Source organism: Pseudomonas sp. Pmew2, from assembly GCF_058129885.1.
The window spans coordinates 5,472,363-5,575,000 of the sequence record NZ_CM176702.1 but is presented as its reverse complement, the minus strand read 5'-3'; the positions used below and the strand labels follow the sequence as shown (position 1 = coordinate 5,575,000).

Genomic DNA, 102,638 nt, shown 5'->3' with positions numbered 1-102,638 from the left:
CTAGCGGCTACAAGCTCGAAATTGGGTCTGTAGCTCAGTTGGTTAGAGCGCACCCCTGATAAGGGTGAGGTCGGCAGTTCGAATCTGCCCAGACCCACCAATTTTGTGTGGGAAACGCCTGTAGAAATACGGGGCCATAGCTCAGCTGGGAGAGCGCCTGCCTTGCACGCAGGAGGTCAGCGGTTCGATCCCGCTTGGCTCCACCACTTACTGCTTCTGTTTGAAAGCTTAGAAATGAGCATTCCATTGATCCTGACGATCAGTGCATGAATGTTGATTTCTAGTCTTTGATTAGATCGTTCTTTAAAAATTTGGGTATGTGATAGAAAGAAATAGACCGGGCACCTCTTTCACTGGTGTGTGTCCGGGCTAAGGTAAAGTTTGTGAATGCAAACTTTCGGCGAATGTCGTCTTCACAGTATAACCAGATTGCTTGGGGTTATATGGTCAAGTGAAGAAGCGCATACGGTGGATGCCTTGGCAGTCAGAGGCGATGAAAGACGTGGTAGCCTGCGAAAAGCTTCGGGGAGTCGGCAAACAGACTGTGATCCGGAGATGTCTGAATGGGGGAACCCAGCCATCATAAGATGGTTATCTTGTACTGAATACATAGGTGCAAGAAGCGAACCAGGGGAACTGAAACATCTAAGTACCCTGAGGAAAAGAAATCAACCGAGATTCCCTTAGTAGTGGCGAGCGAACGGGGACCAGCCCTTAAGTTGTATTGAGATTAGCGGAACGTTCTGGAAAGGACGGCCATAGTGGGTGATAGCCCTGTACGCGAAAATCCCTTTGCAATGAAATCGAGTAGGACGGGGCACGAGAAACCTTGTCTGAATATGGGGGGACCATCCTCCAAGGCTAAATACTACTGACTGACCGATAGTGAACCAGTACCGTGAGGGAAAGGCGAAAAGAACCGCGGAGAGCGGAGTGAAATAGATCCTGAAACCGTATGCGTACAAGCAGTGGGAGCCCACTTTGTTGGGTGACTGCGTACCTTTTGTATAATGGGTCAGCGACTTATTTTCAGTGGCGAGCTTAACCGAATAGGGGAGGCGTAGCGAAAGCGAGTCTTAATAGGGCGTCTAGTCGCTGGGAATAGACCCGAAACCGGGCGATCTATCCATGGGCAGGTTGAAGGTTGGGTAACACTAACTGGAGGACCGAACCGACTACCGTTGAAAAGTTAGCGGATGACCTGTGGATCGGAGTGAAAGGCTAATCAAGCTCGGAGATAGCTGGTTCTCCTCGAAAGCTATTTAGGTAGCGCCTCATGTATCACTGTAGGGGGTAGAGCACTGTTTCGGCTAGGGGGTCATCCCGACTTACCAAACCGATGCAAACTCCGAATACCTACAAGTGCCGAGCATGGGAGACACACGGCGGGTGCTAACGTCCGTCGTGAAAAGGGAAACAACCCAGACCGTCAGCTAAGGTCCCAAAGTCATGGTTAAGTGGGAAACGATGTGGGAAGGCTTAGACAGCTAGGAGGTTGGCTTAGAAGCAGCCACCCTTTAAAGAAAGCGTAATAGCTCACTAGTCGAGTCGGCCTGCGCGGAAGATGTAACGGGGCTCAAACCATGCACCGAAGCTACGGGTATCATCTTTTGATGATGCGGTAGAGGAGCGTTCTGTAAGCCTGTGAAGGTGAGTTGAGAAGCTTGCTGGAGGTATCAGAAGTGCGAATGCTGACATGAGTAACGACAATGGGTGTGAAAAACACCCACGCCGAAAGACCAAGGTTTCCTGCGCAACGTTAATCGACGCAGGGTTAGTCGGTCCCTAAGGCGAGGCTGAAAAGCGTAGTCGATGGAAAACAGGTTAATATTCCTGTACTTCTGGTTATTGCGATGGAGGGACGGAGAAGGCTAGGCCAGCCTGGCGTTGGTTGTCCAGGTTTAAGGTGGTAGGCTGAGATCTTAGGTAAATCCGGGATCTCAAGGCCGAGAGCTGATGACGAGTGTTCTTTAGAACACGAAGTGGTTGATGCCATGCTTCCAAGAAAAGCTTCTAAGCTTCAGGTAACCAGGAACCGTACCCCAAACCGACACAGGTGGTTGGGTAGAGAATACCAAGGCGCTTGAGAGAACTCGGGTGAAGGAACTAGGCAAAATGGCACCGTAACTTCGGGAGAAGGTGCGCCGGTGAGGGTGAAGCATTTACTGCGTAAGCCCACGCCGGTCGAAGATACCAGGCCGCTGCGACTGTTTATTAAAAACACAGCACTCTGCAAACACGAAAGTGGACGTATAGGGTGTGACGCCTGCCCGGTGCCGGAAGGTTAATTGATGGGGTTAGCGCAAGCGAAGCTCTTGATCGAAGCCCCGGTAAACGGCGGCCGTAACTATAACGGTCCTAAGGTAGCGAAATTCCTTGTCGGGTAAGTTCCGACCTGCACGAATGGCGTAACGATGGCGGCGCTGTCTCCACCCGAGACTCAGTGAAATTGAAATCGCTGTGAAGATGCAGTGTATCCGCGGCTAGACGGAAAGACCCCGTGAACCTTTACTATAGCTTTGCACTGGACTTTGAATTTGCTTGTGTAGGATAGGTGGGAGGCTTTGAAGCGTGGACGCCAGTCTGCGTGGAGCCAACCTTGAAATACCACCCTGGCAACTTTGAGGTTCTAACTCAGGTCCGTTATCCGGATCGAGGACAGTGTATGGTGGGTAGTTTGACTGGGGCGGTCTCCTCCTAAAGAGTAACGGAGGAGTACGAAGGTGCGCTCAGACCGGTCGGAAATCGGTCGTAGAGTATAAAGGCAAAAGCGCGCTTGACTGCGAGACAGACACGTCGAGCAGGTACGAAAGTAGGTCTTAGTGATCCGGTGGTTCTGTATGGAAGGGCCATCGCTCAACGGATAAAAGGTACTCCGGGGATAACAGGCTGATACCGCCCAAGAGTTCATATCGACGGCGGTGTTTGGCACCTCGATGTCGGCTCATCACATCCTGGGGCTGAAGCCGGTCCCAAGGGTATGGCTGTTCGCCATTTAAAGTGGTACGCGAGCTGGGTTTAGAACGTCGTGAGACAGTTCGGTCCCTATCTGCCGTGGACGTTTGAGATTTGAGAGGGGCTGCTCCTAGTACGAGAGGACCGGAGTGGACGAACCTCTGGTGTTCCGGTTGTCACGCCAGTGGCATTGCCGGGTAGCTATGTTCGGAAAAGATAACCGCTGAAAGCATCTAAGCGGGAAACTTGCCTCAAGATGAGATCTCACTGGAACCTTGAGTTCCCTAAAGGGCCGTCGAAGACTACGACGTTGATAGGTTGGGTGTGTAAGCGCTGTGAGGCGTTGAGCTAACCAATACTAATTGCCCGTGAGGCTTGACCATATAACACCCAAGCAATTTGAGTGGACTTCCTGACAGGAGCATCAGATTGCGGTGACTGTGAAGATGACATGAACCGAAGGTTTGCGTCACAACCGCACCGAGCTATCACATACCCGATTTGCTGAAGCGCGCCGCATGGCACGATTCGGTACCCGAATTTCTTGACGACCATAGAACATTGGAACCACCTGATCCCATCCCGAACTCAGCAGTGAAACGATGTATCGCCGATGGTAGTGTGGGGTTTCCCCATGTGAGAGTAGGTCATCGTCAAGATTAAATTCCAGAAACCCTCATCGCTTATGCGTTGAGGGTTTTTGTTTGTCTGGGGTTCCACAAACCTCTGCATTCTCCTGAACTCATAACCATACCTCTCCGGCAGTCATTCAGACCAACATGCTTATGGCAATCCAGCGCGCTTGCCCTTATGGTTCGGCATCAGGTTCTACGCACCGGTCAAGGAAACAAGCATGTCCGTTACAACCTCTCTGAGTGCAGGTTTCATGGTGGTTCAAGGCAACCGCCCGGATGAGCTGCGCAGTCTGGTTGTGTCGTGGATGCGACGTTATCCATTGGCCCCCCTGGAAAACGAGATTGCGCTGGTCCAGAGCAACGGCATTGCGCAGTGGTTGAAACTGGCGTTGGCCGAGGACGCTCAGGATGAAGATAGCGGTGGCTGTGGCATTGCCGCAGCCATAGACGTCCAATTGCCCGGTAGTTTCATGTGGACGCTGTACCGCATGGTTCTCGGAAGCGATGAAATACCGTCGACTTCCTTGCTCGACAAGACCCCGCTGACCTGGCGCTTGATGCGCTTGCTCCCTGAACTCATCAATCAGCCACACTTCGAGCCCCTGCAGCGTTTCCTGACCGACGACACTGATCTACGCAAGCGCTATCAATTGTCCGAGCGCCTGTCAGATCTGTTCGACCAATATCAGGTTTACCGCGCCGACTGGCTGGAAGACTGGGCCGCTGGCCGTCATCAATTGCGCGATGGGCGAGGTCAGGCCAGACCGCTGTCAGCCGCTAATTGCTGGCAAGCCGAGCTGTGGCGCGCGCTGCTGGATGATGTCGGTGCCAAAGGTATGTCGCAGAGTCGAGCGGGTGTACATCAGCGCTTCATCGAGCGCATCGGCAGCATGACCGAAGCGCCTCCGGGTTTGCCGGCACGTGTCATCGTTTTTGGCATTTCCTCGCTGCCCGCACAAGCGCTCGAGGCATTGGCGGGCCTGGCGAAGTTCAGCCAGGTTCTGCTCTGCGTTCACAACCCGTGTCGCCATCACTGGGCTGATATCGTCGCCGACAAAGACCTGTTGCGTCACCAGTACAAACGCCAGGCGCGCAAGACCGGAATGCCGATGGTCCTCGATCCGCAAGCGCTGCATCAGCATGCTCACCCGCTGCTCGCTGCCTGGGGCAAGCAGGGTCGCGATTACATCAATTTGCTGGACAGCCATGATGATCCGCGCAGCTACCGCTCTTCGTTCAAGGATGAGCGGATTGACCTGTTCAGTGAAGTCGAGCCCACCAATCTGCTGAATCAGTTGCAGGACGATATTCTCGAGCTACGCCCGCTGGATGAAACCCGTGAGCTCTGGCCGGCAGTCGATCCGCTGGAAGATCGCTCGGTCCGTTTCCATGTTGCGCACAGTGCGCAGCGCGAAGTGGAAGTGCTGCATGACCAGCTATTGGCACGGTTCAGCAAAGACCCGGGCCTGCGCCCGCGTGACGTGATTGTCATGGTCCCGGATATCGACAGCTACGCCCCACACATACGAGCGGTATTCGGGCAAATCGAACGCGAAGATCGTCGCTTCATTCCCTTTACGCTGGCCGACCAAGGGCAACGTGGCCGCGAACCCTTGCTGATTGCCGTTGAACACCTCCTCAAACTCCCGGACAGCCGCTTCCCGGTCAGCGAAATCCTTGACCTGCTCGATGTTCCTGCCTTGCGCGCGCGCTTCAGGATTCAGGAGCGCGATCTGCCAACGCTGCACCGCTGGATAGAAGGCGCCGGCATTCGCTGGGGCCTCAACGCACAGCAGCGTGCCGGTCTGGGGTTGCCGGATGCGCTGGAGCAGAACAGCTGGCATTTTGGTCTGCGGCGCATGCTGCTTGGTTACGCCGTGGGTGCAGGTGACGCTTACGACGGCATTGAGCCGTACGATGAGATTGGCGGGCTTGATGCCGCATTGATCGGCCCACTGGTAGCGCTGATTGACGCGCTTCAGGTGGCCCATACGGAATTATCGACACCCGCAACTCCGTACACGTGGGGAACGCGCCTGCAATCGCTGTTGCAGTTGTTCTTCCTCGCCGACAGCGAACACGATGACTACCTGCTCGCTCAGCTTGAAACACTGCGCGAAAACTGGCTGGAAACCTGTGAAGCGGTAAGGCTGACCGATGAGCTGCCGTTGACCGTTGTGCGTGAGGCCTGGCTGGCCGGGCTTGATCAGGGGCGCCTGTCCCAACGCTTTCTGGCGGGCTCGGTCAACTTCTGCACCCTGATGCCCATGCGCGCCATTCCATTCAAAGTGGTCTGCCTGCTGGGCATGAACGACGGCGATTACCCGCGCGCGCAACCGCCGCTGGATTTCGACCTGATGGGCAGCGACTACCGTCCCGGCGACCGTTCGCGGCGTGAAGACGATCGCTACCTGTTGCTGGAAGCGCTGCTCTCGGCCAGAGACCAGCTCTATATCAGCTGGGTTGGCCACAGCATTCGGGACAACAGCGAGCGTCCTGCATCGGTGCTGATTGGCCAATTGCGCGATCACCTGGCCAGTGGCTGGAAGCTGGCTGGCGAGACCGAACCGGACGGCAAGCAGGACGATGGTGAGCGTTTGCTGAACGCGCTGACTGTGGATCACCCGCTGCAGCCTTTCAGTGCCAGTTACTTCCATGCAGGCACGGGGTATTTCAGCTTCGCCCGCGAGTGGCGCCTGCTGCATGAAACCGACCTTCAGGTGCCCGTACCTCAAGCGCTTCCCCCCCATGAGCAGGAAGAACCCCTGTCCATTGCACAGTTACAGGACTTCCTGAGAAACCCGGTGAAGCATTTCTTCAGCCAGCGCCTGAAGATCTATTTCGAAGTCGCCGAAGCGCCGCTCGCCGATGAGGAACCGTTCGTGCTCGACGCGCTTGAGCGTTACGGCCTCAGTGAAAGCCTGCTCAGCGCAGCGATGGCTTCCCCTGACGATATGGATGTCGCCCTGAAAGCCCAGGCACTGAAACTGCAAGCCAGTGGCCTGCTGCCGCTCGCGGGGTTCGGCACCTTGATGCAGAGCGAGCTGATCGAGCCGTTGCCAGACGTCCTCAAGCGTTACCACGACCTGTTGACCCTCTGGCCCGAAACGTTGAGCAGCGCATTACCGATCAGTTTCAGCCATGGCAGTGTGAGTATCGATGGCTGGTTTGGCGGGCTGCACCGTAACGCTCGTGGTGAGCTGTTGCTGGTCACGGCGATTCCCAACAGCATCGGCTTGAAAAAGACTCGCAAATGGCACCGGCTGATTCGGCCGTGGTTCAATCACCTGGTTGCCTGCGCCTGCGAGCTGCCGTTGCACACGGCACTGGTCGCCAGTGACGAAACCCTCATGCTCGAACCGTTGGACAAGGACGCGGCCATTACCACGCTGAATCACTTGCTTATGGCTTGGCTACGCGGCATGCAAGAGCCTTTACCAGTCGCCGTCAAAACCGCATTTGCCTGGCTGGGCCAGCCCGCCGACAAAGCCGAAGCAGCAGCCCGCAAGGCCTACGAGGGTGACGGGCAGACCACTGATGGTGAGCGCCGCGAAAGCACCGCGCTGGCCCGACAGTTTCCGGACTTTGACGCGCTGGTCGACAGTGAAGAGTTTGCAGGCTGGTGCGAGACGCTCTACAAACCGGTTTACGATGCGCCCTGGCAGTCGTTGTCTGGCGGGGAGGGTGGCGCATGAACGAAAAGTCCCTTCCTCTGGCGCTGCTCTTTCCACTACGCGGCAGTCAACTGATCGAGGCCAGCGCCGGGACGGGCAAGACCTTCACCATCTCCGCCCTGTACTTGCGCCTGGTGCTTGGGCACGGCACCGAACGGTCAGGCTTTGGTCGTGAATTGCTGCCGCCGCAGATCCTCGTGGTGACCTTTACCGACGCCGCTACCAAGGAGCTGCGTGACAGAATTCGTACCCGATTGGCGGAAGCTGCGCGGTTCTTTCGTGACGAGATTGCCGCACCTGACGGTTTGATTGCCGAGCTGCGCGAGCAGTTCGAGGCCGAGCAGTGGCCGGCCTGTGCCAGCCGTCTGGACATCGCCGCACAATGGATGGACGAAGCCGCCGTCTCGACGATCCACAGCTGGTGCCAGCGCATGTTGCGCGAACACGCATTCGACAGCGGCAGCCTGTTCACCCAAACCCTGGAAACCGACCACAGCGATTTGCTCGGTGAAGTGCTGCGCGACTACTGGCGCCGCTTCTGCTACCCCATGAGCGGCGACGCGTTGACTTGGGTGCGGGAAAATCTGAGCGGTCCGGCGGCGTTGTTGCCGCGTGTGCGAGGTTTGTTTGGTCGTGATCGCAGCCCGCCCACTCAAGAGCCCGCCGAACTGATCGAGGCGTCATTGCAGGAGCGCCGAGCAGCGCTCGCTGCCCTGAAAGCACCTTGGGCCGCCTGGGCTGAAGAGCTGTATGCGCTCTGTCAGGACGCCGTAGCCCGCAAAGTGGTCGATGGCCGCAAGATGCAGGAGCGCTACTTCAAGCCCTGGTTTGAAAAGCTTGCCGCATGGGCCGCTGACGACACACAGGAAACGCTGGACCTGGGAACCGGTTTCACTCGCCTGACTCCGGAAGGTGTTGCCGAAGCCTGGAAAAGTGATCCGCCTTCACATCCTGCTTTCGAGGCCATGGCACAGCTGAAAGCTGCGCTGGACAGCCTGCCCAAGCCGGATGCCGCGGTGTTGCAGCATGCGGCGCAGTGGGTAAGTGCCCGCTTTGAGGAAGAGAGGCGGCGTCGCGCCGAGATGGGGTTTGACGACATGCTGCTCAGGCTCGACGCGGCCCTGCATGGCGCGGGCGGCGAGCGTCTGGCCACCCTGATTCGCGAGCAGTTTCCGGTGGCGTTGATCGACGAATTCCAGGACACCGACCCTGTCCAGTACCGGATCTTCGACAGCATCTATCGTCTTGAGGCCAACGATGAGCAGACCGGGCTGTTCCTGATTGGCGACCCGAAGCAGGCGATCTATGCGTTTCGCGGTGCCGATATCTATACGTACCTGCGCGCCCGGCAGGCCACCGATGGCCGTTGGCACACGCTGGACACCAACTACCGCTCCAGCCATGCAATGGTCGCGTCGGTCAACCATGTCTTCACGCGCGCAGAGCAACGTCCGCAAGGTCGCGGAGCGTTTCTGTTTCGTGATGATCAAGGCAATCAGGTGCCGTTCTCCGATGCGCTGGCCCAAGGGCGCAAAGAGACCCTGGAAGTCGACGGCGCGCCACTGACTGCACTCACGGTCTGGCATCTTGAAAGCGAACAGCCGGTGTCCGGGGTTATTTATCGCCAACAGTTGGCGGCCAGTTGCGCCAGCGAGATCGTGCGCCTGCTCAACGCCGGTCAACAGGGCCGTGCCGGTTTCGCCATGCTTGATAAACCGCTGCGCGGGCTGCGTCCGGCCGACATTGCGATTCTGGTCCGCGATGGAAAGGAAGCGCAGGCGGTGCGTCAGCAACTCAGCGCGCGTGGCGTGCGCAGTGTTTATCTGTCGGACAAGGACTCAGTGTTCGCCGCTCAGGAGGCCCACGACCTTCTGTCCTGGCTCAAAGCCTGTGCCGAGCCCGATTCAGAACGTACGCTGCGTGCCGCACTGGCATGTATCACGCTTGACCTGCCACTGGCCGAGTTGGAGCGTCTGAATCAGGACGAGCTGGCGTGGGAACGGCGCGTCATGCAGTTCCGTGGCTATCGTGCCGTGTGGCGCAGCCAGGGCGTCCTGCCAATGCTGCGCCGCCTGCTGCACGACTTCGCCCTGCCGCAGACATTGATGACGCGCACCGACGGTGAGCGAGTACTGACCAACCTGTTGCACTTGTCTGAACTGCTGCAGCAGGCCGCCGCCGAACTGGACGGCGAACAGGCCTTGGTTCGGCATCTGGGCGACCACCTGGCACTGTCCGGTCAGGCTGGCGAAGAACAGATCCTGCGTCTGGAAAGCGACGAGCAACTGGTCAAGGTGGTGACCATCCACAAGTCCAAGGGCCTGCAATATCCGCTGGTGTTCCTGCCATTCATTTGCTCCTCGAAACCCGTGGACGGCAGTCGCCTGCCACTGCAGTTTCATGACGCCGACGGCAACTCGCAGATCAGCCTGCAACCCACCGAAGCGCTGATTCAGCAAGCCGATGACGAACGTCTGGCCGAAGACCTGCGCTTGCTCTACGTGGCGCTGACCCGTTCCGAACACGCTTGCTGGCTGGGCGTTGCCGACCTCAAACGCGGCAATGCCAGCAACTCGATGCTGCACCGTTCGGCGTTGGGTTATTTGCTGGGTGGCGGTGTTGCGCTGGCCGAGTCGGTAGAGCTGAAAGTCTGGCTGCGTGATCTCGCGCAAGGCTGTGATGCGATTGCCTTGCAGCCTGTTCCCGAGCCCACTGACGAACGCTTCAGTGCGCCGCGCAACGAAGCCGCGCTGGTCCAACTGCTGGTACCCAAACGTCGCGCTGCCGAGAACTGGTGGATCGCCTCCTACAGCGCCCTGCGTATCGGCGACACCGTAACCACCGGTGCCGATGAATCGCCTGACAGCCCGCAGGCACAGAAGCTGTTCGACGACGAGCGCCTGGACCCTGAAGCGCCGCGTGACATTTTGACCAGCGGCGGCGATATCCACCGCTTTCCGCGTGGCCCCAATCCCGGCACCTTTCTGCATGGACTGCTCGAATGGGCTGGCAACGAAGGTTTTGCGCTAACGGCGCACACGCCTGAACTGCTGAGAGACGCCGTTGCACGTCGCTGCAGCCGTCGCGGCTGGGCGGGCTGGATCGACACGCTGAGCGATTGGCTACAGCAGATGCTGAACATACCGTTGCGTCTGTCGCCGGATGCCACGCCGGTCGCGCTGGGTGAGCTGAATCAGCCCAATCAGTACCGCATAGAGATGGAGTTCTGGTTCGCCAGCAACAACGTCAATGTGGCGCAGATGGATGCCCTGGTACGCCGCTTCACCCACAACAACGCGCCGCGTGCTGCGACCGAGACGGTCTCGCTCAACGGCATGTTCAAAGGCTTTATCGACCTGACGTTCGAACACGAAGGCCGGTATTACGTGGCTGACTACAAGTCCAACTGGCTGGGCACCGACGACACTGCGTACACCGAACTGGCGATGGAAACCGCCATTCTCGACAACCGCTACGACCTGCAATACGTCCTGTACCTGCTGGCGTTGCATCGTCAGCTCAAGGCACGGATGGCCGACTATGATTACGACCAGCACATGGGCGGCGCGCTTTACCTGTTTCTGCGCGGCAGTCGTTCGGCCTCTCAGGGAGCGTATTTTACACGTCCGCCACGTGAACTGATCGAGAGTCTGGACCTGCTGTTTCAGGGCAAACCGATAGCGCATGACCTGCCGGGAGCATTGGCATGAGCCGCTCGTTCGATGATCTGTTGCCTACCGCGCTGGACGACATCAGCCTCGCTGAGTTGAGCCCGCTGACGCGTGTCAGCGATCTGCTGATCCTGCTCGAACGTTGGGTCGAGCGCGGCTGGTTGCGTGCTCTGGACAAAGCGTTCGTCGCGTTCCTCAGTGACCTCGATCCGCACGCCGATCCGTTGGTGCTGGTGGCTGCGGCGCTTACCAGCCATCAGCTCGGCCACGGTCACGTCTGCCTTGACCTCTACGAGACCCTCAAAGAACCGGACTTCGCCCTGTCACTGCCACCCGAAGGCGATCAGCAGAGCGCGCCGATGCTGCTGCCCTCACAACTGCTGGCAGCACTGGATGGCGCCGCCTGGTGCCAGGCGCTGGCCGGCAGCATGCTGGTTGCCGAGGTGGGCGATTCAAGTGCCGAAGCGCGACAAAAACCGCTGGTGCTGGCCGAGCGGCGTCTGTACCTGCGTCGCTACTGGACTTACGAACGACGTATCGCTGCAGCCTTGCGTCAGCGCCTGGCACAGCGTGAAACGTCGCCGGAGGATCTGCCGCAGCAGCTCGACGCATTGTTCGGCCCGGCCAATTCTTCGTCACAAGCTGTCATCGACTGGCAGAAACTTGCCTGCGCACTGGCGACCCGCAAGGGCTTCAGCATCATCACCGGCGGCCCCGGCACCGGCAAAACCACCACGGTGGTGCGCCTGCTGGCCTTGTTGCAGGCCCCGGCGGTACAGAATGGCCAACCGCTGCGTATCCGTCTGGCGGCACCTACCGGCAAGGCGGCGGCCCGACTGACCGAGTCCATCAGCCAGCAGGTGCAGAGCCTGGACGTCAGCGACGACGTACGGCAGAAAATCCCCAGCGAAGTCACCACCGTCCACCGCCTGCTTGGCAGTCGCCCCGGTACCCGGCACTTCCGCCATCACGCAGGCAACTTACTGCCACTGGACGTGCTGGTGGTTGATGAAGCATCCATGATCGACCTGGAAATGATGGCCAATCTGCTCGACGCATTACCGCCGCATGCGCGCATGGTGCTGCTCGGCGACAAGGACCAGTTGGCCTCCGTTGAGGCGGGTGCCGTTCTGGGCGATTTGTGTCGCGACGCCGAAGAAGGTTTTTACAGCCCTGAAACTCAGGCCTGGCTTGAAGCTGTCAGCGGCGAAGACCTCAGCAAAGGTGCCTTGCGCCAAGGCGATGCGCAGCACCATCCATTGGCCCAGCAAGTGGTGATGCTGCGCCATTCGCGTCGTTTTGGCCAAGGCAGCGGTATCGGCCAGTTGGCCCGACTGGTCAACCAGCAGCAGGACCAACAGGCCCGCGCGCTGCTTGCGGCGGGCAGTCACGACGACCTGTTTGCCCTGGCGTTGAAGGGCGAACAGGATCTGAAGTTCGAACGCCTTGTGCTCGACGGGCTTGGCAGAGGCGAGCAAGGTCCGCAGGGTTACCGCCATTACCTCAACGTACTTGCCGCCGGGCGGCCCGCCGATGATTCGGCCCTCGACGACCATTGCTGGACTCGATGGGCGCGCTTGGTGCTCAGCGCCTTCGACGCCTTCCAACTGCTGTGCGCTGTACGCAAAGGCCCGTGGGGCGTGGAAGGCCTGAACCAGCGCATCACTCATGCGCTGTTCAACGCGAAGCTGATTGAAAGCGAACAGCAATGGTACGAAGGCCGCCCGGTGTTGATGACCCATAACGACTATGGCCTGGGCTTGATGAACGGCGACATTGGCATCACCTTACGCCTGCCCGAGCGCGACGGCGACGGCAAGCAAGTGCTACGTGTCGCGTTCCCGCGCAACGACGGCAGCGATGGCGTACGCTTCGTCCTGCCCAGCCGCCTCAACGAGGTCGAGACCGTGTACGCCATGACCGTACACAAATCCCAAGGCTCGGAATTCGCCCACACCGCCCTGATCCTGCCCGAAGCGCTCAACCCTGTACTGACCAAGGAGCTCATCTACACCGGCATCACCCGCGCCAAGCACTGGTTCAGCCTGATCGAACCGCGCCAGGGCATCTTCGAGGAGGCTCTGCGCCGCAAGGTCAAACGTCTGAGTGGTTTGATGTTGGGGCTTTGATCATGTCCGTGCTGTCTGGCGATTTGCAGGTACGAAGTCGAGCTTCATAATCCCTATGCTCTTCAACCGGGTTCAAGGGGCAATTGAAAAGGCCAGGGTGTAACTGCATGACGGCGGATAAAGCGTGTGCTGTGGTTCTGCGAGACCGGGGAGTGCTGGAGATTCTGGCATTTGAGCATCCGTTGGCGGGCCTGCAATTGGTGAAGGGCAGTGTGGAACCAGGCGAGTCAACTTGCGCGGCTGCTGTGCGGGAGTTAATGGAGGAGGCCGGGATTCAAGCGACAGCAAAGCGAAACCTGGGTGAGTGGCACTCCACCATAACGGGACATATCTGGGCATTTCATGAATGTGAGGTGGCTCAAGACCTTCCCGATAGCTGGGTGCATTTTGCAGAGGATGATGGAGGACACGATTTCAGATTCTTCTGGCATCCGCTGATGAGTGAGCCGTCTGACAGATGGCACCATATTTTCAAGGATGCCTTGAGCTTTCTCAGGGAGACCGTTACTTGAATCTGGGTATGGGTCAGCTCTTCTTTAGGTGCCGGGAGTGTCTTCTGTGTTTACTCATTGGCTGTGCCGAGTTTGACGTGGCGCGGGTAGCACGCCTCAGGGCTGGAAGGGGTCTGCTCGCCCAGGACACTGTTTCAGACGAGCAATGACCTCAGGCGGAGACTGTCAGAAATTTTGTGTTCGGGCATAACATGTAGCTAGAGGTGCATGTATGCCGACCAAAAAGAAGTCCGCCAATGCAACAGCGAGGGAGTTGCCCTCGATTCCCCAAGAGCTGATCGAGCAGTTTGTTAAAGGCCCGATGAGCGCCGAAGCCATTCAAGACGCGTCCATGGCGTTCAAGAAGGCTCTGATCGAGCGTGCGCTAGGCGCCGAGCTGGGTCACCACCTTGGTTACCCTCAGGGCGCGGAGCGCCCTGAGGAGTCGACCAATCAGCGTAATGGCAAAAGCAGCAAGACGGTTCTGACCGACGACGGGCCGCTTCGCCTGGATATCCCCAGAGACCGCGATGGTAGCTTCGCCCCGATCCTGATTCCCAAGCACGAACGACGTTTTACAGGCTTCGACGACAAGATAATTGCCATGTACGCCCGGGGCATGACGGTGCGTGAGATCCGCGCTTTTCTATCTGAGCAGTATGGAACTAACGTGTCCCATGACTTCATCAGCTCAGTCACCGATGCGGTCATGGAAGAGGTGGGCACTTGGCAGCAACGACCCTTGGAACCGATGTATCCGGTGATCTTCTTCGATGCGTTACGGGTCAAAATCCGGGACGAGGGGTTAGTGTGCAACAAGGCTATTTATCTGGCGCTGGGGGTATTACCTGATGGCACGCGCGACATTGTGGGTATATGGATCGAGAGCACCGAGGGTGCCAAGTTTTGGATGAAGGTGTTCAACGACCTCAAGACTCGTGGCGTTGAAGATGTTCTGATCGCCGTCACGGATGGCCTCAAAGGAATACCGGAGGCGTTGGGGGCGGTTTTTCCTGCCACGACGCTGCAAACCTGCATCGTGCATCTGATCCGCAACAGCTTGGACTATGCCGCTTGGGATAAACGTCGGGCACTGGCCAAAGCACTCAAGCCGATCTACCAGGCGATCAATGCAGATGTGGCTGAGCAAGAGCTTAACGCCTTTGAAGCGGGCCCCTGGGGCAAGCAGTATCCGACTGTGGTTGCTGCATGGCGTCGCGCCTGGGATCGGGTTATACCGTTTTTTGTTTTCCCGGCGGGCATCCGCAAAGTGGTTTACACGACCAATGCCATCGAGAGCATCAATGCCCAGTTACGCAAGATCATCAAGACTCGAGGGCACTTCCCGACCGATGAGGCCGCGACGAAACTGATATGGCTTGGGTTGCGCAACATCACCGCCAACTGGGGTCATGCGGCACACGACTGGAAAGTGGCAATGAATCAATTTGCGATCCTGTACGGAGACCGATTTACCAGACCGAGCTGGTAAAACAAGGGCCTGCCTGACGGCAGGCCCTAACCAGCCCGAACACAAAAAAACTGATACTCCCCTCAGGGAGTGTGTCTGAAACGATCTGCTCAGCACCTGCGCCATCCAAAAGGATGCTTTCGGAAAGCCCACCAACTCGCCCGACGTATCCATAGTGAATGTTCGACCAGATGTCATAGAAGTAATCGTAATCGCCCTGTTTGTGGTAGACGACGCCATCGTATTTCGCGGCGAGTATCGGTTTGTGGTCCCACGGGCGATTCTGACCAACACGTTCTGCCCAGATAGCAAAAGCCTTTGCTTGCATACCGGCCGCCATGCTGTAGAAATCCGGGCCGGGACCAAGGCGCAGGTAAAATGGAAGCGCCTCATACTCCTTCATCTTTGCCGCCGCATCGAAGCTATTGAGGTCTCTCATCTGACGAACTTCTGGACTATTGATGTTGGCGTTCATCTCTCCAGCAATATAAGTCGCCAGCTCTTCCATCCTGTCAGGGTGTTTGCTAACAACAGGTTCCGCTTTTGGCTAAGGCTTCGCCTCTGACTCCCTAGCGGCAGCCTTAGGTTCTAAGGGCACCTTAGTGCCGGAAAGGATCAGGTTCGCCCTCACATTTTTTCAAGCGTTCAATAATGGCGGGAGATGTTTTGTTAATGTCGACTCTACCCGACTCCGTTAGGTATATATCTAACGTAGCCCAGCGCTTGGGCGTTATGTCGATACATCTCATATGGCCCTTGATGGGGCCCCAAAAGAAAACCATAAAAAAATCTTCATCGGGGAATAGATGACCAACATCAGATGACGCTTCTCCCGGAAGCATCCTCTCTCTATGAATTTGGTGTTGCGTATCCCATACTAAACGAAGTTCATCCGTAGCTTCTTTGGAGTAATGAATAACTACGCTGGGGGTAGCAGCATACCAAGCCGTTAGCAGAACTATAAGCGCGAACAAAACTGCATGACGCAACTTAAGTTTTCTCACATTGATGATCAATGACACCTGCTCCCCATGCTTGTGGTGCAACCGAAAGAACCTCTTTCATTATCATTTTCGCTGTTATGCCACCATGAGGGTGCAGGTTAAAGAGTTTAATCCCGATCCCGACAGATATTCGGTCGGGATCGTCGTCCCAAGCGCGGAGTCCCTCTACGTTCTCGGCACGTTGAGGCCCCCGGTGTTTTCTGCTTACCTGTGGTTTTGTTATGTCACTGATCGCCCCGACAGAGTCTGAGACTATCTGCTCTAACCCCGCACCGTCGGCAAGCACGCTTTCTGAAAGGCCGCCTGCGCGGCCAACATAACCGTAGTGGATGTTAGACCAAATATCATAAAAATACTCGTACTCTCCTTGCTTGTGGTAATACCCACCGAACTTCTTATGGATTTTCGGCTTGTGGTCCCAATCCCTATACTGCCCTACACGCTCAGTCCAAATCACCAACGCAGCAGCGCCATTTGCTGCGCCAACAGTTTGGGGGCTCGTCGCGCCAACTTGAGCATACCAAGGCAGGTCCATTTGCTTGCGAGTCTCTTCGGCAACGTCATAACTGAGCAGTTTTTTCATTTTCAAAACAGAAGGGTGATGAATATTGCGATTCATCTCGTCCGCAATGTATGTCGCCAGCTCTTCCATCCTGTCAGGGTATTTGCAAACAACAGATTCCGCCCTTGGCTCAGGCTCCGCATCTGACTTCTCACCAGCGGCCTCAGGGCCTACCAAAGCGTTCGCCGCCAAGGCTTTCTCCGTGAGCTTCGGATCAGCCAGCAAGGTCGCCATCTTCTCATTGTCCACGGAACCGTCTGGCCGGAAGGCTCCCAGCGCCATGAAGTTGATAATGGCCGCGCCAGCAGCGCCGCCCATGACGAAGCCGCCACCAACATCACTTGAGCTCGTGATGATTGTCCCGCCGTGACTGGTGAGGCTTCCCAAGTGGGCCATGGGGCGGCCATTCACCAGAATGGAAGGAAAGCCTGTAGTGATGACCGCACCACACCCGCAGGTATCACCCACACGTGCCGCACCCCTGCCGTTGATGTTGACGTCACCGGACGCCGAAGCGATAGGTGTTGTACCGTGACCCGGTAATGGGCAGGCGTGCTTGTCGCCCAATCGGGCTGAAGAAATCATTGCATGCCGTCCCTGCGTTTTTGATCCGTAGACAACAACCAGCGTTTAGTTGACGCGTGGGAGGCTACCGGAAGTGCAAAAGGCGGTATGTAGGGGAAATCTTAGTTTTGCGAAGGACCTTGAGAACCTGATCTAAAAGTCGGGGTCACCTCAATGGGAGCGGACCAGCATCCGTGTGACAAACCGCCAATTCCGGTCTGCCCCGCTACTAAAGGCCACCTGATCCCTTGAAAATCTGTCACTGAAGGAAGCGGACAGCGCAATTTTCCCCCAACAAAAACCCCTTGTTCAACTCCGTCACTTCCCGAATGTAATCCCACAGCAACGTGATCCGCTTCAACTTGCGCAGGTCCTCGCGGCAATACATCCAGAATTGTCGAGTAATGTTCACTTCTTCCGCCAGCACCGGCAGCAGTCGCGGGTCCTGGGCGGCCAGAAAGCACGGCAGGATCGCCAGTGCGCGGCCTTGTAGCGCGGCGGTGTATTGGGCGATGACGCTGGTGCTGCGCAGTTGTGCCTGGGCGTTGGGCAGCAGGTTGCTCAGGTACAGCAGCTCGGAGCTGAACGCCAGATCGTCGACGTAGCTGATGAAGACGTGTCCGCTCAGGTCGGCTTTTTGCTCGATGGCCGTGTGGCTATCCAGATACGCCTGGGTCGCATACAGGCGCAGGCTGTAGTCGCAGAGTTTGCAACACACGTAGGGGCCGTGTTCCGGGCGCTCCAGGGCGATGACGATGTCAGCCTCGCGTTTCGAGAGGCTGATGAAGTGCGGCAGCGGCAGGATATCCAGCGAAATGCTCGGGTAGCTGTCGAGAAAGTGGCTCAGTTGCGGGGTGATGAAAAAGCTACCGAAGCCTTCGGTGCAGCCCATGCGGATATGCCCGGATAACGCGACGCTGGACCCGGAAACCTGTTCGCAGGCCATGTGCAGCGTGCTTTCGATGGACTCGGCGTAACCCAGCAGGCGCTGACCTTCGGCGGTCATGATGAAGCCGTTGTTGCGCGACTTTTCGAACAGCAATGTGCCGAGCGAGGTTTCCAGCGAGTTGATGCGTCGTGACACGGTGGTGTAGTCAACGGCCAGGCGCCGGGCTGCGCTGCTGACTTTACGGGTGCGTGCCACTTCGAGGAAAAACTTCAGGTCATCCCAGTTCAACAGCCCCAGGGAGGTGATGTTTTTTTGCATGTTGACCCTGCTTTTATCTGCATTCTTGTTAGAAGTTTGCACATCTATACTCCAAAGCACGCCCCCTGACCAACTCAAAAACAAGACTGCCGGGAGACCACGGCGATCCATCTGCACATGCGCTGGATGCGTGGTTTGCTGAAGGGAGAACCGCTGAAATGAACGTCTCGTTGAACGACACCACAACCACCATTGCTCGCGTAAAACTGCTGATCAACGGCGAGTGGATAGACTCGCAAAGCAGTGAATGGCAAGACATCGTCAACCCTGCGACTCAGGAAGTCCTCGCCCGGGTGCCATTTGCCACGGCCAGTGAAGTGGACGCTGCTGTCGCTGCGGCTCACGCGGCCTATCGCACCTGGCGCGAAACGCCTGTCGGTGTGCGTATGCGCATCATGCTCAAATTGCAGGCGCTGATCCGCGAACACTCCAAACGCATTGCGGCAGTATTGAGTGCCGAGCAAGGCAAGACCCTGGCCGATGCCGAGGGCGATATTTTTCGCGGCCTTGAGGTGGTCGAGCACGCGTGTTCGATCGGCACGCTGCAAATGGGCGAGTTTGCCGAAAACGTTGCCAATGGCGTGGATACCTACACCTTGCGCCAGCCCATCGGTGTCTGCGCGGGCATCACTCCGTTCAACTTCCCGGCGATGATTCCGCTGTGGATGTTTCCGATGGCGATTGCCTGTGGCAATACCTTTGTCCTCAAACCTTCTGAGCAGGACCCGCTGTCGACGCTGTTGCTGGTTGAACTGGCGATTGAGGCCGGAGTGCCGGCCGGCGTGCTGAATGTGGTGCATGGCGGCAAGGACGTGGTGGACGCGATCTGCACGCACAAGGACATCAAGGCTGTTTCCTTTGTCGGTTCGACCGCCGTTGGCACGCATGTTTACGATCTGGCCGGTCGGCACGGCAAGCGTGTGCAGGCGATGATGGGCGCGAAGAATCATGCGGTCGTGCTGCCGGATGCCAACCGTGAGCAAACGCTGAATGCACTGGTGGGCGCAGGTTTCGGTGCCGCGGGCCAGCGTTGCATGGCGACCTCCGTGGTGGTGCTGGTCGGTGCGTCGAAACAGTGGCTGCCGGACCTCAAGGCGCGGGCGCAGAAACTCAAGGTCAATGCCGGCCAGGAGGCAGGGACGGACATCGGGCCGGTGATTTCCAGAAAGGCAAAGCAGCGCATTCTGGACCTCATCGAGAGCGGTGTGCGTGAAGGCGCGACGCTTGAACTGGATGGTCGGGAGGTTTCGGTGCCGGGTTACGAGGGCGGCAACTTCGTAGGGCCGACGCTGTTCTCGGGTGTCACCACCGACATGCAGATCTACACCCAGGAGATTTTCGGTCCGGTTCTGGTTGTTCTGGAGGTCGATACCCTCGATGAGGCTATCGCGCTGGTCAACGCCAACCCGTTCGGCAACGGCACTGGCTTGTTCACCCAGAGCGGCGCGGCGGCGCGCAAGTTTCAAAGCGAGATCGATGTCGGGCAGGTCGGGATCAACATTCCGATTCCTGTACCGGTACCGTTTTTCAGCTTCACTGGCTCGCGGGGTTCCAAGCTGGGCGATCTGGGACCGTATGGCAAACAGGTGGTGCAGTTCTACACTCAGACCAAGACCGTTACCAGCCGCTGGTTCGATGACGACAGCGTGAACGACGGCGTGAACACCACGATCAATTTGCGTTGAGCACAGCCTGTCAGTCAGGCCGGGAGAACAATAATGAACATCGCATTTATCGGTCTGGGCAACATGGGCGCGCCCATGGCCCGCAACCTGATCAAGGCCGGACACACCTTGCAGGTGTTCGACCTCAACAAGAGCGTGCTGGCTGAATTCGCCGGGCTGGGCGCACAGGTCAGCGACTCACCCCGGCAGGCCGCCGAAGGCAGCGAGCTGGTCATCACCATGCTGCCTGCTGCGGCGCATGTGCGTAGTGTGTACCTGAACGACGACGGCGTGCTGAAAGGCATCTCACCCGGCGTTCCGGCGGTTGATTGCAGCACCATCGACCCGCAGACCATCCGTGACATCGCCGCTGTCGCCGCACAGCAAGGCGTGGTGTTGGGCGACGCGCCGGTGTCAGGCGGCACCGGTGGCGCGCAGGCCGGGACGTTGACGTTCATGGTCGGCGGATCTGCCGAGCATTTTGCCGTGCTCAAACCGGTGCTGGAGCAGATGGGCCGTAACATCGTGCATTGTGGCGACGTGGGCACCGGCCAGATTGCCAAGATCTGCAACAACATGCTGCTGGCGATTTCCATGATCGGCGTGTCCGAGTCCATGGCATTGGGCAATGCGCTGGGCATCGATACTCATGTGCTGGCCGGCATCATCAATACCTCGACTGGCCGTTGCTGGAGTTCCGAGGCGTACAACCCGTGGCTTGGCATTGTCGAAACCGCTCCAGCGTCACGCGGTTACAGCGGCGGCTTTGGCGCTGAGTTGATGCTCAAGGACCTGGGCTTGGCAACCGAGGCTGCGCGCGCTGCGCATCAACCGGTCATCCTCGGCGCAGTGGCGCAACAGCTGTACCAGGCCATGAGCCTGCGCGGTGATGGCGGCAAGGACTTCTCGGCGATCATTGAGGGGTATCGCCCGAAAGCCTAGGCGTCACCCGTATCGGGAATCAGTGGGGCGTAGCTTTGTATCCGGTTTTTACATTAGGAAAACGTGGCAGAACCGGCTACTTTGGACCTCGTCAGATCAGCGCAGGGATGCTCGGTACGCTTCGACGAGAAGCGCCGCATCCTCGCCTGGAGGCTGGCGCTCCACTCATCAAACGTCCCTGACTCAGAAAAAGAAGAGATCGACCATGAAGTTCGAACCCCTCGCCAGATCGCTGATAGCGACGGCATTGATCGTCGCTTATTCCCCCTCATTTGCTGCATCACAAGCCCCGGTTGCCGCCGAAAACGGCATGGTCGTGACGGCTCAGCACCTGGCTACCCATGTGGGTGTCGATGTGCTCAAGGCTGGCGGCAACGCTGTCGATGCGGCTGTAGCGGTCGGTTACGCGCTGGCGGTGGTCTACCCTGCGGCCGGTAACCTCGGTGGCGGCGGCTTCATGACCATTCAGCTGGCCGACGGGCGCAAGACTTTCCTCGACTTCCGCGAAAAGGCACCTCTGGCCGCGACGGCCAACATGTACCTGGACAAGGACGGCAAGGTCATTCCTGATCTGAGTGCCAAAGGTCATCTGGCCGTTGGCGTGCCGGGCACCGTGTCCGGCATGGAAATGGCTCTGAGCAAGTACGGCACCCGCAAACGCGAAGAAGTCATCGCCCCGGCGATCAAGCTGGCCGAGGAAGGTTTTGTGCTGGGCCAGGGCGACGTCGACATGCTGTCGAGCGCCACGGATGTGTTCAAGGCAGACATGGCTGATTCCGGGTCGATCTTCCTCGACAAGGGCGAGCCGATGCAGGTCGGTCAGAAGCTGGTGCAGAAAGACCTGGCCAAGACCCTTAAAGAAATCTCCGATAAGGGCAGCGATGGTTTCTACAAGGGCTGGGTCGCCAAGGCGCTGGTCGATTCAAGCCAGGCTGGCAAGGGCATCATCACCCAGGCCGACCTTGACCATTACAAGACCCGCGAGTTGGCTCCAGTCGAATGCGACTACCGTGGCTACCACGTCGTGTCAGCGCCACCTCCAAGTTCCGGTGGCGTGGTCATCTGCCAGATTCTGAACATCCTCGAGGGCTACCCGATGAAAGAGCTGGGCTTCCGCTCGGCGCAGGGTATGCATTATCAGATCGAAGCCATGCGTCATGCATACGTAGACCGCAACAGCTATCTGGGCGACCCCGATTTCGTCAAGAACCCGGTCGAGCACCTGCTGGACGTGAAGTACGCGGCCAAGCTGCGTGAGGCCATCGAGCCGCAAAAGGCTGGCGACTCGAACAAGATCAAACCGGGCGTCGCGCCGCACGAAGGCAGCAACACCACCCATTATTCGATCGTCGACAAATGGGGCAATGCGGTCTCGGTGACCTACACCCTGAACAACTGGTTCGGCGCGGGCGTCATGGCCAGCAAGACCGGTGTGATTCTCAACGACGAAATGGATGACTTCACCGTCAAGGTCGGCGTGCCCAACATGTATGGTCTGGTGCAGGGCGAAGCCAACGCCATCGCGCCGGGCAAGACGCCGCTGTCTTCGATGAGCCCGACCATCGTCACCAAGGATGGCAAGGCCGTAATGGTTGTCGGCACGCCGGGCGGCAGTCGCATCATTACCGCGACCTTGTTGACCATGCTCAACGTCATCGACTATGGCATGAACATTCAGGAAGCCGTGGACGCGCCGCGTTTCCACCAGCAATGGCAGCCTGAGGCGACCAACATCGATACCTTCGCGGTCAGCCCCGACACGCTGAAGATTCTTGAGAGCTGGGGCCACAAGTTTGCCGGTCCGCAGCCACTCAATCATGTGGCAGCGATTCTGGTAGGCGCGCCTTCGCTGGGCGGCAAACCGGTCGGTAACAACCGCTTCTACGGTGCCAACGACCCGCGTCGCAACACCGGGTTGTCACTGGGCTACTGAGTCACTCTGTGATCACGCCACGGTTCCGAGCTTCAGGACCGTGGCGTTTTCGTTTCTGGTGCTGGGTCAGTTGCTTACCCAACGCTGTCTGCTCCAGCCGCTCAATGCGTCAACGGCGAACACCAGGATCAGCATCGCCAGAATCACGGTGCTGGCCTGCGCTTCCTGAAACAGGCTGAGACTTATGTAAAGCATCTGGCCCAACCCACCCGCGCCAACAAAACCCAGCACGCTGGCCATGCGAATGTTGTTCTCCCAGCGATACAGCGTATACGCCAGCAGCTGTGGCCAGAGGTTGGGCAGGGTGCCGTAGCTGAACGCCTGCCAGGCGCTGCCGCCCTGCAGACGAATCGCTGCAGCGGGTTGCTGCGCGGTATTTTCCAGCGCCTCGGCAAACAGTCGGCCCAGAACGCCCGTGGTGTGCAGTGCCAGCGCCAGCGTGCCTGCATTGGGGCCGAGCCCGGCAGCCAGCACCATCAACACGGCCCACACCAGTTCCGGAATGGCACGCAGTGCATTGAGCAGCAGACGACTCACGCTGCGCAACGGCCAGCCCAGGCGACCGGCAGCGGGCAATGCCAGCAGCAAACCTGCGATGGCAGCCAGCAAGGTGCCAAGTGCCGACATGGCCAGCGTTTCCAGAGCGCCCTGGCCGATTGCCTGCAAATGCTCACTGCTGAGGTCCGGGCTCATGAAGCGCAATGCATAACGGCCCATCTGCGTCAGGTTGTCATGACTGCCCAGGGTGAAGAGGTCGAGGCCGAGGTACATAAACGATGCGATCACTGCCGTAATCATCGCCAGCACCAGCAGCAGATTGCCTGCGCGCTTCATGTGAACTGCCTGCGCAGCAGGCGGCTGAGCTGGTCGGCGAGCAGCACCAGCAGCAGGAACGTCAGCAGCATGCTCGCCACTTCGTCACCGGCGAACATGCGCATCGACAGGTCGATCTGCTGACCCAGTCCGCCTGCGCCGACGAAACCCATGACCACCGAAGCGCGCACGGCGCACTCCCAGCGGTACACAGTGTAGGACGTCAATTCGGCTGCCGCGTTGGGCAGGATGCCGTAAGCCAGCGCGGCGAGGCGTCCGCTGCCCGATTGAAGCAGGGCGTGGGCCGGGCGTTGGTCCACCGATTCGAAAATCTCGGCGTATACCTTACCGAGCATGCCTGCGTAAGTGATGGCGATTGCAAGTACGCCCGCGGTCGGACCCAGGCCGACCGCGCGCACGAACAACAGCGCCCAGACGATTTCCGGCACGCTGCGCAGGAAGATCAACACGCCGCGTACCTGCCAGCGCAGGCATTGGCCGAGCCAGCCGGGACGCCCGCCGTGTGAGGCGGCCGACAGGGACAGCGCCTTGCTGGCGAGCAGGCTTGCCGGTACAGCCAGCAGCAGAGCAAGGGCGATGCCAGCCGTGGCGATAGCCAGCGTTTGCAATGTCGCCTCCAGCAACAGCCCGAGGAATTCTGCAGAGTGCGCCACAGGCCAGAACCCAGCGAGAAAGCTGCCCATCGTCCGCGCATTATCGGCTTGCAGCAGTACCAGCGGATTCAGTTCGGCCAGACGAATGCCCGGCCAGAGCAGGGCGACCGCCAGCAGCGTCAGCAACAGGCGTGGCGTTGTCGCCGGGTCGCGCTGATCCTGAGTCAGCATCGCGGCGTCCAGGGTGTTTCAGACACATCCGGGGCAGGCTGAGGGCTCAGTTGTTCATTGGCATACAGGGTGTCGAGATGCTGCCGGTCGACCTCGTTTGCGGCGAGGTCGAAGTGAATTTGCCCGTCGCGCACCCCGATGATTCGCGGAAAGTGCGCCAGCGCCAGCTCCACCGCATGCAGGCTGGCGACCAGCGTCACGTGGTGCTCGATGGCGTGCTGGCATAACAGCGCAAGGGTGTGATCGGCCAGACGCGGGTCCATCGCCGAAACCGGCTCGTCGGCCAGCAGCAGTTCAGGTGCCTGATACAAGGCGCGGGCGATGCCAACGCGTTGCAGCTGCCCGCCAGACAACTGCTGGCAGCGCTCGAACAGTTTGTCCGCGAGGTCCAGACGTGCCAGCACTTCGCGGGTGCCAGAAACGTCCAGTGGGTGCAGCAGGTTCAGCAGACTTTTGCCCAGCCCCCATTGACCAAGTTTGCCCGCCGACACCGCAGTGATGACCCGCTGGCGCGCGGGTAACGGCGGTGCCTGATGGATCAGCGCAATGCGGCTACGCAGGCGCTGGCGGCGTTTGCTGGAAAGCTGCCAGGGATCAGCCCCCAGCACTTCCAGTTGTCCGGCACTGGGCGGCAACGCGCTGGCCAGCAGATTGAGCAGCGTTGTCTTGCCCGCACCCGACGGCCCGATGATCGCGACCCGCTCGCCACCAGCGATGTTCAGATCAAGACCGCGCAACGCCAGTGTGCCGTCGCTGTGGCGCAGCTCGATGCCGGACAGACGCAAGGTCATTTCAGCAGGTCGGCAGCGCGTGCGGCTTCTTCGATGCCTTTGTAGTTCTCGGGCTTGGTCTCGATGAAGCGGCTGGCAGCCTGAAGATCAAGGATTGCCTTCTGCTCCGGGTTGGCCGGGTCAAGGTCAAGGAAGGCCTGTTTGATCTTCGCCGCCAGCGCCGGGTCGAGGCTGCCGCGTACAGTCCAGTTGTAGTCGAAATACGTTGGCGTGGTTTCGAAGACGTGAACCTTGCTGGTGTCGACCTTAACGCTGGCGACCAGTTTGTCCCACACGCTGGCGTTGAGCACGCCCGCATCGACCTTGCCCGCCTGAACCCAGGCAGCGGTTGCGTCATGCGCTCCGGAATAGGCGACGCGGCTGAAGAACGTTTCCGGCTTGATGTTTTCCTTGAGCATGAAATAACGCGGCATCAGGCTGCCGGATGTCGACGACACCGAGCCGAAGGCAAACGTCTTGCCCTTGAGGTCCGCCAGGGTTTTCACGTTCGGGTCGGAGGTGATGAATTTGCTGGTGAATTTCGCATCCTGCTCGCGTTGTACCAGCGGCACCGCATTACCGGTCTTGAGGTTGACCTGAACGAAGGTGAAGCCGCCCAGCCAGGCCATGTCGAGCCGGTCAGTGGTCAGTGCTTCGACCACTGCCGGGTAATCGGCGACCGGAACGAACTCGACTTTCATGCCCAGGCGTTGTTCCAGATAGGCACCCAGCGGCTTGAACTTGCGTAGCAGTTCGGTGGGCGCTTCATCAGGAATGGCCGAGACGCGAAGGGTGTCGGCAGCGTGGCTGGTCAGGGCGGAGAAGGACAGGGCAAGGCCGGCGGCGAGCGCCAGGGTACGCTTGAGCATGGAGGTTCTCCGGTTCAATAGCGGAAGAAGGATAAGGCAAAGCCCGCGTGCATCAGCAGGCGGCGCTTCACAGAATTCGGTGGTGATGCGCGGGGATTATAAGAGGCATGGCGAGAAAGGCCAGTTCAGCAGGTTCTCGGCCCTGAGGCACAACCGATGGGCGATGCGGTTTGCGCTGATGCTGATAAGGGAACAGCCCCTAGACTCCGCAGCCTGTTTCCCGGTAACCGAGAGTGTCGCGATGAACGAGCCAATCCGCCTGACCCAGTACAGTCACGGAGCAGGGTGTGGCTGCAAGATTTCCCCCAGGGTGCTGGACGTGATCCTCGCGGGCAGCGGCGCGCAGAACCTCGACCCCAAGCTCTGGGTCGGCAATGCCTCGCGCGATGACGCGGCGGTCTATGCACTGGATGACGAGCGCGGCGTGGTCTCGACCACTGACTTCTTTATGCCCATCGTCGATGACCCGTTCGACTTCGGCCGTATCGCCGCGACCAATGCCATCAGCGATATCTACGCGATGGGCGGCGACCCGCTGATGGCCATCGCCATTCTCGGCTGGCCGGTCAACGTGCTGCCGCCCGAGGTTGCTCGTGAAGTCATTCGCGGTGGTCGTGCCGTCTGCGACGCTGCCGGTATTCCGCTGGCGGGCGGGCACTCCATCGACGCGCCTGAGCCGATCTTCGGTCTGGCTGTAACTGGCGTGGTGCAGAAAAAGCACATGAAACGCAACGACACCGCCCAGGCGGGGTGCACGCTGTACCTGACCAAGCCGTTGGGCATTGGCATTCTCACTACTGCCGAGAAAAAGTCGAAATTGCGCGATGAAGACATCGGTCTGGCGCGCGACTGGATGTGCACCTTGAACAAGCCGGGCAGTCGCTTCGGCAAGCTGGCCGGGGTGCTGGCAATGACCGATGTCACCGGCTTCGGTCTGCTCGGGCATCTGGTTGAAATGGCTGATGGTGCAGGCCTGACCGCTCGTCTGGATTACGCCGCGGTCCCGCGCCTGCCCGGCGTCGAGCATTACATTGCCGAGGGCTGTGTGCCGGGCGGCACGTTGCGCAATTTTGAAAGCTATGGCGACAGGATCGCTGCGCTGAGCGAGGCCCAGCGCGACCTGCTGTGCGACCCACAGACCAGCGGCGGTCTGCTGGTCGCGGTCAGCCCTGAAGGGGAGGCGGAGTTTCTGACGGTGGCTGCCGAACTGGGCCTGCTGCTCAACCCTATCGGCACCCTGCGTGAGCGACAGACCCACGCCGTCGAGGTGTTCTGATGGCCGACAACAGCAGCGACTACCGCACACTTTTTCTCAATGACGTGCCGATGATGGACGCGCGCGCTCCGGTCGAGTTCTCCAAGGGCGCGTTTCCGGGCGTGATCAACCTGCCGCTGATGAACGACATCGAGCGGCAGAAGGTCGGCACCTGCTACAAGCAACACGGCCAGGACGCCGCTATCCAGCTTGGGCATCAATTGGTCTGTGGTCAGGTCAAGGATGAACGCGTCAATGCGTGGGTCGAGTTCGCCAGGGCCAATCCGGATGGCTACCTGTATTGCTTTCGCGGCGGGCTGCGCTCGCAGACGGTACAGCGCTGGCTGAAGGATGCCGGGGTCGACTACCCACGGGTTCTTGGCGGCTACAAGGCGATGCGCACGTTCCTGCTGGATACCCTGCACGAGGCAGTGAGCGAGTGCGATATCGTCGTGCTCGGCGGAATGACCGGCACGGGCAAGACCGAAGTATTGACGCAACTGCGCAACAGTCTGGACCTCGAGCGCATCGCCAATCACCGCGGCTCCAGCTTCGGCAAGCGAGCCACCGGACAACCGGCGCAGATCGACTTCGAGAACCGTCTGGCCATCGATTTGCTCAAGAAGCGCGCAGCCGGTATCGAACAATTCGTCGTGGAAGATGAAAGCCGTCTGGTCGGCAGTTGCAACGTGCCGCTGGAGCTTCATCAAGCAATGCAAGGCTGCCCGATGGTCTGGCTGGAAGACAGCTTCGAGAACCGCGTCGAGCGCATTCTGGCGGATTATGTGGTCAACCTCTGCGCAGAGTTCATCAGCGTCAAAGGCGAATCGCAGGGCTTTGGCCTGTTCGCCGAGCGTCTGTTGCAAAGCCTGAACAACATTCACAAGCGCCTCGGCGGCGAGCGTCATCAACGCTTGTCCAGCCTTATGCAGGCAGCGCTGGAAGAGCAACAGCGCAGCGGTAAGGTCGATCTGCACCGAGGCTGGATCGAAGGGCTGCTCGGCGAATATTACGACCCTATGTACGCTTACCAGCGCGAACACAAGGCGGCGCGTATCGAATTCGCAGGTGATCAAGCGCAAGTGCTGGCCTACCTGCGCGAGCGCTCAGTAAAAGGTTAAGCCTCGACCTCTATCCATCTGGCAAGGGACGCCATGCACTCGATTCTCGATTTCTATCAAACGCTGGGCTGGGGCCTTTCGGCTCTGGTGATCGGCACCTTTCTGCTGGCCGGAACGGTCAAGGGTGTCATCGGCCTGGGCTTGCCTACGGTGGCAATGGGGTTGCTGGGGCTGGCCATGCTGCCGGCGCAGGCTGCCGCGTTACTGATCATCCCGTCGACGTTCACCAATGTCTGGCAACTGGCGACGGGTGGCAATCTGCGGCCTTTGCTGAAGCGGCTATGGCCGATGCTGAGCATGATTTTCATCGGCACTCTGGCCGGGGCTTTCTGGCTTGGCATGAGCGGCAGTCATTCGATGACGCGAGCATTGGGCGGTGCGCTGTTTCTTTATGCATTGAGCGGGCTGTTGCTGCCGACCTTCAGGGTCGCGGCCGCCAAAGAGCGCTGGCTGGGGCCGTTGTGCGGCCTTATTACCGGGGTTATCGCTTCGGCCACCGGCGTGTTCGTGATTCCCGTGGTGCCTTATTTGCAGGCTTTGGGGCTTGAACGCAATCAACTGGTGCAGGCGCTGGGGTTGTCCTTCACTGTTTCCACGCTGGCGTTGGCAGCGGGCTTGTCGTGGAACGGTGCGCTGGGCGGCGCGGAACTGGGCGCATCCACGTTTGCGCTGATGCCAGCCCTGTTGGGCATGCTGCTGGGGCAGTGGCTGCGTCAGCGAATCAGCGCGGCGCTGTTCAAGCGCGTGTTCTTCATCGGCATGGGGCTGTTGGGGCTGCAACTGCTGATAAAGGGTTGAGCCTGATGGGGTAAACCTGTCTTCATCCGCTCAGGCATTTCGCTCAATAGTCTTAACGCCATTCGTGACTGTGAAGCAAGAGTATTTTGCCCTTCGCTGTCTTACTCATGGGCGCACATCTCTTTACTCTCGGCTCATCCATTAATCACCTCCACCTCAGCCTCAGCCTCAAGACTGGCCGGGGTTGGGTAGCGAGAGATCAGCCATGAAAAAAGTATTGTTCCTCAACGGCGGCAAGCAGTTCGCGCACTCCGATGGTCGCTACAACGCGACCCTGCACGAGGCGGGCGTAGTGTTCATGGACCGCGCCGGTTTTGATGTGAAGGAAACCTTCATCGACGGCGGTTACAACGTGGCCGAGGAAGTGCAGAAGTTTCTCTGGGCCGATGTCATCGTCTGGCAAATGCCTGGCTGGTGGATGGGTGCGCCATGGACAGTGAAAAAATACATTGATGAAGTGTTCACCGAAGGGCACGGCAGCCTGTACGCCAATGACGGCCGCACCCGTTCGGATGCGTCGCAGACGTATGGCAGCGGTGGCTTGCTGCAGGGCAAGCAATACATGATTTCCGCGACCTGGAATGCGCCACAGAAAGCCTTCGATGACGCTTCTGATTTCTTCGAGGCCAAGGGCGTCGACGCGGTGTACTTCCCGTTTCACAAGGCCAACGAGTTTCTGGGTATGACCGGGCTGCCGACGTTTCTGGCAGTGGACGTGATGAAAATGCCGAATATCGAAGCGGATGTGCAGCGTTACGAGGCTCACCTGGGCAAAGTGTTTGGTGCGCAGTAAGCACAACCTTTGCACTGAACAGCGCTAATATCCTCTGAGTGTTGAGCAGGGGACAACAGTGAAAGCCAGATCTGATGAATTGCAGGTGTTTGTCTCGGTCATCGAAAGCGGTTCGATTTCCGCGGCGGCAGAGAAAATGGGCCAGACGCCCTCCGGTGTCAGCCGTACCCTGTCACGTCTGGAAGCCAAGCTTGAAACCACGCTGATCAACCGCACGACGCGGCGCATGGACCTGACCGAGGAGGGCAAGTTCTTTCTGGAACGGGCCCGCCATATTCTCGAGCAGATGGAAAGCCTGGAAGAAAGGCTCTCTTCCTCCCGGCAGACGCCCGCCGGCCGCTTGCGTATCAATGCCGCGTCACCGTTCATGCTGCATTGCATCGTGCCGCATGTGGCGGAGTTTCGTCAGCGTTACCCGGACATCGAACTGGAACTCAACAGTGATGACTGGTTCATCGACCTGCTTGAGCAGAGCACCGATATCGCCATTCGAATCGGCGCGCTGCCTGACTCGACCCTGCATGCCCGCTCTCTGGGCAGTTGCCCGCTGAATATCGTCGCCAGCCCGGCCTACCTGCAACGCCACGGCACCCCGAAAACCGCAGAAGACCTGGCGCAACACGTATTGGTGGGTTTCACACACGTGGAATCTCTCAATCAATGGCCCTTGCGCCACGCTGAGGGCGATCGCCTGTCCATCAAGCCTGCCATCTCGGCATCCAGCGGTGACACCTTGCGCTATCTGGTGCTGGAGGGCGTGGGAATCGCCTGTCTTTCCGACTTCATGACTAATGATGACCTGCGCGAGGGGCGGCTGGTCTGTCTGTTGAAGGGCGCCAACAGTGGCTATCGTCAGCCGATTCATGCCGTGTACTACCGCAATTCGCGACTGGCGTTGAGGATTCAGTGTTTTCTGGATTTCATGCAGGAGAAACTTGCTGGCTACACACACTGAAGGTGCTTGAGCGCGATGGGCGTTGTGCGCAGGTAATAAAAAGCCCGTCACGCTGCACGGGCTTTTCGGTTGCGATGGCTGTCAGTGTGTGCGGGCGACCGCAAACTCGCTCAGCTCGACCAGTGCATCCCGGTACTCGCTGGGCGGCAGGGTGTCCAGACAGGCAATCGCGCGGGCGGCATAGTCACGGGCCAGTTGTGCGGTGTAGTCCAGCGCTCCAGCGCTTTCCACAGCATTGCGGATGCTTTCCAGATCTTCCAGACCACCTTTCTGGATCGCCTGACGAACCAGCGCGGCCTGCTCCGGGCTGCCTTCACGCATGGTGTAGATCAGCGGCAGGGTAGGCTTGCCTTCGGCAAGGTCGTCGCCGACGTTCTTGCCCAGGGTTTCGGCATCGCCACGGTAGTCCAGCAAGTCATCGACCAGCTGGAAAGCTACGCCCAGATGGTCGCCGAAGGTGCGTAGCGCTTCGCTCTGTACCTCTGGTGCGTTGCACAGGGCTGCGGCACTGTGAGTCGAGGCTTCGAACAGCATGGCTGTCTTGCCGCGAATCACTTCCATGTAGGTTTCTTCAGTGGTGCTGGCGTCGCGAATCTTCGACAACTGCAGCACTTCGCCTTCGGCAATGATACGGGTCGCCTTGGACAGGATTCTCATGACTTCCATCGAGCCCAGTTCGACCATCATTTCGAACGAGCGCGAATACAGGAAGTCGCCGACCAGCACGCTGGGCGCATTGCCCCACAGCGCGTTGGCGGTGGATCGACCACGACGCATGCCGGACATGTCGACGACGTCGTCATGCAGCAGGGTTGCGGTGTGGAGGAATTCGATGGTGGCGGCCAGCAGGCGAAGGTCATCGCCTTCGCGGCCCAGCGCCTTGCCACACAGCAGTACCAGCAACGGACGCAGACGCTTGCCGCCTGCCGACGTAATGTAATCACCGATTTTCGAGACCAGCGGTACGCGCGACGTCAGTTGCTTTTTGATGATAAGGTCAACGGCACTAAAGTCGTCCGCCACCGCGCGATAGAAGGCTTGGGGTTGCATCAGCGACACGTGCTCCGGATAGGTTGCGCCGCATGCTAGGTCGCGGGGTAGAGCGTGTCAAGGTATGACGACCCGCCTCTTGCAACACACGAATGCCTTGCGTACAATCGCGCACCCTAACTTTCCTGGGCAGCACCTGCCTTACGCAATGCAAACGGGCCGTTCCAGCCCCATGCAGCCATGCCAGCCGATACTCTTCTTATAAAGAGCTGGGTGAGCAGGATTTTCGGAGAAATACCATGTACGCAGTAATTGTTACCGGTGGCAAGCAGTACAAAGTCGCCCCAGGTGAATACCTGAAAATTGAAAAACTGGAAATCGCTACTGGCGAATCCGTCACTTTCGACCGCGTTCTGCTGGTTGGCAATGGCGACGACGTCAACATCGGTGCTCCAGTTGTTGCTGGCGCTACCGTTGTGGCTGAAGTGGTTTCGCAAGGTCGTCACGATAAGGTTCGTATCATCAAGTTCCGTCGTCGTAAGCACCACATGAAGCGTATGGGCCACCGCCAGTGGTACACCGAGATCAAAATCACAGGTATTCAGGCTTAATTCAGCCTAATCCTCATTTGGAGAATTGACTCATGGCACACAAAAAAGCTGGTGGTAGTACCCGTAACGGGCGCGACTCAGAAGCCAAACGCCTTGGCGTGAAGATGTATGGCGGCCAGGCTATCATTCCTGGCAACATCATCGTGCGTCAGCGCGGTACCCAATTCCACGCTGGCTACGGCGTTGGCATGGGTAAGGATCACACCCTGTTCGCGAAAGTGGAAGGCGTGATCAAGTTTCAGGTCAAGGGCGCCTTCGGTCGCCGCTACGTGAGCATCGTTCCGAAGACTGAAGTCTCCGCAGCGTAATCACGCAGTTGCTTAAAAGCCCTGTCTTGCGACGGGGCTTTTTTGTTTGTAGAGGTAGAGAGGCAGGTGAGTCTCTTGCAAAACTGTTTGTGCGGGCTGTTGTGATGTTGACCCCTGGGGTCGCTGGTTTCTGATCGGTATCGCAACGCTCATTTTTGCAAGAGTCTTATGTAATTTATGTGGTTCTGCTCGTCCCTGTGGCGGGAGGCGTGCGTTATGAAATTTGTAGATGAAGTATCCATTCGAGTAAAAGCCGGTGACGGTGGCAACGGTTGCATGAGCTTCCGTCGCGAAAAATTCATTGAAAACGGTGGTCCGAATGGTGGTGATGGTGGTGATGGTGGTTCGATCTTCATGGTCGCCGACGTCAACCTGAATACGCTGGTCGACTACCGTTACACCCGTCACTTCGATGCCGAGCGCGGCTCCAATGGCGGCAGCGCAGACTGCACGGGTCGCAAGGGTGAGGAGCTGGTACTGCGTGTGCCGGTCGGGACCACCATCATCGACGCCACTACCCAGGAAATCATCGGTGACCTGACTAAAGATGGTCAGCGCCTGATGGTCGCCCAGGGCGGCTGGCACGGCCTGGGTAACACTCGGTTCAAATCCAGTACCAACCGTGCTCCGCGTCAGACCACGCCGGGCAAGCCGGGTGATCAGCGTGATCTCAAGCTTGAGCTGAAAGTGCTGGCCGATGTTGGTTTGCTGGGCTTGCCAAACGCTGGCAAGAGCACCTTCATTCGCTCGGTATCCGCTGCCAAGCCAAAAGTCGCCGACTATCCATTTACCACGCTGGTGCCAAACCTGGGCGTTGTCAGTGTCGATCGCTGGAAGAGCTTTGTGGTGGCCGACATTCCAGGTCTGATCGAAGGTGCATCCGATGGTGCCGGTCTGGGGATTCGCTTCCTCAAGCATCTGGCGCGTACCCGCCTGCTGTTGCACCTCGTCGATATGGCGCCGCTGGATGAAAGCAGTGCTCCGGATGCCGCCGAAGTGATCGTCAACGAGCTGGAAAAATTCAGCCCGTCGCTGGCCGAGCGTGATCGCTGGCTGGTGCTGAACAAGTGTGACCAGATCCTCGAAGAGGAGCAGGAAGCGCGCAAGCAGGAGATCGTTGATCGTCTGGAGTGGACCGGCCCTGTTTACGTGATCTCTGCGATTGCCAAAGAAGGCACCGAGCAGTTGACCCGCGACATCATGCGTTACCTCGAAGAGCGCAGCCAGCGTATCGCCGAGGAGCCTGGTTATGCTGAAGAGCTGGCCGAGCTGGATCAGCGCATCGAAGACGAAGCCCGTGCTCAGTTGCAGGCGCTGGATGATCAGCGTGCACTGCGTCGCAGCGGCGTGAAGAGCGTGCATGACATCGGTGACGATGACTGGGACGAAGAAGATGTGGACGATGAAGACGGTCCGGAAATCATTTACGTCCGTGACTGATCGCTTGAAGTAAACTTGAACGCCGCTACGATTGTCAGCGGCGTTTTTGTATCCCGAATTTGAAAATCTCTGGCTAAGGTTGGAAGAAGATGCGCAGCAAAGTGACGGGCGCCCAGCGCTGGGTTGTGAAGATTGGCAGTGCCTTGCTGACCGCGGATGGCAAGGGGCTGGATCGCAACGCCATGGGTGTTTGGGTGGAGCAGATGGTGGCGCTGCATGAGGCGGGTGTCGAGCTGGTGCTGGTGTCTTCCGGGGCAGTGGCTGCCGGTATGAGCCGTCTTGGCTGGACGGCTCGACCCAGCGCCATGCATGAGCTCCAGGCTGCTGCGGCCATCGGTCAGATGGGCTTGGTACAGGCGTGGGAATCAAGTTTTGCCGAGCATGGCCGGCATACCGCGCAAATTCTGCTGACCCATGACGACCTGTCGGACCGCAAGCGCTACCTCAATGCCCGCAGTACCCTGCGCACGCTGGTCGAGCTTGGGGTTGTGCCGGTCATCAACGAAAACGACACAGTGGTCACCGACGAAATCCGTTTTGGCGATAACGACACGCTGGCGGCGCTGGTTGCCAATCTGGTCGAGGCCGATCTGCTGGTCATCCTGACTGACCGCGACGGCATGTTCGACGCTGATCCGCGCAACAACCCGGATGCGCAACTCATTTACGAAGCGCGCGCCGATGATCCGGCGCTTGATGCTGTTGCTGGTGGTACAGGCGGCGCACTGGGGCGCGGCGGTATGCAGACCAAGTTGCGTGCTGCGCGACTGGCGGCGCGTTCCGGTGCGCATACCGTCATTGTCGGCGGGCGTATAGAGCGCGTGCTGGCGCGGCTCAAGGGTGGCGAACGTTTGGGGACATTGCTGTCTCCCGAGCGCGGCATGCTCGCGGCGCGCAAGCAGTGGCTGGCAGGGCACCTGCAAACTCGCGGCACGCTGGTGCTGGATGATGGCGCTGTTGCGGCGCTGGCCAAGGATCAGAAAAGCCTGCTACCGGTGGGTGTCAAGCTGGTGCAGGGCAGCTTCCGGCGTGGCGAGATGGTGGTATGCGTCGCCCCGGACGGTCGCGAGATCGCTCGTGGGCTGAGCAACTACAGTGCCATCGAAGCCCAGAAAATCATTGGTCACTCTTCCGAAGCCATCGTGCGTGAGCTGGGCTATATGGCCGAGCCTGAGCTGATTCATCGGGACAATCTGATCCTCGTCTGACTCGAGGCTGCAAAAAAGGACTATTTGATGCGCTTTATGAAAGGTTTGTTGGCGGCCGCGTTGCTGATGCCGGTGTTGGTCTCGGCTGAAGAGATCGGTCAGGTGTCGACGGTGTTCAAGATGGTCGGGCCAAACGACCGCATCGTGGTCGAGGCGTTTGACGATCCCAAGGTCGACGGTGTGACGTGCTATCTGTCGCGCGCCAAGACCGGTGGCGTGAGGGGTGGTCTGGGGTTGGCCGAAGACCGTGCCGAGGCGTCCATTGCCTGTCGTCAGGTCGGGCCTATCCGCTTCAAGGAAACCCTCAAGGATGGCGATGAGGTCTTCAAGGAGCGTACGTCGCTGGTCTTCAAGACCATGCAGGTGGTGCGCTTCTTCGACAAGAAGCGCAATGCGCTGGTGTACCTGGTCTATAGCGACCGTGTCATCGAAGGCAGCCCGCAGAATGCCGTGACCGCCATTCCTATCCTGCCATGGACAGCCGCGCCCGCGCCTTGATGTGGCTCAGGGGTGGACGCAGAGCGTCCAGAACGGCATGCCGACGCGGAGCGTCGCACGATAGTTGAATTACCGTTCCTCACGCTCCAGCGTGGGAATGTCTGTCGTGACGCTCTGCGTCACAAGTTCCGTTGCACCGGCTACTTTCCAGCAGGCAATAAAAAACCGACCCTGAGGTCGGTTTTTTAACAAGCGGGTCGCTTAGGCTGCAGCAGCAAGGCTCAGAGCCTTGATGTGACCGTTCAGACGACCTTTATGGCGAGCAGCCTTGTTCTTGTGGATGATGCCTTTATCGGCCATACGGTCGATAACAGGAACAGCCAGAACATAAGCGGCTTGCGCTTTTTCTGCGTCTTTTGCGTCGATGGCTTTAACTACATTCTTGATGTAGGTACGAACCATGGAACGCAGGCTGGCGTTGTGGCTGCGACGCTTCTCAGCCTGTTTTGCACGTTTTTTGGCGGAAGGTGTGTTGGCCACCGTCGAGCTCCTCGAAAGACTTTGTGAAATAGCAAACAAAATAGGCCGCGAATCATGCCGATGAGTTGAAGTCTTGTCAAGGGCAGTTAAGGTGTTCCGCTGAGTGGTTGCTACATTTGACCGGAGGATTTATTTCCGGCCTGTGACCTGTAAACTCGCGGCCTTTGCTTCGGGCGTTTTTGCGGCGCGAAGTATCGCATAAATGGCGGGCTTAATCGCCCATCCTTTGCCAAGGCGCACAACTCTTTCAATGAATCTACTCAAGTCACTCGCCGCCGTAAGCTCTATAACCATGGTTTCCCGGGTTCTGGGCTTTGTTCGCGACACCATCATCGCGCGCACTTTCGGAGCCGGAATGGCCACCGATGCGTTCTTCATCGCCTTCAAACTGCCCAACCTGCTGCGCCGGATTTTCGCAGAGGGCGCTTTTTCCCAGGCGTTCGTGCCTATCCTGGCGGAATACAAGAGCCAGCAAGGGGAGGAGGCGACCCGCACCTTTGTCGCTTACGTCACGGGGTTGCTGACCCTGGCGCTGGCGCTGGTGACGCTGCTCGGAGTGATCTTTGCACCCTGGGTGATCTGGGCCACCGCGCCCGGCTTTGTCGACACCCCGGAGAAGTTTGCGCTGACCTCGGACCTGCTGCGGGTGACCTTTCCTTATATATTGCTGATCTCCCTGTCATCGATGGCCGGGGCGATCCTCAATACCTGGAACCGTTTCTCGGTGCCTGCGTTCGTGCCGACGCTGCTCAATGTCAGCATGATCTTCTTCGCGCTTTTTCTGACCCCGTACTTCGATCCCCCTGTCATGGCGCTGGGCTGGGCGGTGCTGGTCGGCGGCCTGCTACAGCTGCTCTACCAACTGCCACACCTGAAAAAGATCGGCATGCTGGTACTGCCGCGCCTGAATCTGCGTGATACCGGCGTCTGGCGCGTAATGAAACAGATGCTGCCCGCCATCCTTGGCGTTTCTGTCAGTCAGATTTCTCTGATCATCAATACGATATTTGCCTCGTTCCTTGTCGCCGGTTCGGTGTCATGGATGTACTACGCCGACCGTCTGATGGAATTACCCTCCGGCGTACTGGGTGTTGCGCTGGGTACGATCCTGCTGCCGATCCTGTCGAAAACCTACGCGCAGCGCGATCGTCAGGAATATTCGCGGATTCTCGACTGGGGGCTGCGACTGTGTTTCGTGCTGGTCCTGCCTTGCACATTGGCGCTGGGGTTGCTCGCCGAGCCGTTGACCGTTTCGTTGTTCCAGTATGGTAGATTCGATGCGCTTGATTCAGCCATGACCCAGCGTGCTCTGGTTGCCTATTCAGTCGGGTTGCTGGGGATCATCCTGATCAAGGTGCTGGCTCCCGGCTTTTATGCCCAACAAAATATCCGCACCCCGGTGAAAATCGCGATCTTCACCCTCATAGTGACTCAGTTGCTCAACCTGGCCTTCATCGTGCCCTTGCAGCATGCCGGTCTGGCGCTGGCCATTAGTGTGGGGGCGTGTATCAACGCCGGGTTGCTGTTCTGGCAGCTGCGCAAACAGGACCTGTTTCAGCCGCAACCTGGCTGGACTGTGTTTCTGTTGAAGCTGTTAGTCGCTGTTGCGGTGATGTCGGCTGTGCTGCTCGGGCTCATGCACGTCATGCCGGCGTGGGACGAAGGTCATATGCTGGAGCGCTTTCTGCGTCTGGGTGCGCTGGTTGCGACGGGTGTCGTGACTTACTTCGCCATGCTTCTGTTGCTGGGCTTTCGCCTGAGGGATTTCGCCCGCAAGGCCATTATGTAGGCCCGGTTTGATCGTTGTTTTCTGGGGCCACGCCAAGAACCTTCATCCGGTCTTGGAGTGTTGCCTGTCGCCCACGGCCGTGTGTGGTTATAATCGGCCACTTTATGAGCAAGAAGTGCGTTATGCAGCTGGTTAGAGGCCTTCACAACCTGCGCCCCGAACATCGGGGCTGCGTCGCCACGATTGGCAATTTCGACGGCGTTCACCGCGGCCACCAGGCTATCCTGGCGCGTCTGCGCGAGCGTGCCGTCGAATTGGGTGTGCTCAGCTGTGTGGTGATTTTCGAGCCGCAGCCGCGTGAGTTCTTCGCTCCCGGGATCGCTCCGGCACGTCTGGCCCGACTGCGTGACAAACTCGAGCTGCTGAGTGCCGAAGGCGTTGACCGGGTACTTTGCCTGTCCTTCAATCAGCGACTGTGCAAGCTGAGTGCCGCGAGTTTCGTCGAAACCGTGCTGATCGACGGCCTCGGCGTTCAGCACCTCGAAGTGGGCGACGATTTTCGCTTCGGTTTTGACCGGGTCGGCGATTTTGACTTCCTGCAACAGGCCGGCACGACGTATGGATTTACTGTAGAAGCGGCGCAGACCGTTGAAATAGATGGCATCCGGGTCAGCAGTACTAAGGTACGCAAGGCCTTGGCTGCGTCGGATTTTGCCCTGGCCGAACGCATGCTTGGTCGTCCGTTCCAGATCACTGGACGGGTATTGCATGGTCAGAAGCTGGCGCGTCAATTGGGTACGCCCACCGCCAATGTGCAACTCAAGCGTCGTCGTGTGCCGTTGAGCGGGGTTTACCTGGTCAGCACGGAAATCGATGGCAAAACCTGGCCGGGGGTCGCCAACATCGGTGTGCGCCCGACGGTAGCGGGTGATGGCAGTGCCCACCTTGAAGTGCACCTTCTGGATTTTGCCGGCGACCTTTACGACCGGCGTTTGACGGTGGCTTTCCACCACAAGCTGCGTGATGAGCAGCTTTTCGCCTCACTGGAGGCGCTCAAGACGGCGATCAATGCGGACGTCGCCGCCGCCCGTGCCCATTGGCATGGCTAACCGCTAAACAAGAGCCTGAAATGACTGACTATAAAGCCACGCTAAATCTTCCGGACACCGCCTTCCCTATGAAGGCCGGCCTGCCCCAGCGCGAGCCGCAAACTCTGCAGCGCTGGGACAGCATTGGCCTGTACCAGAAGCTGCGCGAGATTGGCAAGGATCGTCCCAAGTTCGTCCTGCACGACGGTCCTCCGTACGCCAACGGCAATATTCACATCGGTCATGCGGTCAACAAGATTCTCAAGGACATGATCCTGCGTTCCAAGACCCTGGCGGGCTTCGATGCCCCGTACGTGCCGGGTTGGGACTGTCACGGTCTGCCGATCGAGCACAAGGTTGAAGTGACCCACGGCAAGAACCTCTCCGCAGACCGTACGCGTGAGCTGTGCCGCGCCTATGCGTCCGAGCAGATCGAAGGCCAGAAGTCAGAATTCATCCGCCTGGGTGTGCTGGGCGACTGGAGCAATCCATACCTGACCATGAACTTCGCCAACGAAGCCGGGGAAATCCGCGCGCTGGCCGAGATGGTCAAGGGCGGGTTCGTCTTCAAGGGCCTCAAGCCGGTCAACTGGTGTTTCGATTGCGGCTCGGCACTGGCTGAAGCCGAAGTCGAGTATCAGGACAAGAAGTCCTCGACCATCGACGTCGCGTTCCCGATCGCCGATGAGGCAAAACTTGCGGCGGCGTTCGGCTTGCCCGCGCTGGGCAAGCCTGCCTCCATCGTGATCTGGACCACCACACCGTGGACGATCCCTGCCAACCAGGCGCTGAACGTTCATCCCGAGTTCGAATACGCGCTGGTCGATGTCGGCGACAAACTGCTGGTACTGGCCGCCGAACTGGTCGAAAGCTGTCTGGCCCGTTACAAGCTGGAAGGCACGGTCATCGCGACCACCACCGGTCAGGCGCTGGAGCTGATCAACTTCCGCCACCCGTTCTACGACCGCCTGTCGCCAGTCTATCTGGCTGACTATGTCGAGCTGGGTGCCGGCACCGGTATCGTTCACTCCTCGCCTGCCTATGGCGTAGACGACTTCAATATCTGCAAGCAGTACGGCCTGAGCAACGACGACATCATCAGCCCGGTGCAGAGCAACGGCGTGTATGTCGAATCGCTGGAGTTCTTCGGTGGCCAGTTCATCTTCAAGGCCAACCAGAACATCATCGACAAGCTGGTCGAAGTCGGCAGCCTGATGGACACCGAAACCATCAGCCACAGCTACATGCACTGCTGGCGCCACAAATCGCCATTGATCTACCGCGCCACCGCGCAGTGGTTCGTAGGCATGGACAAACAGCCTGAGAGCGGCGAGACCCTGCGCAAGCGTGCGGTCAAGGCCATCGAAGACACTGAGTTCGTTCCGGCATGGGGCCAGGCGCGTCTGCATTCAATGATCGCCAACCGTCCTGACTGGTGCATCTCGCGTCAGCGCAACTGGGGCGTGCCGATTCCGTTCTTCCTGCACAAGGAAAGCGGCGACCTGCACCCACGCACCGTCGAGCTGATGGAAGAAGTGGCGCAGCGTGTCGAGAAAGAGGGCATCGAAGCCTGGTTCAAGCTGGACGCCAGCGAGCTGCTGGGTGACGAGGCTGCCAAGTACGACAAGATCTCCGACACCCTGGACGTCTGGTTCGACTCGGGCACCACGCACTGGCACGTATTGCGCGGTTCGCATCCGATGGGCCATGAAAGCGGTCCACGTGCCGATCTGTACCTGGAAGGTTCCGACCAGCACCGTGGCTGGTTCCACTCGTCGCTGCTGACCGGTTGCATGCTGGACGATCACGCACCGTATCGCGAGCTGCTGACCCACGGCTTTGTGGTCGACGAGAACGGCCGCAAGATGTCCAAGTCGCTAAACAACGTGGTAGCACCGCAGAAGGTCAACGACTCGCTGGGTGCGGACATCATGCGCCTGTGGGTATCGGCGACTGACTATTCGGGCGAAATGGCCGTTTCCGACCAGATCCTGCAGCGCAGCGCCGATGCTTACCGTCGTATCCGCAACACTGCGCGCTTCCTGCTCTCCAACCTGTCGGGCTTCAACCCGGCAACCGACATCCTGCCGGCTGAAGAAATGCTCGCGCTGGACCGTTGGGCCGTGGATCGCACGCTGCTGCTGCAACGCGAGCTGCAAGAGCATTACGGCGAATACCGCTTCTGGAACGTGTACTCGAAGATCCACAACTTCTGCGTGCAGGAGCTGGGTGGGTTCTATCTGGACATCATCAAGGATCGCCAGTACACCACGGCTGCCGACAGCACCGCGCGTCGTTCCTGCCAGACCGCACTGTTCCACATCTCCGAAGCGCTGGTGCGCTGGATCGCGCCGATCCTGGCGTTCACCGCCGACGAGCTGTGGCAGTTCCTGCCAGGCGAGCGCAACGAATCGGTGATGCTCAACACCTGGTATGAAGGCCTGACTGAAATGCCTGCCGACTTCGAAATGGACCGCGCCTACTGGGAACGGATCATGGCGGTGAAGACGTCGGTCAACAAGGAAATGGAAAACCTGCGCGCGGCCAAGGCCATTGGTGGCAACCTGCAGGCCGAAGTGACCCTGTACGCTGAAGATTCGCTGGTCGCCGATCTGTCGAAGCTGAGCAACGAACTACGCTTCGTGCTGATCACTTCGACTGCCAGCGTTGCTCCATTGGTGTCTGCTCCGGCTGATGCGGTGGTTACCGAGGTCGCGGGCCTGAAACTCAAAGTGCTCAAGTCCAGCCACGCCAAGTGTGCCCGTTGCTGGCACCATCGCGAGGATGTGGGGGTAAACCCTGAGCATCCGGAAATCTGCGGCCGTTGTGTAGACAACATCAGCGGTGCAGGCGAGGTCCGTCACTATGCCTAACGCCTCGTTTGGCCGTCTGGCCTGGCTGTGGTTGAGCGTGCTGGTTCTGGTCATTGACCAGGCCAGCAAGTATTACTTCGAGAACGCCTTGAGCCTGTACCAACAGATCATTGTGATTCCGGACTTCTTCAGCTGGACCCTGGCCTATAACACCGGTGCTGCCTTCAGTTTTCTGGCAGACGGTGCCGGCTGGCAGCGCTGGTTGTTTGCCCTGATCGCCATTGTGGTCAGTGCCGTGCTGGTCGTCTGGCTCAAGCGTCTGGGGCGCGACGATACATGGTTGGCTGTTGCACTGGCGTTGGTACTTGGCGGCGCACTGGGCAACCTATACGACCGTATTGTGCTGGGCCATGTGATCGACTTCATTCTGGTCCATTGGCAGAACCGCTGGTACTTCCCGGCGTTCAATGTCGCTGACAGCGCGATCACTGTCGGCGCAATCATGCTGGCGCTGGATATGTTCAAGAGCAAGAAAACCGGAGAAACCGTCAATGACTGAGCAGTCTTCGACTCAAGGCTCGTCTGGTGAGCTGCGCATCGGTCAGAATACGCAGGTCACCTTGCACTTCGCCCTGCGTCTGGAAAACGGCGATACCGTCGATAGCACCTTCGAAAAGGCTCCGGCCACGTTCAAGGTTGGTGACGGCAACCTGTTGCCCGGTTTCGAAATGGCGATTTTCGGCTTCAAGGCGGGCGATCGTAAGACCGTGGAAATTCCGCCGGAAAACGCCTTTGGTCAGCCCAACCCACAAAACGTGCAGATCATGCCACGCTCGCAGTTTGTGGGAATGGAACTGTCCGAAGGGTTGCTGGTGATCTTCAACGACGCCGCCAATACCGAATTGCCCGGCGTGGTGAAGGCTTTCGATGATGATCAGGTCACCATCGACTTCAATCACCCGCTGGCAGGCAAGACACTGAGCTTTGAAGTGGAAATCTTCGAAGTGAAGGCGATTCTGGCTTCCTGACCTTCGCCATCAAGCCCGGCCCAGGCCGGGCTGCCCGTACCAACCATGAGGCACAGCATGCAAATCAAACTCGCCAACCCCCGCGGCTTTTGTGCCGGAGTGGACCGCGCGATCGAAATCGTCAATCGCGCTCTGGAAGTGTTTGGTCCGCCGATTTATGTGCGCCATGAAGTCGTTCACAACAAATTTGTCGTCGAAGACCTGCGCTCTCGTGGTGCGATTTTCGTCGAAGAGCTGGACCAGGTGCCGGATGATGTCATTGTCATCTTCAGCGCCCACGGTGTTTCCCAGGCGGTGCGTACCGAAGCAGCTGGCCGTGGCCTGAAAGTATTCGATGCCACCTGTCCGCTGGTGACCAAGGTGCATATCGAGGTCGCCCGTTACAGCCGTGACGGCCGCGAGTGCATCCTGATCGGCCACGCCGGTCACCCGGAAGTCGAAGGCACCATGGGCCAGTACGACGCCAGCAATGGCGGCGCGATCTATCTGGTCGAAGACGAAGAGGACGTCGCCAGCCTGCAGGTGCGCAACCCCCATTCCCTGGCGTTCGTGACCCAGACCACCTTGTCGATGGAAGACACCAGCCGGGTGATCGACGCGTTGCGCAAGCGCTTCCCGGCCATTGGCGGGCCGCGCAAGGACGACATCTGCTACGCCACGCAAAACCGTCAGGACGCGGTAAAGCAACTGGCCGACGAGTGTGATGTGGTGTTGGTAGTGGGCAGTCCGAACAGCTCCAATTCCAACCGCCTGCGCGAACTGGCCGAGCGCATGGCGACTCCGGCGTACCTCATCGACGGTGCCGAGGACATGCAACAGGGCTGGTTCAACGGTGTAGAGCGTATCGGCATTACTGCGGGCGCTTCGGCCCCCGAAGTGCTGGTGCGCGGCGTGATCCAGCAATTGCAGGCCTGGGGCGCGACCGGTGCGGATGAGCTTGCCGGCCGCGAGGAGAACATCACCTTCTCCATGCCCAAGGAATTGCGCGTCAAGTCGCTGCTCTGAGGCTATTCAGCCACACAGCGCTGCATCGATTTTCGTGTCCTCGACCCTCACGCGGCCGGCCGGTGCGACTATCACTCGATAGTTGCTCACCGGCTGGTCTGCAGAGCAAATGTGCAGCGTCCTGGCGGTTCTGCGCCGTAACGTCCCCAACCCGTTGAAACTGATTTCCTCTACACGCTTGCGGTTATCGACCACTCGCGTTGTGCCGCCATTGGCGCGTTCGATCAGCACCGGATCGTTTTCGTCGGGACCTTTGCCATCTGCGTCGAGTATGATCCGCCAGCCGTTGCTCCAGTCGTTCTCGATGGCATGAAGCGTAACGATCTGGTTGCGTGTGATTGCGGCCGCTCTCGCCGAACGAATGCCGCTGGCCAGCTCCCGGGCGGTCGCAAGGCCTCGGCTGGAATCGATGAGTTCCTTGAAAGAGGGGGTTGCGACGTTGGCCAGGATGGCCACCAGTGCAACGACGATCAATAATTCGATCAGTGTGAACCCTGCATGCCTCATATGCTTTCCTCCCTGGAAACCGCGGTTTCAGAACCTTGCGGGCGTTCGTCGTCACAAAACAACCGTACGTCCCGCTATGGATTTTCCTGCGGCATTGCTGCCTTATAGTCGTAACGTCTAGGAGACACTCAATGCGTCATATAGCCAAGGGATTCAGCCTCATCGAATTGTTAGTCACTGTGTCCCTGGTGGGCATCCTGGCGGCTATCGCTATCCCGAATTTCACCAGCTCCATCCAGAGCAACAAGGCCGATACCGAACTCAGCGATTTGCAGCGGGCGCTCAACTATGCGCGACTCGAGGCGATAAACAGGGGAGTGGCGGTGCGTATAGCGCCGACCAGCGGGACGGCGTGGACCAACGAATTGCAGGTGTATCTGGTTTCCGATACTCAGACGACGCCCACTGCGCTGCGAAAAATAGCGGCCATGAGCAGCGGCGCCACGCTGGTGGCCGATAACAATGCCACAGCAATTGATTTCAACAACCTGGGCGCGCTCATTGCCCCGGCTGCGGCGGTGACCATGACTTACACCCGAGGCACCATTAGCAAAACCATAAAGGTCTGTCTGACCGGTCGTATCACCTTGGGTGGAGGCTGCTAATGGCTGGTGAAACCCGATATCGCCAGACCGGTATGACCTTGATCGAGGTACTGGTCTCGGTATTGATTCTGGCCATCGGCCTGCTGGGCGCCGCGGCCATTCAGCTCAACGCGCTCAAGTACACCGACAGCGCGACCATGAGCAGTCAGGCGAGCTTCATTGCTTACGACATGATGGACCGCATCCGCGCCAATGTTGATGGTAATGCCAGTGCCAATGGGTCGACCAATGTACTGGCGACTTATGCCTTGGCGAATCTGGATGCGGCGCCAGCGGCCAATCCGAACGATGCCAGAGCGCAGGATCTCTCTGATTTCAGAGGCAACATCATCAACTTTGCAGGCTCGAGCGGTACTGGCAGCATTGATATCACCGGAGCTCCTGAAGTGACCATTAACATCGGCTGGAGCGACACAAGGGCTGCGGGATCGAGCAATCAGGCAACCGGGAACACGACCGGCAGCCCGAGCAACCGGAGTTTTACGCTGACCTCGCGGATCGGGGTCAACCCATGAGAAAGCTTTCCAGAGGCTTCGGTCTGGTCGAAATCATGGTGGCGCTGGTCCTGGGGCTGGTGGTCAGCCTGGGTATCGTGCAGATATTCACGGCTGCCAGAGGCACCTACCAGAGCCAGAATGCCGCAGCGCGGATGCAGGAGGATGCGCGTTTCCTGCTGAGCAAACTGATTCAGGAAATCAGGATGACCGGCATGTATGGCTGCCTGAGCTTCAAAAACTACACGCCTGTATCTCCTGCTATCCAGTGGCCGATCGCACTGGATACTCCAATTCTCTGGGATAATCCGAGCAGGACGCTGACGCTGGTGACTGCCGACGTGGGGACCACAGGCAGTACGCCCACCTGGACCATCGTTTCAGACTGTCAGTCCAAGACGCAGCTTTACGCCAGTACTCGTGCGCCAGATACGGGGCAGACGGCCTTTCCGTTGCGGCAGTTGGTCTACACGCTCAGCGGAACAGACTTGACCATAAAATATGGCACGGATGGCACTCCGCAGCCGCTGTTGCAGAACGTCGCGGACTTCAGTGTTTCTTTCGGCATGACGGGTAACCCGATGTCCTATACCACGGCTGTTACCAAGGCCAACGCCGACGCTGTGCGCAGTGTGCGTATCAGCCTGACGCTGCAGGATGGGCAGAACGGCATCGTCAAGCCTCAGCAGTACAACGTTGTCGCTTACTTGCGTAATCGCTTTTGAACGGGCCGGGCATGAACAGGATCGTGCGATTCAAATCGATACAGGCTTTCCCTGCACGGCAGGGCGGTATGGTGTTGCTGGTCAGTCTGGTGTTTCTGCTGCTGCTCACTCTGCTGGGTATCTCTTCCATGCAGAACGCCACGCTGCAGGAAAAGATGGCGGGAAGCGTCACCCTGCGCAATCAATCCTTCCAGAAGGCCGAAGCGGCATTAAGGCTGGGTGAGTCTTCGATCAAGGTGGCCGGATACACGCTGGCCAAGTGTACAAACTGCGCCCCACCCGCTGAATCAACCACGCTGACCGCCGCGGGAGTGGGGGCGTCCGGGGTGAGCTGGCTGGCAGCAGCAGGTGGTGGCTTTTACGGTGTACAGAATCTGGGGACCACTGCGACACCTGTGAATCGGCCACCGATCTGTACCGGGACAGTAACGCTCTATCGCGTGACATCAGTCGCTATTCAAGGCACGTCGCGCACGGTGCTGGAGAGTATTTATGCCAATTGCTGAGAAACTCCGTCGCAGCCTGAAGTATCTCGGCGGTGCGCTTTTGGCTTTTTATGCCCTTACGCCCGTGTATGCGTTTACGCCAGCACAAGTACCGTTGCTCAGTGCGTCGGCCGTGCCGCCTAACCTGATGCTGCTGGTGGATAACTCCGGGAGTATGTACAACATCATCTGGGCCGCCGGCTTTGATCCGACGGTGACCAATCGTCCGTCGATTATCTATGCGCAGCCAGGGTCATGCGGTGTTTTTAACTGCAGAGGCGTCTCCATTCAGGGCGACGACACGCTCTCGCTGGACTCTGCCGGGCCTTACACGTGCAGAAGCGACTACACCTACGTTGCGCGTGACAACGTGGGTTACTGCCTGAAATTGCCCGATCCGGCCGGCAACGAGAGCACCACTCGCTACACTGCAGATTACCTCTCTTATCTGGTTGACTTGACGCGGGCCGCCAACACAACTACCAAAGACTTCACCGTCAATAACATCATTCCCAACGATTACCGTATCAATGTCGCGCGCAACGTTTCATTGAACCTTGTTGCCAACAACAAATCCCTGAGAATCGGTCTGGCCGGGTTCAACCCGCCGACCAACGCTGATCCCGGGCGTGGAGGGAAGATTTCCAGACCTGTTGCAGACCTGTCCCCTGTCGCCAGTAACGCTTACAACAACGGCGGTGTCAGCCAGGCTGATGCAAACGATAATGTCACTGCCCTCAATGCGGCCATCAATGCACTGCGAGGCGACTCCAATACGCCGTTGGCCGAAACGTATTATGAGATAACCCGCTACTTTCGGGGCATGACCCCGTATTACGGTTATAGCGGGGCACCGACGATCTACACCAGCCCTATACAGTACCGGTGCCAGAAAAACTTTGGCGTGGTGATCACTGACGGCTTGCCGACATACGATCGGACGTTCCCGACCAACGATCCGGAGGATGTACTCAATACCTCACGCTCACTGCCCAATTGGGACTTGAATGCGGCCAATGACGGGGCCAATCTTAATGGTGATGGTGAGGGCGATACGCTTTATCTGGACGACCTCGCCAAGTTCGCCTATGACATCGACATGCGAAGAGCGAGCAGTACACCTGCCACTGACCTGACCAAGAAAAGTTGGGACACAGACGGCTTCTCTCAACAGAACATGACTACCTACACCATTGGTTTCACAGCCGCCAACCAGATGCTGATAGACGCTGCTGACAATAACCATGGGCACGGCAAGTATTTCCAGACCAATGACAGCGCCGGTTTGAACAACGCCTTGAACCTCGCATTGAGCGATATCTATGCCAAGGCCGGTTCGGGCGGCGGTGGCGTGGCAAACTCGTCCACCCTTCAGGCGGGCAGCCGCTTCTACCAGACGCTTTATGACCCGACGGACTGGCATGGCACGATCAAGGCTTACAATCTGGACGCTACGACAGGAGCGCTGAGCGCCCCTGTCTGGTCCACCGATACCACGATCACCAGCAGCACCAAGGCGCCTGTGTTCGAGTCATGGAGCACAGCGGCGACACCGACGAAAATCACTCTGGATTTTCTGAATTTCACGCAGGCTCAGCGTGATGCTTTCACGGCAACATTGCCGACCGGAGTGACCGGCGCGGAAGTTATTGCCTGGGCCAAGGGCACGGCCAATGCCAAGCTTCGTACCCGTACCATGCTCCTGGGCGATATCGTCAATTCATCACTGGGCGCAGGGCTGCCGACAGAGAAAACGGCTTCTGACCTGCTCGGAGACACCACGTACACCACTTACCTGTCTGGCAAGTCCAGCAACATGAGTTCCAGTCTGCTGGCCAACGCCAACGATGGCTTCTTCAATGTGATCGACGCCAGCTCCGGTGCGCGTAAATACGCGTATATGCCGTCCACGTCTCTGAGTTCATTGGCGACCATTTCATCCTCTTCCTACGGTTCCGGCGTTCACCGTTTCACGGTGGATGGTCAGATTGCAGTCTTCGATACGCAGGCATCCGCAGGGAGTGTATGGCGCACGGTGGCGTATTCCGGGCTGGGCGCTGGCGGCAAGGCTTTTTTTGCGATCAAGCTTTTCGAAGGTTCGGCAGACAGCATCGGGGCATTGTGGGAAGTCAAGGCTCCCGACACTTCAGACACCAACAACAAGTTCAACAACCTTGGATACACCTACTCCAAGCCGGATGTAGCACGTATGGCCGACGGCACGGGGATCGTTGTTGTTGGCAACGGTTATGGCAGCTTTACCGGCAGGGCGTCTCTGTTTGTACTGAACGCCAACACCGGACAGTTCATTGCCGAAATCCCTACTCCAGTCATTGGCAGTGAAACGGATAACGGGCTGTCTTCGGTGAAACTTCGGGTCAATTCGCAGAACGTCGTTCAAGCGGCTTACGCTGGCGATCTCAAAGGCCGCCTATGGAAGTTCGACATGAGCGGGGCCGCAGCTTCCAGCTGGAAAGTCGCGTTCAATGGCTCACCGCTGTTCACTGCGCCTCAAGGGGCCAGTCAGTCGATTACCGTTCAGCCGTTGTTGCTGGACCATCCCCTCAACGGCAAGATTGTGTATTTCGGCACCGGTAAATTCAGCGAAACCACGGACAAGCAAACCAGCGCGTTGCAAGATTTCTATGCCATCTGGGATGGCGATAATGGATCAGGCAACATCGTTGAGGCCAATCTGCAGCCCCAGGCCATCAATGGGACGGTGGTCGGAAGTGGCAATACGTATTACACCACGACTTCCAATGATGTGGATTGGGGCACTAAGAAAGGCTGGTACCTGCCGTTGGCAACCACGGCTCCTTATGTCGGCGAACGGATTATCTATCCGGCACAAACCTCACGCGGTCGTATCATCTTCACCACGGCGGCAGTCAACTCTACCGATCCCTGCGAAAGTACCGGGACCGGGCGCCTGTTCGAGCTGAATGCCGCGACTGGCAGCATGCTTAATTACCAGGTACTGGATACCAACAATGACGGCGATATCAACTCTTCGGATTTGATCATTGGCGGTCTCGGTATCGGTACCGGTATCCCGGTAGTGGCTTCTATCGTTGCCGGTACCAATGGGGCCAACGATAACAAGTACGTGATTGACTCCAGCGGCGGCGAGCCCACCAAGCTTAATGAGAAGGGCGGCAGTGCCAACGTCTTCCAACGCATCATGTGGCGACAAATCCAATAGGGAAACTAGACATGCGAGCGACATCCAGGGGCTTTACGTTGATCGAACTCATGATCGTCGTGGCGATTGTCGGTATTCTGGCGGCCATCGCGTATCCCAGCTACACCGAGTACGTGAAGCGTACCCAGCGGTCGGCGATTGCCAGCCTGCTGTCCGAGCAGACCCAGGCGCTGGAGCGCTTCTATTCGCAAAAGGGAACTTATGCTGATTACAAGGGTGTGGTTGCCAGCAATGCGTACTACACGATTAATCCGGTCCTCAACGCCACCGACTTCACCCTGACGGCTACACCCATAGCCGGCACGCTGATGGCCGGTGACAAGTGCGGCAGTTTCGTGATCACCAACACCGGTGCGCGCAGCAACACTGGCGCTACCTCGGGCGTGACCACCAAAGACTGCTGGGGCCGCTAAAACCGTTTTTCTTGTCCCGAGACCAAGATGTCCAAGCAAAAAACAGTCATTGTCGGCGGTGGCGTCATAGGTCTGCTGACCGCCTTCAATCTCGCCTCCGAGCAGGTCAGCGTCGTTTTGCTTGATCGCTCGGGTGTCGGGCAAGAGTCTTCCTGGGCGGGCGGCGGGATTGTTTCGCCGCTTTACCCGTGGCGCTACAGCCCGGCAGTCACCGCGCTGGCGCACTGGTCGCAGGACTTCTACCCGCATCTCGCCGAGCGGTTGCTCGCACAGACCGGCATCGATCCCGAGGTTCACAAGACAGGCCTGTACTGGCTCGACCTTGACGACGAACAGGCCGCGCTTGAATGGGCGGTGCGCGAGAAACGCTCGTTGACCAGTGTCGATATCTCGGCGGTGAATGATGCCGTACCGGTTCTGGGGGAGGGCTATTCGCGGGCCATCCACATGGCCGATGTGGCCAACGTGCGCAATCCCCGGCTGGTCAAGTCGCTCAAGGCTGCCTTGCTGGCGATGCCCAATGTCGAGATTCGCGAGCAGTGCGAAGTCAGCGGTTTTGTGCGCGAGGGCAGCAGGGTTTCGGGCGTGAGCACGCCTTCAGGCGATGTAACCGGGGATCGGGTGATTCTGGCAGCGGGCGCGTGGAGCGGTGAACTGCTCAAGACCCTTGGTCTGGACCTGCCAGTCGAGCCGGTAAAAGGCCAGATGATTCTCTACAAGTGTGCGTCGGACTTTCTGTCGAGCATGGTGCTGGCCAAAGGGCGCTACGCGATCCCGCGCCGTGACGGCCACATACTCATCGGTAGCACCCTGGAGCATGAAGGTTTCGACAAGACCGCCACGCATGCCGCGCTGGAAAGCCTCAAAGCGTCGGCCATCGAATTGCTTCCGGAGCTGGCCAACGCTGAGCCTGTCGCCCAATGGGCAGGCCTGCGTCCCGGCTCGCCCGAGGGCATTCCGTTCATCGGGCCCTTGGCCGGGTTTGATGGCCTGTGGCTCAACTGCGGTCATTACCGCAACGGCCTGGTGCTGGCCCCGGCTTCCTGCCAGTTGATCACTGACCTGCTGCTGAACCGCGAGCCCATTATTGATCCTGCGCCTTATACACCTTTAGGGCGTCTGCATTTTCCGACTGACTGAATTCAGGCAGGCTGTGTCTCCAGTCGTCGCTCGCTGCCATCCTGCCTGATCCTGAACCAGATCGAGTACATGGCTGGCAGAAACACCAGGGTCAGCACCGTGCCCGCAAAGGTGCCGCCGATCAGCGTGTAGGCCAGCGTGCCCCAGAATACCGAATGGGTGAGCGGGATAAAGGCCAGAATGGCGGCCAGCGCCGTCAGTATCACGGGGCGCGCACGTTGTACGGTAGCCTCGACCACCGCTTGAAACGGGTCGAGCCCCGCCTGCTCGTTGTGGTGTATCTGGCCAATCAGAATCAGCGTATTGCGCATCAGAATGCCGGACAGTGCGATCAGCCCGACCAGTGCATTGATGCCGAATGGCTGCTGAAAGAGAATCAACGTAGGCACCACACCGATCAGCCCCAGCGGACTGGTCAGGAAGACCATGACCATGGCGGATATCGAACGCACCTGAAGAATCAGAATGATCAGCGTGACCGCCAGCATGATCGGAAACAATGGCAACATCGCTGTCATGGCCTTGCCGGACTCCTCGATTGAACCTGCCTGCTCGATCCGGTAACCGCTGGGCAGCTTGTCGATAATTGGCTGTAACTGTCGGGTTATGGCTGCCGACACATCCGGTGGTTGCAGGCCGTCGGCTATGTCGCCCCGCACAGTGATGGTCGGCGTGCGGTCGCGCCGTCGCATCACCGGTTCCTCCATACGCACATCAACGGTACCAATCTGCGACAGCGGAACACGTTGCCCGTCGACGCCGGTGAGGGTGAAGTCCATTATCCTTGCCGGATCAAGTCGGGTGTCGCCAGCGGAGCGTACAACCACCTGCACGGTGCGAATATCCTCGCGCACTGCCGTAACGGGCAGACCTGTCAGGAGAAACTGCAGTTGCTGAGCCACCTGACTGGAACTCAGCCCCATGGCCTGCATACGGTCCTGTTGCAAAGTGAAATGCAGCGCCGGAGTACGTGTGCCCCAGTCGGTATTGACGGTGCGCATCATCGGGCTGGCGTTCAGAACCTGTTGCACCTGCGCCGCAATGCTGCGCAGTGTTTCCGGGTCGCGTCCGGCAATACGGTAAGCGACGGGGTAGGGCGAATAGGGGCCGAAGACCAGTTGCGTGACCCTTACCCGCGCTTCTGCAGCCAGTCCCTCGGAAATAGCCTGGCGCAATCGGTGTTTCAGCGTTTCACGCTGTTCCTGGCTGTCGGTGCGCACTACGATCTTGGCGAATGACGGGTCAGGCAATTCCGGCCCCATCGCCATGTAGAAGCGTGGCGCACCCTGACCAATGTAGGCGGTGACGATCCCGGCTTCCGCCTGTTCAGCCAGCCAGCTTTCCACTTTTGCAGCGGCTGCACTGGTTTGAGAAATCGAGGTGCCATAAGGCATCTGCAGTTCGATCAATACTTCAGGACGATCGGACACTGGAAAGAACTGTTTCTTGACCAGTCCCATGCCCAGCACGGCCAGCACAAAGAGCCCGATGACCGAGCCTGCTACCAGCCATTTGCCTGCAATGACGCGCGCCAGAATCCGACGGAAGCGGTTGTAGCGCGGCGTGTTGTAAAGCGCCTGATGTCCACCTTCGATCTGCTTCACATCAGGCAACAATTTGACGCCCAGATACGGGGTGAAAAACACAGCGACCACCCACGAGGCAATCAGCGCGATACCGACGATCCAGAACATGTTGCTGGTGTATTCGCCTGCCGTGGAGCGCGCGAAGCCGTTGGGCATGAAGCCGACGGCGGTGACCAGCGTGCCGGATAACATCGGCGCGGCGGTGTGGCTCCAGGCATACGCAGAGGCAGCGACGCGGTCGTATCCTTCTTCCATCTTCACCACCATCATTTCGATGGCGATGATCGCATCATCTACCAGCAGCCCGAGTGCCAGGATCAGCGAGCCCAGCGTGATCCGGTCGAAATTCTTGCCGCTCATGGCCATGATCACGAAGACCACCGCCAGGGTCAGCGGGACGGCGGCAGCAACCACCACACCCACACGCCAGCCCATGCTGATAAAACAGACCAGCATGACCACCAGCAGTGCGACGAAGAACTTGATCATGAACTCATCGACCGCCGAACTGATATTGACGGCCTGATCCGTGACCTTGCTCAGGCTCATGCCCAGTGGCAGTTCGGCGTTGATCGCGCCCACTTCCTGGTCCAGTGCCTTTCCCAGGTCCAGCCCGTTCCAGCCATCGCGCATGACAATCCCCAGCAGCAGCGCAGGCTCGCCGCCGTTGCGAATCATGAACGTCGCCGGATCTTCGTAACCGCGTTTTACTGTGGCAATGTCCGCCAGCTTCAATGTCCGGCCCTGTGCCACAACAGGCGTATCGCGAATTTTCTGCAGCTCATCGAAAGCGCCGTCGAGCCTGATAAATACCTGCGGTCCTCGGGTTTCGACCGAACCCGCGGCGGTCAGCGCGTTCTGGTCGTTCAGCGCGGCAAATACCGTTTGAGGGCTGATACCCAGCGTTGCCAGTCGCTCGTGAGAGAACTCGACGTAGACTCGCTCGGGCTGCTCGCCCACTATATTGACCTTCTTCACTCCCGGCACATGCAGCAAGCGCTGGCGCAGCGATTCGGCGTCACGCGCCAGTACGCGTTGCGGCTCGCCTTTGGCCTTCAGCGCGAACAGCGCGAAGGTGACGTCCGAATACTCGTCGTTGACCATCGGCCCGATAACCCCGGACGGAAGGGTCATGGCCTCGTCACCGATTTTCTTGCGCGCCTGGTAAAACTCATCCGGCACTTGCGACGGCGGCGTGCTGTCGAGCAGAGTCAGGGTTGTGAATGCCATGCCCGGTCTGGTGTAGGTTTCAGCGCGGTCGTACCAGCGCAGCTCCTGAAGGCGTTTTTCGATCTTCTCCGCCACCTGATCCTGCATCTCCTGGGCGGTTGCTCCCGGCCAGACGGACACCACGGTCATTACCTTGACTGTAAATGCCGGGTCTTCGGCCCGGCCCAGTTTGAAAAAGGCAATGATCCCGGCCAGCGAAATCAGGCAAACAAGGAACAGGGTAATCGAGCGCTCGCGGACGGCCAGCGCTGACAGATTGAAACGATCATTACTCATGGGCGCGCGCTCTGTGCCAAGGCCGCTTGAGCGGTCACTCTTACTTGCTGGCCTTCGTGCAGAAGGTGCGCGCCAAGTGCGACTATTCGTGTGCCTGGCTTGAGCTGCGTACTGATGCGGGCTTGCTCGTCATCAAGCTGCTGAACCACTACTGGCGTCCAGTAAACCTGTGCTGGCTCCCCTTGAATGACCCAGATGCCCGGTCCCTTGCCTGCGTCATACAGCGCGCCGATTGGCACCCGCAACGTGCTTTGCCCGGCGCTATCTGCGCTGGGGATTTTCACGGTGATGGTGGTGCCCAGTGGGGCATTTGCCATCTCGCCCTCGAGTATCCAGCGAGCTTCAAAGGTGCGGGTCTGACGGTCCGCAACGTCCGACAGCTGTCGCAACCGTGTTGTGGCGTTGAGGTCCTGATTGCCGAACAGCGTGGCCTGGGCGGTAGAACCGATACGGGGGCGCAGGTTTTCCGGAAGTTGAATAACCGCTTCACGCGGTCCGGCGTGTGCCACCCGTACCACGGCTTGCCCTGCACTGACGACCTGTCCGGGCTCAACGAGGGTTTCCATGACAATGCCGTCGGCATCCGCCACAAGGTCTGCGTAGCGAGTTGCATTGAGAGCAACTTCTGCCTGCGCTTCGGCTGCACTGAGTCGAGCCTTGCCGAATCCGCCGTCGACTTGATCTGGTCGTAGCTTGACGCTGAAATGGCGCCACTGCTGCGCAGGCTTCGGTAACGTATCTCTTCGTCTGCGGCCTGCTTTGCCTGGGCTCTGGCCGCATTCACTGCTTCGCGTTGGGCGTTGGCAGCGAGCTTCAGGTCGGCTGGGTCGATACGCATCAACGGTTGACCGCGCTTGACGGCCTGTCCGGTATCGACAAACCGCTCCAGCACCTTGCCGGACACCCGAAAACCAAGATCGCTTTGCACCCGCGCCGCCACGGTTCCGGTGAAGGAACGGGGCTCCAGGCCGGCCTCCTGGAGGCTCGCAACGCGCACCAGTGGCGCGTCTGTGCGCGGGTCCGCTGGCGTTTTTTCGTTGCAGCCGGTCAGGACAGCCGGCAGAACACTGGCGAGAGCAAGCAAAACGAATCGGTGCCGGAGCATGGGAATCTCAATGTGCAGTGATCAGTGTCTGCACTTTGATTCCAGTGACCAATTTAGTCAATAGTCACAAGTGTTGTTTTGTTAAGGCGACAGACTGCGCAGCACCAGGCTGGATAACTGACTCGGCCCTTCGTCGGTGTGCTCGAAGCTGTATTGCAGCAGCAGCGGGTTGATGTAGGGGCGCATGACCAAATAGATCGCCATGACCGTTTCATCAAGAGGCGTCTTGCGCTCAAAGTCGCCGGTCTGTCGGCCTTCCTGCAGAATGTCCCGGAGAGTTGCCTTGAGGTGTTCCTCGTAAACCAATGTTGCCTGCCAGCGTTCGGTAGCTGCCGATGTGGCTATTTCGTACAGCTTACGGTCCTGCGAAAACAGGCGAATGCTGGCCTCAACGACTGATTTGAACATGCGTCGCAGCTTTTCCGGTGGCTGGTCCGTTTGGCTGATTGCGGCGCTGACTTCGGCCTCGATTTCACTCAGGCAGTGGGCGCAGATCATCTCGCCGATGGCCTGTTTGGACTCGAAGAACTTGTAAATGTACGCCTTGGAAAAGCCGATCGCCCTGGCGAGATCGGACACGGTGGTCTTGCCGTAACCGTACTGGCTGAAATGTTCGGTGGCCGCAATCACGATCTGATCACGAATCTCATGGTCCACCGGACCACGACCTGCTGCGGGATTGCTGATGTTTTTGCTCATGGGGCGGAGCTTACTGACATTGGAGTAAGTGGACAATAAGTGACATTGTTGGGGATTGGTCACGAACATTACGGTCTCAACGCACGCGACATCCAACCGGGGCCGGACGCAGAGCGTCCAGAAATGGCATGCCGACGCGGAGCGTCGCACGATAGTGGAGATTATCGTTGCCCAGACACTTATCGTTCCTCACGCTCTGGTATGACCCCCGAAGGTTGGACGCAACCTTTGGAGGCGTCATGGGTAAATATACAGTGCAGGCAAAACTCGCAGCCGTGAAAGAATATTGTGCCGGCAAGGCAGGGTTGAGGGATGTTGCGCATCGCCACGATGTGAACTGCCCCCCAAAAGTTGGACGGTTTTAGCTTGCCGCCTGAGCCCTGTATTTTACGGGGCTTTGGCCGTTGAGCTTCAGCTTGATGCGGTCATGGTTGTAGTAGTGGATGTACTCATCCAGACCTGCTTTCAACTCATCGATGCTTTCAAACTGTTTCAGGTAGAAAAACTCGGATTTCAGTGTACCGAAAAAGCTTTCCATTGCCGCATTGTCCAGGCAGTTGCCCTTACGGGACATGCTTTGTTTGACGCCTCGTACCGATAGCTTATGGCGATACTGCGCGTGTTGATACTGCCAGCCCTGGTCCGAGTGCATCACAAGCTTCGGCTCGTCCTGCAACTGCTGAAGCGCCTTGTCCAGCATGCTGGTGACCAGCTCAAAGCTCGGCCTTGTCGACACTTCATACGCCACGATTTCACCGTTGTACAAGTCCATCACGGGTGAGAGATACAGCTTTCGATTGCCTACCTTGAACTCAGTCACATCGGTCACCCACTTCTGGTTCGGGCGTTGCGCGCTGAAATTGCGCTCCAGCAAATTCGGCGCAATGGTTCCGATTACGCCCTTATAGGAGCGGTATTTTTTGGGGCGCACCACTGATCGCAGGCCCAGTTCTGCCATCAGTCGTTCTACAACCTTCTTGTTGACCAAAATACCTGCAGTGCGAATGACCGCCGTGATACGCCGAGCGCCATAAAGGCCTTTCTCCTCGTGGTAAATGCTTTCGACTAACTGTTTCAAAGCAGCATAGGGATCGGGTCTGGATTGCACCTGAACCTGATAGTAAAACGTGCTGCGTGCCAAGCCCGCCAGCCTCAGCAGAGCGCAAAGCGGGAACCGGCCCCTCAGTTGCTTGATGCTCAGGGCTTTTTCGGTTGCCGTCGTTTCTGCTCCTTCAGCTCTTCCAACTTTTTTAGGTAAGCGTTCTCCATGCGCAGATATTCAAGCTCGCTCATCAACTGGTCGCGCGTCTTCTGCGTATCGTCGGCGGTTACTGGTTTGGCGGGATAAGGCTTCTTTGGCATGGCGACAGGCTTTCTTCTGGCAGGAACATACGGGGCTGTACCGCTACTGTAATGCCGCTTTTCCCAAATGACTATTTGGCCGGGATCCCCGATACCAAAATGCGCAGCGGCCTGACGGAGCGATAGCTTGTGTTCACGCCTGTGCTCAAGCACTGAGCGCTTGAAAGCTTCGCTGTATCGAAGACCAGGCTTGCGATGGCCGGTGTGACCATGACTCTTGTAGTTAGCGACCCAGCGTCGAAGCAGGCTGAAATCGATCGAGAACTGGCGGGCTACCATACGAAAGCCCATGTTGTCTTCAAGATACGCTTTGACGACAGTGAGCTTGAACTGCTCTGAATACTTACCCATTTGAACACCCCCGTGAGGTCGGATTGGTGTCCAACTTCTTGGGGGCAGTTCACCAGCGTGGGAATGCCTTGCGTGACGCTCTGCGTCACAAATCTGCGCCGCGCCGCCTATTCAGGATAGGACGCAGAGCGTCCAGAAACGCAAGCCGACGCGGAGCGTCGCACGATAGTCGGTCAGGCTGTGCCGTACGGAGCGCTCAATCCAGGCCCAGTTTCTTCAGCCGGTAACGCAGCGATCTGAAGGACAAGCTGAGCCTTTCTGCCGCTGCGGTACGGTTCCAGCGGGTTTCTTCCAGGGCCTGCAGAATCAGCTTGCGCTCGATGCTTTCGAGGTAGTCTTCAAGGTTGTCGATGTCGGCCAGGCTAGGACCGCTGTGCTCCTGGGGGCTGGCGGACTCTGCAAGGCGCAGGTCGCTGGCATGGATTTCATCGTTTTCACAGAGCGTGTAGGCGCGCTCCAGCATGTTTTCCAGTTCGCGCACGTTACCGGGGAATCGGTAGCTCTTCAGCGTGTCCAGCGCCTGCGCATTCAGGCGCGCCACCGGTTGCGTGCCATTGCCAGCAAGTCGCTTTAGAACACTGGCTGCCAGTTGATCGATGTCCTCGCGCCGCTCGCGCAATGAGGGGACGCGCACTTCGATCACGTTCAACCGGTAATACAGATCCTGACGGAAACGGCCTGCCGCAACCTCTGCATTAAGGTTCTTGTGCGTGGCGCACAGAATGCGTACGTCCACAATCTGCTCTTGCTGGCTGCCTACACTGCGGATTGATTTTTCCTGGATGGCTCGCAACAGTTTTACCTGCATGGCCAGCGGCAGGTCGGCCACTTCGTCGAGAAACAGCGTTCCGGTATGTGCCGCCTGAAACAGACCAAGCTTGTCTTCGTGGGCACCGCTGAAACTGCCCTTGCGATGGCCAAAGAATTCACTCTCCATCAGCTCGGAAGGAATGGCCCCGCAATTCACCGGTATGAACGGTTTATCGATGCGCGGACCCTGCTCGTGGATCAGCCGCGCTACAAGCTCCTTGCCGCTGCCCGATTCGCCGCTGATGTAGATCGGCGCCTGGCTGCGGGCCAGCTTGCCGATCTGGTTGCGCAAGGTACGCATCGCCAGCGAGTCGCCCAGCAGGCGGCTGTCGATGCTGCGGGCTGGCTGGGCGCAAGGCAGGCTCAGCGCACTATTGACCAGTTCGCGCAGCCTGCCGAGGTCGACCGGCTTGGTCACAAAATCGAAAGCCCCGGCTTGAGCGCATTAATCGCGGTGTCCAGGTTGCCGTGGGCAGTGATCATCGCCACCGGCACATGAGGGTAGCCGTGCTGGATATGCTGCACCAGCTCAAGGCCATTGCCGTCGGGCAGACGCATGTCGGTCAGGCACATATCGAACGGCTCGCGGGCCAGCCAGTCGTGGGCCTCGGCAACATTGCGGGCGCATCGGGTGTCGAGTTTCATGCGCCCCAGAGTGATCTCCAGCAGTTCGCGGATATCCGGCTCGTCATCGACTATCAGGATTTTTTGCCGTTGGCTCATGCTCAGCTCGTTTTGAACGGGTGGGCGAAGGTTATGCGCAGGCAACTCCCGCCACCTTGCCGCGGGACGTATTCCAGGTGCGCCTGATTGCTTTCGCAAAGCTCGCGTGACAGATATAGACCAAGACCGGTGCCTTTGCTTTCCGTGGTGAAAAACGGCTCGAACAGCTTGGCCAAATGTTGCTCGCTGACCCCTGGCCCGTCGTCCTGTACTTCCAGAATGGGCAAATCGCTTTGTCGGTCGTGATGCAGCTTCAGCCAGACCTGCGCTGACGAATGATTTCTGCCGCTGTAGCGCAGGCCGTTCTGTAGCAGGTTGGTCATGATCTGGGTCAGTTGCCCGGAATCCATGCGGGTTGTCAGCGTGCCGGGGCTTATGTCGACATGAATCGACTGATTGGGCGCAGAGGAACTGCGAAATTCAGTGACAAAGTGTTCCAGCCAGGTTTTCAGATCGAGCAGTTCGGGCTGCGCTTCGCGTCTGCGCGACAATTGCAGAACATTTTCGATGACCCGATCAATACGCCCCGACTGGTCATGAATGATCTGCCCCAGGCGTCGGTCCGCTGCGCTGAGTTCTTCAGATTCGTTGAGTAACTGTGCGGCATGGCTGACTGCGCCCAGCGGGTTGCGTATCTCGTGGGCAATCCCGGCGGTCAGGCGTCCCAGCGCGGCGAGCTTGAGCTGCTGCGCCTGATGGGTAATCTGCGACAGGTCTTCAAGAAAGATCAGCGTCTGGCGCTGATCGCCACGATTGAGTGCGGCAAAGCTCGGTTGCAGCACCGGCCCGATGGGTGAAGTCGTGACGCTGCGCGGCACCATGATCGGGTTGACGAGCCACTGGCGCAGGCGTTCCACCAACTGCGGCGAGTAAGCGTCGATAACCTGGCCGACCAGTCGCTCGTGGCCCAGTAGGGTAAGGGCACCTTGATTGGCCAGCAGCACCTGACGGTTGGCATCCAGTACCAGAATGCCGGTACGCATGCGTTGCAGGATCAGCGCGTTGAGTTCTTCAAGGCTGTCGACATCCGCTGCACGCTGTTCGGCCAGCACTTCGCTGACCTGCATGCGCGCTGTCAGCGCCTGCACCAGCATTGCGGCGGCGAAGCACAGGGCACCCAGAGAGCCAGCCTGCACGTAGTCGTTGGAAACCGACGGTGTACCGAAGCTGATATAGAACGTCAGGTAGATGATGCCGATGGCAGAAACGGCGGCGATCAGCAAACCGATACGGCCCCGCAGCAATACATTGCTGATTGCTACGGAAGCAATCAACAGATTGCCGATGCCGCTGGAAGGGCCACCCGCCGCGTAGAACAGCGCAGAGAGCATGATTGCGTCAGTCATTGCCAGACTGAACAGCTGCGCCTGACGGCTGGGACGCTCCAGCAGCACGACGACCAGAATGTTGAACACCAGATACAGCCAGCAACCCGAGCGGAACAGGTTTGGATTGGCCAGTTGCAACAGTTCGGTTTCCAGACTGCTGGAAATCAGCAGGACCAGTACCACGCCGATGGTCAGTCGATAAAGGTGGTAAAGCCGCAGAATCCTTTGCGCCTGTGGGCTGGCAAGCGAGGGCGTGTCAGCGGTCACGTGCCGCAGGGCCTTCCAGGCGGTGTGCCTCGCTGCAATACCATTGCTGTGCCTGGCTCAGCGCGCGATCCTGAGGGAGATGAACGCCACAGTGTGCGCAGCGCACCATCGGGGTGGCCGCTATTTCAGGCGGCTCGGCACGGGACTTCGGCTTGGGGGGATTGATCAGGCGCTTGACGAACCAGATCACCGCCGCGATCAACGCGGCCCACATGAGTAAGCGAACCATGACTACCAGCTTAGTGATTGACGATGGCGCAGTGTAGCCAAGGTACAGTCAGGCGCACAGTGGCTGCGGCGCATAAATGTGCTGCATAAAAAAAGAGGCCCGAAGGCCTCTTTCTTAATGCCGTGAAGATCAGTCGAACAGACCCAGGGTCATGTAGCTGAACCACGAACGGCTCTTGGTGCCGTTCGCTTCGGCATCTTTTTCCGCCTGCTCGTCCAGCTCTGCCTGATTTTCCGGCAACAGCTCTTTCGGAATGGCGTCCTTGGCGTCCTGATACTGCTTCTTGATGTCCTGATCGGCACGTGTCTGGCCCGGTGGCAGCGGTGCGCTACCGTCGATCAGACCAAGGGTCGCTTTCGACAGCCACGAGCGGTTGTCGGCTTCGGCCTGACGCGGGGTGAACTTGCCGTCAGCCAATTGCGGGTGGTTCGGGTAGTTGGTTTTGAGCACTTCAAGGCTGGTGGCTGCCAGATCGTCGAGGTGCAGACGCTGATAGGACTCGACCATCACGGCCAGACCGTCACCTACCGATGGCGTCTCCTGGAAGTTTTCCACGACATAGCGGCCACGGTTGGCGGCGGCGACATAGGCCTGACGGGTCAGGTAGTAGTCGGCTACGTGAATTTCGTAGGAGGCCAGCAGGTTGCGCAGGTAGATCATGCGCTGCTTGGCATCCGGCGAATAGCGGCTGTTCGGGAAGCGGCTGGTCAGCTGAGCGAACTCGTTGAACGAGTCGCGGGCAGCGCCCGGGTCACGTTTGGTCTGGTCCAGCGGCAGGAAGCGCGCCAGCAGGCCGACGTCCTGATCGAAGGAGGTCAGGCCCTTCATGTAATACGCGTAATCGACGTTCGGGTGTTGCGGATGCAGACGGATGAAACGCTCGGCAGCGGATTTGGCTGCTTCGGGTTCACCGTTCTTGTAGTTCGAGTAGATCAACTCGAGCTGGGCCTGATCAGCGTAGCGACCGAACGGATAGCGTGATTCCAGCGCCTTGAGTTTCTCAGTGGCACTGTTATAGCTGTTATTTCCCAGGTCGGCCTGCGCCTGCTGGTACAGCTCGACTTCGCTGAGGTTTTCGTCGATGACTTCCTTCGACGAACAGGCCGCAGTCAATGCGAGGATGGCGATCAGCAGCAGGTGTTTCACTTGCATGGCGGCTTGCGTCCCTATAACGGCCTGCTGTCTTGGGCGGGGCCGTCCTGTTATGATGAGCGCCCCGCGATACCGGCGGGACAAAAGACGCCGTATTTAACCACAAGCGCGCTGCCGAAACCAAAGGCTAGCCGCCACCTAGTCTGGTCATGTCCGAAAATATAGAACTCCGCGCAGAGGTGCCGTCCGAATTGGGCGGTCAACGCCTCGATCAAGTCGCCGCACAATTATTCGCTGAGCACTCGCGCTCGCGCCTTTCCGCCTGGATCAAGGACGGCCGCCTGACTGTGGACGGAGGCGTATTGCGCCCCCGCGACATCGTGCATGGTGGCGCTGTTCTCGAGCTGATTGCCGAGCAGGAGGCCCAGGGTGAATGGGTTGCTCAGGACATCGAGCTCGACATCATCTATGAAGACGACCAGATCCTCGTCATCAACAAGCCGGCGGGTCTGGTGGTGCATCCGGCTGCCGGTCATGCCGACGGCACGCTGCTCAATGCCTTGCTGCACCATGTGCCGGACATCATCAATGTTCCGCGCGCCGGCATCGTGCATCGTCTGGACAAGGACACCACTGGTCTGATGGTTGTCGCCAAGACCATTCAGGCACAGACCCAACTGGTTACCCAGTTGCAGAGTCGCAGTGTCAGCCGTATCTACGAGTGCATCGTGATTGGCGTGGTGACCGCAGGCGGCAAGATCGACGCACCGATCGGCCGTCACGGCCAGCAGCGCCAGCGCATGGCGGTGATGGAGGGCGGCAAGCAGGCGGTCAGTCATTACCGCGTGCTGGAGCGCTTCCGTTCGCACACCCATGTACGGGTCAAGCTGGAAACCGGGCGTACCCACCAGATTCGCGTGCACATGGCGCATATCAACTATCCGTTGGTCGGCGACCCTGCCTACGGCGGTCGTTTCCGTATTCCGCCAGCGGCCAGCCTGACCATGGTCGATTCGCTCAAGACCTTCCCGCGGCAGGCGTTGCATGCCCGCTTCCTGGAGCTGGATCATCCGACCACCGGTAAACGCATGAGCTGGGAATCGCCATTGCCGGACGATTTCGTCTGGTTGCTGTCCCTGCTCAAGCAGGATCGCGAGGCGTTCATCGGGTGAATGACTGGCTGATACCTGACTGGCCTGCGCCAGCACAGATCAAGTCCTGCGTTACCACTCGCTCGGGTGGGGTCAGCCTGGCCCCGTTCGACAGCTTCAATCTGGGCGATCACGTCGATGACAGCCCGCAGGCCGTGGCGAGCAATCGCCAGCGCCTGACCGCCAGTCTCAAGGCTCAGCCCGCCTGGTTGAAGCAGGTGCATGGCGTAGACGTTGTACCTGCCGATCCATCCCGTGTCGTCGAGGCCGATGCCAGCTGGACGAGCACGCCAGGCGTGGCCTGCACCATCATGACCGCCGACTGCCTGCCCGCGCTGTTCTGTCGTCGTGACGGTACGCGTGTGGCTGCCGCGCATGCCGGCTGGCGCGGGCTGGCGGCCGGGGTGCTGGAAGCGACGGCCGACAGCCTGCAGAGTGCTCCCGAAGACATTATGGTCTGGCTGGGGCCGGCCATCGGCCAGCCGTCGTTCGAAGTCGGCCCCGAGGTGCGCGAGGCCTTTACCGCCAGCCACCCGCAGACAGCCGCTGCGTTTGTCCCAAGTTCGAATCCTGATCGTTTCATGGCCGACATCTATGCGCTCGCCCGGTTACGACTGGCAGCCCAAGGTATCTCTGCCGTGTACGGCGGCGGGCTGGATACCTTCACCGACCCGCGCTTCTTTTCCTACAGGCGTGCCACGCGCACTGGCCGCTTCGCTTCGCTGATATGGACCGAACACGCCTGATTGCCGGGCTGTTTTGCACATTCCAGCTAGACTTGCCTGAACACTCGTCTGATCTGTATCAACCCCGGCCCGCTTGAAACGCGCAGAATCGTCCGCATCTAACTGGCTATTCAGCAGGTTTTCTTTATAGGTGTGTTCATTGCTCCGGCCTGCATTAAAGGAAGGTGACTAATGCGTATCGACAGATTGACCAGTAAATTACAGTTAGCGTTATCCGATTCCCAGTCGCTGGCCGTTGGCCTCGACCATCCCGCCATCGAACCTGCGCACTTGATGCAGGCGCTGCTTGAGCAGCAGGGCGGTTCCATCAAGCCTCTGCTGTTGCAGGTAGGCTTCGACATCAACAGCCTGCGCAAGGAACTGAGTGCAGAGCTGGACCGCCTGCCAAAAATCCAGAACCCCACTGGCGACGTCAACATGTCGCAGGATCTTGCGCGCCTGCTTAACCAGGCCGACCGTCTGGCACAGCAGAAAGGCGATCAATTCATTTCCAGCGAGCTGGTGCTGCTCGCGGCAATGGACGAGAACAGCAAGCTCGGCAAATTGTTGCTGGGGCAGGGCGTCAGCAAGAAAGCCCTGGAAAACGCCATCAACAACCTGCGCGGCGAAGGTGCCGTGAATGACCCTAACGTCGAAGAGTCGCGTCAGGCGCTGGACAAGTACACCGTCGACCTGACCAAGCGCGCCGAAGAGGGCAAGCTCGACCCGGTGATCGGTCGTGATGACGAGATTCGTCGCACCATTCAGGTCCTGCAACGCCGTACCAAGAACAACCCGGTGCTGATCGGTGAGCCTGGCGTGGGTAAAACCGCTATCGCCGAAGGCCTGGCGCAACGCATCATCAACGGCGAAGTGCCGGATGGCCTGCGCGGCAAACGCTTGCTGTCGCTGGACATGGGCGCATTGATTGCCGGTGCCAAGTACCGTGGTGAGTTCGAAGAGCGCCTGAAATCGCTGCTCAACGAACTGTCCAAGCAGGAAGGCCAGATCATCCTGTTCATCGACGAACTGCACACCATGGTCGGCGCCGGCAAAGGCGAAGGCTCGATGGACGCTGGCAATATGCTCAAGCCTGCGTTGGCTCGCGGCGAGCTGCATTGTGTCGGTGCCACCACGCTCAACGAGTACCGCCAATATATAGAGAAGGACGCTGCACTTGAGCGTCGCTTCCAGAAAGTGCTGGTGGACGAGCCAAGTGAAGAAGACACCATCGCAATCCTGCGCGGCCTGAAAGAGCGCTATGAAGTGCACCATAAGGTCGCCATTACTGACGGTGCGATCATCGCCGCGGCCAAGCTGAGCCATCGCTATATCACCGATCGCCAGTTGCCCGACAAGGCCATCGACCTGATCGACGAAGCCGCCAGCCGCATTCGTATGGAGATCGATTCCAAGCCTGAAGTGCTTGATCGTCTTGAGCGTCGCCTGATCCAGCTGAAAGTGGAAGCTCAGGCGCTCAAGAAGGAAAAGGATGAAGCGGCTATCAAGCGTCTGGAAAAACTCCAGGAAGAAGTGGTGCGCCTTGAGAAGGAATATGCCGACCTCGAAGAAATCTGGACCTCGGAAAAAGCTGAAGTAACGGGTTCTGCACAGATCCAGCAGAAAATAGAGCAGTCCCGTCAGGAACTGGAAGCGGCGCGTCGTCGTGGCGACCTGAACCGCATGGCCGAGTTGCAGTACGGGATCATTCCGGACCTGGAACGCAGCCTGCAAATGGTCGATCAGCACGGCAAACCCGAGAACCAATTGCTGCGCAGCAAAGTGACCGAGGAAGAAATTGCCGAAGTCGTGTCAAAGTGGACCGGTATTCCCGTGTCGAAAATGCTGGAAGGCGAGCGCGAGAAGCTGTTGCGCATGGAAACCCTGCTGCACAACCGGGTAATCGGTCAGGAAGAAGCGGTGGTCGCGGTCTCCAATGCCGTACGTCGTTCGCGTGCAGGGCTTTCCGACCCGAATCGTCCAAGCGGTTCGTTCATGTTCCTCGGTCCGACCGGTGTGGGTAAGACCGAACTCTGCAAGGCGCTTGCCGAATTCCTGTTCGATACCGAAGAGGCGATGGTGCGTATCGATATGTCCGAGTTCATGGAGAAACATTCCGTGGCTCGTCTGATCGGCGCACCACCGGGCTATGTCGGTTACGAAGAGGGCGGCTACCTGACCGAAGCTGTGCGTCGCAAGCCGTACTCGCTGATCCTGCTCGATGAGGTCGAGAAGGCACATTCCGACGTGTTCAACATCCTGTTGCAGGTGCTTGAAGACGGGCGCCTGACTGACAGCCACGGGCGGACGGTGGACTTCCGCAATACCGTGATCGTCATGACCTCCAACCTGGGCTCGGCCCAGATCCAGGAACTGGTCGGTGATCGTGAGGCGCAACGTGCTGCGGTGATGGATGCGGTGGGTACGCACTTCCGTCCGGAATTTGTGAACCGGATTGACGAAGTGGTGATCTTCGAACCGCTGGCGCGTGACCAGATCGCCGGTATCACTGATATCCAGCTGGGCCGCCTACGCAAGCGTCTGGCCGAGCGCGAGCTGGCGCTGACCCTGAGCCCCGAGGCGCTGGACAAGCTGATTGCCGTCGGTTACGACCCGGTCTATGGAGCACGGCCGCTGAAGCGGGCGATCCAGCGCTGGATCGAGAACCCGCTGGCTCAGATGATCCTCTCGGGCAGCTTCATGCCCGGCAGCACCATCACTGGCAAGGTCGTCGACGACGAGATCGTGTTTGCCTGATAGCGCTCGCCAGCTCTATATAGAGGGCCCTCTCGCCGAGGGCCTTTTTTCTGAGGATGCTGCCAGCAGTAAAATCGGGCCTGAAAGGGGCTCTGGGAAAAAATCGCAAATCATTGTCTTAAAAAGCAATTTATAGGGTTGACAGGTGTTTTTAAAATTGTAGAATAGCGCGCCTCAGAGACGTGAACGCAACGATACAAACGAAGCGCAAAGGTCGATGAGATTGAAATCAACGAGTTAACAGCACGCTGGTTTCAAGGCAACAGGTTGTAAAGTTGAATCTGAAATCGATAGTTCCGCGATAGCTCAGTTGGTAGAGCAAGTGACTGTTAATCACTGGGTCCCTGGTTCGAGTCCAGGTCGTGGAGCCAGATTTCGCAAGGTTCAATGAAGTTTCAGTCGGGGTATAGCGCAGTCCGGTAGCGCGCCTGCTTTGGGAGCAGGATGTCAGGAGTTCGAATCCCCTTACCCCGACCATATTTGGGTCGTTAGCTCAGTTGGTAGAGCAGTTGGCTTTTAACCAATTGGTCGTAGGTTCGAATCCCACACGACCCACCATTTTTGGTTCCAAGGTTCACCTTGGAGCCGAATCTTAAAGATCTGATGCCACTCGTATCAGGTCGCAGGCAGCTGGTTGAGGTGCCTTGATTTACCGGGGTATAGCGCAGTCCGGTAGCGCGCCTGCTTTGGGAGCAGGATGTCAGGAGTTCGAATCCCCTTACCCCGACCAAATACTGTTGCTACAGAGCTCGATCTTTAGATTTTTAGGTAGTCGGTCATTGCAAAAAAGCGGACAAGCGTCTTGGTGCGTTTAACCAGGCAAGCAGCCGTCTGGAGCGAAAGATAGCGCCAGCATCTGGTGATGTCAAATTAGAGCGCCCCGTTCCAAGCGAAAGCTTGTGATCGGGGCATTTTTTTTGGAAAAAATTGCTGTGCTGTGCTGTGCTGGCGTAGGCCCGCCTGAGGCAGTCATTAGGCCTCATAACTAAATAATCTGCAGTGCGAAGCATCTGCTGATAATGGCAGATTGAGTATTTTTACAACTGTCTCTATGGCAGCTGGATCACCATGACCTGCCTATCCTTCCGGTCATTTCCAGCATTTCAGGGCGTAGATGCCGAGCATCCTGGCTTGGTACAGGTCTGTCCTCAATCACTGGTTCAGTACCAGTTCCTCCGCCGGCAATGTTGTGTTGTACCCACTTGGTAAGTTCGCCCAAGCTTCTCAACAGATCTTCCGGGCTGGAGCAGCCTAACGGTAGTTGCCTAACAGCAGGGTCGCCTTCATTCAAGGGGGACGGTATGTACTCGTGACTTCCTGACGTGATATCTGGTGCAGCCTGTATTGTCGTACCCGAGTGCGAATTCAAAGGGGCACTTTGTTTTTTGCGCTTTAACTGCACGGTCTGGGCGGGCGTTTTGCCCAAGACGTGCCCCGATGCTCTGTCGGCAACTGCTGTCCTTTCGTGTATCGACGATCCCGAAGTCAAGTCCCTCACTGGAGCAGCTACAGAGTAATGTTTTTCAGCTCGCTGCGCCGCATCTGCTTTTGCCAGGTAGCTGATCTTGGCCGGTCGCTTGCCTCGCTCATTCATCACCGCTCGCATCATCTCGTAGTCAGGCTCTATGTAATCCATCGTCGTTGCGATATTCGAGTGGTTCAGCAGTTTCTTGGTCAAATAGATATTGCGCTCTGGCAGCGTCATCAGCTCGCTGGCGATCGTGTGACGAAACCGGTGAGGAGTCATGCGTACCCCGGTCATCGCGGTGAGCTTTTTGTACATAGCCTCCACCTGATTAGAGTTCATCTCTTGACGACGGTAGTGACCAGAAAATCTGTTTACGTTGAACAGTTGCTCTTCGGGCTGAAAACCCACTGCTTTAGCAGCGTTCATGATGGTTTCCAACTGTGCCATGAGCCCATCCGGGATCGGAATCAGGAACTCACGGTGAGTTTTCTCTGTTTCACCTCTGACTCGGATCAGCCGGTCGCCCAGGTACACATCCGCATAACGCAGGCACAGCAGCGCGTTGAGCCTTAGCCCCGTGTAGTAGAAGGTTTCGAACACGGTGAGCCAGAACCAGGCCGGAGTAATTTCTGTCCGTTTTCCAGTGGCACGTTCTTCTGCTGCCAACACCTTGAGCCAGTTACGAGCGCGGACGCTAGCGTCGTTAGCAACTGTCTTTTTTGGGCGCTTGGGTGGCACCACACTCGTGTTTTTAAATGGGTTAGCAACCATGTCTACCAGACCGTGTTCGATTGCGTAGCCGTAGATGGTGCGCAAATGGCTGGAGTACGTATTCCAACTGCGCTTTGAGATTCTCTCCAGTTCGGATCTGCGCCAGTCGAGCATGTCCCGGTGCGTCGTCTCGCTTGCCAGACGGTCACCGAAGAATCTGACATAGGACTTTGTGGCAGCCCAGTAGATCTTGACCGTGTCCGGCCGTAAATCATGGGTGAGAATGTATTCCTGGGTCAGCTCAGGCAGTGTCATTGTGTTCATTCAGATGCTTCCTTATCTGCCAAGTCCGCCAAGCTGATGACCGGGTTGTCATAGGGCACTTCGCTGAAAACGTCGGTGGGCTCAGTGAGCAGGTAGCCCCGCAGTTGCTTGCTTTTGCGCGGTCCTTTGACCAGGCATGTCCAGATGTTCAGGCCTGCGGGCGTCTTCCGATGTTTTTTCAGCTTCTCAAAAGATCGCTGGACCAATTGCCAGGCTTCGAGATCGCGCTCTTTCGCCTCGTGCTCAATCGCCGGATGCTCAAGCGCGTAACGTTTGAAGATATCCGGACTGACCAGAAACGCCGTGCTGTCCACGGTATGTACACGCGCTTTGGCGTCATTGATGATGATCCGGTGAGAGATCACACCGCCCTTCAGCCAGGTGAGGAAGTTGGTGCCATGATTCGGGGCCGAGTCAGTCGAGTTCTTGGCAGTGTCTGTTGCTGGAGTTGTCTCAAAAACGGGGATGTCAGCCTCAGCCTGCTTGGGCTGACTGAGCCGTGCAGGTGGTTTGGTTGGAAGAGAAAAGGGGATCTGGTCGTCGTCAGTGCTCTCCGGGCTACTTTGCACTGGTGCAGTTGGAGCAGCAGGTACTGGATCGGGAAATAGATCGAGTAGCTCATCCAGCGCATCAAAATCTTTTACTGGTGCCGGTGCTTGTTTCTGCGAGGATTGCTGCGCCGTCTGATTGACCGCGGCAGTTATCTTCTTGTTGTTATCTACCGATAGTGGTTCGGCGGCTCCCACAAGCGCTTGCTCGACTTCTTCCACCGGTCCTGCGGCTTCCACCGTAAGGGTGCCGGTATACGCCTCTGGTCTTTCGGTAGCGTTCGGCCAGATCAATGCCGGCGCGATTTTCAGTACCGTGAGCGTGTTCTTCCAGCCTCGACCATTGTCGATGCTGGCCTTCCAAATGGCTTTTCCCTCTCCATTAGGCTGAATGATTGCCTGATCCTGGAGCAGATTGAACATGGGGGCATTGGACGTCGGAATGTGCTCAATGCCCTGTGACAGCAGATGAGCCCTGAGCTGGTCTACCGCAGGCTTGCTGACAAGCCACAAGCCGTCCTGCGTCAGCCAGCCGTCTGAAGGACCATCGGGCTGGTTCAGCTTGAATTTCTCAGAGATGAGCATCCTCAAGCCTTCGGCCAGCTGCCGCTGAATGGATTGTTTAGGCGCTGACATTGCCCGACCCGGATTGCCGCCGAGCTCTTGCGCCACCGATGCCTGATCCGCCTGTGAGACAATTTCTCCCAGGATGTCGGCATGCTCATATTGCCCTGCGAACGCGAACACCAGTTGGGTCCAGAGCTCGGGAAACCCGCTGAGCCAGTCCAGTGCCTTCGCCGGAATGACATTCGCGTAGATCAGCGACGAAGCAGCTCCATGCAACCGGTAGTCCCGACCTTTCACGTACTTGAATCGGTATGGCTGATCCAGTGGCCCATGCCATGGATGCCAAGTCGTGCCGTCTGCCAGTTCCACCTTGACGTCTACAGCAATCTTGCCCAGGTCATGGACGAGCGCACCATAAGCCGATGCGGCAGACCACGCTTCGGACTGGGCAGCCTGTGACTCGGGCGGAGCTCCGATTGGCAGCAGATACATTTGCCGAATCTTCAGTGCGTAGGCGACGATTTCAAGACCGTGATCCAGCATGCCACCATGATAGGCATGGTGATGATTCTCCGAGGCAGGGAGATGCTGCACCAAGGCTGCGTAGCTCTTGAATGCCTGCACGTATAGCGTATCGAACTGCGCGCGGGGCAGGGACGTTCTCTGCCATATGTTTTCAATGAGCTGACGCCGTCGGGGAGTAGACAGTAACGTGTCGGAAGACTCGGGTTTGATAAACCCTGCAGCAGCATTAGAGGGCGTGGTTGGCGATGTTTTTCTTCGCTGAAAGAAACTAAGCATTGAGGCACCCATGATGAAGTCATGGTGGGCCTTTTGCTCTAAAGGGCTCAGCGTGACAAGTCGAAACCCATATCCATCCTGGAAAGGTTATTACATGAGCCGCCACCTGAATGGTTGGGATCCAAACAGTGTCAGCGAACCGATGTTGCCATGCTTGCCGAAGAAAGTGTAGTCTCCAACTGCTTGTTTAGGTTAGTTTTTTTGTAAATCCAATTTTCATGGAGGACCGCCTTTCGAACCCTTTCGGCGTCCATTTCCGGCGGAATCGCCGGCCTTTTCAGGTAAGGCACTTACCCTTATTCCCCATTCCATTCAAACCCTTCGCTTTGCCCTTTTGCTTCAGCCCATTTTCCCCTTTGGTGCCGACAATCCGGGGCAGGCAAAGATTGAAATCCAGTGAAAGGCCCATGGCAGCGCTTCATGTCTCCAGGTGAAGCGCACGATGGCTGGGACAGCTTTTCAGTCGAAGCACTGTCGACTCGGGCCTCTCAACGGTCGGTATCTGTTGCGCAACTGCTCGTCGAGGGCTTGATTTTCAAGGGGGATTGAGCTGAAGATACCCACTAATGGGTTATCAATTGATATCAATACGACATGCTCTAATCGACCGGCGAGGTGACACATGACCCCAGATGCCAATACGGATTTAAGCGGTGCAGCGCGTTTTGGTCACGTGCTCGGTCGTGGTCTGCGTCGAATACTCAATGTTGAGCGCGCGTTCTGGTTGTTGCTCAGCCGAGCTGGCGTGCCTGGCCTGATCGTGACACCAGTTAAGTGGGCTGCCCGTGTGGCAGTGATCGGCACGTGTGCATTCTTCGCCGCTTGGGGGCTGTTGTACGTACTGTCCTTCACTGTCCTTTTGGCTATTGGGCTCGGTATCGTGAATAGTCCTTCTGTTGAAAATGGTCTATACACACCGCAACTGGATATCTTCGGTGACGCTTTGGAAGATGAACACATTGGTGGTGATTCAGGGTGGATGACTGGTAATCAAGGCTATGGCTATTACCAAAATGGTTTGAAACAGTCGTAAGGGTATTGGTTTGTGGGTGCCGAGATGCATTTGTCTCGGCACCTGCAGCGTATAGCCTATTTTTTCATGTTTCCTTTTACCTCTGACATGATTATATTTGCGCCGCCTCCTCCCGCTGATTTGGCATCTCTCGTACCGTCAGTCAATCCTTGCATTAAACCGCCAATCGTTGCGCCGCCCCATCCCAAGGCGAGCACCCAGAAACTTGGTAGCACAATGAACATCGCGCCAATTACGAAGTCTAGCAGCAAGTCTCCTTGAGCATTGCTGGCTCCAAACACGGGGTCAAAATTGGAGTGGGGAACATTGCTTCCTATCCCGTTACCGTAAAGTGCATCTAAAATCGTGCTGTCGACCCAGCGTGCCAGTTGGAACCAGAAGTCGACAAAGATCAATGCGAACGCAGCAAAAGTGATCGTCATAACGACCTTCAGATCAAACATTCCTACGACTAGCACAAACGGGATGCAGATGATCAGGGCCATCTTTAGGAAGGCCATTGCCATTGGTGCAGCCTGCCGGACGCTGTCCATGGCGGGGTACATCATGAGAGCCCCAGCAGCCTGACCGACGGTAGCAGTCAAGCGCGTCACATCGTTCGCCACTGAGCCACCCACTTGGCCACCGTAGTCGGCGTACACCTGTCCTTGGGTCAGTTGCTGCTTCCGCGGAGAAACGAGATCGCGTATGACTGAATCATTCACCTCGGTCTGAGTCATAAATTTTGCCCATTGAGCAAGTTTGCTCAACAGATCTGGGCTAACTTGTTCCAGCAGCCTGGCTCTCAGGCCGATGTTTGCGTCCGACCACCACTGCGTGCAGGTAGGGAAGCCACCGCCTCCGGTGGTTTGGGGCAGGCCTGCATCGCGAGTTGCGTCATAAGGCCATTTGGTTCGAGGCGTGTGTGACCTAAATCCAGAGAAACCATCATCATAATAGCCTGGCGTCTGCAGGAAGAACCGCGAGCCGATCCAGTTGACGTCGTTCAATTGCTCTTTGGTGAGCGTTGGTTGAGTCATGAATAGTCGCGACCGTGCCAGTGCGTAGCAGTCGTTGGTAAAGTCGGCGACTTCCTGTGCCAGTAGTGGGTCGTTGATACGTGCCCTGTTCACATCCATTCGAACTTGTTGCAGGTCTACACCACAAGGGATCGCCGCGATGGAGGCTGCGGTTGCGGCTTTTGACATCGCATGCACGAATAGCCACCACACAGGAACAACGGCGCTTTTTCCATTCAACGTACTGAATGAGGTATTCCAACCCGTATCGGCAGGGTTGGGGACCGAGTACTGACACTGTTCCGAGCGGCTCCGATCAAACTGCAACGTGTCGATGCTGACCGTCACCAAAGGCATACAGCAGACAATGATGACCAGAATCGCGGTGTAGAAGCGGTTCTCCACTCGAGCCAGCGAGAGTACGCCTTTGTTACCTTCGTCGGCACCCTCAGCACGTGCTTTGAGCCATTCGCTGATGATGATGGCGGCAAACGGCGCGGCCACCAAGCCGCTGTCCTCAATCATGTTCCAGACGCCGCTGTTGATGATCCAGCCCACCAGCGTGAGGTAATACTCCAGATAATCATTGGTGTGTAACATCATAGTGTACTGACTCCCTCGAGTAGGCCGGCACGCCGTAGCTCCATTAATGCAATCAACAGCAGGGCGATCAGCTCACATCGCATTAAGCCTGCGGGAATATCGGACGATGCCTGGTGAACCAGTTGCTTCCTGATCTTGAGCCATCCGAAGGCCAGCGTTGCGTAGACCAACAGCCGCCAGGCCAGCATGTACCCGTAGTGCGTCCTCTGCCATTCGCTGAATTGCTCCAGATCCCCAAACACCTTGTCGACGAACGTCAGAAACGTCACGACCAGTAGCGCCATCAGTAATGACATCAATAGAAAAGTCAGCGCAGCTTTACCCGCTTTTCTCCATCGTCCAGTTTTTGTTGTGGTTGACGTCATCGTCAGTCCTCCTTCTTGGGGCTTTGCAATTGGTCAAGACGATCAGGCGTCGGGTCGCCTTGGAAGATGCCTTTTGAACCGTCCCTCCTGATTTGAGCCCGTTGCAGAATGGCTGTCGGAGAGTTGCTGGCCAGATTGCGCCGCATGTCCAGCTCGGTCTTCAGGTTGTCAATTTCCTGTTGCAGGTTGTTGTTCTGCTGACTGACCGCCTGCTGGGCCACATCATTGGCGGCGATGTTCGGTTCCTTGCTCCCGGTAAACAGGGTGCGTTGAAGCAGCAACGCTTTACCCAGCACATCTGATAAAGCGAGCTCTGAAGCAAGGCGTTTGGCCAATATGTCTTGGTCGTGTTCGGAACGAAGGGCCTCGACCACGCCACGCGTCACAGGCAGAGAGCTACTGCTGGCTTGCGACAGGTTCTCCTGCGTGAGGGATTTGTTGCCTGAAATGAGCTCCTGCAGCGCCTTGAGTTTTGAGTCGTAGGACTCTTGAATGAGGGGCGTGAGTCCAACGCCAGCAGTGGAGGTGGTTTTGGTGCAACCCTCACACGTGCGCTGTTGCTGCTCTCCCAGAACACGGTTGGCGAATGTGGTTGCTTCCTGCGGCGAAGACCAAGTGGAGCACACCATGCCGTTGTTGCAGCTCGATGGGCTGATAGACGCTGTATCAGCGGCATTACGTCCGTTCAGCAGGTTGTATCCTGCCCGAGTGACATCGCCTACGACCTTGATCGGTTGCTGGCCCGATCCGCCGGCCTTGCTTCCACCCACCCAGGTGATACCGTCATTCCCACCTTGCTTTTCGACCTGAGCAACGGCTGAGACCGCGTCTGTGTTTCCGGTTTTCACTGCCTGACTCATGGCCTGGCCTTCGGCGATCTTGTCCCAGCCCATTTGTCCGCCCGCGACATCGAGCATCTTGTCCGCTATGGCGCGGCACGTGCCTTTGGAGCGGTCGAAATCAAGACGGCCTTGCAGGATGCCGTTGGTGAGCAGGTTGTAAAGCGCTGGATTGGCGCGCTGGATAATCAGCCCTGGCAATGAGGCCACTGCGCTGGTGGCGTTGGAGATCATCGAGCCCATGATCGTCTGAAAGCCGGAAGTGGCACCGTTCAACTGATTCTCCAGTGTATTGTTCAGGCTCATGTTTCCGCAGACCAGGTTGCTGTTCCAGCCACCGCCAATGCTGATGCTGTCCATGTTCCCGGCGCTTCCCATGGTCACGGCGTTGCCGCCACCGACGCTGTACAAGACATCGTCACCGATGACGCTGCCGGACGAGCTGGCACTGATCCCTGGCGTCTCGGCAAGGGCGCTGTGTACCGTCAGGGCGCTCATGATTGCGATAGTCAATATGGCAGCGTGGCGCATAATTGAAGTCCTCTTGATCATCATTGAAAGTCCGTACTGCCAAGAAAGGTTTGACCTGCCCGCTTGCAGCAGGAGTAGGGTCGCCATAGCGCCCAGGCGTACGCGCCATCGGTCGCCTGCACACGGGGCTGCGAGTTCGGGAATACCGCACAGCTTTGACTGAGGGTCGGCTTGAGCTCTTGCCATTTGCCAGTGGTGGCATCGGTCTCGATCAATTCCCCGGCAGGCCAGTAGCCTGGCTGAGGCTTTGCCAGAAGGGGTTGATAGACGTGAACCTGACCGCGGCGAGTGACCACGTCACCTGCACGCTGCGCCATCACGGCCGCTGCCTTGTAATCGTCGGCTTGATGGATAAAGCCGCTCCGGGGGTAGACGCTTCCCCACATGTCTCCAGACAAAAGGCCACCCACTTCTCTGCGGCCAGGGATGAGCGCCTCCGGGTACACCGATTCAGGAACGCCGTGGCGCCAGGCAACCGTATCCAGTGTGCTCAAAAGGTAAGGCATGTATGGAGTAGCAGCACCTGGGCAGGCGTAGCCAGAAGCACTCGCAAACCGGCTGAACGTCGCTCCCCCGGGGTGGCCAATGACGTCAGCATTTTTGAATTTAGCCAGGCTATCTTCGTTATTGTGATTGGTGGTCCCGTCGCCGCCAGCTTGGGCAAATGAAGTGGGCGAGCTCACCGAAGAGACCTCCATCCAGGGGTTTTCACCGGTATTCGAATAGCTTGAGACCACGGCGTCTGGAACGAAGTGACGAACCTTGGTCGACGTCTTCACCTTGCATCCAAACGGGGTGCAAAGCAGCCAGTAACAGATCCCGACCACCTTGTATTCCAAGCAATCAGGCGACAGGGTTGAGGCAGCGAGGGTGGCCGATGTCACTGTAGCGGCGGCGGCTGGCCAGGTTGAGATCGACAGCGCCAATGTCGCCCACGCCGAAGGCTTGCGTAGTTTCATTGCGGCGTATCTCCCTGACCAGCGTCGTTTTGATGTTGGGCTGCAGCACGCCACTGGGCAATGCGCTGTTCCGCCGCCAGAACATTGGGTTCGCCATACACAACAAACGTGCGGTCGACCACCACTGCTGGGACCTTCGTGACCCCGATGCTCCAGGCGTCTACAAGGTTTTGCTGAGCTAAGGCCAGGTCGCGTTGCAAGCGCTGCGCATCGCTGCTCTTGAGGCGTTGCTGCATGATGGCGATGGCTTGTTGCTGATTCGCCGGCAGGCCTTCCGAGAGCTTGGTCTCAAGCCGTTCTTGCTCGTCCAGGAGTATCAATCGGACATGTGCCGGTGCCTGAACGGGATGGTTACGGTCCGTAATGACCCACGTCTCGGCGCGCCCGAGGGTAGTCTGGGAGGCCATGACCACGCTCAGGAAGCCTAAAAGGCTACGTTTGGATCTGAAGCAATAGGTTCTGGAAGAGAGCATGAGGCAGTACCTGAAGGTGGTGTCAGGTACAGGAAACGCGATTGATGAAGAGCCGTCAGTAGGAAACCGTTATCGGGACGATTGGGGTTTGGTGGCGTCTGCTTGGATGGTGCGCCCGTCATCAAGCAGCAGGCGCGGTAGCACTTTCCGGGGAGATGGGAGATCCAGGTTACGGGCAACATTGCTGGTCGGCAGCCCGCTCCGAGATTATGATATTGATACCGTCAGATACATTGAGCGGGGATGGGGCAGCAGAAAAACACCACTTTTGCATCGAAAAGACACAAGGAATGTCGTATGAAACTATCAGTGGCTCAAGTAATAGCGGTTCTGGCTTCAATAGGTCTGGGGGAAGCAGGGCAGCGAACAGCAGATCTGGCGTACACCGAGGCAGGTATTCTTGCTCTCCTCTTGGGAATTGTTCTGATGATGGCAGCCTTTGGGTTCGAGCTTCTTGAGTTGCTGCGTGAAAAGTCGCTGATCTGAGAGGAGCAAAAATAGTTATGGAAGGGTATGAACATCCGACCCGTGATGCGTCGCCGCATGAGATATTTAGACTGTCATGGCTGGCTTACGTCGGTCCAATCTTTACTTTCTTGGTTCTCATCGCCGTGTCATCCGGTACATCGTGGTTGACTATACACAAGGCTCAAACCGACAAGGCTCATCAGATCGGTATCACGATTAGCGTTCTCGTTCTGTTACTCGCATTTGCAATGTTTATCTACAAGATCCTCGTCTTGAGAAGCGTCTATCTCTACACCGACGATGTGGGCGTTTGGCTGTATCAAGGAATTTTGCCTTGGCGGAAAGGGTACCGTGGTGTGAAGTGGCGTGACATCGAAGATGCCATGTACTTTACAGGCTTTATCAGCTGGATTTTTCGGTCGTATACCGTGCGAATTGGACACCGCTTTACCAAGACAAGTGAAATCTTGATCACGCATCTAGCCAAAGGTAATAATGCAGTCGAGCATATCAACCAATTGCATCAGAGCATCCTCAAAGCTGAGCAGGACGAGTTCTTGTCACCTGAGGTGTGATGCGCATTTTTCGTACATGCCATAGGCAGGAATGGAGCGAATGGTCAAAGAAGTTTTTTTCCCCGGTAACGATCGACAACCTTGTTTAGCCCGCTACGGTATCAAGATAGACCCTGATCACGGTATTGCTCGGGCCGAAATCGTAGTAATTCAGACTAACCGTGAAGGCTATCCTGCTATGGGTACCAGCCTATACAACACGGAGGATGGCCGAAATATAATTTTGAACAAAATTCTCGAAACTGATCTGCGAGGCGTGCGCGTTGAATTTGTCAGTTTCTATGTAATTCTCGATCTGGAGCATCGGCTAGAAGGGCTGAAGCTGCCTATCCGTATGGACTTTGAGGACTATATGAAGCGCGGGAATCCTTACGGCGTTGAAAGCCTTCCTGCAGAGAATATTGCAGGCAAGGTAATGCAGTGGATAGGGAAGGGAGATAAAGCATACGTCTACCACAGCATCCATGTTCAGGGCGGGTGCGCAAAGTTCTACACGGATCTCATGGATGAGCAGCGAGAGTCGGTTAGCACTGATAAAGCCAAAGAGCTATTCCAAGCGATCGGATACGAGTTCTCCCCTGCGACCGACTACTGAGCCCGTGTCGAGGGACTGCCGCACCTCCGTGGGGGGGTCAAGCCAAATCCCCCCCGGGGGGGGCGTCTGCGGACCAGTGGCGGACTTTCTTTAGGGATGCTCCGATCAACTTGCCGCGCAGCGGTGGCAAGCCGTAATTTGCCAGGCACATAGCGCTATTTTTCTGAAAACGGTCTGATGCAGTGTGAGTCGAGCGCGTTTTTCGCTCGGTTTTCCGTGTTAAGCGCGCAACTCACCCAAACCCATTAGTCGCTTTCGAGCCATCCACAGGTTCGACAGGGCGAACAGCGTGGTCAGTTGGGCCGTGTTTTTCATCAGCCCACGAAAGCGTACTTTCACGTAACCAAACTGGCGCTTGATGACCCGAAACGGATGCTCGACCTTGGCGCGTGTCTGCGCTTTGCAGTACTCGATCTTGCGCTTGGCTTTGTACAACAGGCTGCGTTTGTTCAGCTTGGAATACGTGCTGCGCCGCGCCGCGATTTGCCAGATCACGTTACGATTTTCGTGCTCTTCACGCTTCTCGACACCGGTGTAGCCAGCGTCCGCATAGACCGCGTTTTCTTCCCCGTGGAGCAGTTCGGCGACTTGAGTGACATCGGCCACATTGGCCGCAGTGCCATGGACGTGATGAACCAGTCCAGACTCAACGTCAGCGCCGATGTGGGCCTTCATACCGAAGAAATACTGGTTACCCTTCTTTGTCTGATGCATCTCGGGATCACGCTCGCCGTCTTTGTTCTTGGTCGAGCTTGGGGCATGAATAATGGTGGCATCGACGATGGTGCCCTGGCGCAGCGACAGGCCTTTTTCCTGCAAATAACCGTTGATGACCGCGAGGATTGCAGGAGCCAGTTGATGTTTCTCCAGCAGGTGCCGGAAGTTCATGATCGTGGTGTCTTCCGGTATCGGCGCACTCAACGTCAGGCGTGCAAACTGGCGCATGGGGGTGATTTCGTAGAGCGCTTCTTCCATGGCCGGATCACTCAGGGAGAACCAGTTCTGCAGCAGGTGAATGCGCAGCATGGTTTCCAGCGGATAAGGTTTTCTGCCACCGCCGGCCTTGGGGTAGAACGGTTCGATCAGGCCCAGCAGACCTGTCCAGGGGACGACCTGATCCATCTCGGCGAGGAAGCGTTCGCGGCGTGTCTGCTTGCGCTTGCTGGCATATTCGAAATCGGAAAAGCTCATCTGGCTCATGGGAGGCTCGGATCAGGTGGTCAGGCGATTTTCGCATAACCGGGACTTGTTCGGAGATTCCTTAGGGATGGTGCGAAAGAGGCTGATGGCTTTGGGTGAGGTGCGCCCGTAACGCAGCAAACCGGGCTGAAAGCCCGTTTAAACCAATGAAAAGGCGGCAGAGCGTGTCAAAAATGACGTGTGGGGGCGTTTTCACGCCCTCTGACCGAAAGCAGCTGGCTTGCTCGGAGCTTCCTTAGCTCGGACCGTACATGCCGCCCTTTGCAATCCTGGGGTACTGTTTTCGAAATTACTTACCCATACTCCGATATGTAAATTATTGATATATATAGTTTTACTTAAAATAAAAGGCGGGTTTTTTCGAAAGCAACACGCTAGTGACGAACTGGCGACATAGTAGGAGTGTTGGTTTTTCCCCCATGCATGTCACCGCCACTGTAAAAATGACCCCCTAACGCCAACCTAGAATTGACCCCCCTGGGTAAAACTGGCGGCTTTGAGCTGCCAATATGTTGACCCAGGAGCAGTCTGTGGAAATTAAAGTGTTGGCCCGTCAGGGCCATGGCATCAAATTCATCGCCCGTGAGCTGGGTATTTCGCGTAACACCGTGCGCAAGTACCTGCGAAAGGCCCGGTCGCTACCCAGTGACAAGGTGAGACCCGCACGTCCGTGCAAAATCGACCCCTTCAAGGACTACCTGCACGAGCGTATTGAGGCGGCGCGCCCACACTGGATTCCGGCGACCGTCCTGCTGCGTGAGATCACGGCATTGGGGTACAGCGGCGGCGTCAGTCGTCTGAAGGCTTATATTCGCCCCTTCAAACGTAAGGCAGAAGAGCCGGTGGTACGTTTCGAGACACTGCCCGGCAAGCAGATACAGGTGGACTTCACCACCATTCGACGAGGCCGTCAGCCGCTTAAGGCGTTCGTGGCGACACTTGGTTTTAGTCGAGCAAGCTTTGTCCGTTTCTCCGAGCGAGAGGACAGCGAAGCCTGGCTGACAGGGCTTCGGGAGGCGTTCGCTTACTTTGGCGGCGTGCCCGAGCAGGCATTGTTTGATAACGCCGGAACCATCATCACCGAGCGAGATGCTTTTGGGGAGGGCCAGCACCGTTGGCATCCCCGATTGGCTGCGCTGGCCGATGAGTTTGGTTTTATTCCCAAGGTCTGCCGCCCTTACCGTGCCCAGACCAAGGGCAAGGTTGAGCGCTTCAACGGGTATCTGAAGGGCAGTTTCATTACCCCGTTGGCCGCTACGCTCAAGAGTGCGGGTCTGACGCTGGATGTGGTGACGGCCAACGCACATATCGGCCAATGGCTCGACGAAGTCGCTCATCAGCGGATTCACGGCACGACGGGTGTTCAACCGGCGGTACGTCTGGCCCAAGAGCAGCAGGTACTATTACCACTGCCAACACAGAGCCTGCGCCCACAACCCGCCCAAGGCCTACGCCTGGGACGGGTCCTGCCGTACGAGAGCTTGCAGCATCCGCTGTCGGTTTATGAGCAACTGCTGGAGGTGAGAGCATGAACCTTCAACATGCTCGCCTGACAGAACTATGCAAGGGGCTAAAGCTTGAGCGCGTCGGGGTGGACTGGCCGCACCTTGCCCAACAAGCAGCAAGCGGCGAAGACAGCTTTGCCGACTTCCTCGAAAAGCTGCTGGCTGCCGAGACCGATGCCCGAAGTGAACGCTCTCGACAGGCCCTGCTGAAAACTGCCGCGCTGCCCGCCGTGAAAACGCTGGAGCAATACGACTTCGCGTTTGCCACCGGCGTCCCCCGGGCACAGCTCCAGGAGCTGGCAGCATTGAGTTTTGTTGGGCGTACCGAGAACATCGTGTTCCTGGGGCCTAGTGGTGTAGGCAAGAGCCACCTGGCCATCGCCCTGGCCTACCGGGCAGTGATGGCCGGTATCAAAACCCGCTTCGTCACTGCGGCTGACTTGATGCTGCAACTGACCGCTGCGCACCGCCAGGAACGGCTCAAGGAATACTTCAGTCGTGTGGTGATGGCCCCTGGGTTGTTGGTCATCGATGAAATCGGCTACCTGCCGTTTGGTCGTGATGAAGCCAACCTGTTCTTCAATGTTGTCGCCAAGCGCTACGAGCAAGGCAGCCTGATCCTCACGAGTAACTTGCCGTTTACCCAGTGGGCCGGAACCTTTGCGGATGATCAAACACTGACAGCGGCCATGCTGGACAGGCTGTTACATCATGCCCATATCGTGCAGATGACAGGTGAAAGCTATCGACTCAAGGACAAGCGCAAAGCAGGAACCAAATCTTCTCGGGCCGAACCGGCTCGAAAATATGAACCCGAGGGGGGTCAAAACTAAGTTGGCGATTTAGCACGGAAGGGGGTCACTTTTTAGTTGGCGTTGACAGTCATGGAAACTGTGCCGTCCACGAAACTGCCGTTGTTGAGCAAGGCGCTGTATTAAAGGGCGCGATTATCATCGGCGCAGGATCCTTCGTGGCGGCGGGTGCCTACCTACGTGGAGGCGTTTATCTCGGCAGCAATTGCATTGTTGGCCCAAGCTGCGAAGTGAAAAGCAGCTTCATGCTTGGCGGAAGCAAGCGTAAGCGCTCCATAAACCCCACCGGACTAAAAAATGGGTGGCGCGCTCAGCTAGGCGATGCGGGTGAGCAGTTCCACGGCAGCAAGGCTTCGTAATCTTCAACCGATGTTGCCGTTGGCAGGCGTTCGAGTGTGTGGCGCAGCCACGCATAAGGCTCTTGGCCGTTGGCTTTGGCAGTCTCGACCAGGCTGTAAAGTTGAGCACTGGCCGTCGCACCCTTGGGCGTGTCGCTAAACAGCCAGTTCTTTCTTCCGACCACGAAGGGGCGGATCGCGCGTTCAGCGGCGTTGTTGTCGAGCGGCAGGTAGCCTTCCTCGACGTATCGCTCCAGCTTGCTCCAGTTACTGGCGAGGTAACTGATGGCTTTGCCCAGGGCGTTCTGAGTGGTGACCTGTGGCTGCGTCTTTTCGATCCAGCTTTTTAACTGAGCCAGTATCGACAGGCTTTGTTCTTGACGACCGATCTTACGTTCAGCGTCACCGCAAGCTTTTAGGTCGCGTTCGATGCCGTAAAGCTTGTTGATCAGATTCAGCGCGATATCCGCGCGCCCCGTTTTACCTTTGGGCTGCACTTTCTGTGCGTCAACGAATTTACGACGCGCATGAGCCCTGTATCCTAAACGCTCAACTCCAGCTTGGGCGCCCAGTGCGTTGTAACCGGCATAATCATCGCTCATGACGTAGCCACGATAGCCATCGAGAAGGCGCGTCGGTACCTCCTGCGCTCGGCTGGTGGAGTAGTCAAAAAGGATGACCGGTTTATCCGGTGGGCCGCCGGTTTGCACCCACATCCATGACTGGCTGCTCGGCTCACGGTCAGGCTCTTTCAACACCTGCACCCCGTGTTTCATCGCAATGGATGACCCGGCTGGCCAACAGGCTGTCGCGCATTAAATTCAACAGCGGCTGGAAGTGCTCGCCGCACTGGATAACCCAGCGAGCCAAGGTCTGGCGAGGGATATCGACGCCGTGGCGGCCCAGTACTTTTTCAAAGCGGTGAAGCGGCAAACCGTCCACATATTTGGTGGTCAGCAGCATCGCCAGTACGCTCGGGCTGGCCATGCTTTTTTCAATTACCTGAGCTGGCTTGTCTGCTGTGACAGGTGCCGTTTCGCAGTCGCGGCAACCGTAAACTTTACGAACATGTTTGATCACCCGTATCTGCATCGGCACGATTTCAAGCTGCTCGCTGATTTCCTCGCCAATGGCGTGTTTACGGCAACCGCAGACGCAGGTCAGCTCATGCTCGGGCAGTTCGTGGATGACTTCGATACGCGGCAGATCGCCAGGCAGTGGCTTGCGCTTGCCACGGCGCTTGGCGGGGGCGACGGCCTCTTCTTCCGTGTCTTCGTCGGCAACGTCGGCGATGCTTTCTGCTTCATTGAAAAGGGCTAGCTGAGGCGTAGCAGGATCAGCTGTCTGCTCGGACTTACGTCCGAACAAGCGCTGACGCAGCAGCGCGTTTTCCTCTTCAAGAAAACCGACCCGAGACTGCATCTTCGCAAGCATATGCTTGAATAGCTGAAGATCGTCTGGGAGGTTTTCGGGCACAGAATTCATGCCCTGGATTATACAGAATCAGGCCACAAATCGCGGCGTCAAAACCTGATGAGGACGGTTACGCCAGAGGTCAAAACCGTCGAGCATCCAGTTGAGTTCTTGGACAGTCAGGACAATCGCTTCGTCCGTCACGTCAGGCGATGTTTTAAAACGCTCGGATTCCAGGCGCTTGAGCCAAAGGCAGAAGCCGTTGCGTTCCCAGTACAAGATCTTCACGCGGTTGCGCGGCTTGTTGAGGAAAACGAAAAGCACTGGGTCGAAGACCGCAACCTTGATATCCAGCTCGACCAACGCCGCCAGGCCGTCAATGGATTTTCGAAAGTCGACGGGCTTGGGGTAGAGATAGACTTTTTCGACTTTTGCATCGGGTCGCATCATGGCGAACGGGCTCCTGAGAGAATCGGGAGTACAGCATCGAGCATCAGATAAGCGCTTGGAATGTGGGGTTCATGGAGCGCTTACAAGCAAGCTGGCACACTTCAACTTTGTCGGCGACTCATTGATTGGCGAGAACGTGAATATCGAAGCAGGTGCAATCATAGCCAATTACCGCAACGAGCTAGATGGTGCGGATATCAAAGTCCGCTGTGCAGACAATGTGAGCGAGATAGGAGTTAACAAATTCGGTGCCTTGGTCGGCGATGGCTGCAAAATTGGGGCGAACGCAGTCATCGCTCCCGGTGCGCTACTGCGGCCAAACACACATGTCCGACGTCTCGGGTTGATTGACCAGTTTGCCTACGATTAAGCAGCATCAACTGTAATAGTCCGGCGAACTCACTAAAAAGCTAGAACTGGTGTCCACTTAAATTTAAGTGCACACCATGCCCTGGCTTTGTGGGGCTGGGTAGATAGCTTGGCCGGACGGTTACCACCCAGCACTGACATCCCCAGTTGATCGGGACTGGTCATATTTGAAGCTTATTTGATCAGATGATGATCAAACCCCTGTTCGACTAGGTACTCCCACGCCTGCACAACCTCCTTTGGGATCATTTGTTCAATCTGAAATCCTTTCTGCGGGTAGAGCATAATGCGCTGCAGATCTCCCACCATCTCATCAATAACGCCAAGTACCCCGATAAGGTTGGAGATATCTTCAGGAAATCTATAATTTGGAGCATCGACCCACGCTTCAAGCCCTGGCCATTGAATAGGTAGGGTCGACACGACGCGAAGGATAGAGTTTGGCTTAGTGAGGAAAGTCGCCCGCTTTACCTGAGGAAACATGGCCTTTGCTAATGCGATATTTTCAGCGAAATTAGTAGCTTTGTCCTCTAGGCTGAACTGCTCAGGTCTTACTCCAATCTCTAGGGCTCGGTGGGCGAACATATCAGCCTCCGTTATCTCCCATAAGTGCTTGGTCCAGTTTCCGGTATTGCCTGTGAAAAGTAGGTGTTTCGCAACTCCTTTAGCCAGCAGCTCACAAGCATAATCACACACGCGAAGATCGTAGGATCCACAGACGACGATCAATTCACAGCCCTGATGCTCACGATTAGCTGAAAGGAAGTACCACAGGACGGTAGCGTGTTTCAATGTAGGGGTCATTGTCAGAGTAAGCTCCTGGAAACGTGGGTGCCTAGAATCAGGCCTCGGCCGTCGAATGAATGAGTGTTCGTCGGGCTCGAGGCCACCGGCAATATGTTGAAATCTGCGTATACAGCTGCTGCACCGTCAGCTAAAAGTGAGGTCTCACCTCCAATTCCCAAGCATAATGCTCCGCTGCTTACTGCTGAGCGGACGCCGCTAGAAGAGTCTTCAAACACTAGGCATTGGTAAGTTTTTCGAGCTAGTTTTTGTGCTGCCAACTCATAGCAGTCCGGTGCAGGCTTACCATTTTTCACATCTTCGCGTGAAACCACGCAGTCAAAGAATTTTCCCAAGCCGTGCTGCCGAAGCACATTTTCAATGCGTTGGGGCCAGCTGCTGGTCACCAATGCTAGCGGTACCCCACACTCATGTAAATGAGCAATCAGAATAGCCACACCGGGCATCAACGCGCAAGGTGCCGACTCCTCGGCTGCGTCCACCTGCTTTTTAATGATGCCGCGCTGCTCATTATTAAACTCGCCGAACAGCATCTTAAGGGTGTACTCACCAGGGCGGCCGTGAATATGGTGATGGATGAACTCTTTGGAAACATTAATACCATAATCGTATGCCACATCAGTCCATGCACGCTCAATAGCGTCGCGAGACTGTATAAGCACGCCATCCATATCAAAGCAGACGGCCGAAAAGTTTTGTGCTGTCATGATTATATTTTCGCATTTTGTGATGAGCAATCAAGGCTAAGAATGTACCGGCCAAGGCTAGCAGAGCCATTACGTAATAAGCCCCGGTTTGCATGGTTTCATACATGTAACCCGAGAACGGTGTGGCTAGTCCCATTGGAAGCGCGACGGCAAGTGAGTAGTAAACTCCCTGAGTAAAAACTTGGATATCTTGCGGGGTGTTGTCCCGTATGAAACGCATTATTGCCGAATGATAGGCCGCGAAGGTTAATGCGTGCATGCACTGGCCCAGCACAATCACCACCGTTGCTTCGCTACTGGAAAAAAATATCCACCGTATAGCGGCACAGCCGCTTGAAAATATTACCAATGGAAGCGGCGACCAGCGTGCGAGAATTTTATTGGAGAAGGTGAAGTAGGTTATTTCAGCTAGCACTGCTATCGACCAAAAAATACCTATCGACGTTGATGAGTAGCCCTTAGCTCCCCAGTTTATAGATGCAGTAGAAAAATATAATGTATGGCTAAGTTGTATGAAGCTGGCCGCAGCTATTGCGAGTAGCAGGCACTTGTTCTTGAGTAGCTGTCTCCACTCAGGTCGCTTTAGTTTATGTTTCGTAAGTGGGGCAGGCTCTTTGGAGGTTTTGTTTTTCAACCATAAGCAACTAAGTCCAGTAAGAAACATGCTCGAAGCAATTACTATCGGTACCCATGACTGACCGTAATAGGTGAATATCAACCCGCCGAGAGTCGAGGTCAGAATGAAAGCTGATGAGCCAACTGCACGTACCCATCCATAGTTTTGCAATGCCTGCTTATCACGCTTGAGTAGATATGATTCGGATAAGGGCAATACCACCATCCATAATCCACCAAATATAACACTTAAGGTGACAAATACGGATATCTGCGCGGGAAGAAAATAAAACAACAGGGTACTGAATGCAGCTGAGAAACCCAATATAGCAGCCAGGCGAATCTGATCGACCCGCCAGTCTGCGACGTATGTAATCAGTACACCTGTCACCATTTGAGGCCAATATACCGCAGCGATCAGGAGACCAATCTGGCCCGCGCTGAAACCCAGCGATTCCAGCCAGGTAGGCCAGAACGGATAGATAATCCCTTCGGCTGCAAAAAATCCAAAAAAATCAAATACATGAGTCACCACAGTAAATACCTCAAGGCATTCACTTTAAAATGGACTCCCTAGAGAGTCCAAAGCCTATTGGGTTATTCGAAGCGTTGCAGGGCAAAGCTGTTCTTCCCCCTACGCCAGATGAGCAATGACTCACTCATGACTACCAAGTCAACCATTCCTTCCTTAAGAGCGGACAAGGCATCTTGAGATGTGCAGACAATTGGTTCTTCATGGCGGTTGAATGAGGTGTTGATTAAGGCCGATTGGCCCGTACGTTCATGCCAGGCGGTCAGTAACCGGTGCATGAAATTATCCGTCTGGGGGCGGACTACTTGAGGCCTAGCGGTCCCATCGATATGGACAACCGCAGGACTTGCCTCAATGAACTGAGAATGACAATCGTATGTCATGGTCATCGTGTCGGCCGCGACCTGGTCATCGGTCCATCCAACATAGCAATCAGGAGCATGATCAACTGCCGTTACGGGACCAAACGGCATAAACTCGGTGCGGTGCATCCGTTGGTTGAGCCAAGCGTTAACATCCGCATCCATGGCGTGATAAACGATACTTCGATTACATAGTGAACGTGGGCCGAACTCCATTTTACCCTTGAACATTCCCAATACTTGGTTCTGCATAAGCGCTTCTACTAGAGTATCTATGATATTCCCAGGTGCTTGATAGGCAAGCTCGGGATAGTCACGATTTAAAAGATTTATGTTCTGGGAGGTACTCCGTGCATCCGGTCCCAAAGTCATAACAGGATTTTTGAAACGAGTACCATTTTTGAGGTAGGCGGTGCCAACCGCAGCTGCTAATGCCAATCCCCCATCACCCATGCAAGGAAGTACATAGACGTTTTTCACTCCAGCGATTTCGCGCAGACGCTGGTTGAGCTTAACGTTGCCGAAAACTCCACCCGCCAAGCAAAGATTATTACTTCCGTGCACCTTTAAGTGGTGTGTTACAACCGCGACGAGCAGGTCCTCAGTATGACGCTGTACGGCAGCGGCGATATCCTCTGGTTTTTCGGTTGCAAATAATGCTTGCAATGGGTCGCTGTAGGTTTGATACGAAGGTAGGAACATGTCTCCACACGTAGCTTTGATACGTCCTTCTTCGAATCGAATCATTTGCTTCATTACGTCTAGCAGTTTTTCCGGATCACCGAATGCCGCTAGGCCAGTAATTTTCCCCTCATGACGGTTAGGCTTGTAACCTAGTAAATGAGTTATCCTGCCATAAAAATAACCTAAGCTGTCTATGCTGGTTTCACGCTGTAAAACATTGGTTTCACTGGGGCTGTAATAAGTAAGGGTTAGAGCTTGAAAGTCGCCTCTGCCGTCACATGTTAATGTCAAAGCTTCATCGAAAGGAGAGCATACATACGCCCCCAAAGCGTGGCATTCGTGATGATCTATATAGTAAGCTTTGCCGACTAAGCCCTGATCTAAAATGTAAGCATCAAACTCTGCCCTTTTCTCCTTGTCATTGTTCAGCTCGTCAATAATTCGTTGGCGAAAGAGCGGGACGCCCTTCGGATTACTCTTTACCTCTTCAACGATGCGATCAAAATACAATGGTAAGTGCTTGTCAGCATTAAAGCCTGCATTCCAACCATAGGCCACATAGTCAACATCTTGTATTGTCATGCCTGATTGGGTTAGCACGAAGTCAATAGATTGAGTTGGCCATACCTTGTGGTCTTTAATACGAGTGAAACGCTCTTCGCTGACAGCCGATAGGATTTGGCCGTTGCGCACTAAGCAAGCGCCTGATAAATCATTATTGGTGATTCCTAAAAGATCATAACAACTCCATGTTGTGTTCGTAGATGGTAATAACAGAGGTGTATGCGTGGGCTGGTACTGATTTACCTCTGATTGTGGTTTTCTCTTTCGGCCCACTGGGCTGCGTACAATCGCGTCCAGGTAGGCGGTCCTCATGATAGCAAGGATAAGCCTAGCACCAATTTCAGAGTGTGAAAGGAGCGGGTGTAAATTAAATGAAGTCGTAGGTGAACTCAGCCGCCTAGGGTCTGTTCCCGTTTCGACGTAACCCATTGATCTCTATGAGAACAGGCCCGTATTGTTGGAGTTCTCACACAACACCAATACGAGCCTGCAATGCCCCGATTAATGCTCAGTGATGAGCACTGGCCGAAGCTTCGAGAAATTTTGCTGCACGAATCGATCTACAACAAGCGAGATTTGCGCACCACGGTTGAAGGCATGCTGTACCGCATGCGTGTGGGTTGCCCTTGGCGAGACCTGCCGAAAGCGTTTGGAAACTGGAGCAAGGTCTACAAGCGGTTCAATGCCTGGTCTGCTTCAGGCAAGTGGGTCAAGGTGCTTGAGGTGCTGATGACCGATCCTGACATGGAGTGGGTTTTCATTGATGGCAGTTATGTAAAGGCTCATCAGCACAGTGCAGGTGCTGCCAGCACGCAGGACCAGGCCATCGGAAAAAGCCGAGCCGGTAACACCAGCAAGATTCACCTGGCTGTAGACGCTTGTGGGCTGCCCATTGCATTTGACGTGACCGGAGGCCAGACCAATGATTGTTCGCAGGCGGCCTCGTTGATTGCCAAGATGCCCAATGCAGAAGTGATCATTGCGGACAAGGGCTACGACACTGAAGCGATACGCGCTCAGGTCGAGCAGCAAGGCAGCAAAGTGGTGATTCCACGAAAGCGCAATTCTCTGAAAGGGAACGCAGATCTGGACAAAGGGTTATATCGCAATCGACATCTCGTAGAAAACGCCTTTGCCCGGTTGAAGCATTTCCGGGCGGCGGCTTCTCGGTTCGACAAACTCAAGAGAAACTATGAAAGCGTCATAGCAATGGCCTGCGCTTTTCTGTGGCTGCCAATGTGAAACGGGAACAGACCCTAGGGAATCTCCGAACAAGTCCCGGTTATGCGAAAATCGCCTGACCACCTGATCCGAGCCTCCCATGAGCCAGATGAGCTTTTCCGATTTCGAATATGCCAGCAAGCGCAAGCAGACACGCCGCGAACGCTTCCTCGCCGAGATGGATCAGGTCGTCCCCTGGACAGGTCTGCTGGGCCTGATCGAACCGTTCTACCCCAAGGCCGGCGGTGGCAGAAAACCTTATCCGCTGGAAACCATGCTGCGCATTCACCTGCTGCAGAACTGGTTCTCCCTGAGTGATCCGGCCATGGAAGAAGCGCTCTACGAAATCACCCCCATGCGCCAGTTTGCACGCCTGACGTTGAGTGCGCCGATACCGGAAGACACCACGATCATGAACTTCCGGCACCTGCTGGAGAAACATCAACTGGCTCCTGCAATCCTCGCGGTCATCAACGGTTATTTGCAGGAAAAAGGCCTGTCGCTGCGCCAGGGCACCATCGTCGATGCCACCATTATTCATGCCCCAAGCTCGACCAAGAACAAAGACGGCGAGCGTGATCCCGAGATGCATCAGACAAAGAAGGGTAACCAGTATTTCTTCGGTATGAAGGCCCACATCGGCGCTGACGTTGAGTCTGGACTGGTTCATCACGTCCATGGCACTGCGGCCAATGTGGCCGATGTCACTCAAGTCGCCGAACTGCTCCACGGGGAAGAAAACGCGGTCTATGCGGACGCTGGCTACACCGGTGTCGAGAAGCGTGAAGAGCACGAAAATCGTAACGTGATCTGGCAAATCGCGGCGCGGCGCAGCACGTATTCCAAGCTGAACAAACGCAGCCTGTTGTACAAAGCCAAGCGCAAGATCGAGTACTGCAAAGCGCAGACACGCGCCAAGGTCGAGCATCCGTTTCGGGTCATCAAGCGCCAGTTTGGTTACGTGAAAGTACGCTTTCGTGGGCTGATGAAAAACACGGCCCAACTGACCACGCTGTTCGCCCTGTCGAACCTGTGGATGGCTCGAAAGCGACTAATGGGTTTGGGTGAGTTGCGCGCTTAACACGGAAAACCGAGCGAAAAACGCGCTCGACTCACACTGCATCAGACCGTTTTCAGAAAAATAGCGCTATGTGCCTGGCAAATTACGGCTTGCCACCGCTGCGCGGCAAGTTGATCGGAGCATCCCTAGATACCTTTTGTTAACTTATTTCTGTTACGGCTTTATGACTACTGCTCGGCTCCGCTTCGTATTGCTTTTGATGAGTCGCGATTGCCCAGGCAAACAGGCCACTACATTCGAATTTCGTCGACTGAGTAAGGTTCTAACCCAGTAGGCCACTATCGGCTCAGCTGGGTCGCTGCCGGAAACAACTATTTTACGACATGGTGTTATAGGGCAGCACTGCATGGTGGCCGGAAATCTCGGTGTTTCAGGCTCACACCCCCAGACAATCTTTATAAAAAAAGCCACCCGAAGGTGGCCATGATTAAGCGTTGATGAGTTGTCTTGCGAGTGCCATCTCTACGGAGTCCCCGTCTTGATTCAGCGAATCGAGTCCAGACTCTGGAACATCCCCTGAGGTGCTCTGCGATACGGCGATTTTCTTGGCCATCAGCTGCAGGCAGGTGATCTGAGAACTGCCGATGTATCCGAAAAAGATCACCCTGACGTCCTGCTTCTGTCCGATCCTCCATGAGCGCCTTGCCGCCTGTTGCACCGTGTAGACGTTGTAACCCGTCTGCATGAACGCAATGGTCGGAAAGTCGAGCAGATCCAGGCCGGTTTTGACGAGCTCCGGATTGGTGATCAGTACGTCGACGCCTCGATCAACCTGGTCAAGGATCCAGTCCTCACGCCTGGCGGTGTCCACCGATGCACGCAGCACTGCCACCTTCAGTCCCGATTGCTCGAGCACCCGCTTCATGCGGCTCGTGGTGTCTCTTGTACCCGTGTAAACCGAGTAGGCCAGAACCTTGCGGTTGCGGGCTTTTTCAGCAAGACATAGGTCCAGAAGGGCTTGTTCCTTCGGCATGAGCTCATCGTCATCGAAGACCGACGGCACGAAAGCCAATGTGTCTCTGGATCGAGGATGTTTCACCACCTCAGGTCGAAAGCAGCAGTCCGGCCATGCCAACAGCACGTTCAACACCACCCCTAACAGCGTCGTATCTCTACGGGCCAGCGCCTGCCGAAGCTCGACGGTCAATGTCTGGGCAAGCTTACGGTGAGCCGCCTCCTGGTCTGGAGACATCGGAACATCAATGAACTCCTCCCGGTAACCAGGTAGCACGTTGCCGCCGATATCCTTGAGTTTCAGGAACACAGTGAAGGGTAGAACGAAGCGGTGAATGCCTTTCGGGCCGAACCCCGGCGCTTTGACCGTCCGCACTGAGAGTTTCTTACCTTTGGCAGTCTTGTGAGAACTGCCATCACGCTCGGTGTAGATATCCTTCAATACCCCGTGATCCCGCATAAAAGACATCGCCGCCGGCGCCATGCTTCCTCGCGCGTTGGGCTGATAGCCGTCCTCGATCATACGTCTGGTGAGGATCCGGGACAGGAGGTAGAACAGATCGTCTGCATAGCCGCCCATGAGAGTCCCGGTCAGCAGCACAGTCTTTCGTGCTTTGGCTGCGAGCACGCCCATAGCCTGACCTTGTGCCGATCCACTGTTTTTGTACTCATGCCCCTCGTCCACGACCAGTAGGTCGAAGCACCCATCAGGCAGGTAGCGCTTGATGAACTCGGTGGGTTGGTAACCCCCCTCGCCGAACCCAAACTCGATGTTGGCCATTGCACGCTCCATGCGCTTGGCCTGGCGGTCGCTGAAGATGAAATTGCCCTTGGCGTCCATCAGGTTGATGAACTCAGAGACATTGTCCAGAAGCATCGAGGCGAGAAAGTCTTCGCCGAAGTCTGATAAAAGCCGTTCTGCACGAACAGGTCCGATCGTAGGGATGCGGCACATCGACTTGAGGATCGTGCTGCGGCGGCTGCCGCCATCTGGTTTGCCCGGACGCATCAGCGTCCATAACGCGGCATCACAGTGATCGCAGCGTCGACGTCGCTCTTCACGCTGGAATTCCTCAGCGGTGATCAGATTACCTTCCTGGTCCTGAAGCAGACGTCCACAATCTGGACACGCTGCCAGGCTCCTTCCACCGCCTGCACGTCGTTGCCAAAAGGCCAGACGCCAGTGGAACCCCATCCGCATCCGCACACGGCCGAGAATAAAGAACTCCTGACGTCCGTCGTAGGTATCACCCAGTTGATCGCGCAGCTTCAGCAGCTTGACCAGGGTATCCGGTCCGTTGAGCACCCAGACGCGAGCGTCAGGGATGGTTTCGAGGATCTCGCGCCGCCACTTGTAGACCAGGTGCGGAGGCGCGATGACCATCGTCCTGCGATAACCAGCTCCATGCATGACTGCAGCGAGAGCGATGGCCATCATTGTTTTGCCGGTACCCATTTCGGCATTGATGATGCCAGCCTGCTCATTCTGATCGAGCAAAAGCGCGGCAATTGCCTGGACCACTTGGGCCTGGGCAGGGAAGGGCTGTCGTTTGAGGCCCTCCAGCACCCACTGCCGAGCCGGATTGTCGATGCCGGCATAGACCGGTGGATTGGAGCGGTTGAGTGAATCCAGAAGTTCGTCACCAAACTCCTCGATAAACTCAGTGAGCTCAATGTTCAAAGTTGGCACACAAGGGTGGCCTGCAGGCGCAGCCCAAGGCAGGTCGTTCATGATGTTTCTCCACTAATGGGTTAAACAGGGCATGCACGACACCACCAAGGGTATTGTTCATACCCTGAGGTGCGGTTTGATGGTTAAAAGGTCTTGATAAAGTTTTGTCAGTAGTCAGATGGCAACAGGACTGTTGTTACTGAGCGATCAGACTCGGTAATGATCCAGAGTCTGGTCTCATCCTCTGCGTCGATGTCATACCCGGAAAACAATCGGCCATCAGCACTCAGTGCTTGCTGGTTGCTGTCCCAGTCGTCGTTCGAAATCTCGCCCCAATCGCCCGTCGCGTGACGCCGCAGGTACTGCCTCACGTCGAGAGAGCTATTTTGAAGCAGACTTTGAACGCTGTGCGTGAGCATCACACGGCCCAGTTCAATTGAAGCCTTCTGACTACGTGCAGCAGTGTTTGAGGTGGTTTCGTGTGTAGCTGGTGTTGTCGCATCCGAGCTGATGGTCAGTGCGTACCCTAGATAGGATGAGCCTGGCGTCATATCCCATGCCCGAATCCTGGGCACAAAACGATCAGTCAAGATCCGAGTCTCAAACACGTTGCCGTCCTCGTCCTCGGTGAATTCGGTCTTGGGAACCTTATCCTTGTAGGTGTCGCCCTTGAGGACAAGGACGCGCCCTGACCGAGAGGTCACCACACCGGTTATGGCTCCAGCAGCGAGTGCCAATGCTAAGTGCCACCGTGAAAGTGCCTTCACGGGCGCGCGCGGTTGAGCGCCAGTCTGGCCAAAGTGCAGCGTGAAGTCAGGCCATAGGCCTCTCAGACGAAGAACCTCTTCACTGAATTGCTCGGGTTCAAGCGTGATTCGGTAGAAGTGTTCCAGATCATTGGCGATCGGCAGGACAGCGTATTGCTCCCATGGCCAAGTGGCCGGTAGCAGATCAGCAGCTTGCTCCCCGGATCCGATTGCCCGCAAATGCTCACGCATCGCCGCCACTTCCCGAGGCCTTGCCAGATCCTGACGGCGTACCCTGATCCCGAATATAACGACCTGTTTGAACGTCCGGTCTACCGCAGCGCAGATCCGCAGCCCGGTAAAGTGATTGGTGAGCCACCCACACAGCTCGTCGTCCAGCACGTAGTGAGGAACGATGAATACCATCACCCCTCCGTACTGAAGCAACGGCAGTGACCGTTGGTAAAATGCCTTCTCCAGCCTTTTGCGGCCGCTACCCTGGTACTGTGAAGCGCCAGAGTGGTCAGCGAACAGATCCCCGTAAGGAGGGTTGAGCCAGAGCAGTCCGAAGGACTGTCGAGAGATCATGGTGTCCATCAAGTCACCCTGCAGCACTCGGTCCAGCAACGTTTTCGAGTGATCAGCGCGCTCTTTGTCGTACTCAACCGCATACGTCTCTGTTCGGTCTCGCTCCAGTCGGTGTGCGACCTCAGCCAAAGCCACTCCTTCTCCCGAGCACGGATCAAGAATCCGCATCCGTCCCGAGGTCGCCGGCAACAATGCCTGCAGAATGCGCTCCAGAGTCAGTTCGTCAGTCGGGTAATAGCCATTGCGTGCAAAATTACGGGCAAGCCGTGAGAACATCAAAGCCATGGTTGGCTCCTTGGACTGGTAGGCGTGAACTACGCCGTAACTTCAGTGGTGAGTTTCCCTGCGCGAATGAGTTCGCCCAGGGCTTTTTCGAGCACGTCCAGCTGCAGCGACAAACGCCAGGCTGTCACCGAGCCGATAGCTCCCGGTAGCGGGTGCAACATGTTGTGCGCAGTAAGGACTTCCATCACCGGCTCACGCCAATGTGGTAGGAACGGAAGAGGGCAAGTGTCTACGATCAGCGGCCACAACCTGTCGAACGGGTCTTGGGCTTGATTGATGAGCGCGTAAGCAGAATGGTTTGCTCTATCGGGTTGCGAGCAACGCTGATCGAACAGCCATAAGTGCAGCAGGCTACCGAAGAGCGTTCCGCGAAGCTGGCGAGTGGTGCGTTTTTCCAACTGATCCGTATCAGGGAACACGGGGATGCGTTGGTCATTCATGGTGATGTGAAACTGGTCCAGGCCATTCTCAGCAGAGCCGAGTGTTAGCCTGGCCAGAAACTCCTGCATGGCCGTGTCGCGGCCCCAGGCTGATAGAAATATCAGGTTTCGCTGCTCGTCACAGACGCACGCGTCGACGTGCAGATCCGGGCATTCTTCTATGCGAAAGAGTTGAGTGCGGTTCGGCATTAGGTCCTCCAAAACAGGAGGGGGCCCGCCCTGAGGGGCGGTGATGCCCCTCGGGATTCAATGTGTTTAGCGGATAAACTCGGGTTTATCGATTGCTACCAGGAAATGATGAGCTTTGGAGCAGGATTAAGGTGTGCTGAGATTCCAAATCTGCAACTTGAAGTCAAGCTCATAGCCGAGCTCGCCAAGGCGTACACATTGTTGCCGTAGTCGCTGACGGTCTACCGTTGTATCGAGCTTGAATGAACTTCCAAGAGGCCAGATGGTGCCAAACAGCTCTGCATCAGCTTCAACTGTCGTGAACTGCTTCTGCGGTGCGGCCTTCGCCATTCCGAAGGGGGCTTCACCGTCAGTGGTAGCTGAACTTCTGGACATTGTGTGAACGGTGCGACGCGCCTTGGTTAGAGAGGAGCTTCCCGAAACCTCTTCGTCTATTGGGTCAGTTTCATGGTTTGACAGCCTTTCAGCTTCATCTGCGCTGAGGTTGGCCACGTCGTCCAACGACATGCTGTCCAGCCTGGCGCGGATCTCTACAACCAGTCTGCCGCCGTTGGTGTAGTAAGAAGGGCGAATCTCGGTGATAGCAAAATCGCCTCGATATTTCCCTTCATGGTACTGGTCCAGCAAGGCGTCCTTGATGACGAACTCGCCGATTGATGTTGAAAGCCTTCCGACATTGAATTCGCCGTTACGGCCTTTGATTGTGCGTATGGCCAGATAGCCGGGCAGGTTGATCATGAGCTACTCCGCGTTGCTCGGGCTGGCGACATACTCGGATGCCCGATGAAAAAAAAGCCCGAAGATTCGGGCTTGTTCGTGGTTTCAGGTTGACGACTGGGTCAGAAGAGGTTGAGAGGCTGTTCAGCTCTAAGCGAAATGCAAAGGTAGGAATTGCCGTTTATGGAATCCATCCGATGAAGTCTCAATTCGAGCCAATGACGCCCTGAGCGGTCACCGTTGGGCAGAAAACGATAGATGCCGAAGTCGATCTGGAGCTCATCGGGTTGCAGATGAAGCTCGCGATAGGCTTCGAGTACGACTTCGCCAAGACGAGTGCCGACCTCCGCAATGTGTGATGGTTGTTCCAAATGAACCGATTCTTTCCAGGCGGAAGGAGTCAGCACAACAGGCAGTTTCAGCAAAGTGGATGGCAAGCGGTTTATGGTGATGGACATAGTAATTCTCCAGGTGCGGGCAACCACCTGGCCCGACCGGGAGGTAATTACCCGGTCAGGTTGGTTTACGTTCTTGAGAACGGTTAGTTAGAATCTTTCTATAACGTGAAAGTCATCTGGCATACGTGTCGTATCAGGACATCATTGCGGTAGCCATCAAGGAAAGGAAAGTGGCTACCAATCCTCCAGCCCCTATCTGAGTCAATATTTGCGCGGACATTTGCTGGCCACATTCCAAAAAAAAGATGCTTAACACTGCAAGCACGAGCGTAGCGATGGCGCTTTTCATGAAATCGACACCTAGGTTGTGATGAAAAGAAAAGGCGCCTGCAGGGCGCCTTGAGGTTGTAAAAGATCTATCAAGCGGCTTGTTTCTCTCCTCGTCCTGCGCGAGCTGGTTTTGCTCGTGTTGGCTTAGAGGGAGTCGCAGCTGAAGTAGCTACATCAGTTGGTTCGCTTGCGGCAGACGCCTCGGATTGAACGACTGGGGTAGCTTCGGACTCTGAACTTTCAGAAGAGGCATGTGCTTCTTCTTTCTGCGGAGCCTGATAGACGTATTCACCTTCAACTTTGATCCAGGCAAGGTACAAGAGACGGCCTTTGAGGCTGACACCTGCTTGGCCCTGCTTGGCACCACTGCTGTAGGTAAAAACATCAGCCCAGATATCGCCAATCCGGAAAGAGACAAGAACCTTCTTCTCGGCAGCAACAGCTTCCTGGCAACGGCGAATCAGCTTGTCAGCTTCAGCACCCACCACGTTGCAGTCGATGTAGGCGTACTCAGGTTTCTCAGATGTGCCTTTGAGGGCCGCTACTGTCACAGCCATGAAAGGAGCGCCCTTACGAGGCTTCACTTCACGAATGCGGTTGAGATAGCCAATGCCGACGGTGTGCAGGTCGAAGTATTTAGTTTCGTTGGTAGAGTTGCTCATGATGTATCTCCAGTTTTGAGTGTTCAAAGCGGAGATACACTTCGCCCACGGGGAAGGTATTCCCCGCATGGGTGGTAAAGCGAAATTTTACGACAATCAATGCATGAATCTGAACGCAGTAAGCATAACGCCTACGGCAGCAGTCAGCATGACAGCCATACGAATGGTGAGTTTCAGTTCGAGTCTAGACTCGAGATTGTCGATGTCGGCTTTTGTCGCGAGTTGCGTTTGCATATCCGACTCCAGAGCATCGACGACTGCAGCGGCGCGTTTTTCCTCAACATCAATAGAGATCAATGCTTGGTACAGCGCAATACTGCTTTTCATGAAGGTCTCCTGCTGTGCACGAGACCGACCCTACGGGAAAAGTCCCGATGGGGTGAGAGAATCATTGTGCATCCATCAACCAGATAAACTGATCAACCGTTCGCGCTTCCGAATGCTTTGCGAACTGGGGGTTGGATTAATGCGAAAAACGCATCGTAGTCATGAAATCCAGACTACCTCGGGCATGTTGCTGACAACGTCAGCGTTACATGGTTTTAGAATCCTTTAAGGGCGATTCGTTTGTCAACCCTTCAAATGAAAAAAGCCCCTCAATAAATGAGGGGCTAGTCAGGGAGGGGAGTATCAAGCAATGAGCTGGTCCAGAGGACCCATGACAGGGGCCTTAACTGGTGGTTCAGCATCCTGCTTTTGGGATGTTTCCAGCGCCTTCGATGCGCGAGATTTCCGGGGTTTCTTCAGGGGTTTGGTCTGAATTTCTTGCATGTGGTGATCATACCAGCCACCAAGATCGACGTGTTTGCATCGAGCCAATGCCGGCAGGCGGTATTTTTCCCACTGTTCGTTGGACATCACAGGTTCAGGCATTGTCCTGACTTGCTGTGGTGCTACTGGTACTGGTTCAGGATTCGGCTTATGAGTGAACGCACGGATGCCTTCACGCAATGCTGTACCAACCCTAACGCCAAAACGAAAGCTTGCTGAACTCATGGTGTTTCTCCTGGGAAAAATGCGGAGAACACCGCCCGAGAGGGGAGTGATTCCCCGCTGGGTGAGTGACGTGTTTAATGTGCATCCATCGGCGTTTACATCACCGATCGTTCGCGCCTCCGGAAGCTTTGCGAACTTTAGGTTGGATCAATGCGCAGAACGCATCGTAGTCATGAGATCCAGACTACCTGGGGTGCTGCTGAGAACATCAACGCCATAGGCGCAAGATATTGAGGACGCTCCGGATACAGGCGTTCTTTGTGTTGAGGACAATGGCTTTCATGTCGGTTCTACTTGCGTCTGCAATTTCCTCTTGACGCCAGCGCTCCTCTTTCTTAGCCCACTCTTTGCAGATGAGCTCCGAATCATCCTTGGGGTAATATTCATCTGTACTGAAGTCCACATGGTCATCTGGCCCGGGGAGCTCAAAACACCCACAAGGACAAGTGTCTTCAGTCAGACCGTGGCTGCAGATGCCGTGACTACGAATATCGTCCATGTGTGCCTCAATTTCCGACGGTGAAAGATAACCATAGGCATAGCGTGCATAGGCAAATGCCTCCGCCACTTCGGGTGACGTTTCGTCACCGCCAAAAGTCTCGATCATCCGCGAACAGAAATGTTTGAGGACCATGGTTTCGTATGTGGGAAACCTACGACATGCGTCGCCGTACAGCATGTTGACGCGTTCAGTAATCTCAACATTTAGGAGTTGTGAGGGTGAAGCCGCGTGGTTCGGCATGGTCTGTCTCCGTTCAAACAGCAGAAAACGGAGACACTTGTCCCCGAGGGAAAGTATTCCCCGAGGGTAGGTGAGTTATATGATATGACTCGGCTAAGCCGAGTGCAGCACGGTGTGCGACGTGAAGTATGCATCCATCGGTACGGAATACCGATCGTTCGCGCCTCCGGAAGCTTTGCGAACTTGAGGATGGATCAATGCGTTGAACGCACCGTAGTCATGAGATCCAGACTACCCGGGCATGTGGCTGACAACGTCAGCGGTACATGTCTTCAGAATGTGAATTCGGGGAGGGCTTGTCAAGCAGTAGTAGCGCAGGAATCGCTTATGATCTTGGGTGAACGGCAATGACGTAATGAGTCGGACACCATTTAGGCGAGAATGCTCGCCAGATCGGGGATCACTTGAGCGCAGCGGCCAAGAGGATAACGATGAGAATCGTGCTGAGAGTCATCATCGTCACAGACGATCACTCTCAGCCAATGTGGGCTTGGCTATAACTTGAAAAATGTGCCACCTGTGAGCGCAAGCTCAGCGAGGATCCCTGGGCATTGATCGCACGCATTGCTTCATCGACATCACCCGACCCGTTGTCGTGGCTTGGGCCAGTAATCAAAAGGCACGCATTCGCGCACAAAAGGAGCCCGTTTTTTCACCGGCGGGCACCGGCAGCGAAAAGTGGCTACCTCGGAAGGTAACCTGGTCATCCAGCGCGTTGCGAGATGACCAGGTTACCTTCCGAAAAAGCGGGGGGTATTTGAAAAAAAGTGGGCCACAACACCAGTGTGGCCCTGAGACGATTATGCATCGAACCTTCCATGAACCCTATGTGCCTATGAACCCGCTTTCACGAGTTAGACGGCTGCGTGTCTGCTATTGAACAGGGAGACACAGGGAGAATTCACAACAAGATCTGTACGCCCCTCCCGATGCTTTGCGTACTTTGGGGTTGGAGAATGAAGGCAAGGCCGACTTCTCCAGGGTGTCACTGATGACCGTCAGTGACCAGCGGGGTGGAACAGTGAATGGATCTATTGTGGCACATCATTTGTCAGGCCGCTATATCCATTGGTTCAAGCGGTTTTGGTCGTGGCGGTGCGCGTCTTGGCTGACTTGCCCGGCGATTTTTTCTTCCCTGTACCGATGTTCACCGTACCTTTGCATTCGGGGTACCTGGTACACGCCCAGAAAACGCCTGAGGCTCCTTTGCGGTGCGAGGTTTTCGCGTTGCACAACGGGCACTTGGGACCGTCGGGAACCTTGATCGACAAGTTAGTGCCCTTGTACTGATCGACGAGCCTGGTGATCCAACTCGATTGCCTGGCGATAAAGTCATCGAGCGTCAGGGTGCCTTGCTTGATCATCGTGAGTGCCTGTTCCCAGATCGCAGTGGTGCCGGGGTCGGCCACTGCTGGAGGCACCGCATCGATCAGTGAAAACGCTGCTTCAGTTGCCCGCAGCGCGCGACCTTTCTTGATGAGCGAACCTCGGTCGATCAGGCTCTGGATTGTCCCGGCGCGAGTTGCTTCCGTCCCTATCCCCGTCGTTTCTTTTAGCTTCTGAGCCAGTCGTGGATCCTTGACCAGCTTGGCGATGGTCTTCATTGCCTTGACCAACGTGCCCTCGGTGTAGGGCTTGGGAGGTTCTGTCTTCAGCGCTTTCAGCTGCAGGTCCTGGATGTCACATCGAGAGCCAACCTGCAGCATTGGCAGGGTCTGTGACCGACCCCCACTTTCGTCTCCCTCTTCCTCGGATGAGCTAGAAAATAGAATTTTCCAGCCCGGCACCACTATTCGCTTGCCCACTGCCTGGAGTGAAAC

Annotated in this window: 81 protein-coding genes, 6 tRNA genes, 2 rRNA genes and 7 pseudogenes (1 of these 96 only partly in view); 53 read left to right on the top strand and 43 right to left on the bottom strand. The window is 57.0% G+C overall.

The window, feature by feature from the left end; all coding sequences use genetic code 11:
- The first annotated feature begins 23 nt into the window (after window positions 1-23).
- The 9 genes from AC4ANK_RS25755 to AC4ANK_RS25715 all read left to right on the top strand — a co-directional run bounded on the left by AC4ANK_RS25755 (window position 24) and on the right by AC4ANK_RS25715 (window position 15,047).
- A tRNA-Ile gene (locus AC4ANK_RS25755) sits at window positions 24-100 on the top strand.
- A 30-nt stretch (window positions 101-130) separates the two neighbouring features.
- Window positions 131-206, top strand: a tRNA-Ala gene (locus tag AC4ANK_RS25750).
- Window positions 207-445: 239 nt separating this feature from the next.
- A 23S ribosomal RNA gene (locus AC4ANK_RS25745) occupies window positions 446-3,338 on the top strand.
- A 160-nt stretch (window positions 3,339-3,498) separates the two neighbouring features.
- Window positions 3,499-3,614 (top strand): 5S ribosomal RNA (gene rrf, locus AC4ANK_RS25740).
- 194 nt (window positions 3,615-3,808) lie between these two features.
- On the top strand, window positions 3,809-7,285 hold the full coding sequence (recC, locus tag AC4ANK_RS25735) for an exodeoxyribonuclease V subunit gamma (protein ID WP_031598110.1): 3,477 nt from the start codon (window positions 3,809-3,811) through the stop codon (window positions 7,283-7,285).
- Complete coding sequence (gene recB / locus AC4ANK_RS25730; protein ID WP_002555206.1) at window positions 7,282-10,974, top strand: exodeoxyribonuclease V subunit beta; 3,693 nt, start codon at window positions 7,282-7,284, stop codon at window positions 10,972-10,974. The genes recC and recB overlap by 4 nt, the downstream gene beginning before the upstream one ends.
- Window positions 10,971-13,064, top strand: a complete 2,094-nt coding sequence (gene recD / locus AC4ANK_RS25725) for an exodeoxyribonuclease V subunit alpha (RefSeq protein WP_002555205.1) — start codon at window positions 10,971-10,973, stop codon at window positions 13,062-13,064. Before recB ends, recD begins: the two co-directional genes overlap by 4 nt.
- 107 nt (window positions 13,065-13,171) lie before the next feature.
- The gene (locus AC4ANK_RS25720; protein ID WP_031598108.1) at window positions 13,172-13,576 is read left to right on the top strand and encodes an NUDIX hydrolase; all 405 of its coding nucleotides are present in this window, start codon (window positions 13,172-13,174) and stop codon (window positions 13,574-13,576) included.
- Between the two features lie 211 nt (window positions 13,577-13,787).
- Window positions 13,788-15,047, top strand: a complete 1,260-nt coding sequence (locus tag AC4ANK_RS25715; protein ID WP_460383655.1) for an IS256-like element ISPsy17 family transposase — start codon at window positions 13,788-13,790, stop codon at window positions 15,045-15,047.
- Window positions 15,048-15,117: 70 nt separating this feature from the next.
- On the opposite strand, the pseudogene AC4ANK_RS25710 reads toward AC4ANK_RS25715, so the two are convergent.
- From AC4ANK_RS25710 to AC4ANK_RS25700, 3 genes and pseudogenes are all read right to left on the bottom strand, one after another.
- Window positions 15,118-15,618: pseudogene (locus AC4ANK_RS25710) on the bottom strand (polymorphic toxin type 44 domain-containing protein); the annotation flags it as partial.
- Between the two features lie 398 nt (window positions 15,619-16,016).
- On the bottom strand, window positions 16,017-17,177 hold the full coding sequence (locus AC4ANK_RS25705; protein ID WP_002555202.1) for a polymorphic toxin type 44 domain-containing protein: 1,161 nt from the start codon (window positions 17,175-17,177) through the stop codon (window positions 16,017-16,019).
- 238 nt (window positions 17,178-17,415) lie between these two features.
- Entirely contained in the window at window positions 17,416-18,363 is a 948-nt protein-coding gene (locus AC4ANK_RS25700) for a LysR family transcriptional regulator (protein WP_002551957.1), read from the bottom strand.
- Window positions 18,364-18,521: 158 nt separating this feature from the next.
- Between AC4ANK_RS25700 and AC4ANK_RS25695 the strand changes: the two genes are divergently transcribed.
- From AC4ANK_RS25695 to ggt, 3 genes are all read left to right on the top strand, one after another.
- Window positions 18,522-20,048 carry a CoA-acylating methylmalonate-semialdehyde dehydrogenase gene (locus AC4ANK_RS25695; protein ID WP_002551958.1) on the top strand — a complete coding sequence of 509 codons (1,527 nt, stop codon included), beginning with the start codon at window positions 18,522-18,524 and terminating at the stop codon, window positions 20,046-20,048.
- A gap of 33 nt (window positions 20,049-20,081) precedes the next feature.
- Window positions 20,082-20,969, top strand: coding sequence for a 3-hydroxyisobutyrate dehydrogenase (gene mmsB, locus AC4ANK_RS25690; RefSeq protein ID WP_002551959.1), 888 nt, complete (start codon window positions 20,082-20,084; stop codon window positions 20,967-20,969).
- 205 nt (window positions 20,970-21,174) lie between these two features.
- On the top strand, window positions 21,175-22,902 hold the full coding sequence (ggt, locus tag AC4ANK_RS25685; RefSeq protein WP_002551960.1) for a gamma-glutamyltransferase: 1,728 nt from the start codon (window positions 21,175-21,177) through the stop codon (window positions 22,900-22,902).
- Between the two features lie 66 nt (window positions 22,903-22,968).
- Here the strand turns inward: ggt and phnE are convergent, their stop codons facing one another.
- From phnE to AC4ANK_RS25665, 4 genes are read right to left on the bottom strand one after another with little or no spacing between them, the layout of a single operon-like run.
- Window positions 22,969-23,736: a phosphonate ABC transporter, permease protein PhnE gene (phnE, locus tag AC4ANK_RS25680; RefSeq protein WP_002551961.1), complete on the bottom strand. Its 768-nt coding sequence runs from the start codon at window positions 23,734-23,736 to the stop codon at window positions 22,969-22,971.
- Entirely contained in the window at window positions 23,733-24,560 is an 828-nt protein-coding gene (locus AC4ANK_RS25675; RefSeq protein ID WP_460383651.1) for a PhnE/PtxC family ABC transporter permease, read from the bottom strand. The genes phnE and AC4ANK_RS25675 overlap by 4 nt, the downstream gene beginning before the upstream one ends.
- Window positions 24,554-25,351, bottom strand: coding sequence for a phosphonate ABC transporter ATP-binding protein (locus tag AC4ANK_RS25670; protein WP_002551963.1), 798 nt, complete (start codon window positions 25,349-25,351; stop codon window positions 24,554-24,556). The genes AC4ANK_RS25675 and AC4ANK_RS25670 overlap by 7 nt, the downstream gene beginning before the upstream one ends.
- Window positions 25,348-26,199 (bottom strand): putative selenate ABC transporter substrate-binding protein, encoded by an 852-nt coding sequence (locus tag AC4ANK_RS25665; protein WP_002551964.1) that lies wholly within the window; start codon window positions 26,197-26,199, stop codon window positions 25,348-25,350. Before AC4ANK_RS25665 ends, AC4ANK_RS25670 begins: the two co-directional genes overlap by 4 nt.
- 241 nt (window positions 26,200-26,440) lie before the next feature.
- Here AC4ANK_RS25665 and selD point away from each other — a divergent pair, with 241 nt between their 5' ends.
- The 5 genes from selD to AC4ANK_RS25640 all read left to right on the top strand — a co-directional run bounded on the left by selD (window position 26,441) and on the right by AC4ANK_RS25640 (window position 31,121).
- Window positions 26,441-27,475, top strand: coding sequence for a selenide, water dikinase SelD (gene selD / locus AC4ANK_RS25660; protein ID WP_002551965.1), 1,035 nt, complete (start codon window positions 26,441-26,443; stop codon window positions 27,473-27,475).
- Complete coding sequence (mnmH, locus tag AC4ANK_RS25655; protein ID WP_002551966.1) at window positions 27,475-28,575, top strand: tRNA 2-selenouridine(34) synthase MnmH; 1,101 nt, start codon at window positions 27,475-27,477, stop codon at window positions 28,573-28,575. Before selD ends, mnmH begins: the two co-directional genes overlap by 1 nt.
- Window positions 28,576-28,608: 33 nt before the next feature.
- The gene (locus AC4ANK_RS25650; RefSeq protein WP_002551967.1) at window positions 28,609-29,373 is read left to right on the top strand and encodes a sulfite exporter TauE/SafE family protein; all 765 of its coding nucleotides are present in this window, start codon (window positions 28,609-28,611) and stop codon (window positions 29,371-29,373) included.
- A 205-nt stretch (window positions 29,374-29,578) separates the two neighbouring features.
- Window positions 29,579-30,166 (top strand): NADPH:quinone oxidoreductase MdaB, encoded by a 588-nt coding sequence (mdaB, locus tag AC4ANK_RS25645; RefSeq protein ID WP_002551968.1) that lies wholly within the window; start codon window positions 29,579-29,581, stop codon window positions 30,164-30,166.
- A 58-nt stretch (window positions 30,167-30,224) separates the two neighbouring features.
- Window positions 30,225-31,121: a LysR family transcriptional regulator gene (locus tag AC4ANK_RS25640; RefSeq protein ID WP_002551969.1), complete on the top strand. Its 897-nt coding sequence runs from the start codon at window positions 30,225-30,227 to the stop codon at window positions 31,119-31,121.
- An 81-nt stretch (window positions 31,122-31,202) separates the two neighbouring features.
- Here AC4ANK_RS25640 and AC4ANK_RS25635 read toward each other — a convergent pair whose 3' ends face one another.
- Window positions 31,203-32,171 (bottom strand): polyprenyl synthetase family protein, encoded by a 969-nt coding sequence (locus tag AC4ANK_RS25635; protein ID WP_002551970.1) that lies wholly within the window; start codon window positions 32,169-32,171, stop codon window positions 31,203-31,205.
- Window positions 32,172-32,410: 239 nt separating this feature from the next.
- Here AC4ANK_RS25635 and rplU point away from each other — a divergent pair, with 239 nt between their 5' ends.
- From rplU to AC4ANK_RS25610, 5 genes are all read left to right on the top strand, one after another.
- On the top strand, window positions 32,411-32,722 hold the full coding sequence (rplU, locus tag AC4ANK_RS25630; protein WP_002551971.1) for a 50S ribosomal protein L21: 312 nt from the start codon (window positions 32,411-32,413) through the stop codon (window positions 32,720-32,722).
- 32 nt (window positions 32,723-32,754) lie between these two features.
- Window positions 32,755-33,030: a 50S ribosomal protein L27 gene (gene rpmA, locus AC4ANK_RS25625; protein ID WP_002551972.1), complete on the top strand. Its 276-nt coding sequence runs from the start codon at window positions 32,755-32,757 to the stop codon at window positions 33,028-33,030.
- Between the two features lie 216 nt (window positions 33,031-33,246).
- Entirely contained in the window at window positions 33,247-34,470 is a 1,224-nt protein-coding gene (gene cgtA / locus AC4ANK_RS25620; protein WP_002551973.1) for an Obg family GTPase CgtA, read from the top strand.
- Between the two features lie 89 nt (window positions 34,471-34,559).
- Window positions 34,560-35,678, top strand: coding sequence for a glutamate 5-kinase (gene proB, locus AC4ANK_RS25615; RefSeq protein ID WP_002551974.1), 1,119 nt, complete (start codon window positions 34,560-34,562; stop codon window positions 35,676-35,678).
- 27 nt (window positions 35,679-35,705) lie between these two features.
- Window positions 35,706-36,176 (top strand): CreA family protein, encoded by a 471-nt coding sequence (locus tag AC4ANK_RS25610; protein WP_002551975.1) that lies wholly within the window; start codon window positions 35,706-35,708, stop codon window positions 36,174-36,176.
- A gap of 201 nt (window positions 36,177-36,377) precedes the next feature.
- Here the strand turns inward: AC4ANK_RS25610 and rpsT are convergent, their stop codons facing one another.
- Window positions 36,378-36,656 carry a 30S ribosomal protein S20 gene (rpsT, locus tag AC4ANK_RS25605; RefSeq protein WP_003344603.1) on the bottom strand — a complete coding sequence of 93 codons (279 nt, stop codon included), beginning with the start codon at window positions 36,654-36,656 and terminating at the stop codon, window positions 36,378-36,380.
- Window positions 36,657-36,906: 250 nt separating this feature from the next.
- On the opposite strand from rpsT, the gene murJ reads away from it, so the two are divergent.
- The 6 genes from murJ (at window position 36,907) to ispH (ending at window position 44,319) form a co-directional block, all read left to right on the top strand.
- Window positions 36,907-38,445, top strand: coding sequence for a murein biosynthesis integral membrane protein MurJ (gene murJ / locus AC4ANK_RS25600; RefSeq protein WP_002551977.1), 1,539 nt, complete (start codon window positions 36,907-36,909; stop codon window positions 38,443-38,445).
- A gap of 122 nt (window positions 38,446-38,567) precedes the next feature.
- Entirely contained in the window at window positions 38,568-39,494 is a 927-nt protein-coding gene (gene ribF / locus AC4ANK_RS25595) for a bifunctional riboflavin kinase/FAD synthetase (RefSeq protein ID WP_002551978.1), read from the top strand.
- Between the two features lie 20 nt (window positions 39,495-39,514).
- Window positions 39,515-42,346: an isoleucine--tRNA ligase gene (gene ileS / locus AC4ANK_RS25590; protein WP_002551979.1), complete on the top strand. Its 2,832-nt coding sequence runs from the start codon at window positions 39,515-39,517 to the stop codon at window positions 42,344-42,346.
- Entirely contained in the window at window positions 42,339-42,845 is a 507-nt protein-coding gene (gene lspA / locus AC4ANK_RS25585) for a signal peptidase II (RefSeq protein WP_005733836.1), read from the top strand. The genes ileS and lspA overlap by 8 nt, the downstream gene beginning before the upstream one ends.
- On the top strand, window positions 42,838-43,314 hold the full coding sequence (locus AC4ANK_RS25580; RefSeq protein ID WP_002551981.1) for an FKBP-type peptidyl-prolyl cis-trans isomerase: 477 nt from the start codon (window positions 42,838-42,840) through the stop codon (window positions 43,312-43,314). Before lspA ends, AC4ANK_RS25580 begins: the two co-directional genes overlap by 8 nt.
- A 57-nt stretch (window positions 43,315-43,371) precedes the next feature.
- The gene (gene ispH / locus AC4ANK_RS25575; RefSeq protein WP_031596958.1) at window positions 43,372-44,319 is read left to right on the top strand and encodes a 4-hydroxy-3-methylbut-2-enyl diphosphate reductase; all 948 of its coding nucleotides are present in this window, start codon (window positions 43,372-43,374) and stop codon (window positions 44,317-44,319) included.
- A 6-nt stretch (window positions 44,320-44,325) separates the two neighbouring features.
- Here the strand turns inward: ispH and AC4ANK_RS25570 are convergent, their stop codons facing one another.
- Window positions 44,326-44,826, bottom strand: coding sequence for a GspH/FimT family pseudopilin (locus AC4ANK_RS25570; RefSeq protein WP_002551983.1), 501 nt, complete (start codon window positions 44,824-44,826; stop codon window positions 44,326-44,328).
- A gap of 131 nt (window positions 44,827-44,957) precedes the next feature.
- On the opposite strand from AC4ANK_RS25570, the gene AC4ANK_RS25565 reads away from it, so the two are divergent.
- From AC4ANK_RS25565 to thiO, 7 genes are read left to right on the top strand one after another with little or no spacing between them, the layout of a single operon-like run.
- Window positions 44,958-45,431: a GspH/FimT family pseudopilin gene (locus tag AC4ANK_RS25565; protein ID WP_002551984.1), complete on the top strand. Its 474-nt coding sequence runs from the start codon at window positions 44,958-44,960 to the stop codon at window positions 45,429-45,431.
- On the top strand, window positions 45,431-45,946 hold the full coding sequence (gene pilV, locus AC4ANK_RS25560) for a type IV pilus modification protein PilV (protein ID WP_002551985.1): 516 nt from the start codon (window positions 45,431-45,433) through the stop codon (window positions 45,944-45,946). The genes AC4ANK_RS25565 and pilV overlap by 1 nt, the downstream gene beginning before the upstream one ends.
- Window positions 45,943-46,650 (top strand): PilW family protein, encoded by a 708-nt coding sequence (locus tag AC4ANK_RS25555; RefSeq protein WP_031596956.1) that lies wholly within the window; start codon window positions 45,943-45,945, stop codon window positions 46,648-46,650. Before pilV ends, AC4ANK_RS25555 begins: the two co-directional genes overlap by 4 nt.
- An 11-nt stretch (window positions 46,651-46,661) precedes the next feature.
- A complete protein-coding gene (locus tag AC4ANK_RS25550) occupies window positions 46,662-47,156 on the top strand; it encodes a pilus assembly PilX family protein (RefSeq protein WP_031596953.1) in 495 nt (164 codons plus the stop codon).
- Window positions 47,143-50,340, top strand: a complete 3,198-nt coding sequence (locus AC4ANK_RS25545; protein ID WP_054082435.1) for a pilus assembly protein — start codon at window positions 47,143-47,145, stop codon at window positions 50,338-50,340. Before AC4ANK_RS25550 ends, AC4ANK_RS25545 begins: the two co-directional genes overlap by 14 nt.
- Before the next feature lie 11 nt (window positions 50,341-50,351).
- Entirely contained in the window at window positions 50,352-50,753 is a 402-nt protein-coding gene (locus tag AC4ANK_RS25540) for a type IV pilin protein (protein WP_002551989.1), read from the top strand.
- Window positions 50,754-50,780: 27 nt separating this feature from the next.
- Window positions 50,781-51,893 (top strand): glycine oxidase ThiO, encoded by a 1,113-nt coding sequence (gene thiO / locus AC4ANK_RS25535; RefSeq protein WP_002551990.1) that lies wholly within the window; start codon window positions 50,781-50,783, stop codon window positions 51,891-51,893.
- A gap of 2 nt (window positions 51,894-51,895) precedes the next feature.
- On the opposite strand, the gene AC4ANK_RS25530 is transcribed toward thiO, so the two are convergent.
- From AC4ANK_RS25530 to AC4ANK_RS25520, 3 genes and pseudogenes are all read right to left on the bottom strand, one after another.
- Complete coding sequence (locus AC4ANK_RS25530) at window positions 51,896-54,985, bottom strand: efflux RND transporter permease subunit (RefSeq protein WP_002551991.1); 3,090 nt, start codon at window positions 54,983-54,985, stop codon at window positions 51,896-51,898.
- Window positions 54,982-55,584, bottom strand: a pseudogene (locus tag AC4ANK_RS25525) (efflux RND transporter periplasmic adaptor subunit); the annotation flags it as partial. The pseudogene AC4ANK_RS25525 and the gene AC4ANK_RS25530, both read right to left, overlap by 4 nt.
- Window positions 55,572-55,877 (bottom strand): annotated as a pseudogene (locus tag AC4ANK_RS25520) (efflux RND transporter periplasmic adaptor subunit); the annotation flags it as partial. The pseudogenes AC4ANK_RS25520 and AC4ANK_RS25525, both read right to left, overlap by 13 nt.
- Here AC4ANK_RS25520 and AC4ANK_RS25515 point away from each other — a divergent pair.
- Window positions 55,779-56,111, top strand: a complete 333-nt coding sequence (locus tag AC4ANK_RS25515) for a hypothetical protein (RefSeq protein WP_476655266.1) — start codon at window positions 55,779-55,781, stop codon at window positions 56,109-56,111. The pseudogene AC4ANK_RS25520 and the gene AC4ANK_RS25515 overlap by 99 nt on opposite strands.
- A gap of 60 nt (window positions 56,112-56,171) precedes the next feature.
- On the opposite strand, the gene AC4ANK_RS25510 is transcribed toward AC4ANK_RS25515, so the two are convergent.
- The 6 genes and pseudogenes from AC4ANK_RS25510 to AC4ANK_RS25485 all read right to left on the bottom strand — a co-directional run bounded on the left by AC4ANK_RS25510 (window position 56,172) and on the right by AC4ANK_RS25485 (window position 63,011).
- Window positions 56,172-56,789, bottom strand: a complete 618-nt coding sequence (locus tag AC4ANK_RS25510) for a TetR/AcrR family transcriptional regulator (protein WP_002551994.1) — start codon at window positions 56,787-56,789, stop codon at window positions 56,172-56,174.
- A gap of 361 nt (window positions 56,790-57,150) precedes the next feature.
- Window positions 57,151-58,502, bottom strand: a protein-coding gene (locus AC4ANK_RS25505; protein WP_095077641.1) for an IS3 family transposase whose coding sequence is annotated in 2 segments (ribosomal slippage) — window positions 57,151-58,043 and window positions 58,043-58,502 — 1,353 coding nt in all. Because the reading frame shifts where the segments join, the coding sequence is not laid out codon by codon here.
- A 196-nt stretch (window positions 58,503-58,698) separates the two neighbouring features.
- Window positions 58,699-60,035, bottom strand: a pseudogene (locus AC4ANK_RS25500) (sigma-54-dependent transcriptional regulator).
- A gap of 2 nt (window positions 60,036-60,037) precedes the next feature.
- The gene (locus AC4ANK_RS25495; RefSeq protein ID WP_002551996.1) at window positions 60,038-61,630 is read right to left on the bottom strand and encodes a two-component system sensor histidine kinase NtrB; all 1,593 of its coding nucleotides are present in this window, start codon (window positions 61,628-61,630) and stop codon (window positions 60,038-60,040) included.
- Window positions 61,620-61,859: a PP0621 family protein gene (locus tag AC4ANK_RS25490; protein WP_002551997.1), complete on the bottom strand. Its 240-nt coding sequence runs from the start codon at window positions 61,857-61,859 to the stop codon at window positions 61,620-61,622. The genes AC4ANK_RS25495 and AC4ANK_RS25490 overlap by 11 nt, the downstream gene beginning before the upstream one ends.
- A gap of 129 nt (window positions 61,860-61,988) precedes the next feature.
- Complete coding sequence (locus AC4ANK_RS25485; protein ID WP_002551998.1) at window positions 61,989-63,011, bottom strand: outer membrane protein assembly factor BamD; 1,023 nt, start codon at window positions 63,009-63,011, stop codon at window positions 61,989-61,991.
- A gap of 149 nt (window positions 63,012-63,160) precedes the next feature.
- On the opposite strand from AC4ANK_RS25485, the gene rluD reads away from it, so the two are divergent.
- The 7 genes from rluD (at window position 63,161) to AC4ANK_RS25450 (ending at window position 68,314) form a co-directional block, all read left to right on the top strand.
- On the top strand, window positions 63,161-64,123 hold the full coding sequence (gene rluD, locus AC4ANK_RS25480; protein WP_002551999.1) for a 23S rRNA pseudouridine(1911/1915/1917) synthase RluD: 963 nt from the start codon (window positions 63,161-63,163) through the stop codon (window positions 64,121-64,123).
- A complete protein-coding gene (gene pgeF, locus AC4ANK_RS25475) occupies window positions 64,120-64,848 on the top strand; it encodes a peptidoglycan editing factor PgeF (protein WP_002552000.1) in 729 nt (242 codons plus the stop codon). Before rluD ends, pgeF begins: the two co-directional genes overlap by 4 nt.
- A gap of 171 nt (window positions 64,849-65,019) precedes the next feature.
- Window positions 65,020-67,584, top strand: coding sequence for an ATP-dependent chaperone ClpB (gene clpB, locus AC4ANK_RS25470; RefSeq protein ID WP_031597993.1), 2,565 nt, complete (start codon window positions 65,020-65,022; stop codon window positions 67,582-67,584).
- Window positions 67,585-67,879: 295 nt separating this feature from the next.
- Window positions 67,880-67,955 (top strand) — tRNA-Asn (locus AC4ANK_RS25465).
- A gap of 29 nt (window positions 67,956-67,984) precedes the next feature.
- Window positions 67,985-68,061 (top strand) — tRNA-Pro (locus AC4ANK_RS25460).
- A gap of 5 nt (window positions 68,062-68,066) precedes the next feature.
- Window positions 68,067-68,142: transfer RNA gene (locus AC4ANK_RS25455), tRNA-Lys, on the top strand.
- A gap of 95 nt (window positions 68,143-68,237) precedes the next feature.
- Window positions 68,238-68,314: transfer RNA gene (locus tag AC4ANK_RS25450), tRNA-Pro, on the top strand.
- A 333-nt stretch (window positions 68,315-68,647) separates the two neighbouring features.
- Here the strand turns inward: AC4ANK_RS25450 and AC4ANK_RS25445 are convergent.
- The gene (locus tag AC4ANK_RS25445; RefSeq protein WP_057442566.1) at window positions 68,648-70,087 is read right to left on the bottom strand and encodes a site-specific integrase; all 1,440 of its coding nucleotides are present in this window, start codon (window positions 70,085-70,087) and stop codon (window positions 68,648-68,650) included.
- Entirely contained in the window at window positions 70,084-72,015 is a 1,932-nt protein-coding gene (mobH, locus tag AC4ANK_RS25440; RefSeq protein ID WP_080891926.1) for a MobH family relaxase, read from the bottom strand. The genes AC4ANK_RS25445 and mobH overlap by 4 nt, the downstream gene beginning before the upstream one ends.
- Before the next feature lie 610 nt (window positions 72,016-72,625).
- Between mobH and AC4ANK_RS25435 the strand changes: the two genes are divergently transcribed.
- The gene (locus tag AC4ANK_RS25435) at window positions 72,626-73,036 is read left to right on the top strand and encodes a DUF3742 family protein (protein ID WP_031598717.1); all 411 of its coding nucleotides are present in this window, start codon (window positions 72,626-72,628) and stop codon (window positions 73,034-73,036) included.
- A 56-nt stretch (window positions 73,037-73,092) separates the two neighbouring features.
- Here the strand turns inward: AC4ANK_RS25435 and AC4ANK_RS25430 are convergent, their stop codons facing one another.
- Genes AC4ANK_RS25430 through AC4ANK_RS25410 form a run of 5 tightly spaced genes read right to left on the bottom strand, consistent with a single transcriptional unit; the run spans window position 73,093 to window position 77,804 of the window.
- Window positions 73,093-74,637 carry a conjugal transfer protein TraG N-terminal domain-containing protein gene (locus AC4ANK_RS25430; protein WP_031598719.1) on the bottom strand — a complete coding sequence of 515 codons (1,545 nt, stop codon included), beginning with the start codon at window positions 74,635-74,637 and terminating at the stop codon, window positions 73,093-73,095.
- Window positions 74,634-75,002: a hypothetical protein gene (locus AC4ANK_RS25425; protein ID WP_031598721.1), complete on the bottom strand. Its 369-nt coding sequence runs from the start codon at window positions 75,000-75,002 to the stop codon at window positions 74,634-74,636. Before AC4ANK_RS25425 ends, AC4ANK_RS25430 begins: the two co-directional genes overlap by 4 nt.
- Before the next feature lie 2 nt (window positions 75,003-75,004).
- Window positions 75,005-76,396, bottom strand: a complete 1,392-nt coding sequence (locus AC4ANK_RS25420; protein ID WP_172456532.1) for an integrating conjugative element protein — start codon at window positions 76,394-76,396, stop codon at window positions 75,005-75,007.
- A complete protein-coding gene (locus tag AC4ANK_RS25415) occupies window positions 76,393-77,331 on the bottom strand; it encodes a TIGR03756 family integrating conjugative element protein (RefSeq protein ID WP_460383635.1) in 939 nt (312 codons plus the stop codon). Before AC4ANK_RS25415 ends, AC4ANK_RS25420 begins: the two co-directional genes overlap by 4 nt.
- Window positions 77,328-77,804, bottom strand: a complete 477-nt coding sequence (locus AC4ANK_RS25410; protein WP_005741262.1) for a TIGR03757 family integrating conjugative element protein — start codon at window positions 77,802-77,804, stop codon at window positions 77,328-77,330. The genes AC4ANK_RS25415 and AC4ANK_RS25410 overlap by 4 nt, the downstream gene beginning before the upstream one ends.
- 297 nt (window positions 77,805-78,101) lie before the next feature.
- Between AC4ANK_RS25410 and AC4ANK_RS25405 the strand changes: the two genes are divergently transcribed.
- From AC4ANK_RS25405 to AC4ANK_RS25395, 3 genes are read left to right on the top strand one after another with little or no spacing between them, the layout of a single operon-like run.
- Window positions 78,102-78,290 (top strand): hypothetical protein, encoded by a 189-nt coding sequence (locus tag AC4ANK_RS25405; protein ID WP_017704257.1) that lies wholly within the window; start codon window positions 78,102-78,104, stop codon window positions 78,288-78,290.
- A gap of 17 nt (window positions 78,291-78,307) precedes the next feature.
- Window positions 78,308-78,847, top strand: a complete 540-nt coding sequence (locus AC4ANK_RS25400) for a hypothetical protein (RefSeq protein ID WP_460383633.1) — start codon at window positions 78,308-78,310, stop codon at window positions 78,845-78,847.
- A gap of 40 nt (window positions 78,848-78,887) precedes the next feature.
- The gene (locus tag AC4ANK_RS25395; RefSeq protein ID WP_005746558.1) at window positions 78,888-79,442 is read left to right on the top strand and encodes a hypothetical protein; all 555 of its coding nucleotides are present in this window, start codon (window positions 78,888-78,890) and stop codon (window positions 79,440-79,442) included.
- Between the two features lie 219 nt (window positions 79,443-79,661).
- Here AC4ANK_RS25395 and AC4ANK_RS25390 read toward each other — a convergent pair whose 3' ends face one another.
- Complete coding sequence (locus AC4ANK_RS25390; RefSeq protein WP_044424202.1) at window positions 79,662-80,642, bottom strand: IS5 family transposase; 981 nt, start codon at window positions 80,640-80,642, stop codon at window positions 79,662-79,664.
- 509 nt (window positions 80,643-81,151) lie between these two features.
- Here AC4ANK_RS25390 and istA point away from each other — a divergent pair.
- The 3 genes and pseudogenes from istA to AC4ANK_RS25375 form a co-directional block, all read left to right on the top strand.
- Window positions 81,152-82,174, top strand: a complete 1,023-nt coding sequence (gene istA, locus AC4ANK_RS25385) for an IS21-like element ISPsy4 family transposase (protein WP_002551322.1) — start codon at window positions 81,152-81,154, stop codon at window positions 82,172-82,174.
- Complete coding sequence (istB, locus tag AC4ANK_RS25380) at window positions 82,171-82,980, top strand: IS21-like element ISPsy4 family helper ATPase IstB (protein WP_460383631.1); 810 nt, start codon at window positions 82,171-82,173, stop codon at window positions 82,978-82,980. Before istA ends, istB begins: the two co-directional genes overlap by 4 nt.
- 53 nt (window positions 82,981-83,033) lie before the next feature.
- A pseudogene (locus AC4ANK_RS25375) lies at window positions 83,034-83,222 on the top strand (LbetaH domain-containing protein); the annotation flags it as partial.
- Between the two features lie 47 nt (window positions 83,223-83,269).
- On the opposite strand, the pseudogene tnpC reads toward AC4ANK_RS25375, so the two are convergent.
- Both tnpC and tnpB read right to left on the bottom strand, forming a co-directional pair.
- A pseudogene (tnpC, locus tag AC4ANK_RS25370) lies at window positions 83,270-84,731 on the bottom strand (IS66 family transposase).
- 69 nt (window positions 84,732-84,800) lie between these two features.
- Window positions 84,801-85,160, bottom strand: coding sequence for an IS66 family insertion sequence element accessory protein TnpB (gene tnpB, locus AC4ANK_RS25365; protein ID WP_007247730.1), 360 nt, complete (start codon window positions 85,158-85,160; stop codon window positions 84,801-84,803).
- Window positions 85,161-85,245: 85 nt separating this feature from the next.
- Here tnpB and AC4ANK_RS25360 point away from each other — a divergent pair.
- Window positions 85,246-85,530: pseudogene (locus AC4ANK_RS25360) on the top strand (LbetaH domain-containing protein); the annotation flags it as partial.
- Between the two features lie 173 nt (window positions 85,531-85,703).
- On the opposite strand, the gene AC4ANK_RS25355 reads toward AC4ANK_RS25360, so the two are convergent.
- The 4 genes from AC4ANK_RS25355 to AC4ANK_RS25340 form a co-directional block, all read right to left on the bottom strand.
- Entirely contained in the window at window positions 85,704-86,333 is a 630-nt protein-coding gene (locus AC4ANK_RS25355; protein ID WP_460383629.1) for a YdcF family protein, read from the bottom strand.
- Between the two features lie 2 nt (window positions 86,334-86,335).
- Window positions 86,336-87,040 (bottom strand): HAD family hydrolase, encoded by a 705-nt coding sequence (locus tag AC4ANK_RS25350; protein ID WP_460383627.1) that lies wholly within the window; start codon window positions 87,038-87,040, stop codon window positions 86,336-86,338.
- Window positions 87,006-88,190, bottom strand: coding sequence for an MFS transporter (locus AC4ANK_RS25345; RefSeq protein ID WP_460383625.1), 1,185 nt, complete (start codon window positions 88,188-88,190; stop codon window positions 87,006-87,008). The genes AC4ANK_RS25350 and AC4ANK_RS25345 overlap by 35 nt, the downstream gene beginning before the upstream one ends.
- A 62-nt stretch (window positions 88,191-88,252) precedes the next feature.
- Window positions 88,253-90,010: a carbamoyltransferase family protein gene (locus tag AC4ANK_RS25340; RefSeq protein WP_460385226.1), complete on the bottom strand. Its 1,758-nt coding sequence runs from the start codon at window positions 90,008-90,010 to the stop codon at window positions 88,253-88,255.
- A gap of 279 nt (window positions 90,011-90,289) precedes the next feature.
- Here AC4ANK_RS25340 and AC4ANK_RS25335 point away from each other — a divergent pair, with 279 nt between their 5' ends.
- Window positions 90,290-91,039, top strand: a complete 750-nt coding sequence (locus tag AC4ANK_RS25335) for an IS5 family transposase (RefSeq protein WP_460382697.1) — start codon at window positions 90,290-90,292, stop codon at window positions 91,037-91,039.
- A 79-nt stretch (window positions 91,040-91,118) separates the two neighbouring features.
- Window positions 91,119-92,099, top strand: coding sequence for an IS5 family transposase (locus AC4ANK_RS25330; protein WP_044424202.1), 981 nt, complete (start codon window positions 91,119-91,121; stop codon window positions 92,097-92,099).
- Between the two features lie 427 nt (window positions 92,100-92,526).
- On the opposite strand, the gene AC4ANK_RS25325 is transcribed toward AC4ANK_RS25330, so the two are convergent.
- From AC4ANK_RS25325 to AC4ANK_RS25280, 10 genes are all read right to left on the bottom strand, one after another.
- The gene (locus AC4ANK_RS25325; RefSeq protein ID WP_460383623.1) at window positions 92,527-94,785 is read right to left on the bottom strand and encodes an SNF2-related protein; all 2,259 of its coding nucleotides are present in this window, start codon (window positions 94,783-94,785) and stop codon (window positions 92,527-92,529) included.
- A 107-nt stretch (window positions 94,786-94,892) separates the two neighbouring features.
- Window positions 94,893-96,344 (bottom strand): DUF6094 domain-containing protein, encoded by a 1,452-nt coding sequence (locus tag AC4ANK_RS25320; RefSeq protein WP_460383621.1) that lies wholly within the window; start codon window positions 96,342-96,344, stop codon window positions 94,893-94,895.
- Window positions 96,345-96,373: 29 nt separating this feature from the next.
- Window positions 96,374-96,973 (bottom strand): hypothetical protein, encoded by a 600-nt coding sequence (locus AC4ANK_RS25315; RefSeq protein WP_460383619.1) that lies wholly within the window; start codon window positions 96,971-96,973, stop codon window positions 96,374-96,376.
- A gap of 126 nt (window positions 96,974-97,099) precedes the next feature.
- Entirely contained in the window at window positions 97,100-97,711 is a 612-nt protein-coding gene (locus AC4ANK_RS25310; protein ID WP_460383617.1) for a DUF3275 family protein, read from the bottom strand.
- Between the two features lie 101 nt (window positions 97,712-97,812).
- Window positions 97,813-98,148 (bottom strand): hypothetical protein, encoded by a 336-nt coding sequence (locus tag AC4ANK_RS25305; RefSeq protein ID WP_460383615.1) that lies wholly within the window; start codon window positions 98,146-98,148, stop codon window positions 97,813-97,815.
- Window positions 98,149-98,507: 359 nt separating this feature from the next.
- Window positions 98,508-99,080 (bottom strand): STY4534 family ICE replication protein, encoded by a 573-nt coding sequence (locus tag AC4ANK_RS25300; RefSeq protein ID WP_460383613.1) that lies wholly within the window; start codon window positions 99,078-99,080, stop codon window positions 98,508-98,510.
- 96 nt (window positions 99,081-99,176) lie between these two features.
- A complete protein-coding gene (locus tag AC4ANK_RS25295; RefSeq protein ID WP_004662782.1) occupies window positions 99,177-99,407 on the bottom strand; it encodes a hypothetical protein in 231 nt (76 codons plus the stop codon).
- A gap of 303 nt (window positions 99,408-99,710) precedes the next feature.
- On the bottom strand, window positions 99,711-100,076 hold the full coding sequence (locus AC4ANK_RS25290) for a hypothetical protein (protein WP_083492163.1): 366 nt from the start codon (window positions 100,074-100,076) through the stop codon (window positions 99,711-99,713).
- A gap of 208 nt (window positions 100,077-100,284) precedes the next feature.
- Window positions 100,285-100,818 carry a regulator gene (locus tag AC4ANK_RS25285; protein WP_122218226.1) on the bottom strand — a complete coding sequence of 178 codons (534 nt, stop codon included), beginning with the start codon at window positions 100,816-100,818 and terminating at the stop codon, window positions 100,285-100,287.
- A gap of 1,073 nt (window positions 100,819-101,891) precedes the next feature.
- A protein-coding gene (locus AC4ANK_RS25280) for a DNA topoisomerase III (RefSeq protein ID WP_460383610.1) crosses the window boundary here: on the bottom strand, window positions 101,892-102,638 show its end. It continues 1,275 nt past the right edge of the window; 747 of the gene's 2,022 nt are visible here — the last part of the coding sequence; its start codon lies off the right edge, out of view; its stop codon occupies window positions 101,892-101,894.

Bases quoted from the DNA above. Each gene is read 5' to 3' on its own strand.
- AC4ANK_RS25445 (WP_057442566.1), bottom strand. From the start codon at position 70,087: ATGAACACAATGACACTGCCTGAGCTGACCCAGGAATACATTCTCACC.
- AC4ANK_RS25295 (WP_004662782.1), bottom strand. From the start codon at position 99,407: ATGAAAAGCAGTATTGCGCTGTACCAAGCATTGATCTCTATTGATGTT.
- AC4ANK_RS25570 (WP_002551983.1), bottom strand. From the start codon at position 44,826: ATGAGGCATGCAGGGTTCACACTGATCGAATTATTGATCGTCGTTGCA.
- AC4ANK_RS25325 (WP_460383623.1), bottom strand. From the start codon at position 94,785: ATGAACGACCTGCCTTGGGCTGCGCCTGCAGGCCACCCTTGTGTGCCA.
- AC4ANK_RS25510 (WP_002551994.1), bottom strand. From the start codon at position 56,789: ATGAGCAAAAACATCAGCAATCCCGCAGCAGGTCGTGGTCCGGTGGAC.
- AC4ANK_RS25490 (WP_002551997.1), bottom strand. From the start codon at position 61,859: ATGGTTCGCTTACTCATGTGGGCCGCGTTGATCGCGGCGGTGATCTGG.
- selD (WP_002551965.1), top strand. From the start codon at position 26,441: ATGAACGAGCCAATCCGCCTGACCCAGTACAGTCACGGAGCAGGGTGT.
- AC4ANK_RS25300 (WP_460383613.1), bottom strand. From the start codon at position 99,080: ATGAGCAACTCTACCAACGAAACTAAATACTTCGACCTGCACACCGTC.
- istB (WP_460383631.1), top strand. From the start codon at position 82,171: ATGAACCTTCAACATGCTCGCCTGACAGAACTATGCAAGGGGCTAAAG.
- proB (WP_002551974.1), top strand. From the start codon at position 34,560: ATGCGCAGCAAAGTGACGGGCGCCCAGCGCTGGGTTGTGAAGATTGGC.
- mmsB (WP_002551959.1), top strand. From the start codon at position 20,082: ATGAACATCGCATTTATCGGTCTGGGCAACATGGGCGCGCCCATGGCC.
- AC4ANK_RS25355 (WP_460383629.1), bottom strand. From the start codon at position 86,333: ATGACCCCTACATTGAAACACGCTACCGTCCTGTGGTACTTCCTTTCA.
- pilV (WP_002551985.1), top strand. From the start codon at position 45,431: ATGGCTGGTGAAACCCGATATCGCCAGACCGGTATGACCTTGATCGAG.
- AC4ANK_RS25335 (WP_460382697.1), top strand. From the start codon at position 90,290: ATGCCCCGATTAATGCTCAGTGATGAGCACTGGCCGAAGCTTCGAGAA.
- AC4ANK_RS25695 (WP_002551958.1), top strand. From the start codon at position 18,522: ATGAACGTCTCGTTGAACGACACCACAACCACCATTGCTCGCGTAAAA.
- AC4ANK_RS25290 (WP_083492163.1), bottom strand. From the start codon at position 100,076: ATGAGTTCAGCAAGCTTTCGTTTTGGCGTTAGGGTTGGTACAGCATTG.
- AC4ANK_RS25435 (WP_031598717.1), top strand. From the start codon at position 72,626: ATGACCCCAGATGCCAATACGGATTTAAGCGGTGCAGCGCGTTTTGGT.
- mnmH (WP_002551966.1), top strand. From the start codon at position 27,475: ATGGCCGACAACAGCAGCGACTACCGCACACTTTTTCTCAATGACGTG.
- AC4ANK_RS25675 (WP_460383651.1), bottom strand. From the start codon at position 24,560: ATGCTGACTCAGGATCAGCGCGACCCGGCGACAACGCCACGCCTGTTG.
- AC4ANK_RS25315 (WP_460383619.1), bottom strand. From the start codon at position 96,973: ATGCCGAACCGCACTCAACTCTTTCGCATAGAAGAATGCCCGGATCTG.
- thiO (WP_002551990.1), top strand. From the start codon at position 50,781: ATGTCCAAGCAAAAAACAGTCATTGTCGGCGGTGGCGTCATAGGTCTG.
- AC4ANK_RS25305 (WP_460383615.1), bottom strand. From the start codon at position 98,148: ATGTCCATCACCATAAACCGCTTGCCATCCACTTTGCTGAAACTGCCT.
- AC4ANK_RS25700 (WP_002551957.1), bottom strand. From the start codon at position 18,363: ATGCAAAAAAACATCACCTCCCTGGGGCTGTTGAACTGGGATGACCTG.
- AC4ANK_RS25330 (WP_044424202.1), top strand. From the start codon at position 91,119: ATGAGCCAGATGAGCTTTTCCGATTTCGAATATGCCAGCAAGCGCAAG.
- ggt (WP_002551960.1), top strand. From the start codon at position 21,175: ATGAAGTTCGAACCCCTCGCCAGATCGCTGATAGCGACGGCATTGATC.
- rplU (WP_002551971.1), top strand. From the start codon at position 32,411: ATGTACGCAGTAATTGTTACCGGTGGCAAGCAGTACAAAGTCGCCCCA.
- phnE (WP_002551961.1), bottom strand. From the start codon at position 23,736: ATGAAGCGCGCAGGCAATCTGCTGCTGGTGCTGGCGATGATTACGGCA.
- AC4ANK_RS25425 (WP_031598721.1), bottom strand. From the start codon at position 75,002: ATGACGTCAACCACAACAAAAACTGGACGATGGAGAAAAGCGGGTAAA.
- recB (WP_002555206.1), top strand. From the start codon at position 7,282: ATGAACGAAAAGTCCCTTCCTCTGGCGCTGCTCTTTCCACTACGCGGC.
- AC4ANK_RS25320 (WP_460383621.1), bottom strand. From the start codon at position 96,344: ATGGCTTTGATGTTCTCACGGCTTGCCCGTAATTTTGCACGCAATGGC.
- istA (WP_002551322.1), top strand. From the start codon at position 81,152: ATGTTGACCCAGGAGCAGTCTGTGGAAATTAAAGTGTTGGCCCGTCAG.
- AC4ANK_RS25420 (WP_172456532.1), bottom strand. From the start codon at position 76,396: ATGATGATCAAGAGGACTTCAATTATGCGCCACGCTGCCATATTGACT.
- AC4ANK_RS25635 (WP_002551970.1), bottom strand. From the start codon at position 32,171: ATGCAACCCCAAGCCTTCTATCGCGCGGTGGCGGACGACTTTAGTGCC.
- AC4ANK_RS25565 (WP_002551984.1), top strand. From the start codon at position 44,958: ATGCGTCATATAGCCAAGGGATTCAGCCTCATCGAATTGTTAGTCACT.
- AC4ANK_RS25350 (WP_460383627.1), bottom strand. From the start codon at position 87,040: ATGACAGCACAAAACTTTTCGGCCGTCTGCTTTGATATGGATGGCGTG.
- clpB (WP_031597993.1), top strand. From the start codon at position 65,020: ATGCGTATCGACAGATTGACCAGTAAATTACAGTTAGCGTTATCCGAT.
- recC (WP_031598110.1), top strand. From the start codon at position 3,809: ATGTCCGTTACAACCTCTCTGAGTGCAGGTTTCATGGTGGTTCAAGGC.
- murJ (WP_002551977.1), top strand. From the start codon at position 36,907: ATGAATCTACTCAAGTCACTCGCCGCCGTAAGCTCTATAACCATGGTT.
- ileS (WP_002551979.1), top strand. From the start codon at position 39,515: ATGACTGACTATAAAGCCACGCTAAATCTTCCGGACACCGCCTTCCCT.
- lspA (WP_005733836.1), top strand. From the start codon at position 42,339: ATGCCTAACGCCTCGTTTGGCCGTCTGGCCTGGCTGTGGTTGAGCGTG.
- AC4ANK_RS25430 (WP_031598719.1), bottom strand. From the start codon at position 74,637: ATGATGTTACACACCAATGATTATCTGGAGTATTACCTCACGCTGGTG.
- AC4ANK_RS25715 (WP_460383655.1), top strand. From the start codon at position 13,788: ATGCCGACCAAAAAGAAGTCCGCCAATGCAACAGCGAGGGAGTTGCCC.
- rpmA (WP_002551972.1), top strand. From the start codon at position 32,755: ATGGCACACAAAAAAGCTGGTGGTAGTACCCGTAACGGGCGCGACTCA.
- AC4ANK_RS25390 (WP_044424202.1), bottom strand. From the start codon at position 80,642: ATGAGCCAGATGAGCTTTTCCGATTTCGAATATGCCAGCAAGCGCAAG.
- AC4ANK_RS25545 (WP_054082435.1), top strand. From the start codon at position 47,143: ATGCCAATTGCTGAGAAACTCCGTCGCAGCCTGAAGTATCTCGGCGGT.
- AC4ANK_RS25485 (WP_002551998.1), bottom strand. From the start codon at position 63,011: ATGCAAGTGAAACACCTGCTGCTGATCGCCATCCTCGCATTGACTGCG.
- AC4ANK_RS25415 (WP_460383635.1), bottom strand. From the start codon at position 77,331: ATGAAACTACGCAAGCCTTCGGCGTGGGCGACATTGGCGCTGTCGATC.
- AC4ANK_RS25285 (WP_122218226.1), bottom strand. From the start codon at position 100,818: ATGCCGAACCACGCGGCTTCACCCTCACAACTCCTAAATGTTGAGATT.
- AC4ANK_RS25550 (WP_031596953.1), top strand. From the start codon at position 46,662: ATGAACAGGATCGTGCGATTCAAATCGATACAGGCTTTCCCTGCACGG.
- AC4ANK_RS25410 (WP_005741262.1), bottom strand. From the start codon at position 77,804: ATGCTCTCTTCCAGAACCTATTGCTTCAGATCCAAACGTAGCCTTTTA.
- mobH (WP_080891926.1), bottom strand. From the start codon at position 72,015: ATGGGTGCCTCAATGCTTAGTTTCTTTCAGCGAAGAAAAACATCGCCA.
- AC4ANK_RS25665 (WP_002551964.1), bottom strand. From the start codon at position 26,199: ATGCTCAAGCGTACCCTGGCGCTCGCCGCCGGCCTTGCCCTGTCCTTC.
- AC4ANK_RS25405 (WP_017704257.1), top strand. From the start codon at position 78,102: ATGAAACTATCAGTGGCTCAAGTAATAGCGGTTCTGGCTTCAATAGGT.
- cgtA (WP_002551973.1), top strand. From the start codon at position 33,247: ATGAAATTTGTAGATGAAGTATCCATTCGAGTAAAAGCCGGTGACGGT.
- AC4ANK_RS25395 (WP_005746558.1), top strand. From the start codon at position 78,888: ATGGTCAAAGAAGTTTTTTTCCCCGGTAACGATCGACAACCTTGTTTA.
- AC4ANK_RS25540 (WP_002551989.1), top strand. From the start codon at position 50,352: ATGCGAGCGACATCCAGGGGCTTTACGTTGATCGAACTCATGATCGTC.
- tnpB (WP_007247730.1), bottom strand. From the start codon at position 85,160: ATGATGCGACCCGATGCAAAAGTCGAAAAAGTCTATCTCTACCCCAAG.
- rluD (WP_002551999.1), top strand. From the start codon at position 63,161: ATGTCCGAAAATATAGAACTCCGCGCAGAGGTGCCGTCCGAATTGGGC.
- AC4ANK_RS25650 (WP_002551967.1), top strand. From the start codon at position 28,609: ATGCACTCGATTCTCGATTTCTATCAAACGCTGGGCTGGGGCCTTTCG.
- AC4ANK_RS25555 (WP_031596956.1), top strand. From the start codon at position 45,943: ATGAGAAAGCTTTCCAGAGGCTTCGGTCTGGTCGAAATCATGGTGGCG.
- AC4ANK_RS25530 (WP_002551991.1), bottom strand. From the start codon at position 54,985: ATGAGTAATGATCGTTTCAATCTGTCAGCGCTGGCCGTCCGCGAGCGC.
- mdaB (WP_002551968.1), top strand. From the start codon at position 29,579: ATGAAAAAAGTATTGTTCCTCAACGGCGGCAAGCAGTTCGCGCACTCC.
- AC4ANK_RS25720 (WP_031598108.1), top strand. From the start codon at position 13,172: ATGACGGCGGATAAAGCGTGTGCTGTGGTTCTGCGAGACCGGGGAGTG.
- AC4ANK_RS25670 (WP_002551963.1), bottom strand. From the start codon at position 25,351: ATGACCTTGCGTCTGTCCGGCATCGAGCTGCGCCACAGCGACGGCACA.
- ribF (WP_002551978.1), top strand. From the start codon at position 38,568: ATGCAGCTGGTTAGAGGCCTTCACAACCTGCGCCCCGAACATCGGGGC.
- AC4ANK_RS25580 (WP_002551981.1), top strand. From the start codon at position 42,838: ATGACTGAGCAGTCTTCGACTCAAGGCTCGTCTGGTGAGCTGCGCATC.
- AC4ANK_RS25705 (WP_002555202.1), bottom strand. From the start codon at position 17,177: ATGATTTCTTCAGCCCGATTGGGCGACAAGCACGCCTGCCCATTACCG.
- ispH (WP_031596958.1), top strand. From the start codon at position 43,372: ATGCAAATCAAACTCGCCAACCCCCGCGGCTTTTGTGCCGGAGTGGAC.
- AC4ANK_RS25310 (WP_460383617.1), bottom strand. From the start codon at position 97,711: ATGATCAACCTGCCCGGCTATCTGGCCATACGCACAATCAAAGGCCGT.
- recD (WP_002555205.1), top strand. From the start codon at position 10,971: ATGAGCCGCTCGTTCGATGATCTGTTGCCTACCGCGCTGGACGACATC.
- AC4ANK_RS25400 (WP_460383633.1), top strand. From the start codon at position 78,308: ATGGAAGGGTATGAACATCCGACCCGTGATGCGTCGCCGCATGAGATA.
- AC4ANK_RS25610 (WP_002551975.1), top strand. From the start codon at position 35,706: ATGCGCTTTATGAAAGGTTTGTTGGCGGCCGCGTTGCTGATGCCGGTG.